The 115,343-nt window shown below is 41.8% G+C and carries 105 protein-coding genes and 2 pseudogenes (2 of these 107 running past the window's edge); 68 read left to right on the forward strand and 39 right to left on the reverse strand.

Going from position 1 to position 115,343, the window contains the following annotated elements; genetic code table 11:
• Together MHI35_RS03280 and putP are read right to left on the reverse strand one after the other, a co-directional pair.
• Positions 1 to 173, reverse strand: the beginning of a protein-coding gene (locus MHI35_RS03280; RefSeq protein ID WP_012009182.1) for an MgtC/SapB family protein. Its footprint begins 520 nt before the window's first position; 173 of the gene's 693 nt are visible here — the first part of the coding sequence; its start codon is at positions 171 to 173; its stop codon lies off the left edge, out of view.
• 163 nt (positions 174 to 336) lie between these two features.
• The gene (gene putP / locus MHI35_RS03285; protein WP_144521646.1) at positions 337 to 1,818 is read right to left on the reverse strand and encodes a sodium/proline symporter PutP; all 1,482 of its coding nucleotides are present in this window, start codon (positions 1,816 to 1,818) and stop codon (positions 337 to 339) included.
• 423 nt (positions 1,819 to 2,241) lie between these two features.
• Between putP and gatC the strand changes: the two genes are divergently transcribed.
• Genes gatC through gatB form a run of 3 tightly spaced genes read left to right on the forward strand, consistent with a single transcriptional unit; the run spans position 2,242 to position 5,448 of the window.
• Positions 2,242 to 2,532, forward strand: coding sequence for an Asp-tRNA(Asn)/Glu-tRNA(Gln) amidotransferase subunit GatC (gene gatC, locus MHI35_RS03290; RefSeq protein ID WP_003213898.1), 291 nt, complete (start codon positions 2,242 to 2,244; stop codon positions 2,530 to 2,532).
• 14 nt (positions 2,533 to 2,546) lie between these two features.
• A complete protein-coding gene (gatA, locus tag MHI35_RS03295) occupies positions 2,547 to 4,004 on the forward strand; it encodes an Asp-tRNA(Asn)/Glu-tRNA(Gln) amidotransferase subunit GatA (protein WP_144521644.1) in 1,458 nt (485 codons plus the stop codon).
• A 13-nt stretch (positions 4,005 to 4,017) separates the two neighbouring features.
• Positions 4,018 to 5,448 carry an Asp-tRNA(Asn)/Glu-tRNA(Gln) amidotransferase subunit GatB gene (gene gatB / locus MHI35_RS03300; RefSeq protein ID WP_012009185.1) on the forward strand — a complete coding sequence of 477 codons (1,431 nt, stop codon included), beginning with the start codon at positions 4,018 to 4,020 and terminating at the stop codon, positions 5,446 to 5,448.
• 182 nt (positions 5,449 to 5,630) lie between these two features.
• Here gatB and MHI35_RS03305 read toward each other — a convergent pair whose 3' ends face one another.
• Positions 5,631 to 6,476, reverse strand: a complete 846-nt coding sequence (locus MHI35_RS03305; RefSeq protein ID WP_335349141.1) for a TetR/AcrR family transcriptional regulator — start codon at positions 6,474 to 6,476, stop codon at positions 5,631 to 5,633.
• A gap of 131 nt (positions 6,477 to 6,607) precedes the next feature.
• On the opposite strand from MHI35_RS03305, the gene MHI35_RS03310 reads away from it, so the two are divergent.
• A complete protein-coding gene (locus MHI35_RS03310; protein ID WP_335349142.1) occupies positions 6,608 to 9,817 on the forward strand; it encodes an efflux RND transporter permease subunit in 3,210 nt (1,069 codons plus the stop codon).
• A gap of 47 nt (positions 9,818 to 9,864) precedes the next feature.
• On the opposite strand, the gene MHI35_RS03315 is transcribed toward MHI35_RS03310, so the two are convergent.
• Positions 9,865 to 10,818 (reverse strand): nucleoside hydrolase, encoded by a 954-nt coding sequence (locus MHI35_RS03315; RefSeq protein WP_335349143.1) that lies wholly within the window; start codon positions 10,816 to 10,818, stop codon positions 9,865 to 9,867.
• 181 nt (positions 10,819 to 10,999) lie between these two features.
• Here MHI35_RS03315 and MHI35_RS03320 point away from each other — a divergent pair, with 181 nt between their 5' ends.
• The 4 genes and pseudogenes from MHI35_RS03320 to MHI35_RS03335 form a co-directional block, all read left to right on the forward strand.
• Positions 11,000 to 11,908, forward strand: a complete 909-nt coding sequence (locus MHI35_RS03320) for a diacylglycerol kinase (RefSeq protein ID WP_211063763.1) — start codon at positions 11,000 to 11,002, stop codon at positions 11,906 to 11,908.
• Positions 11,909 to 11,968: 60 nt separating this feature from the next.
• Positions 11,969 to 13,351, forward strand: coding sequence for a 23S rRNA (uracil(1939)-C(5))-methyltransferase RlmD (gene rlmD / locus MHI35_RS03325; protein WP_335349144.1), 1,383 nt, complete (start codon positions 11,969 to 11,971; stop codon positions 13,349 to 13,351).
• A 252-nt stretch (positions 13,352 to 13,603) separates the two neighbouring features.
• Positions 13,604 to 14,578, forward strand: a complete 975-nt coding sequence (locus MHI35_RS03330) for a tRNA dihydrouridine synthase (RefSeq protein WP_012009196.1) — start codon at positions 13,604 to 13,606, stop codon at positions 14,576 to 14,578.
• 107 nt (positions 14,579 to 14,685) lie between these two features.
• Positions 14,686 to 15,135, forward strand: a pseudogene (locus MHI35_RS03335) (SMI1/KNR4 family protein); the annotation flags it as partial.
• A gap of 135 nt (positions 15,136 to 15,270) precedes the next feature.
• Here the strand turns inward: MHI35_RS03335 and MHI35_RS03340 are convergent.
• Positions 15,271 to 16,035, reverse strand: coding sequence for a MurR/RpiR family transcriptional regulator (locus MHI35_RS03340; protein ID WP_335349145.1), 765 nt, complete (start codon positions 16,033 to 16,035; stop codon positions 15,271 to 15,273).
• A 148-nt stretch (positions 16,036 to 16,183) separates the two neighbouring features.
• On the opposite strand from MHI35_RS03340, the gene MHI35_RS03345 reads away from it, so the two are divergent.
• The gene (locus tag MHI35_RS03345; RefSeq protein ID WP_335349146.1) at positions 16,184 to 17,764 is read left to right on the forward strand and encodes an alpha-glucoside-specific PTS transporter subunit IIBC; all 1,581 of its coding nucleotides are present in this window, start codon (positions 16,184 to 16,186) and stop codon (positions 17,762 to 17,764) included.
• A gap of 26 nt (positions 17,765 to 17,790) precedes the next feature.
• Positions 17,791 to 19,119, forward strand: a complete 1,329-nt coding sequence (locus MHI35_RS03350; RefSeq protein WP_335349147.1) for a 6-phospho-alpha-glucosidase — start codon at positions 17,791 to 17,793, stop codon at positions 19,117 to 19,119.
• A gap of 112 nt (positions 19,120 to 19,231) precedes the next feature.
• On the opposite strand, the gene MHI35_RS03355 is transcribed toward MHI35_RS03350, so the two are convergent.
• Positions 19,232 to 19,603, reverse strand: a complete 372-nt coding sequence (locus MHI35_RS03355; protein ID WP_335349148.1) for a hypothetical protein — start codon at positions 19,601 to 19,603, stop codon at positions 19,232 to 19,234.
• Positions 19,604 to 19,786: 183 nt separating this feature from the next.
• On the opposite strand from MHI35_RS03355, the gene MHI35_RS03360 reads away from it, so the two are divergent.
• Together MHI35_RS03360 and MHI35_RS03365 are read left to right on the forward strand one after the other, a co-directional pair.
• Positions 19,787 to 20,224 (forward strand): Rrf2 family transcriptional regulator, encoded by a 438-nt coding sequence (locus MHI35_RS03360; protein ID WP_119124532.1) that lies wholly within the window; start codon positions 19,787 to 19,789, stop codon positions 20,222 to 20,224.
• 65 nt (positions 20,225 to 20,289) lie between these two features.
• A complete protein-coding gene (locus tag MHI35_RS03365; protein WP_211063755.1) occupies positions 20,290 to 21,204 on the forward strand; it encodes an NAD(P)/FAD-dependent oxidoreductase in 915 nt (304 codons plus the stop codon).
• 9 nt (positions 21,205 to 21,213) lie between these two features.
• On the opposite strand, the gene MHI35_RS03370 is transcribed toward MHI35_RS03365, so the two are convergent.
• A complete protein-coding gene (locus MHI35_RS03370) occupies positions 21,214 to 21,414 on the reverse strand; it encodes a hypothetical protein (protein ID WP_211063754.1) in 201 nt (66 codons plus the stop codon).
• 113 nt (positions 21,415 to 21,527) lie between these two features.
• On the opposite strand from MHI35_RS03370, the pseudogene MHI35_RS18865 reads away from it, so the two are divergent.
• A pseudogene (locus MHI35_RS18865) lies at positions 21,528 to 22,175 on the forward strand (DUF3885 domain-containing protein).
• Positions 22,176 to 22,208: 33 nt separating this feature from the next.
• On the opposite strand, the gene MHI35_RS03385 reads toward MHI35_RS18865, so the two are convergent.
• The gene (locus tag MHI35_RS03385; RefSeq protein WP_012009206.1) at positions 22,209 to 23,537 is read right to left on the reverse strand and encodes a 6-phospho-beta-glucosidase; all 1,329 of its coding nucleotides are present in this window, start codon (positions 23,535 to 23,537) and stop codon (positions 22,209 to 22,211) included.
• A gap of 199 nt (positions 23,538 to 23,736) precedes the next feature.
• Between MHI35_RS03385 and MHI35_RS03390 the strand changes: the two genes are divergently transcribed.
• Positions 23,737 to 24,468 carry a MurR/RpiR family transcriptional regulator gene (locus MHI35_RS03390; protein WP_335349151.1) on the forward strand — a complete coding sequence of 244 codons (732 nt, stop codon included), beginning with the start codon at positions 23,737 to 23,739 and terminating at the stop codon, positions 24,466 to 24,468.
• 17 nt (positions 24,469 to 24,485) lie between these two features.
• Here the strand turns inward: MHI35_RS03390 and MHI35_RS03395 are convergent, their stop codons facing one another.
• Positions 24,486 to 25,685 carry an MFS transporter gene (locus MHI35_RS03395; RefSeq protein ID WP_211063751.1) on the reverse strand — a complete coding sequence of 400 codons (1,200 nt, stop codon included), beginning with the start codon at positions 25,683 to 25,685 and terminating at the stop codon, positions 24,486 to 24,488.
• A 145-nt stretch (positions 25,686 to 25,830) separates the two neighbouring features.
• Between MHI35_RS03395 and MHI35_RS03400 the strand changes: the two genes are divergently transcribed.
• A complete protein-coding gene (locus MHI35_RS03400; protein WP_211063750.1) occupies positions 25,831 to 26,310 on the forward strand; it encodes an aminoacyl-tRNA deacylase in 480 nt (159 codons plus the stop codon).
• A gap of 34 nt (positions 26,311 to 26,344) precedes the next feature.
• On the opposite strand, the gene MHI35_RS03405 is transcribed toward MHI35_RS03400, so the two are convergent.
• Positions 26,345 to 27,253 (reverse strand): LysR family transcriptional regulator, encoded by a 909-nt coding sequence (locus MHI35_RS03405; RefSeq protein ID WP_211063749.1) that lies wholly within the window; start codon positions 27,251 to 27,253, stop codon positions 26,345 to 26,347.
• A gap of 103 nt (positions 27,254 to 27,356) precedes the next feature.
• Between MHI35_RS03405 and MHI35_RS03410 the strand changes: the two genes are divergently transcribed.
• Positions 27,357 to 28,556, forward strand: a complete 1,200-nt coding sequence (locus tag MHI35_RS03410) for an MFS transporter (protein WP_211063748.1) — start codon at positions 27,357 to 27,359, stop codon at positions 28,554 to 28,556.
• 66 nt (positions 28,557 to 28,622) lie between these two features.
• Here MHI35_RS03410 and MHI35_RS03415 read toward each other — a convergent pair whose 3' ends face one another.
• Complete coding sequence (locus MHI35_RS03415; protein WP_211063747.1) at positions 28,623 to 29,702, reverse strand: DUF3900 domain-containing protein; 1,080 nt, start codon at positions 29,700 to 29,702, stop codon at positions 28,623 to 28,625.
• Between the two features lie 198 nt (positions 29,703 to 29,900).
• Positions 29,901 to 30,050: a DUF1540 domain-containing protein gene (locus tag MHI35_RS03420; protein ID WP_003213883.1), complete on the reverse strand. Its 150-nt coding sequence runs from the start codon at positions 30,048 to 30,050 to the stop codon at positions 29,901 to 29,903.
• A 355-nt stretch (positions 30,051 to 30,405) separates the two neighbouring features.
• Here MHI35_RS03420 and rfbF point away from each other — a divergent pair, with 355 nt between their 5' ends.
• Genes rfbF through MHI35_RS03445 form a run of 5 tightly spaced genes read left to right on the forward strand, consistent with a single transcriptional unit; the run spans position 30,406 to position 35,187 of the window.
• Positions 30,406 to 31,170 (forward strand): glucose-1-phosphate cytidylyltransferase, encoded by a 765-nt coding sequence (gene rfbF / locus MHI35_RS03425; RefSeq protein WP_211063746.1) that lies wholly within the window; start codon positions 30,406 to 30,408, stop codon positions 31,168 to 31,170.
• A 4-nt stretch (positions 31,171 to 31,174) separates the two neighbouring features.
• A complete protein-coding gene (locus tag MHI35_RS03430) occupies positions 31,175 to 32,146 on the forward strand; it encodes a GDP-mannose 4,6-dehydratase (protein ID WP_041816148.1) in 972 nt (323 codons plus the stop codon).
• Between the two features lie 12 nt (positions 32,147 to 32,158).
• On the forward strand, positions 32,159 to 33,070 hold the full coding sequence (locus MHI35_RS03435) for a putative nucleotide-diphospho-sugar transferase (RefSeq protein ID WP_211063744.1): 912 nt from the start codon (positions 32,159 to 32,161) through the stop codon (positions 33,068 to 33,070).
• Positions 33,067 to 34,257, forward strand: coding sequence for a glycosyltransferase family 2 protein (locus tag MHI35_RS03440; protein WP_211063743.1), 1,191 nt, complete (start codon positions 33,067 to 33,069; stop codon positions 34,255 to 34,257). The genes MHI35_RS03435 and MHI35_RS03440 overlap by 4 nt, the downstream gene beginning before the upstream one ends.
• The gene (locus MHI35_RS03445) at positions 34,258 to 35,187 is read left to right on the forward strand and encodes a putative nucleotide-diphospho-sugar transferase (RefSeq protein WP_211063742.1); all 930 of its coding nucleotides are present in this window, start codon (positions 34,258 to 34,260) and stop codon (positions 35,185 to 35,187) included.
• A gap of 35 nt (positions 35,188 to 35,222) precedes the next feature.
• Here the strand turns inward: MHI35_RS03445 and MHI35_RS03450 are convergent, their stop codons facing one another.
• Together MHI35_RS03450 and pbp4 are read right to left on the reverse strand one after the other, a co-directional pair.
• Positions 35,223 to 36,461: an MFS transporter gene (locus MHI35_RS03450; RefSeq protein WP_211063741.1), complete on the reverse strand. Its 1,239-nt coding sequence runs from the start codon at positions 36,459 to 36,461 to the stop codon at positions 35,223 to 35,225.
• A gap of 333 nt (positions 36,462 to 36,794) precedes the next feature.
• Entirely contained in the window at positions 36,795 to 38,834 is a 2,040-nt protein-coding gene (pbp4, locus tag MHI35_RS03455; RefSeq protein ID WP_335349152.1) for a penicillin-binding protein PBP4(5), read from the reverse strand.
• Between the two features lie 501 nt (positions 38,835 to 39,335).
• On the opposite strand from pbp4, the gene MHI35_RS03460 reads away from it, so the two are divergent.
• On the forward strand, positions 39,336 to 40,298 hold the full coding sequence (locus MHI35_RS03460) for a helix-turn-helix transcriptional regulator (RefSeq protein WP_144523484.1): 963 nt from the start codon (positions 39,336 to 39,338) through the stop codon (positions 40,296 to 40,298).
• A gap of 74 nt (positions 40,299 to 40,372) precedes the next feature.
• Complete coding sequence (locus tag MHI35_RS03465) at positions 40,373 to 41,005, forward strand: type 1 glutamine amidotransferase family protein (protein WP_335349153.1); 633 nt, start codon at positions 40,373 to 40,375, stop codon at positions 41,003 to 41,005.
• A 128-nt stretch (positions 41,006 to 41,133) separates the two neighbouring features.
• Here MHI35_RS03465 and MHI35_RS03470 read toward each other — a convergent pair whose 3' ends face one another.
• Positions 41,134 to 41,478 (reverse strand): hypothetical protein, encoded by a 345-nt coding sequence (locus tag MHI35_RS03470; RefSeq protein WP_144523486.1) that lies wholly within the window; start codon positions 41,476 to 41,478, stop codon positions 41,134 to 41,136.
• Between the two features lie 92 nt (positions 41,479 to 41,570).
• On the opposite strand from MHI35_RS03470, the gene MHI35_RS03475 reads away from it, so the two are divergent.
• Positions 41,571 to 41,798 carry a hypothetical protein gene (locus MHI35_RS03475; protein WP_144523488.1) on the forward strand — a complete coding sequence of 76 codons (228 nt, stop codon included), beginning with the start codon at positions 41,571 to 41,573 and terminating at the stop codon, positions 41,796 to 41,798.
• Here MHI35_RS03475 and MHI35_RS03480 read toward each other — a convergent pair.
• Entirely contained in the window at positions 41,779 to 42,258 is a 480-nt protein-coding gene (locus MHI35_RS03480; protein ID WP_144523489.1) for an Hsp20/alpha crystallin family protein, read from the reverse strand. The genes MHI35_RS03475 and MHI35_RS03480 overlap by 20 nt on opposite strands.
• A 65-nt stretch (positions 42,259 to 42,323) precedes the next feature.
• Between MHI35_RS03480 and MHI35_RS03485 the strand changes: the two genes are divergently transcribed.
• Positions 42,324 to 42,581, forward strand: a complete 258-nt coding sequence (locus MHI35_RS03485; protein WP_012009223.1) for a hypothetical protein — start codon at positions 42,324 to 42,326, stop codon at positions 42,579 to 42,581.
• 6 nt (positions 42,582 to 42,587) lie between these two features.
• Positions 42,588 to 42,821, forward strand: a complete 234-nt coding sequence (locus tag MHI35_RS03490; RefSeq protein ID WP_058015466.1) for a hypothetical protein — start codon at positions 42,588 to 42,590, stop codon at positions 42,819 to 42,821.
• A 37-nt stretch (positions 42,822 to 42,858) separates the two neighbouring features.
• Here the strand turns inward: MHI35_RS03490 and MHI35_RS03495 are convergent, their stop codons facing one another.
• Positions 42,859 to 44,250, reverse strand: a complete 1,392-nt coding sequence (locus MHI35_RS03495; RefSeq protein ID WP_335349154.1) for an amino acid permease — start codon at positions 44,248 to 44,250, stop codon at positions 42,859 to 42,861.
• 180 nt (positions 44,251 to 44,430) lie between these two features.
• A complete protein-coding gene (locus tag MHI35_RS03500; RefSeq protein ID WP_335349155.1) occupies positions 44,431 to 45,504 on the reverse strand; it encodes a tetratricopeptide repeat-containing glycosyltransferase family 2 protein in 1,074 nt (357 codons plus the stop codon).
• A gap of 133 nt (positions 45,505 to 45,637) precedes the next feature.
• Here MHI35_RS03500 and MHI35_RS03505 point away from each other — a divergent pair, with 133 nt between their 5' ends.
• From MHI35_RS03505 to MHI35_RS03515, 3 genes are all read left to right on the forward strand, one after another.
• A complete protein-coding gene (locus MHI35_RS03505; RefSeq protein ID WP_335349156.1) occupies positions 45,638 to 47,521 on the forward strand; it encodes an ABC-F family ATP-binding cassette domain-containing protein in 1,884 nt (627 codons plus the stop codon).
• Positions 47,522 to 47,683: 162 nt separating this feature from the next.
• On the forward strand, positions 47,684 to 48,109 hold the full coding sequence (locus MHI35_RS03510) for a MerR family transcriptional regulator (RefSeq protein WP_012009228.1): 426 nt from the start codon (positions 47,684 to 47,686) through the stop codon (positions 48,107 to 48,109).
• A gap of 56 nt (positions 48,110 to 48,165) precedes the next feature.
• Positions 48,166 to 49,356 (forward strand): MFS transporter, encoded by a 1,191-nt coding sequence (locus MHI35_RS03515; RefSeq protein WP_335349157.1) that lies wholly within the window; start codon positions 48,166 to 48,168, stop codon positions 49,354 to 49,356.
• 45 nt (positions 49,357 to 49,401) lie between these two features.
• On the opposite strand, the gene MHI35_RS03520 is transcribed toward MHI35_RS03515, so the two are convergent.
• Positions 49,402 to 50,955 carry an ABC-F family ATP-binding cassette domain-containing protein gene (locus MHI35_RS03520; protein WP_012009230.1) on the reverse strand — a complete coding sequence of 518 codons (1,554 nt, stop codon included), beginning with the start codon at positions 50,953 to 50,955 and terminating at the stop codon, positions 49,402 to 49,404.
• 152 nt (positions 50,956 to 51,107) lie between these two features.
• Between MHI35_RS03520 and MHI35_RS03525 the strand changes: the two genes are divergently transcribed.
• A complete protein-coding gene (locus MHI35_RS03525; protein WP_211063731.1) occupies positions 51,108 to 52,250 on the forward strand; it encodes a DEAD/DEAH box helicase in 1,143 nt (380 codons plus the stop codon).
• Positions 52,251 to 52,483: 233 nt separating this feature from the next.
• On the opposite strand, the gene MHI35_RS03530 is transcribed toward MHI35_RS03525, so the two are convergent.
• Positions 52,484 to 53,488 (reverse strand): NADP-dependent oxidoreductase, encoded by a 1,005-nt coding sequence (locus MHI35_RS03530; RefSeq protein WP_335349158.1) that lies wholly within the window; start codon positions 53,486 to 53,488, stop codon positions 52,484 to 52,486.
• A 108-nt stretch (positions 53,489 to 53,596) separates the two neighbouring features.
• The gene (locus tag MHI35_RS03535; protein WP_211063729.1) at positions 53,597 to 53,986 is read right to left on the reverse strand and encodes a YfmB family protein; all 390 of its coding nucleotides are present in this window, start codon (positions 53,984 to 53,986) and stop codon (positions 53,597 to 53,599) included.
• 221 nt (positions 53,987 to 54,207) lie between these two features.
• Here MHI35_RS03535 and MHI35_RS03540 point away from each other — a divergent pair, with 221 nt between their 5' ends.
• From MHI35_RS03540 to MHI35_RS03600, 13 genes are all read left to right on the forward strand, one after another.
• Entirely contained in the window at positions 54,208 to 54,555 is a 348-nt protein-coding gene (locus MHI35_RS03540) for a general stress protein (RefSeq protein WP_088000770.1), read from the forward strand.
• Between the two features lie 509 nt (positions 54,556 to 55,064).
• Positions 55,065 to 55,202, forward strand: a complete 138-nt coding sequence (locus tag MHI35_RS03545) for a hypothetical protein (protein ID WP_211063728.1) — start codon at positions 55,065 to 55,067, stop codon at positions 55,200 to 55,202.
• Positions 55,203 to 55,523: 321 nt separating this feature from the next.
• On the forward strand, positions 55,524 to 56,180 hold the full coding sequence (locus MHI35_RS03550) for a class I SAM-dependent methyltransferase (protein WP_088000768.1): 657 nt from the start codon (positions 55,524 to 55,526) through the stop codon (positions 56,178 to 56,180).
• Positions 56,181 to 56,457: 277 nt separating this feature from the next.
• Complete coding sequence (locus MHI35_RS03555; protein WP_012009236.1) at positions 56,458 to 57,183, forward strand: GTP cyclohydrolase II; 726 nt, start codon at positions 56,458 to 56,460, stop codon at positions 57,181 to 57,183.
• Positions 57,184 to 57,216: 33 nt separating this feature from the next.
• Positions 57,217 to 58,020 (forward strand): formylglycine-generating enzyme family protein, encoded by an 804-nt coding sequence (locus MHI35_RS03560; RefSeq protein ID WP_211063726.1) that lies wholly within the window; start codon positions 57,217 to 57,219, stop codon positions 58,018 to 58,020.
• A 4-nt stretch (positions 58,021 to 58,024) separates the two neighbouring features.
• Positions 58,025 to 59,782 (forward strand): WD40 repeat domain-containing protein, encoded by a 1,758-nt coding sequence (locus MHI35_RS03565; RefSeq protein WP_211063725.1) that lies wholly within the window; start codon positions 58,025 to 58,027, stop codon positions 59,780 to 59,782.
• A 276-nt stretch (positions 59,783 to 60,058) separates the two neighbouring features.
• The gene (gene ribD / locus MHI35_RS03570; protein ID WP_211063724.1) at positions 60,059 to 61,144 is read left to right on the forward strand and encodes a bifunctional diaminohydroxyphosphoribosylaminopyrimidine deaminase/5-amino-6-(5-phosphoribosylamino)uracil reductase RibD; all 1,086 of its coding nucleotides are present in this window, start codon (positions 60,059 to 60,061) and stop codon (positions 61,142 to 61,144) included.
• Between the two features lie 111 nt (positions 61,145 to 61,255).
• The gene (locus MHI35_RS03575) at positions 61,256 to 64,372 is read left to right on the forward strand and encodes an exosporium glycoprotein BclB-related protein (protein WP_340991065.1); all 3,117 of its coding nucleotides are present in this window, start codon (positions 61,256 to 61,258) and stop codon (positions 64,370 to 64,372) included.
• Positions 64,373 to 64,514: 142 nt separating this feature from the next.
• Complete coding sequence (locus MHI35_RS03580; protein WP_335349199.1) at positions 64,515 to 66,113, forward strand: sensor histidine kinase; 1,599 nt, start codon at positions 64,515 to 64,517, stop codon at positions 66,111 to 66,113.
• A 3-nt stretch (positions 66,114 to 66,116) separates the two neighbouring features.
• A complete protein-coding gene (locus MHI35_RS03585; RefSeq protein ID WP_211063723.1) occupies positions 66,117 to 66,815 on the forward strand; it encodes a response regulator in 699 nt (232 codons plus the stop codon).
• A 3-nt stretch (positions 66,816 to 66,818) separates the two neighbouring features.
• Positions 66,819 to 67,799, forward strand: coding sequence for a tripartite tricarboxylate transporter substrate-binding protein (locus tag MHI35_RS03590; RefSeq protein WP_211063722.1), 981 nt, complete (start codon positions 66,819 to 66,821; stop codon positions 67,797 to 67,799).
• A 191-nt stretch (positions 67,800 to 67,990) separates the two neighbouring features.
• Positions 67,991 to 69,289: a citrate:proton symporter gene (locus MHI35_RS03595; protein WP_211063721.1), complete on the forward strand. Its 1,299-nt coding sequence runs from the start codon at positions 67,991 to 67,993 to the stop codon at positions 69,287 to 69,289.
• Positions 69,290 to 69,467: 178 nt separating this feature from the next.
• Positions 69,468 to 71,099, forward strand: a complete 1,632-nt coding sequence (locus MHI35_RS03600) for a M14 family metallopeptidase (RefSeq protein WP_211063720.1) — start codon at positions 69,468 to 69,470, stop codon at positions 71,097 to 71,099.
• A gap of 66 nt (positions 71,100 to 71,165) precedes the next feature.
• Here MHI35_RS03600 and MHI35_RS03605 read toward each other — a convergent pair whose 3' ends face one another.
• Entirely contained in the window at positions 71,166 to 71,651 is a 486-nt protein-coding gene (locus MHI35_RS03605; protein WP_025206914.1) for a phenolic acid decarboxylase, read from the reverse strand.
• Between the two features lie 112 nt (positions 71,652 to 71,763).
• On the opposite strand from MHI35_RS03605, the gene MHI35_RS03610 reads away from it, so the two are divergent.
• Both MHI35_RS03610 and MHI35_RS03615 read left to right on the forward strand, forming a co-directional pair.
• On the forward strand, positions 71,764 to 72,321 hold the full coding sequence (locus MHI35_RS03610; protein ID WP_211063719.1) for a PadR family transcriptional regulator: 558 nt from the start codon (positions 71,764 to 71,766) through the stop codon (positions 72,319 to 72,321).
• A 104-nt stretch (positions 72,322 to 72,425) separates the two neighbouring features.
• Positions 72,426 to 73,532, forward strand: coding sequence for a nitric oxide synthase oxygenase (locus MHI35_RS03615; protein WP_335349196.1), 1,107 nt, complete (start codon positions 72,426 to 72,428; stop codon positions 73,530 to 73,532).
• Between the two features lie 27 nt (positions 73,533 to 73,559).
• On the opposite strand, the gene MHI35_RS03620 is transcribed toward MHI35_RS03615, so the two are convergent.
• Positions 73,560 to 73,832: an acylphosphatase gene (locus tag MHI35_RS03620; protein ID WP_335349198.1), complete on the reverse strand. Its 273-nt coding sequence runs from the start codon at positions 73,830 to 73,832 to the stop codon at positions 73,560 to 73,562.
• Between the two features lie 123 nt (positions 73,833 to 73,955).
• Here MHI35_RS03620 and MHI35_RS03625 point away from each other — a divergent pair, with 123 nt between their 5' ends.
• On the forward strand, positions 73,956 to 74,606 hold the full coding sequence (locus MHI35_RS03625) for an MOSC domain-containing protein (protein WP_144523600.1): 651 nt from the start codon (positions 73,956 to 73,958) through the stop codon (positions 74,604 to 74,606).
• Positions 74,607 to 74,647: 41 nt separating this feature from the next.
• On the opposite strand, the gene MHI35_RS03630 is transcribed toward MHI35_RS03625, so the two are convergent.
• From MHI35_RS03630 to map, 3 genes are all read right to left on the reverse strand, one after another.
• On the reverse strand, positions 74,648 to 74,785 hold the full coding sequence (locus tag MHI35_RS03630) for a YflJ family protein (protein WP_003214303.1): 138 nt from the start codon (positions 74,783 to 74,785) through the stop codon (positions 74,648 to 74,650).
• A gap of 134 nt (positions 74,786 to 74,919) precedes the next feature.
• Positions 74,920 to 75,081: a hypothetical protein gene (locus tag MHI35_RS03635; RefSeq protein WP_003214360.1), complete on the reverse strand. Its 162-nt coding sequence runs from the start codon at positions 75,079 to 75,081 to the stop codon at positions 74,920 to 74,922.
• 123 nt (positions 75,082 to 75,204) lie between these two features.
• Positions 75,205 to 75,954, reverse strand: coding sequence for a type I methionyl aminopeptidase (map, locus tag MHI35_RS03640; protein ID WP_008341769.1), 750 nt, complete (start codon positions 75,952 to 75,954; stop codon positions 75,205 to 75,207).
• A 187-nt stretch (positions 75,955 to 76,141) separates the two neighbouring features.
• On the opposite strand from map, the gene nagE reads away from it, so the two are divergent.
• Positions 76,142 to 77,506, forward strand: coding sequence for an N-acetylglucosamine-specific PTS transporter subunit IIBC (nagE, locus tag MHI35_RS03645; RefSeq protein ID WP_335349195.1), 1,365 nt, complete (start codon positions 76,142 to 76,144; stop codon positions 77,504 to 77,506).
• An 18-nt stretch (positions 77,507 to 77,524) separates the two neighbouring features.
• Here the strand turns inward: nagE and MHI35_RS03650 are convergent, their stop codons facing one another.
• Entirely contained in the window at positions 77,525 to 78,283 is a 759-nt protein-coding gene (locus MHI35_RS03650; protein ID WP_335349194.1) for a DUF817 domain-containing protein, read from the reverse strand.
• A 194-nt stretch (positions 78,284 to 78,477) separates the two neighbouring features.
• Between MHI35_RS03650 and MHI35_RS03655 the strand changes: the two genes are divergently transcribed.
• On the forward strand, positions 78,478 to 78,984 hold the full coding sequence (locus MHI35_RS03655; RefSeq protein WP_211063717.1) for a DoxX family protein: 507 nt from the start codon (positions 78,478 to 78,480) through the stop codon (positions 78,982 to 78,984).
• A 41-nt stretch (positions 78,985 to 79,025) separates the two neighbouring features.
• On the opposite strand, the gene MHI35_RS03660 is transcribed toward MHI35_RS03655, so the two are convergent.
• Together MHI35_RS03660 and MHI35_RS03665 are read right to left on the reverse strand one after the other, a co-directional pair.
• Positions 79,026 to 79,613, reverse strand: a complete 588-nt coding sequence (locus tag MHI35_RS03660) for a YjgB family protein (protein ID WP_144523604.1) — start codon at positions 79,611 to 79,613, stop codon at positions 79,026 to 79,028.
• A 100-nt stretch (positions 79,614 to 79,713) separates the two neighbouring features.
• The gene (locus MHI35_RS03665) at positions 79,714 to 81,693 is read right to left on the reverse strand and encodes an LTA synthase family protein (RefSeq protein ID WP_335349193.1); all 1,980 of its coding nucleotides are present in this window, start codon (positions 81,691 to 81,693) and stop codon (positions 79,714 to 79,716) included.
• A gap of 579 nt (positions 81,694 to 82,272) precedes the next feature.
• On the opposite strand from MHI35_RS03665, the gene MHI35_RS03670 reads away from it, so the two are divergent.
• The 7 genes from MHI35_RS03670 (at position 82,273) to MHI35_RS03700 (ending at position 90,874) form a co-directional block, all read left to right on the forward strand.
• Positions 82,273 to 83,931: a pyridoxal phosphate-dependent decarboxylase family protein gene (locus MHI35_RS03670; RefSeq protein ID WP_211063715.1), complete on the forward strand. Its 1,659-nt coding sequence runs from the start codon at positions 82,273 to 82,275 to the stop codon at positions 83,929 to 83,931.
• 31 nt (positions 83,932 to 83,962) lie between these two features.
• Positions 83,963 to 85,687 (forward strand): methyl-accepting chemotaxis protein, encoded by a 1,725-nt coding sequence (locus MHI35_RS03675; RefSeq protein WP_335349192.1) that lies wholly within the window; start codon positions 83,963 to 83,965, stop codon positions 85,685 to 85,687.
• Positions 85,688 to 85,923: 236 nt separating this feature from the next.
• Positions 85,924 to 86,310, forward strand: coding sequence for a DnaJ family domain-containing protein (locus MHI35_RS03680; protein ID WP_211063713.1), 387 nt, complete (start codon positions 85,924 to 85,926; stop codon positions 86,308 to 86,310).
• Between the two features lie 164 nt (positions 86,311 to 86,474).
• A complete protein-coding gene (treP, locus tag MHI35_RS03685) occupies positions 86,475 to 87,911 on the forward strand; it encodes a PTS system trehalose-specific EIIBC component (RefSeq protein ID WP_003213824.1) in 1,437 nt (478 codons plus the stop codon).
• A gap of 9 nt (positions 87,912 to 87,920) precedes the next feature.
• The gene (gene treC, locus MHI35_RS03690; protein WP_211063712.1) at positions 87,921 to 89,627 is read left to right on the forward strand and encodes an alpha,alpha-phosphotrehalase; all 1,707 of its coding nucleotides are present in this window, start codon (positions 87,921 to 87,923) and stop codon (positions 89,625 to 89,627) included.
• Positions 89,628 to 89,646: 19 nt separating this feature from the next.
• Positions 89,647 to 90,375 carry a trehalose operon repressor gene (gene treR, locus MHI35_RS03695; RefSeq protein WP_144523610.1) on the forward strand — a complete coding sequence of 243 codons (729 nt, stop codon included), beginning with the start codon at positions 89,647 to 89,649 and terminating at the stop codon, positions 90,373 to 90,375.
• A 64-nt stretch (positions 90,376 to 90,439) separates the two neighbouring features.
• Entirely contained in the window at positions 90,440 to 90,874 is a 435-nt protein-coding gene (locus MHI35_RS03700; protein WP_144523611.1) for a terpene synthase, read from the forward strand.
• Between the two features lie 49 nt (positions 90,875 to 90,923).
• Here the strand turns inward: MHI35_RS03700 and MHI35_RS03705 are convergent, their stop codons facing one another.
• Positions 90,924 to 95,213: a multifunctional 2',3'-cyclic-nucleotide 2'-phosphodiesterase/3'-nucleotidase/5'-nucleotidase gene (locus tag MHI35_RS03705; RefSeq protein ID WP_211063711.1), complete on the reverse strand. Its 4,290-nt coding sequence runs from the start codon at positions 95,211 to 95,213 to the stop codon at positions 90,924 to 90,926.
• A 254-nt stretch (positions 95,214 to 95,467) separates the two neighbouring features.
• On the opposite strand from MHI35_RS03705, the gene MHI35_RS03710 reads away from it, so the two are divergent.
• Complete coding sequence (locus MHI35_RS03710; protein WP_012009261.1) at positions 95,468 to 95,986, forward strand: type 1 glutamine amidotransferase domain-containing protein; 519 nt, start codon at positions 95,468 to 95,470, stop codon at positions 95,984 to 95,986.
• A gap of 97 nt (positions 95,987 to 96,083) precedes the next feature.
• Here the strand turns inward: MHI35_RS03710 and MHI35_RS03715 are convergent, their stop codons facing one another.
• Positions 96,084 to 96,299 carry a DUF1128 domain-containing protein gene (locus tag MHI35_RS03715; RefSeq protein ID WP_003214000.1) on the reverse strand — a complete coding sequence of 72 codons (216 nt, stop codon included), beginning with the start codon at positions 96,297 to 96,299 and terminating at the stop codon, positions 96,084 to 96,086.
• A gap of 77 nt (positions 96,300 to 96,376) precedes the next feature.
• Entirely contained in the window at positions 96,377 to 97,732 is a 1,356-nt protein-coding gene (locus MHI35_RS03720; protein WP_144522600.1) for an alanine/glycine:cation symporter family protein, read from the reverse strand.
• A 173-nt stretch (positions 97,733 to 97,905) separates the two neighbouring features.
• On the opposite strand from MHI35_RS03720, the gene MHI35_RS03725 reads away from it, so the two are divergent.
• Genes MHI35_RS03725 through MHI35_RS03735 form a run of 3 tightly spaced genes read left to right on the forward strand, consistent with a single transcriptional unit; the run spans position 97,906 to position 99,566 of the window.
• Complete coding sequence (locus MHI35_RS03725) at positions 97,906 to 98,376, forward strand: low molecular weight protein-tyrosine-phosphatase (RefSeq protein WP_012009263.1); 471 nt, start codon at positions 97,906 to 97,908, stop codon at positions 98,374 to 98,376.
• Between the two features lie 20 nt (positions 98,377 to 98,396).
• Positions 98,397 to 98,729, forward strand: a complete 333-nt coding sequence (locus tag MHI35_RS03730) for a YtxH domain-containing protein (protein ID WP_144522598.1) — start codon at positions 98,397 to 98,399, stop codon at positions 98,727 to 98,729.
• An 18-nt stretch (positions 98,730 to 98,747) separates the two neighbouring features.
• Positions 98,748 to 99,566 (forward strand): YihY/virulence factor BrkB family protein, encoded by an 819-nt coding sequence (locus tag MHI35_RS03735; protein ID WP_012009265.1) that lies wholly within the window; start codon positions 98,748 to 98,750, stop codon positions 99,564 to 99,566.
• Positions 99,567 to 99,775: 209 nt separating this feature from the next.
• On the opposite strand, the gene MHI35_RS03740 is transcribed toward MHI35_RS03735, so the two are convergent.
• Positions 99,776 to 100,957 carry an MFS transporter gene (locus MHI35_RS03740; RefSeq protein ID WP_012009266.1) on the reverse strand — a complete coding sequence of 394 codons (1,182 nt, stop codon included), beginning with the start codon at positions 100,955 to 100,957 and terminating at the stop codon, positions 99,776 to 99,778.
• A 75-nt stretch (positions 100,958 to 101,032) separates the two neighbouring features.
• Here MHI35_RS03740 and MHI35_RS03745 point away from each other — a divergent pair, with 75 nt between their 5' ends.
• The 3 genes from MHI35_RS03745 to MHI35_RS03755 all read left to right on the forward strand — a co-directional run bounded on the left by MHI35_RS03745 (position 101,033) and on the right by MHI35_RS03755 (position 103,392).
• Complete coding sequence (locus tag MHI35_RS03745) at positions 101,033 to 101,410, forward strand: OsmC family protein (RefSeq protein WP_335349191.1); 378 nt, start codon at positions 101,033 to 101,035, stop codon at positions 101,408 to 101,410.
• Positions 101,411 to 101,474: 64 nt separating this feature from the next.
• The gene (cax, locus tag MHI35_RS03750) at positions 101,475 to 102,542 is read left to right on the forward strand and encodes a calcium/proton exchanger (RefSeq protein WP_211063709.1); all 1,068 of its coding nucleotides are present in this window, start codon (positions 101,475 to 101,477) and stop codon (positions 102,540 to 102,542) included.
• A gap of 67 nt (positions 102,543 to 102,609) precedes the next feature.
• On the forward strand, positions 102,610 to 103,392 hold the full coding sequence (locus MHI35_RS03755) for a YfkD famly protein (protein ID WP_050944786.1): 783 nt from the start codon (positions 102,610 to 102,612) through the stop codon (positions 103,390 to 103,392).
• 513 nt (positions 103,393 to 103,905) lie between these two features.
• Here the strand turns inward: MHI35_RS03755 and MHI35_RS03760 are convergent.
• The 3 genes from MHI35_RS03760 to yfkAB all read right to left on the reverse strand — a co-directional run bounded on the left by MHI35_RS03760 (position 103,906) and on the right by yfkAB (position 106,820).
• On the reverse strand, positions 103,906 to 104,625 hold the full coding sequence (locus MHI35_RS03760) for a YebC/PmpR family DNA-binding transcriptional regulator (protein ID WP_012009270.1): 720 nt from the start codon (positions 104,623 to 104,625) through the stop codon (positions 103,906 to 103,908).
• Between the two features lie 229 nt (positions 104,626 to 104,854).
• Positions 104,855 to 105,691 carry a mechanosensitive ion channel family protein gene (locus MHI35_RS03765; RefSeq protein ID WP_144522593.1) on the reverse strand — a complete coding sequence of 279 codons (837 nt, stop codon included), beginning with the start codon at positions 105,689 to 105,691 and terminating at the stop codon, positions 104,855 to 104,857.
• A 7-nt stretch (positions 105,692 to 105,698) separates the two neighbouring features.
• A complete protein-coding gene (gene yfkAB, locus MHI35_RS03770) occupies positions 105,699 to 106,820 on the reverse strand; it encodes a radical SAM/CxCxxxxC motif protein YfkAB (RefSeq protein ID WP_144522592.1) in 1,122 nt (373 codons plus the stop codon).
• A gap of 146 nt (positions 106,821 to 106,966) precedes the next feature.
• Here yfkAB and MHI35_RS03775 point away from each other — a divergent pair, with 146 nt between their 5' ends.
• The gene (locus MHI35_RS03775; RefSeq protein ID WP_012009274.1) at positions 106,967 to 107,158 is read left to right on the forward strand and encodes an SE1561 family protein; all 192 of its coding nucleotides are present in this window, start codon (positions 106,967 to 106,969) and stop codon (positions 107,156 to 107,158) included.
• 101 nt (positions 107,159 to 107,259) lie between these two features.
• The gene (pdaA, locus tag MHI35_RS03780) at positions 107,260 to 108,051 is read left to right on the forward strand and encodes a delta-lactam-biosynthetic de-N-acetylase (RefSeq protein WP_211063705.1); all 792 of its coding nucleotides are present in this window, start codon (positions 107,260 to 107,262) and stop codon (positions 108,049 to 108,051) included.
• A gap of 35 nt (positions 108,052 to 108,086) precedes the next feature.
• On the opposite strand, the gene MHI35_RS03785 is transcribed toward pdaA, so the two are convergent.
• The 3 genes from MHI35_RS03785 to MHI35_RS03795 all read right to left on the reverse strand — a co-directional run bounded on the left by MHI35_RS03785 (position 108,087) and on the right by MHI35_RS03795 (position 110,217).
• Positions 108,087 to 108,578: a DUF2716 domain-containing protein gene (locus tag MHI35_RS03785; protein WP_211063704.1), complete on the reverse strand. Its 492-nt coding sequence runs from the start codon at positions 108,576 to 108,578 to the stop codon at positions 108,087 to 108,089.
• Between the two features lie 33 nt (positions 108,579 to 108,611).
• The gene (gene corA / locus MHI35_RS03790; protein ID WP_144462996.1) at positions 108,612 to 109,571 is read right to left on the reverse strand and encodes a magnesium/cobalt transporter CorA; all 960 of its coding nucleotides are present in this window, start codon (positions 109,569 to 109,571) and stop codon (positions 108,612 to 108,614) included.
• A 133-nt stretch (positions 109,572 to 109,704) separates the two neighbouring features.
• A complete protein-coding gene (locus MHI35_RS03795; RefSeq protein WP_044139727.1) occupies positions 109,705 to 110,217 on the reverse strand; it encodes a hypothetical protein in 513 nt (170 codons plus the stop codon).
• Positions 110,218 to 110,650: 433 nt separating this feature from the next.
• Here MHI35_RS03795 and MHI35_RS03800 point away from each other — a divergent pair, with 433 nt between their 5' ends.
• The 4 genes from MHI35_RS03800 to MHI35_RS03815 all read left to right on the forward strand — a co-directional run.
• Positions 110,651 to 111,520, forward strand: coding sequence for a DNA-3-methyladenine glycosylase family protein (locus MHI35_RS03800; RefSeq protein ID WP_211063703.1), 870 nt, complete (start codon positions 110,651 to 110,653; stop codon positions 111,518 to 111,520).
• Between the two features lie 98 nt (positions 111,521 to 111,618).
• Complete coding sequence (gene rlmD, locus MHI35_RS03805) at positions 111,619 to 113,004, forward strand: 23S rRNA (uracil(1939)-C(5))-methyltransferase RlmD (RefSeq protein ID WP_211063702.1); 1,386 nt, start codon at positions 111,619 to 111,621, stop codon at positions 113,002 to 113,004.
• A gap of 148 nt (positions 113,005 to 113,152) precedes the next feature.
• Positions 113,153 to 113,719 (forward strand): TetR/AcrR family transcriptional regulator, encoded by a 567-nt coding sequence (locus MHI35_RS03810; RefSeq protein WP_140404306.1) that lies wholly within the window; start codon positions 113,153 to 113,155, stop codon positions 113,717 to 113,719.
• A 59-nt stretch (positions 113,720 to 113,778) separates the two neighbouring features.
• A protein-coding gene (locus tag MHI35_RS03815) for an alpha/beta fold hydrolase (protein WP_211063701.1) crosses the window boundary here: on the forward strand, positions 113,779 to 115,343 show its 5' portion. The gene runs 295 nt beyond the window's last position; 1,565 of the gene's 1,860 nt are visible here — the first part of the coding sequence; it begins with the start codon at positions 113,779 to 113,781; the stop codon falls past the right edge of the window.

The raw sequence follows: 115,343 nt of genomic DNA on the forward strand, positions 1-115,343 counted from the left end.
TAGGCCGCATCAATGCTGATGATGGTTAACACGCAGGAGCTGACAGCAATGACAATACACGTTTTTAAGCCGAGCGGCTTTTTCTTCAGCTCGCGTTCAAGCCCAATAATCAAACCGATTAAAGTGGCCACGGCTAATTTTAAGACTGTATCCCATTCAATCGTCCAAAACATGCGTATCGCTCCTTCACTTCATGTACGTTTCACATCATGTATATGATCTTCTCACAGCCCATATGGCTGCACAACTTCTATTTTATTCAGAAATGGGAGAAAGAAAAGCATTTTATTTAAAAAAGAGAGTCATCCGCTTAAGGCAGATGACCCTTCATGTTGTTTATTTTGTTTCTTCTTCAAGATGATCTTCCATTTGGCTAAACAATTGTTTTGATGCTTTTGTTGGCTTGCTGGTCATTAAGCTCACAATAATGGCAGCTAAACCACTTAACGTAAAGCCAGGAATCATTTCATAAATACCTGTTGCGTGGTTAAGGCCTGTCGTGATCCATGTGAGAACGACTACCGCACCAACAATCATCCCAACAAGGGCACCATGATGATTCATTCGCTTCCAGTATAGGCAAAGTAAGATGACTGGACCAAATGAAGATCCAAAACCTGCCCACGCATAACCAACAAGGTCAAGAATGGTGTCACTTGGGTTAAGTGAAAGACAAAGGGCAATCACAGCGACAACGAGTACAGACATACGGCCAATCATCACGAGCTCTTTATCAGATGCTTTTTTTCTAAAGAACGTTCTGTATAAATCCTCTGTCATCGCACTTGCCGTAACAAGCAGCTGAGACGAAATTGAACTCATAATTGCTGCTAAAATGGCAGAAAGTAAAAATCCAGTGATATATGGGTGGAACAATACTTTAGAAAAGACGATAAAGATGGTTTCTGGGTCAGCAAGGTTCATACCCGTTTCATGTACATAAGCAACACCAACTAAACCGACAGACAGTGAACCAATCACTGAAATAATCATCCAGCTCATTCCGATACGGCGTGCTGGTTTTAAGTCTTTGACAGACGTAATCGCCATAAAGCGCACGATAATATGCGGCTGTCCAAAGTAACCTAGTCCCCAAGCGAGGAAGGATATAATGCCAATGACGCTCGTTCCTCTAAAAATATCAAGCAATTTAGGGTCAATCTGTTGAATATCTTGGAATGTGGCAACAGGTCCACCTAATTGTGTAAAGGCAACGATCGGCACGAGCACTAATGCTAAAAACATGATAGCTCCTTGGACAAAGTCCGTTAAGCTCACTGCCAGGAATCCACCAAACAATGTATACAAAATCACAATACTTGACGTCAAAATCAGTCCAAACATGTAATGTGCACCAAATGCTGACTCAAATAAACGTCCGCCTGAAACCATCCCAGACGATGTATACAGCGTAAAGAAAATTAAAATGATGACAGCTGATACAGCTTTTAATAAAGAAGATGATCCTTTGAATCGTTTATCGAAGAAATCAGGAATCGTAATGGCATCATCAGCAATCTCTGTATAAGAACGTAAACGAGGTGCAAGAATGAGATAGTTCAAGTAAGCACCGACAATGAGACCAATCGCAAGCCAGGTAGTCGATAAACCTGTTTTATACATTTCACCTGGTACACCCATCAGCATCCACCCGCTCATATCCGCAGCACCTGCTGAAAGAGCTGTAACGAATGGACCAAGTCCGCGTCCGCCAAGCATATAATCATTTAAATCATGTGTTTTCCTAAATGCATACCAACCGATGGCAAGCATCCCGATAAAATAAATAGATAAGGAAATAGTAACTTCAATACTCATTTTTTGTTCTCACCTTTTTCGTATTAATTTGACATCACCTCAATCAAAATATACAGAAGTGTCAGGGCTGTTTTTTTGATCGAATGCCCTTCTCACTGCTATGGTTACTTAACCTAACAGAGTATTCCCAAGTGATCAACCTTCTTAAACCTTCCTATTTGGAAGAAAAAACGGACAGATCATTGATACGAATCGGATTGTATGCGCTTACAAAAGGGATTAAAAGTAAAAATTTTCTGAAAATAAAAAGTGTCCGCATGCCTATTTTCTTTCATCAGATGAATCACAATGATGCTTCGAGAGAAAAGGCCTCTTACAGCCCCTGCGTAAAGTTGCTTTAGAACAGTAAAATTTGATATGATAAAGTGTATATGACTTATGATCATGACCACGAACACGTATCATTTTTGGAGGTGAACCTGCATGTCTAGAATTTCAATAGAAGAAGTAAAGCACGTGGCGCATTTAGCACGGCTTGCCATTACAGAAGAAGAAGCTGAGATGTTTACAGAACAGCTTGATAGCATCATTTCATTTGCAGAGCAGTTAAACGAGGTAGATACGGAAAACGTTGAACCAACAACACACGTATTAAAAATGAAAAACGTCATGAGAGAAGATGTTCCGAATAAAGGTCTTTCCATTGAGGCAGTCATCAAAAACGCGCCTGATCATAAAGACGGCTATATTCGTGTGCCATCAATTTTGGACTAAAGGAGGCCTGAGGCATGTCACTGTTTGATCACAAAATTTCTGAATTAAAAGAGCTTTTACATAAAAAGGAACTGTCTGTTTCTGATTTAGTGGACGAGTCTTATAAACGAATTAATGAAGTAGACGGGAAAGTACAAGCATTCCTTGCACTGGACGAAGAGAAGGCTCGTGCGTATGCAAAGGAATTGGACGAGGCAGTTGGTGAAAAGGACGAGCTTGGTCTATTGTTTGGTATGCCAATCGGTGTGAAAGATAACATCGTCACAAAGGATTTACGTACAACAGCATCTAGTAAAATTCTGCAAAACTTTGATCCTATTTATGATGCAACGGTTGTCAATCGTTTAAGAGATGCAGAAGCAGTCACAATCGGTAAATTAAATATGGACGAATTTGCAATGGGATCTTCTACAGAGAACTCAGGCTACAAAGCAACGAAAAACCCTTGGAATTTAAACACTGTTCCAGGTGGATCAAGTGGTGGCTCAGCAGCTTCTGTTGCAGCAGGTGAAGTACCATTTTCACTCGGATCAGATACGGGCGGTTCGATTCGCCAGCCGGCATCTTTCTGCGGCGTTGTGGGTCTGAAACCAACGTATGGCCGTGTATCTCGATATGGCTTAATCGCATTTGCTTCTTCATTAGATCAAATCGGGCCGATTACGCGTAACGTTGAGGACAACGCATACGTTCTTCAATCGATTGCTGGTGTGGATCAAATGGATGCAACGAGTGCTAATGTCGACGTCCCAGATTTTCTTTCTTCATTAACTGGAGATATCAAAGGCATGAAAATTGCTGTGCCAAAAGAATACCTTGGAGAAGGTGTTGGCGAAGAAGCAAAAGAGTCTGTTCTTCAAGCTTTAAAAGTATTAGAAGGACTTGGTGCCTCATGGGAAGAAGTGTCTCTTCCGCATTCTAAATATGCGCTTGCGACTTACTACTTGCTGTCTTCTTCAGAAGCATCTGCAAACCTTGCGCGTTTTGACGGCATCCGTTATGGCTACCGTACAGATAATGCAGAAAACCTAATTGATTTATATAAAAATACTCGTTCTGAAGGCTTTGGAAACGAAGTGAAACGCCGCATCATGCTTGGCACATTCGCTCTTAGCTCAGGATATTATGATGCATACTATAAAAAGGCGCAAAAAGTCCGTACATTGATCAAAAAAGACTTCGAAGATGTTTTTGAAAAGTATGATGTCATTGTAGGACCAACAACACCAACTCCTGCGTTTAAGATTGGTGAAAAGACAAGCGATCCACTAACGATGTACGCGAACGATATTTTAACGATTCCTGTGAACCTTGCAGGCGTTCCAGGAATCAGTGTGCCTTGTGGATTTGCCAACGGTCTTCCGTTAGGACTACAAATCATTGGTAAGCACTTTGATGAAGGAACGGTTTACCGCGTGGCTCACGCTTTCGAGCAAGCAACAGATCATCATAAAGCAAAACCTGAACTGTAAGGGGTGAATCAGAATGAACTTTGAAACGGTAATTGGACTTGAAGTCCACGTTGAGCTAAAAACACAATCAAAAATTTTCTCCAGCTCGCCGACACCTTTTGGTGCAGCTGCCAACACGCAAACAAGTGTCATCGACCTTGGATATCCTGGCGTACTGCCTGTGTTGAACAAAGAAGCGGTGAACTTTGCAATGAAAGCAGCCATGGCGCTAAACTGCGAGATCGCAACAGATACAAAATTTGACCGTAAAAACTACTTCTATCCTGATAACCCAAAGGCGTATCAAATTTCTCAATTTGATAAACCGATCGGTGAAAACGGCTGGATTGAAATTGAAGTAGAAGGCAAAACGAAACGAATCGGTATTACGCGTCTCCATTTGGAAGAGGATGCAGGTAAACTGACGCATACAGGCGACGGATATTCACTTGTCGATTTCAACCGTCAAGGCACACCGCTTGTTGAAATCGTATCTGAGCCAGACATTCGCACACCAGAAGAAGCATATGCGTACTTAGAAAAACTAAAATCCATTATTCAATATACAGGCGTATCTGACTGTAAGATGGAAGAAGGCTCACTTCGCTGTGATGCCAACATTTCACTTCGTCCGATCGGCCGTGAAGAGTTTGGAACGAAAACAGAGCTCAAGAACTTGAACTCATTTGCTTTCGTACAAAAAGGTCTTGAATTCGAAGAGAAACGCCAAGAGCAAGTATTGCTTTCTGGCGGCTTGATCGAACAAGAAACGCGCCGCTATGACGAAGCATCTAAAAAGACGATCCTCATGCGTGTCAAAGAAGGTTCTGATGATTACCGCTATTTCCCAGAACCGGATTTGGTGGAGCTGTACATTGATGACGAGTGGAAAGAACGCGTAAGAGCATCGATCCCAGAGCTTCCAGACGAGCGCCGCAAACGTTACATCGATGATCTGGGGCTTCCTGCATACGATGCGATGGTGCTGACGCTGACAAAAGAAATGTCTGATTTCTTTGAAGCAACCATTACAGAAGGTGCAGAAGCGAAGCAAGCTTCAAACTGGCTAATGGGTGAAGTATCTGCCTACTTAAACTCAGCTCAAAAAGAGCTGGAAGATACAAAGCTAACGCCGCAAGGCCTAGCTGGCATGATCAAGCTCATCGAAAAAGGAACGATTTCTTCTAAGATTGCCAAAAAGGTATTCAAAGAGCTGATTGAAAATGGGGGAGACGCAGAAACAATCGTCAAAGAAAAAGGACTTGTCCAAATTTCTGACGAAGGTGCTCTGCTCAAACTTGTCACAGAAGCACTTGATAACAACCCGCAATCTATCGAAGACTTTAGAAATGGAAAAGACCGCGCGATTGGTTTCTTAGTCGGACAAATCATGAAAGCATCGAAGGGTCAAGCAAACCCGCCGATGGTCAACAAGATTCTCCTAGAAGAAATCAAAAAACGCTAAATAGCAAAAAACCGCCTCATGAGAAGAGGCGGTTTTTTTATTTGAACTGACAGGGTCTTATCATAGATTCAGACCACCGCCGTATATCAATTCGGAGATTCTTTTCTTATAATGAAGCATAAGCGAAAGTGCACATTCGAAGGGGGATAAAGGTGAACGAACCGGAAAAACAGCGCGTAAAGTTATGAAAGAAACAGCTTCAATTGTTCGACTACTCTTATGACAGCAGGGTCCTCACACTTTTCTAAATTCGTCAGCATCCCTTGAATGACTGGTTTACGAGGCTTAGCTTTCGCCAGTTCTTCTTCAATGACTTCAATGGATACAAGGGTATCATCAGAAAGCAAATGCTCAAGCTTTAACAAACGAAGCTCTTCTTGAAGGGAAGTAGCACTCGGCGCATCATCATCCCAAATGGTTGGCTTTAAAATAGGTTTCGTCTTAGAGCGAAGCATACCTTGAACCAAATCATCAAACCGTTCGAGTATAAAGGAAGAGAGCTCATCAAATGATAATTGCATCTGATCTTGTAAAAGCAGCACCTGCACATACGATTGGATGATTCCTTGAATCATGACTGACAGGTCAGTTATATATGGTTCGATCTCCTGTCCATAAGTGGTCAAGATGGAAATTTGAATTTCATCATTCATTTGTTTTTTCACAGTTTTTGAATACTTTTTAATTTGCTGGTTTTCTGGAATAATGTTCTCACTGAGGATCAAAATGATAAAATCCTTGTTCTCAGCAAAATGCTGAAACTGTTCAGCGATTTGCTTCTGGAAGATCTCTCTCGGCGCGAGATGCTGATTCTCTTTTCGAATCGTTTCAATACTTTGCATGGATGTGTCGATATAATATTCAAAGGCGCGATTGAAAAGCTGTTCTTTTGATTTGAAATGTAAATAAAATGCGCCTTTTGATATTCCGCACTCATCTGCAATTTCCTGAATGGTCGTAGAAGAAAAACCCTTTTTCGCAAACAACTGGATGCTTGCTTTAATGATTTTTTCTTTTTTTTCGTTCATGAAATAAGGCCCCTTCAGCTTTAGAATGTTACGTCAAACGCAAGTGAAATGGTTGACGGCATTGTATATCACCGTTTATTATGATATAGAATGACCAGTCAGTCAATACATAAAGGAAAATGGAGGACATAATGAATTCGATCATCAATTTTGTATTAAAGAATAAGTTCGCTGTATGGCTCATGACGATTATCGTAACAGTTGCTGGTCTATATGCCGGATTGAATATGAAACAAGAATCAATCCCGAATATTAACACTCCAGTCATTACGGTTTCTACAACGTATTCTGGCGCAACGCCGGACGAAGTATCAGATAAGGTGACCAACCCGATTGAGAAGTCTATTCAAAACCTCAACGGAGTCAATGTTGTCACATCCAATTCATTTGAAAATGCCTCATCTATTCAAATCGAGTACGATTACAATAAAGACATGGATGAAGCAAAGAAGGAAATTGAAGATGCGATTAGCAATATCAATTTTCCAGAAAATGCAGAAAAACCAAAAATCGCACGCTTTAGCATTAACGCAATTCCAATCTTAGCAATCAGTGTCTCTGGTGATAAAGAATCATTAGAAGACCTTACACAGAAAGTAGAAAACGACCTTGTTCCTTCCATTGAAGGATTAGACGGTGTCTCTTCTGTTGAAGCTTCAGGACAGCAAATCAAAGAAGTAGAATTTTCTTTTAAACAAAAGAAATTGAAAGAATACGGTTTAGATGAAGAAACCGTCCAAAACATGATCAAAGGCTCTGATGTCAATGTACCATTAGGTCTATACACATTTGGCAACAAACAAAAATCAGTTGTCGTGGACGGCAATATCTTAAGCGTCAAAGATTTGAAAAACATGCGAATCCCTGTCACACCAAGTGCAAGCGCTGGAGCTGGAGCACCATCTAGCGGCGCTGAAAACCCAGGTGCGCAAGGTGCAGAGCAGCAGGCTGGAAATGCAAGTCAGCAGCAGGCAGCAGCTCAGCAGCAACCTGGTGCAGGGGCAGCAAGCGGTCAATCTGTAGAACTGCCAACGATCAAGCTCTCTGACATTGCGGATATTAAAGTAGTAAAAGAGGCAGAATCGATTTCTAGAACGAATGGAAAAGACAGCATCGGTCTGCAAATTGTCAAAGGTTCTGATGCCAACACTGTGAGTGTGGCAGAAGAAGTGACGAAAGAGCTTGAGAAATTCAAAAAAGACAATAAAGGAATCAAAGTCAGCACGACATATGATCAAGCAGAGCCGATTAAAGAATCTGTCAGCACAATGCTGAACAAGGCGATCATTGGAGCAATCTTTGCGATTATTATCATTATGTTGTTCCTTCGAGATATCAAATCAACATTAATTTCGGTCATCTCTATTCCGTTATCCCTGTTGATTGCTGTTTTATTATTAAATCAGCTTGATATCACATTAAATATCATGACACTTGGGGCCATGACCGTTGCCATTGGGCGTGTGGTCGATGACTCGATTGTGGTCATAGAAAATATCTATCGACGAATGGCGTTAAAGGATGAACCGTTAAAAGGCAAGGCACTCGTCAGAGAAGCCACAAAAGAAATGTTTATCCCAATTATGTCTTCGACGATTGTCACAATTGCGGTATTCTTACCATTAGCATTAGTAGGCGGAATGATTGGTGAGCTATTCATCCCATTTGCGCTAACGATTGTGTTTGCTTTACTTGCTTCACTGCTTGTTGCCATTACGATTGTTCCAATGATGGCACACAGTCTATTTAAAAAGAACCTGTATGGCACAGCGAAAAAAGTGAAAGAGCATAAACCAAGTAAGCTTGCCGGCGGTTATAGACGTGTACTCAACTGGACGCTGAACCATAAATGGATCACATCAGGAATTGCCATCCTTATGCTTGTCGGAAGCTTATTCTTAGCACCACTTGTCGGTGTCAGCTTCTTACCACAGCAAGCCGAAAAGACGGCGATGGTGACATATACACCTGAGCCGGGACAAACGAGAGAGCAAGCAATCGATGAAACGAAAAAAGCAGAAGAATATTTGATCAAACGTGACCATGTCAATACTGTTCAATATTCACTAGGTTCTTCAAATCCTATGACAGCAAGTGTAGGGGGCAACTCTAATGGTGCGTTATTCTTCGTACAATATGACGATGACACGCCAAACTTTGATAAAGAAAAAGATAAAGTAACGAAAGCACTGCAAGACAAAACGTCTAAAGGGGAATGGAAATCACAAGACTTCTCGTCTGCTGGCGCAAGCAATACTGTAACGTACTACGTCTACGGTGACAAAGTAAGCGATATTGAAGGCACAGTAAAAGATGTCGAGAACATCTTAAAAGATGAGAAAAACTTAAAAAATGTCAGCACAAGCTTATCTGAGAAATACGACGAATATACGTTTAATGCAGATCAAGAAAAACTGGCGAAGCTAGGTTTAACTGCTTCACAAATCGCTCAAGCAATTGCTCCTCAAAATAGCGAAACAACGCTAACGAAAGTCACAGAGGACGGCAAAGAACTTGATGTAAAGCTTCAAACTGAAAAAGACGAATATAAGAGCAAAAAAGATTTAGAAAATAAAAAAATCACAACTCCTACAGGACAAGAAGTCCGAATTGGTGATGTCGTAAAAGTAAAAGATGGTACGACAGCAAATACAGTGACAAAACGTGATGGGAAAATCTACGCAGAAGTGTCTGGTGACATGACAACAGACAACGTCTCAAGTGTAACGCAGGATGTTCAGAAGAAAGTCGACAAGCTTGATGTGAAATCGGGCGTAACGATTGACACAGGTGGCGTAAGTGCGGATATTCAGGAATCCTTTACACAGCTTGGTCTCGCAATGCTTGCAGCAATTGCCATTGTGTACCTCGTTCTCGTCATCACATTTGGCGGAGGTCTTGCACCATTTGCGATTCTATTCTCACTACCATTTACGGTAATTGGTGCACTTGTCGGACTATTTATAGCAAAAGAAACCATCAGCTTAAATGCCATGATAGGATTGCTTATGCTGATCGGGATCGTTGTGACAAATGCCATTGTCTTCATTGACCGCGTTATTCATAAAGAAAACGAAGGTCTTTCAACAAGAGAAGCATTACTGGAAGCAGGTACAACAAGACTACGACCAATCTTAATGACGGCACTTGCAACGATTGGTGCACTGCTGCCACTTGCATTAGGATTTGAAGGCGGAAGCCAGATCGTATCAAAAGGACTTGGCGTCACCGTCATTGGTGGTTTAACAAGTTCTACACTTCTCACATTGGTCATCGTCCCAATCGTGTATGAAATTTTAAGCAAGTTCAGACGTAAGAAAAAGTACGCTGAAGAAGAATAAGAGGAAGCCCCGTCTATTGGCAGCCCCGTCTATTGGCGGGGCTTTTTTTATGTTGAAATCCGACAAACAGCTTTTCTCATGAGCTCTTCAAATGCGTGAAAAAAGGCATCACGATCAACATAATCAATCACTTGTATTGACTTTCCATCTGGGTGCTCTTCGGTACGTCCTTGCTTTGGTGTGTCGGTATAAACGATTGCGTTCACTTCTTTTGAATGAGTAAATGTTGAAGAAGCAAGCGTCATCGTAGTGAGTACGTCCCATAAGTAATACGTCGAATTTGTTTCATGATGAATGAGCGGTGGACAAAAGGCGTAACACTGTCCAATAAAATCAATCCCAATGTGAGAACGAAGGGAAGCCCAGCGCTGACGCACATCAAGTGTAAGTGGAACTTGATTTGTGCTTTCAAGTGCGACCATATCAATAGGAAAGCGTTCCTTGAAGACGGTGCTGACAGCATAAGGGTCCCAAAATGCATTCCATTCTGCTGTCCCATCATGCTCGGGTTCCTCCACATTCCCTTTTGCAAGAAACGTACCGCCCATCCATACCAATTTTTCAATTTTATTAGAGATGGAAGGATCTTCTTCTAAAGCGCGAGCAAGATCTGTGAGCGGGCCTGTAAAGAGTAGCGTGACAGGTTCTGCTGCCTTTTTAACGGTTTCGATTAAATGAAGGTGTGCTGGAAGCTTGGACACATTTGTATCAACAGTGCCTTTCTCGTTTAAAATAGGTAAGGCATCCACATAAAAAGCATGCATGCGCCACTCTTTCGGAAAAGGATTGACGCCTCTAGAATTTGAAGCAGCGACTTCAATGTCATAAGGGCTAAATCGATCAATGATTTTTTGAGATGCACTGAGAGCGGGCTCTAAATAGCAATCAGCAGGAATAACAGACGTCCCGATCACTTTCAGGTGTTCCATTTGAAGGAGAAGAAATAACGAAACGAGATCATCAACACCGCCATCATGATTAAAATAGACAGGCTTTTTCATCGCAAACCATCCTTTACAGCGTTTTCTTTTATCTTATCAGAATGCTTTCTTGCTGAGGTAAATGTGGCAAGAGATTTCTAATATTAGGTGGTTGTTCTGTTGCCATTTTCAAATCTCATAGTATAATTAAAGGTTGTTAGTGGTGAAAATAGATTGCATAATGAATATAGGATGATGATGAATGAAACGTGCTCGAATTATATACAATCCGACATCTGGGCGTGAAATCTTCAAGAAGAATTTGCCGCAGGTTTTGCAAAAATTTGAACAAGCTGGCTATGAAACATCTTGTCATGCAACGACATGTGCAGGAGATGCGACACAAGCAGCTGAAAAAGCCGCACAGAGAGACTTTGATTTAATTGTAGCAGCAGGTGGAGACGGCACGATCAATGAAGTCGTCAACGGACTAGCCCCGCTTGAAAAAAGACCAAAACTAGGAATTATTCCGGTTGGAACAACAAATGACTTCGCAAGAGCACTTGGTATTCCACGAGAAGGTGTTTTAAAAGCAACAGATGCCATTATAGATGGTGTAGCGAAGCCGCTTGATATCGGTAAAGTCAATGGCCATTATTTTATTAATATTGCAGGAGGCGGCCGGTTAACAGAGCTCACTTATGAAGTGCCTAGTAAGCTGAAGACAATGCTTGGACAGCTTGCGTATTATTTAAAAGGCATGGAGATGCTTCCTTCGATCCGCCCGACAGAAGTCGAAATTGAATATGACGGCAAATTGTTTCATGGAGAAATCATGCTGTTTCTTGTTTCACTCACAAACTCAGTAGGCGGCTTTGAAAAGCTAGCGCCAGATTCCGTTTTAGATGATGGGATGTTTGACCTGATTATTTTAAAGAAGGTCAACCTAGCAGAAGCCATTCGAGTAGTCAGCCTTGCACTTCGAGGCGAGCATATTCATGATAACAATGTCATCTACGCAAAAGCGAACCGCGTAAAAGTAGATGTAAAAGATAAAATGCAATTGAATTTAGATGGAGAATACGGCGGCATGCTGCCAGGTGAATTTGAAAATCTGTATCGTCATATAGAATTTATTGTGCCAAAAGCAACAGCTGAAAAAATAGGGTAGAGATTGAACTTGGTTCCTTATGGCGCCAAGTTTTTCTTTGCAAATGAGGTGATAAAATTGGTGAAAATGAAACCGCCTGTTGAAAAGAATGAATACTACAATGTAACCTTCGAAGACTTGACGCACGAAGGTGCAGGTGTAGCGAAAATTGAAGGATTCCCTGTCTTTGTACCGAATGCCCTTCCAGACGAACAAGGGAAAATCAAAGTCACACGTGTGAAAAAAGGATTTGCTTTTGGGCGACTCATGGAGCTGACAAAGGAAAGTCAGCATAGGCAAGATGCGCCATGTCCTATCTATAAGCAGTGCGGAGGCTGTCAAATTCAGCACATGAGCTATGAAGGCCAGCTGCTATTTAAACAGAAACAAGTGAAGGACGTTTTAGAGCGGATCGGCAAACTTGATATGAGCCGTGTAAAAGTTCATCCTGTGCTCGGAATGGAAAATCCATGGAATTACCGAAACAAAGCACAAGTTCCAGTTGGCGAACGTGAAGGCGGACTTGTTGCAGGATTTTATCAGCAGCGTACCCATGAAATCATTGATATGGAAAAATGTTTGATCCAGCAATCAGAAAACGATGAAGTCGTTCAAGCTGTCAAAGAAATATGCCAAGCGTTCGGTATCAAAGCATATAACGAAGAACGTCATAAAGGCTGGCTTCGCCATGTCATGGTTCGCTACGGCATTGCAACAGGTGAGATGATGGTCGTTTTTGTCACAAGAACGGCTGAATTCCCGCAAAAACAGCAAGTGATTGAGCAGATTATAGCACGCTTCCCGCATGTTCGGTCAATTGTGCAAAACGTGAATTCAAAGAAGACAAATGTCATTTTCGGAGATGAAACGACCATTTTATGGGGAGAAGAATACATTTATGACACAATTGGCGACATCAAATTTGCTATTTCAGCCCGCTCATTTTATCAAGTAAACCCAGCTCAAACAAAAGTACTTTACGACAAAGCACTTGAATATGCCGAACTGCAAGGCGAAGAAACCGTCATCGATGCGTATTGCGGAATCGGTACGATTTCCTTGTTTCTCGCACAAAAAGCGGGCAGAGTATATGGCGTAGAAATTGTGCCAGAAGCAATTGAAGACGCAAAACGCAACGCTGCCTTAAACGGAATCAACAACGTCGAATTCGCAGTCGGCGAAGCAGAAACTGTTATCCCAAACTGGTACAAAGAAGGCATCAAAGCAGACACCCTCGTCGTCGATCCACCAAGAAAAGGCTGTGACGAGGCACTGCTTGACACTATTTTAAAAATGAAACCAAACCGCGTTGTTTATGTGTCCTGTAATCCTGGGACGCTAGCTCGTGATTTGCGAATTCTTGAGGATGGTGGGTATGTGACGGAGGAAGTGCAGCCTGTGGATATGTTTCCGCATACGAGTCATGTGGAGTGCGTGGCTAGTCTCGTGATTCAACAGTCATAATGTATTGAAGCATCCCGATTTCGTGATATAACACCGATATCGGGATATTTTTATTTTAGCGTCCCTTCACCTGAATACAAAACGATAATTATAGGTCGAAAATTAATCTTTACCCCGTATTTGGTTTTGAAATGTCCTTTTTTGCAATTTTGCCTAGTTCATATTAAAGTATATAATGATAAAAATTGCTGAAAGAATTTACAGAAGGACATGCCCTTTAGGCGCTATGTCATGAGAGGAATTGAACGAAAGATGAGTAAAAATTTCTGGCGTGATTTACCGCGGCCATTTTTTATATTAGCACCAATGGAAGAAGTGACAGATGTTGTGTTTCGTCATGTTGTGAGTGAGGCGGCGAGACCTGATGTGTTTTTCACAGAGTTTACGAATAGTGAGAGCTATTGCCATCCTGATGGGATTCAAAGTGTGAAGGGACGATTAACCTTTACAGAGGATGAGCAGCCGATTGTTGCTCATATTTGGGGCGACAAGCCTGAGAACTTTAGACAGATGAGCATTGGAATGGCGGAATTAGGTTTTCAGGGGCTTGATATTAATATGGGCTGTCCTGTCCCGAATGTCACACAAAACGGGAAGGGCAGTGGATTGATTCTTCGCCCAGATGTTGCGGCAGAGCTGATTCAAGCGGCAAAAGCAGGGGGATTACCCGTTAGCGTCAAAACAAGACTTGGTTTTACAGAGGTTGATGAATGGCACGATTGGCTCAGACACATTTTGGAGCAAGACATTGTGAACTTATCGATTCACCTTCGTACTAGAAAGGAAATGAGCCAGGTGGATGCGCATTGGGAGCTCATTCCTGAGATTATAAAACTTCGTGATGAAGTAGCACCTGATACGCTTTTGACGATCAATGGTGATATTCCTGATCGTCAAACGGGCTTAAAGCTTGCTGAACAGTATGGAGTGGATGGTGTGATGATTGGACGTGGGATTTTCCATAACCCATTTGCCTTTGAAAAAGAGCCGAAGGAGCATACAAGTGATGAACTGCTTGGTCTTTTAAGATTACATCTTGATCTTCATGATCAATACTCATCACTAGGCTTGCGCCCTTTCAAGGCACTGCACCGTTTCTTTAAGATTTATGTAAAAGGATTCAGAGGAGCGAGCTTCCTAAGAAACCAATTAATGAACACATCCTCAACAGATGAAGTGCGTGCAATGCTAGATGAATTTGAAGCGAGAAATCAAGAACAATCATGATGAAAAAGAGGAGGGGATGCCCTTCTCTTTTTTCTATGAATAGGACTATTAAACTAGTTGCCCCAAATGGTAAAATGAGATAGGAATAACATTTGGAGGTAATTTATTTGAAATCATTTTGGGATAAAGACATAGAAAGCGAAGAGACATTTAAGAAAATCAATGAGAAAGGTATTGCAAAAGCAGAAAAGAAGCTAGGCGTCATCTTGCCTGATACATATAAGAAGCTTATCCTCGAACAAAATGGCGGTTATACCCTGCATAACGCCTTTCCAACGAACCAGCCAAATGGATGGGCAGAGGATCATGTGTCATTTGATCATTTAAGAGGAATTGCCAAAGGCGAAGGGATCATGGATAGTGATTATTTAATAGAAGAATGGGAATTGCCTGAGGGACTTGTGCTCATTTGTGGGGATGGTCATACGTGGATCGCATTAGATTATAGAGAAACAAAGGAACATCCGCCGGTGCATTACTTTGATCTTGAATATGAGACGGATTTCAAATTAGCGGATTCGTTTGATGAACTGCTTGCGGGGCATTATACTGCTGAATAGCATGGAGCAGTCATCACTTATTTCAGAAAAATACTTTGGTGTTTTTTGAGAGAGACAAAAGTGTCTCTCTTTTTTTGTGAAGAAATATTTAATCATTCACCATTTGTCTCCAAGAATGTGTGCTTGTTAATTTTAGTTCCTATTATTTAATTGGTTCCATTTCCACTCACTAAATTTTCTGACGATCATATCTACCACAATGTAAAATGGCAGAAAGCTTGAGTTGTCCACTTTGTTATACAAAGGAAACGGGGTGCTACTTACATAGATGTTAAACATAGCATTTTGTGCAAGAAGGTTATTTCTTAATGTGGTCATACTGATAAATTTGACATGTCTCGTTTTCACCAATTGAATGATTTCATCTAAATCCTTCGATTCGCCCGATAAAGAAATGATAAATAAAAGGTCATCCTCACCAAATTCAATGATTCCATCTGTTAAGTCTCTCTTGCTTCGTAATACTTGAGATTTCTTATGCAGTGACCATAGCTGTCGTTGTACATCATTGGCTAAATCGAGCTGTGCAGTTCCTGTACCATAAATATAAATATACGGTGCGTGGTCAATCAGTTGATTTAATTGATGAAAGTCCAGCTGCTCCATATATTTTCTTGTCTGCCGGATATCTTGATCGAGCAGCTTCATTAAATCCTGTGTTGATTCTTCAGTAAGATGATTTAATTTCACATAAGATTTTAAGTCACTGTAGCCGTCGAAACCTATTTTCTTGGCAAGTCGATGGATGGAGGAGATGGAAGTGTGAGCATACCGAGCAAGATCCTGAATTTTCATTGTCTTCATTTCTTCAAGATGATCGTGAATCGTTTTAATAATATGCAGGTCATTCTTATTTAAATCTTCGAAGTATTCGTTTACCAGCTTGTCCAATATCATGCGATGTGCCCTCCAACATGAAAATATTTTCTTCCTGTGAAAATATAATCTAATGTTACAACTTGATTTCTAAATACGTCAATCCTATTGGTTTTTGTAAGCGCTCCCTTTACAGTGGTGTTATGGATCAAACAAAGGGGTGATGCTTATGAATGCAATCAAGCGATTTGGTAGTGCTATGGTAGTTCCAGTCCTTTTATTCGCGTTTTTTGGTATTGTTGTCGGTCTTGCGACATTATGCAAGAATCCAGCGATTATGGGGGAGGTGGCTGCAGAAGGTACAATGTGGTATAAGATTTGGACACTGATTGAAAGTGGAGGATGGACGATTTTCAATCATATGGAGCTGGCATTTGTGATTGGCTTGCCAATCTCTCTTGCAAAAAAAGCGCAAGCACGTGCTACGCTCGCGGCTTTAATGATTTATCTTGTATTTAACAATTATATTCATGCTATATTGACACTTTGGCCGTCCACTTTTGGTGTTGATTTATCGCAAGGAGTCGAGAACGTAGCGGGTGTAAAAGAAATTGCAGGTATCCCTACGCTCGATACAAGTATCATTGGTGCGGTGGCGATATCAGGAATCGTCATTTGGATTCATAATCGTTTTTATGATCAAAAACTGCCTGAAATGCTCGGGATTTTCCAAGGGCTTGTCTTTGTTGCCATCATCGGATTCTTTGTGATGATTCCTATTGCTTTTATCGTGGCTTTTGTATGGCCCTATGTTCAGCAGGGAATTCAATCTCTCCAAGGCTTTATGTCACAGTCTGGTTATATTGGTGTCTGGCTGTTTCATTTCTTGGAAAGGGTGTTGATTCCAACAGGACTTCACCATTTTATTTATACACCTTTTGAGTTTGGTCCAGCGGCAGTAAATGGAGGGTTAAAACCATATTGGATTGCTCACTTAAATGAATTTGCGACCTCAACTTCCGATTTGAAGGATGTATATCCATACGGATTTTTACTGCATGGAAATATTAAGATGTTCGGCTGTTTAGGGATAGCTCTAGCGATGTATTTTTCTACACCGAAGGAAAACAGAAAAAAGGTTCTCGCATTGGTATTACCCGCCACATTAACAGCGGTATTTGCCGGAATTACAGAACCACTTGAATTTACATTTCTGTTTCTCGCGCCTTACTTATTTGTCATACATGCACTTCTTGGAGCGACCATGGTGACAATCATGAATATGTTTGGTGTTGTCGGAATGATGGGTTCAGGGCTTATAGAAATAGCTGCATTGAACTGGATTCCGCTCTCTTCAAATCATGGAGGGACTTATCTGATCCAGTCCATCATTGGACTTCTATTTACAGCATTGTATTTTGTCATATTTAGATGGGTGATTGTGAAATTTGATATTCCATTACCAGGACGAAAACATGAGAAGGAGACTAGGCTATATACAAAACAAGATTATGAGAATGCTAATAAAAAAGATCATGGCAAAAAGGAAGCGCCCGTTTATGCGTCTGAGTATGAAGAGAAAGCCGTTTATTTTTTAGGAGGACTTGGTGGAAAAGAAAATATTAAAGATGTGACAAACTGTGCTACACGTCTGCGTATTACAGTGATTGACCCTAGCTTGGTGAAAGATAGGGAATACTTCACAAAACATAAAATGGCACACGGAATGGCTAAGAGTGGTCAAAGCATTCAAATCATTGTTGGCTTAAGTGTACCGCAAGTGAGAGAGTCCTTTGAGGCAAAACTTTAAATTGATTGAAAAAGGAGCTGGATATCATGAAAAAAACATTTAATATTACCATTGCCGGAGGCGGAAGTACTTTTACACCAGGGATCATTTTAATGCTGTTAAACTATTTAGAAGAGTTCCCAATTCATACTATAAAACTCTATGATAATGATGAAGCTAGACAAAAGACAATTGCGGATGCATGTGAGATTATGTTAAAAGAACGAGCACCAGAAGTGCGACTACTGGCAAGTACTGACCCAGAAGAAGCTTTTACTCAAGTCGATTTTGTAATGGCACATATCCGTGTCGGCAAATATGCCATGCGTGAATTAGATGAGAAAATTCCATTAAAGCATGGAGTAGTTGGACAGGAAACATGCGGTCCAGGGGGAATAGCTTACGGTATGCGATCTATTCCAGGTGTATTAGAACTTGTAGATTATATGGAAAAATACTCACCTGAAGCTTGGATGTTAAATTATTCTAACCCTGCAGCGATAGTAGCAGAGGCTACTCGTAAGTTAAGACCGAATGCCAAAATTTTAAACATATGTGATATGCCAATTGGAATTGAAGAATTGATTGCAAAGAATTTAGGCTTATCTTCCCGTAAAGAACTGGAAGTAGATTACTATGGTTTGAATCATTTTGGCTGGTGGACAGATATTCGAGATAAAAAAGGAAATAGCTTAATGCCTGAGGTCATTCAGCATGTAAGCCAGCATGGTTATGCAACAGATGGAACATCTGAACTAGAACAGCAAAAGAGCTGGAACAGCACATTAAAAAAAGCCAAAGATATTCAAGCACTTGATCCAAAAACCGTACCGAATACGTATTTGAAATACTATCTATTTCCAGATGAAGAAGTGGCACATTCAAATATTGCGTTCACGCGTGCCAATGAAGTGATGGAGGGGCGGGAAGCCTTTGTTTTTAGTGAATGTCAGGCCATCATTGATAGAGGAACTGCAAAGGAAACAAAGCTAGCCATTGATGAGCACGCTTCTTATATCGTTGATTTGGCAAGAGCCATTGCTTTTAATAAAAAGGAACGGATGCTGATGATTGTGGAGAACAATGGCGCCATCATGAACTTTGATCCAACAGCCATGGTCGAAATTCCTTGTATCGTTGGCAGCAACGGTCCAGAAAAATTAGTGGTTGGAGAAATTCCTAGATTTCAAAAAAGCCTCATGGAGCAGCAAGTTGGCGTAGAAAAATTAGTAGTAGAAGCATTTGAAGAAGGGTCCTATCAAAAACTATGGCAGGCCATTACCTTATCGAAAACGGTGCCGAGTGCTAATGTAGCAAAGGATATTTTAGACGACTTAATTGTAGCAAATCAAGCCTTTTGGCCAAAGTTAACATAACACGAGAATAAGCAATATGGGCGTTACAATGCTCATATTGCTTATTTTTTTCAATCGATGGATTGTGAAGGAGACGAAAAGACCCCCTTTTCAAAAGGGGGTCACCATGTCCTTACTCCGCACTCTCCTCAACCTCACGGCTATCTTCTGTTTCACCAATATAAATAGGGCCGTTTGCATGGTCGAGTCGGATTGGCCATTCGTATGGAATTTGAAGTCGTTTAGCAATACCTCTCCAGAATTTTGTGGAATCATATTCAAATTCTTGGAAGTCTTTTAATAAGTCTTTGTAAGACGAGCCATCAAATTGAATGAACATGTCTTGAAGGCGTATGAACGCAACATGTCTCACTTCTAATGCTGCCGCAGCTTCCATTTCTTCTTCTGTTGCTTCTCCAATGATTGTTCCTGCGGGTGGAATCATGTCGTATACGTTAAATTCATCTTCTTCTTCGTGTACTGCATTTTGCTGTTGATCTGACATTTCTCTTCACTCCTTCTAGTCTTCATCAAGCTTTTATTCGTGCTTACCTCTATTATCGGAAGGAAATGCGAAATGTGGAATGAAAAAAGAAGCAGATTCACAATACTTGCTTTTTCTTCTTGAATCTTTTATGATCAATTACAGATATAAAAGATCTATAATGGATAGAAAGGAAATCTTCTGATGAAATATTCTAAAGCGACCAACTATGCACTTCATACGATGGTCTTTTTAACACTTGCTCCAAAGGGAAAAGCAATAGGCGTTGAGCCTCTCGCTAAGATGCAAGACCTTTCAGCCACCTATTTATCTAAAATTTTAACAAAGCTTGTGAAGGCAGGATTGATTGAATCAACACCTGGCGCAAAAGGTGGTTACACCATTCTGAAAAAGAAAGAGGATATTTCATTTTTAGACGTCATTCAAGCGGTAGAAGGTCAAACCAATTTATTTCGTTGTTCCTTAGAACATGATTCTTTCATGCCTCATGATGGTTGTTTGATTGAACAAGCCATGCAGGATGTTGAAACGAAAATGCAAGAAACACTTAGTCAAAAGCGGCTAGTTGATATCGCTAGCCAAATTGAGCAGACAGAAAAAAATCCATTTTTCAAGATGTGATTTTTTTTGAATAAATTATAGATATTAAGAGTCTTTAAAGTCTTGAATAAAAAGGAGAGATTGATATGTTATTAGATTGTGCCATCATTGGAGGCGGACCAGCTGGATTAAGTGCAGCACTTGTTGTGGGGCGGGGCAGAAAACAGGTCATTGTATTCGATGACGAGTTACCGAGAAATCGAGTGACTCAGGAATCACATGGATTTATTACAAACGATGGAATGACACCGTTTGAGATCAGACAAGCGGGAGAAGCAGATCTTCAAAACTACTCTCATATCCAAATCAAACGAAGCAGAATTGTTGAGATACAAAAAAATAAGGACAACTTTACGTTACTGACACAAGAGGAAGAAAGATTTGAAGCGAAGAAAATCATATTGGCAACAGGACTAAAGGATATATTGCCAGAGATGAAGGGGATTCATGAAGTGTATGGAAAGACGTTGTTTACCTGTCCTTTCTGTGATGGCTGGGAGCTAAAGGACAAGCCGCTTGCGCTCATTGCTAAGAATTCACGTGCTTTGCATATGGCTAAACTTCTTTCCAATTGGACAAAGGATTTAATTGTGTTTACGAATGGGAAGCAAGTGTTTGCTGAAGAGGAGAAGGCATTGCTATCAGCACATTCTATACAAGTCATTGATGTACCGATTATGTCCATTCATCATGAGAATGGACAAATGCACTCTCTTCACCTTGCGGATGGGGAAACAGTGAATAGAGAAGGCGGATTTGTCGCAAGTGAATTTAAGCAGTCAGCTCCATTTGCTGAAATATTAGGCTGTCAAATGACGAAAAATGGCGGCATTGAAACAGATATTCTTGGACGTACAACCGTCAGCGGTGTCTTTGCATGCGGTGACAATTTAGGCGGCCCTGCTCAACTTGTTCTTGCAGCTGCTGCTGGCAGTCAAGCAGGAATGGGCGTCATTCATGAACTCGTACAAGAGGAGTTTCAAGAAAAAACATCTCTATAAAAGAGATGTTTAGCGATGAACGCTTTTCCGTTTTACTAAAATGTGAGCTGTCCATTCAAAAAGTGCGTAGATGACAAAGAAGATCAAAATCCAGCTGCTGACATCTACCCAGACATTGGAAAGATGAATGACATTTACCTGATCAAGTCCAGCCTGTAGCCACATAGTGATCAATGCGGTGAGGAACACCTGTAAAAACCATTTTTTCAATTGGTCACACCTCCATCTCTTTCTATCATATAAGAAATGACAGTTTATTTCCAATTGTATTCCCATCAGTTTCAACGGTAAAATAAGAAATAAAACCAATGGAAGGACATGACATGAGCGATCAAATCAATAGTTTTTTTAAAAGTCATTTTCCGGATCTTGTCCTCACGCCTCCTCTTTTTTATGAATGGCCTTTTGGGCTTCGCTTTGAAGTGGCAGATTGGTCATTAGGAGAAGAATCGGTTGTATTAGAAAAAGCAGGGGATCGTGCTTTGAAAATTGTCAGATATGCTTTTGATCCAGAAGACGATATTCTATTTGTCACAGATGTCTATACGCAGCATGAACATGAATTAATGAAGAAAAAGCTCCTAGTTTATCAGAAGTATGTTCGCCGGCAAGTACGCAAACGATTGCGTCACTAGCTTTTGACCTATGTCATATCAGAACTAGATGAGCCCCTGACCTTGGAGAGATTTACGTTGACTTGCCAGCTACAAGATATACGATTACGCCCACTGCTGCATGCCATATGCCAAGAGGATTTCTATGCACCGAATCAAATTTTGAACGGGAAGCTTGGTTATGAAATTTATCTCATCAATCTCTCAAAACAGATGATTTTCCACTTATATGATGATCGTGGCTGTGATCTTATTGCGGCAGATGATGAGCGTCTTCGGCCCGTCTATGAGGGCTTACAGCACTGGCTATTAGACTATGACCGCCCTCAGATGGATCAGTTGTTTACAGAGAAATAAGAAAACCGCACTTTTGACAAGTGCGGTTCTGTTTTATGCTTCTACTTTATTGAAGAATTGTGGTAAATATTCTTTGTGTGCTTCTAGCATCTCATCTAGGATGCTTTTTGCAATCGCATCTGATGGGACGAGCGGGTTGATCGTCATTGCGACAAGTGCTGTGTTGTAATCTCCTGTCACGGCTGCTTCAGCGGCAACACGTTCAAAGGATTTAATTTGAGAAATCAGTCCTTTGACTGCGACTGGCATTTCGCCAACAGCGATTGGTTTAGGGCCGTCTTTTGTGATGACGCAGTTCAGTTCTACAGCAGAATCATTCGGAATGTCACTGATGGCACCATTGTTAATGGTGTTCACAGGCTGAATATCATGCTTGTCGTTATAAATCGATGCAATCAAGTTACAAGCGGCATCACTGTAGTAGGCACCGCCTCGTTTTTCAAGCTGTGGTGGCTTGATATCAAGATCAGGGTCTTTGTACAGTTCGAACAAGTCATTTTCAAGTGCACGAACGACTTCTGCACGAGTTCCTTCATTCTCTGCTGCTTTCTTTTCTTCAGCCAGCATATCACTTGTTTTGTAGTAGTAGCGGTGATATGGACATGGAATCACGCCGAGCCCTTTTAAGAAATCAGCATCCCACGGAATGGCTTGAATATTGTTCATTGACATCGTAGAGTTTGGATCTGCCATGTCTTCAATGACTTGATCCATGATGCTTTTACCATCTAAGAATACGTTGAGCCCGAAGACCATATGGTTTAATCCAGCAAAGCTGACTTCGACTCTGCTTGCGTCGACATCAAGTCCTTTGGCAATGCCCATGCGAATACCGATTGGCACGTTGCATAAGCCAACGACTTTGCGATGGTTTGAATAGCGAAGAACGGCTTCTGTGACCATACCAGCTGGGTTGGTGAAATTCACAAGCCATGCATCTGGGCATAGTTCTTCAATATCTTTCACAATATCCAAAATGACTGGAATGGTACGAAGTCCTTTGAATAGACCTCCTGGACCATTCGTTTCCTGACCAATGACATCATATTTTAAAGGAATGCGTTCATCCTTCATACGTGCTTCAAGAAGTCCGACACGGAATTGTGTTGTGACGAAGTCAGCGCCTGCAAGCGCTTTTCGGCGATCTAATGTTAAATGAACATCGATTGGAAGTCCTGCTTTTTTGACCATTCGTTTTGCAAGATCTCCGACGATTTCAAGCTTTTCTTTTCCCGCTTCAATATCGACAAGCCAAAGCTCGCTAATCGGAAATTCATCGTACCGTTTAATAAATCCTTCTACAAGTTCTGGTGTATAGCTTGATCCTCCGCCAATTGTGACAACCTTTAATCCTTTTGCCATGTGCTGCACCTCCGAATAATGTAACGCGCAATGTTATAATAGAGAAAAGCCAATTCTTTTGTTTGTACATCTATAGCTTATCGTGAGAGCGTCTCGTGCGTAAATGACTTCAGCGTCTTTAGGCAAGGGTGCCCTATTTAGAGATTTGTTACATAAAAGAAACACATTGTGACATGCTGTTGGAGAAAGGGGAAGTCAGATGTTTTCAAGTGAGGTTATTTCCAGCTTTAATGAACTAGAAAGCGCTTTATACCGATACATCATGGAAAACAGTGAAAAGGTCGTGTATATGAGAATTCGGGACTTAGCAGATGCAGCCCATATCTCCACCTCGTCTGTCCTTCGCTTTTGCCGAAAAGTGAATTGTGAAGGTTTTTCAGAGTTTAAAGTGAAACTCAAAATGTATTTAGAATCAGAGCGGACACCTACTTTAAAAAGCACCCAGCACTTTTTATATGAATTTATTGAACGTACCCTAAAAGGGGACTTTGAAGGAAAGATTAAAGAGGCAGCAAGCCTCATTGCCGATGCAAAAAATGTGCTGTTTATTGGTACTGGTAGCTCTGGTATTTTGGCGCAGTATGGGGCAAGGTATTTTTCAAGTCTTGAGAAATTTTCATTTTACATTAATGATCCGTTTTTCCCGATGAATATGCAGTATTTAGACAATAGTGTCACCATTGTGCTGTCTGTATCCGGGGAGAACAGTATTACGATTGATCATATTTCGAAGTTAAAAAGAGAAGGAAGCAAAATCATTAGTATTACCAACAATCAGCACTGCACGATTTCGCGCATTTCAGATCTAAACATTGCTTATTACGTGACAGACGAACGGGTTCATAGAGCCAATATTACGACACAGACGCCAGTTGTGTATATTTTAGAAGCGATGGCGCGTGATATGTTCACAATGTTAAAGGAAAAGTAAAAGAGCCGCTGCATGAATCAGCCGCTCTTTTTTTTCTGCCTCATAAAAGCGAGGATGGCAATCCCGGAACAGACGAGTACAAACAAACCGCCCAGCAAATACACAGTTCTCGCTCCGAATGCATCCGCAATCAATCCAACAAAGTAAATAGATAAACCGACAGATACTGAGGAAAGGACATAATGAGCCGAGTACACCTTTGATAAATCTCGGACGGGCGTTTCCGTTTGAAGAATGGTCTGCTGTGAAACATCTCGAATTTGATAAGCAGGCCCCATCAAAATACAAAGCAGCAAAGCAAGCCACGGCAGGCTGTTCAGTGAATAGACAATGGTCAGCGCTGCATAAATGAATGAACCAGCAGCCATAAAGAGAAGAAGCTGCTTTTGAATGAACCGGCTTATCCACGCAGCCAAGAGCCCGCCTAGAATGGCGCCGGTATAATAAGCGGCATTGATAAACCCCCACCAATCTTCACTTTCGTTTAAATCTTGTGTGACAAAGGCAAGCGTAATTGCACCGATCCACACAGCGCCTGCTATATTTTCACACACATCCATAAAGGTCAGGGTGCGAATAGTTTTGTTTGTCCAAATGATCTTCCAGCCATCCTTGACACTGTTCATCTTATTTGCTTTTCGAACGGTATCTTCTTGCTCAAGAAGAGGAAAGACAGGGGTGAAAAACAAATAAGACAACACAATCATCAAACAAGTGATCCACATTAAATAAAAGGGACCAATGAACAGGACAAGCATTCCAGTAAACGAATAGCCAGCAATTTGAACCGTTTGTTGAAAAATGGAGGCTGTACTATTCGCTTTCACAAGCTGATGTGCTGGCACAAGCACCGGCATGATGGCCTGTAATAAAGGACTGATAAACCCCCCTGAGATGGAAATGAGAATAAGTGCAACAAATAGCCAAACCATATGCTGCTCAAAGAAATGAAATTGGGCAGTAAACACGATGAGCATCCCAAGACGTAAAAGCGGGACCCATTTCAATAGCCGGCCTGCTTGAAAGTGATCTGCCAACACAGGAGAGATGAGCCCAGCTAATAGCTGACATAGCGTTCTTATTAACGGAAATAGAGCCGCATACGCAACAGATTGTGTATCTTGATAGATCACAAATGTGATGGTCATCACAAATAGAATATCACTCAGCATGAGAAGGCTTTTACTGCCTATATAACACCAAAATTTGTTTCCCATATCCACCCAGCTCCTTTCCAAAAACAAGTTCAGTATAGCATGGGGAATAAGGACCTAGAGGCTTTTCATTGAAAAATACATCTTAAGGATGAGAGGATTGTGATAAGCTAAATGAAAGAAATCTTAAAGAAAGGGGTTCAATTGATTGAAAAAATTACCGGCACATGACTTTTTGGACAAACACGACATCCCATATGAGATCAAAACATTTTCTTCCGAAACAGAGAAGGGAGCCGCAAATGTAGCAGCAGCTCTTGGTTTTCGTGAGAGACAAATGATCAAAACATTGATTTTTGAAACAGGGGAAGGGGAGCAACTGCTTGTGATGGTTGGCGCTGACCAGCATATTAAATCAGGGAAACTAAAGAAAGCGGCTGGCTCCCGTAATATTAAAATGGCATCACCAGAGAAGGTTCTAGAAGTGACGGGCTACCGAATTGGCTCAATACCGCCGTTTTGCTGGCAGCCAGAAGGCTTCCGCACCATCATTGAAGCTTCGCTATTAGAGGAAGAAATATTAGGCGTTGGAGCAGGTGAATGGGGAAATGAAATACTGATTACACCAGAACAATTAGTGAAAGCCTCAAAGGCTATACCGTATGACATCGTGCAGCCAGCAGAATAGATAAAAGTGCCTGTTTCTCATACAGGCACTTTTTTTAATTTGCAGCCGGCTCCTTAAATGGACCGATCTCTTTCGTTTGCAGAAAGGCATCCACGGTTCTATTTTCTTCAAGATCATTCGCTCGTTTGCAAATCACAACAGGTCTGACGATTTCTACGCCTTCGATATATACACGTCCAATCTCATTCCTCTTGAGACTACCTTGAACCGCATCACGGGGAACAAGCGTGATCCCATAGCCAGCTTTGATCATTTGAATCGCTTCATGAACACCGCTGAATTGTAAATCAACAGTCGGTTTTTTAATTCCTTTCGATGTGAACAGGGAAAAGAGCTTATCTCTTGTGGAGCTGCCTTCTTCACGCATCAAAAAAGGCTCCAGACTCAGACGCTCTAACGGAACGGTTTTTCCGTTCAACGGATGGTCTACTGGCACAACAAAATCATAGCTTAAATTCGTCAAATGAGAGGTCACGATCTCCTCATGATGCAAATCTTCAATTACGGCGATGGCGACATCTGATTCATATTGAAGCAGGCTCTCAATCACTTGAGCGGAGTTTCCACTTTTTAATTCAATTTCTGTCTGTGGAGATGCCGTTTTAAATGCAGCCAGCCAATCAGGCAGCAAAAAGTTGAGTGGTACGTAGGTAGAAGCGATGCGGAGGCGCCCCTTCTTCCCATTTTGCAATAGCGTGATCTGATATTCTACTTCCTTTTCAGCCTCAAATACTTGCCGGGCATAAGGGTACAGCATCTTTCCCATTTCTGTGAGCTTAATTCCTCGGCCGTTTCGTTTAAAAAGGCGAAATCCGATCTCGCGTTCAATGCTTCTAAGCTGGGCCGTCACAGCTGGCTGTGTTAAAGAGAGTACATCTGCAGTTTGTGTGACGCTTTTTGTCTCTGCAACCTTTGCAAAAATCCGAAGGGCATGTAAATTCAAATTCGCACCACCTATCAATTATTTTGATAAATCAATCAAAAACATTCATTAGATTTATTATAAAGCATCCCTTATCGTAAAGGTAGCGAAGGGGGAAGAAAAAATGGATCGTCGTCAAAAGCAAGTTGTGTCAATATCGCTCATCACAGCATTTGCACTTATTGGGGATTCAATGCTCTATATTGTTCTTCCAGTCTATTGGAAAGAGATTGGTTTATCATCCATTTGGGAGGTCGGGTTACTGCTGTCTATCAATCGATTCATTCGTATCCCGCTAGCACCTGTCGTATGGTGGCTCTATCGCTATATCCCAATGAAAACGGGTGTATTGATCGCGATTTTGATCGCATCAGTGACCACAATATTATATGGGGTGAGCGGCTTTTGGCTGCTGTTGATCTGCCGCTGCGCATGGGGTCTTGCTTGGACATTACTCCGTATGAGCGGGATGAGGGTTTTGGCTGAAATGGACGAAAGTTCACAGGGACATTTGACGGGGCTTTATAATGGGCTTTACCGGCTTGGTAGTTTATTTGGCATGTTATGTGGCGGAATCTTTGCTAGCTTGATCGGTTTCCAGTCCATGACGCTAGTCTTTGGCTTGCTCACATTGATGGGATGCATTTTTTATGTATCGCTGGATGAAATTGAAAAGAGAGAAGACATTCAGGTGTATCATGGCATCAAACAAAAGTGGTTTACACGAGATGTGGTAAAAGTACTAATAACAGGCATGCTGATCGCACTGATCATCCAAGGTTTATTCGCATCCACGCTAAGTCATGTCATTGAAGCAAAGATCGATCAGGATGAATTGACTCTGTTTGGCTTTGTCATCGGAGCTTCGGCTTTAAGCGGTGTGATTCAAGCACTCAGGTGGGGATGGGAACCATTTCTCGCACCGAGAACGGGCAAATGGTTTGATCGGCTTGTGATGAAGGAACGAATGCTTTGCTGGATGTTTCTTTCATTTGGAGGGCTCAGTTTTCTTGGAGTCATGCTGAAGGTAAGCGGCTGGTTCTTATTGATGCTGCTTTTGATTCAGCTGCTGGCAACGGTTGTCACAACGTTCACCGATACGCTTGCCTTTCAAAAAGCTTCTGCTCAAACAGATAAGAACCGTTTTCTTGCCAGCTATTCTTTTGTTCAAGATATGGGGGCTGCTTTAGGGCCTTTGTGTGGGTATACATTGATCCAGTTTTTCGGAACAAACAGCGTCTTTTGGCTGATGCTCGTCATAAGCCTCATGCTAGTCAGCATGTGGGTAAGAGGCGGGCAGCAAGTTTCTTCTAGTGCAGCGTAAAAAAATATAGCTTTATATCAAAAAACTGCCTCATGCAGCTGAGCGCAGGAGACAGTTTATATTGTCTTATTCTAAGTCTGAATCGTAGGCTTTTTGCGTGAGCTGGCTGACAACCTCTTTTAATCCATTTGGTTTATGGAATTCAACAGGTGTGCTTCCTTTTTCAAAGACGATTTGGTCTGCTTCGACGAGCACGACATATCGATTGTTGACCTTCGCAATATGGATCGAGTGGCCGAAGTCGGCTAAAAGTCCTTTGATTTCTGTTTCACCTAGACGCATTTTCATTGTGATATCAGGGGTTTGTTCCACAATGTGAGAAGCTGCTAGTGTGACCTGTTCTGTATCGAGTGTTTCTCTAATTTCTCGCTTTTCACTTGCTTCCCATATTTCAAGATCCTCTTCGAACTGCTTTAATTCTTCACTTTCATCCTGTAATGTTTCAAATACTTGTTCCTGCACCATATTCATGACCTGTGATTTCATGATTTCGGGCATAGATTCCCCGTATTCGACAAATTTCAGAAAGTCCTCAAAATAACGAGCATGTGAGGATTGGTGAATTTTCACTTCAGCTTCCTCCGTCATGCCCTCTTCTGGCATAAATGGGTATTGAATTGATTTCATGTTTTTTGTTGTAATCGCCATTTCTACTTTTTGGATCAAGGTAGATGTATCAGCGATAGAAGCGACTTTCTGTTCAAAATCGCATTTCATAATAAAAACAAAGGAGTCATCAAAGTACTTTTTAGGAACGGCGGACGCAACTAAAAAAACGCCGCCTCTGACAGCACTTGTATCTAAATACGTGCGAACAAACTGTTCACTGCATTCATTAAATACTTCTTTTGTATCGGCAAATCTCGTCTGATGAAATAAATTGTAGTTTGGATTTGAATCGAGTTCATGACCAGGCTCGACAATGAACCGGCCAATTTTGGTTGGTACTTGTTCTGATTTAGGGTGTCTGTCCACTTTTCGTTTGACGATTTTTTTTAGCTCACCATCTAAAAAGTCCTTCAGTTCACTTTGTTCAAATTCCTCTTGATCTAATGTTTGATAATGCTTGAACCGTTTATTTGCTTGTTCATCTTTGCCTTCGATTTCTACGACAAAGAATGATAGAAAACGTATCGTAAAATCCATTGATTGGTCACCACTTTTTCTTCTTCGGATATGTTGAGTATAGAAAAAGGAGTGAAAATCGTCAACGAATGGAGAAATTTCGTGTCATTATTTCCCGAGAAATGTTTCGTGAAAAACACTTGATAATAATTATCATTCTTGATAGAATGATAAAAGAAAAGAAGGAACCTGCCAGTTCCTTCATCTCAGAAAAACTACTTATTTTGTTTCAAATGTTTCGCAATCAGTTTCAGCATTGCGAGTCACATCAGTCATTGTGTTTTTACCAATTTTAATGGTAGAAGCCGTACAGCTGTTATCAGCCCAAAAACGGCAAGAGTTCACTTCACAAAGTACGTTTTGTGCCATGGAAATTCACCTCCGTGATTCATATTGTGAATGAAGCAAGCTGCCACTTGAATTCATTCCATCTAGTAGTCTCTTAATAATAAGAGGCTGTTTGTGCTGCTAATGCACATGTTTATCATACCATCTACCCTGATAATATACAATTTAAACTTTGAAAGAGTGAGAATACAAATCTCGCTCTTTTTTTATTTGTAAAAATAGTTAAATGCTAGGTGGCACGCTCTCTCATTTCGACATATGAATAGAGTAGATTCAAAACCTGATGTCGGACAAAGTATGAGGATACATGTACTGATTTTCCGCATAAAGATAAGGTTTTTAATCAAAAATTTTCATAGAGAGATGAGGGGAGAAGATGAAAGCAGTCATTCTCTGCGGAGGAAAGGGAACGAGAATGAGTGAGGTCACACAAGCGCTTCCTAAACCACTTGCTATGATCGGAGATCGGCCTATTCTATGGCATATTATGAAAATCTATCAGTATTACGGAGTAGATGAGTTTATCTTATTGCTTGGATATAAAGGAGAGAAGATCAAAGAGTATTTCCTGAACTACGACTGGCGGCATCACAGCATGAAGCTGGATATGGCAACAGGGGAAATGAAACTTTTAGGAAAGTCAGAGAACTGGAAAATCACCTTTTTAGATACGGGCGAGAATACGATGACAGGCGGACGGTTAAAGCAGGCACAGGATTACATTGGGGATGAGACATTCATGATGACGTATGGTGATGGACTTGCCAATATCAATATGTTTCATCTGCTGAAGCGTCATCAAGATCTTGGGGCAGCTGCGACTGTCACAGGAATTGAAAAGAAGTCACAGTACGGGACGTTGAAGGTATATAACGGGATGGCACAATCCTTCTCTGAGAAGACAGACAGTATCGGGATGATCAATGGAGGATTTTTTGTGTTGTCTCCAAAGGTATTTGACTATTTGACAGACGATGATCAATGTGTGTTTGAAGAAGAACCTCTTCAAAACCTGGCGAATGATGGAGAGCTTGCGGTTTATGAGCATCACGGATTTTGGACAGCGATCGATACGTATAAGAACTTGAAAGAAATCAATGGCTTGTGGACAAATGGAAAACAACCATGGAAGGTTTGGTGACGGCATGAGCGGATTTTGGAATGGGAAAAACGTATTTGTGACTGGATGTACAGGGTTATTGGGAAGCTATCTCGTCAAGGAATTGATTGATCAAGGGGCAAACGTAACCGGACTTGTGCGTGATCAGGTGCCACGATCGAATTTATATCAAGGTAGTCAATTTGAAAAAATGAATGTGGTGCAAGGCGCATTGGAGGATATGCAAACGATTGAACGTGCGTTAGGAGAATACGAAATTGATACTGTCTTCCATCTGGCTGCCCAAGCCATTGTAGGGGTTGCAAATAGACACCCTGTTTCCACATTTGAAGCCAATATTTTAGGGACATGGAATGTGCTAGAGGCTTGTAGAAGACAGCCGCTAATCAAACGAGTCATCGTGGCATCAAGTGATAAAGCATACGGCGATCAGGAGCAGCTTCCATACGATGAAGACATGCCGCTAAATGGGAAACATCCGTATGATGTATCAAAGAGCTGTGCAGATTTAATTTCTCACACGTATTACAACACATATGGTCTCCCGGTTTGTATCACGCGCTGCGGCAATTTATACGGGGGCGGGGATTTAAATTTCAACAGAATCATTCCGCAAACCATCCAGCTTGTGCTGGAAGGGGAAGCGCCTGAAATTAGAAGTGATGGGACATTTATTCGTGATTATTTCTACATTGAAGATGCGGTTAAGGCTTATTTGCTGCTAGCTGAGAAGATGGAGGAGAAAGGGCTCGCTGGAGAAGCATTTAACTTTAGTAATGAAATTCAGCTGACGGTTCTTGAGCTCGTGGATAAGATTTTAAAGGCAATGGGCAGTGAACTGAAGCCTCGTATTCTAAATCAAGGAACGCATGAGATCAAGCACCAATATTTGTCGGCAGAAAAGGCGAGAAAGCTGCTTGATTGGAAGCCTGACTACTCCATTGATGAAGGGTTAGAGAAGACGATTGAATGGTACCGCGAATTCTTTCAAAAATAGAGGTGTAAGTAGATGAACAGCATATATTGTACGGTTCTATCAAGTGGAAGACTTTATCAAGCCATTGCGTTTTTCTTATCATTGAAGCAAGTAGAAAATGGTGCTGTCATCAAGACGTTATGTATGGATGATGCTGCATTTAATCTGCTTCATCAAATGAATTTTCCTCATGTCGATCTTGTTCATGTACGTGAGCTCGAAACGCCGGAGCTGCTGGAGAAAAAAGAGGAACGGGATGCCTCGGAATATTGCTGGACGTTAAAGCCGATGTGGATTGAGTGGTTATTTGAACAGGAGCAGGCAGAGGGCGTAACCTATCTTGATGCGGATTTGTTCTTTTATGAGAGCCCGCAAGTGATTTTTCAACAACAGCCGGATGCCTCTGTTTTACTTTCGAGAGGAGATATTGTGATTCCGAGCTTCGATCCTGAGGAAGTGAGGATGCTTCAGAAGCTTTTAGGCCGCTATAACTCAGGCTTCCTGCATTTTAAAGGAGATGAAGCCGGCCGGAAATGCCTTAGCTGGTGGAAAGAAGAATGCTTGAAGGAATGCAAAAATGCGCCGGGTGAAGGCAAGTTTGGCGATCAAGGTTATCTCGATCATATGCCGAAGCTGTTTGAAAAAGTGGAGGATATTCAAACAAAAGGCGTAAACATTGGTCATTGGAACTATGGGCAGCATTCTTATCGGGAAGAAAATGGACGAATTTTGCTGGAGGATGGGCATCCGCTCATTTGCTATCATTTCAGTGGCTTTCGCATCGTAAGCAAGGATGAGATGCAGCAAATTCATGAGAAGGGGAGAGAGGATCTGCCGTTTTTCCAAGAAGCCTATCGAAACGTGCTACGTCATGTGATTGAATCTGTTGAGCAGGTCGATCCGCTGTTTAACGGCTATGCCAAAGTGGAGGAGGATGACGCATGAATGAGAAGCCAAAGGTAAGCGTCATTATTCCAAGCTATAATGCCAAGGAGCGTTTAGAAGGGAGTCTTTTTTCCTTAACGCTTCAGGATACGGATATTCCGTTTGAGGTCATTGTCGCTGATAATGGATCAACGGACGGCACGATGGAAATGCTTGAGAACATTGAGGTGAATTTCCCGTTTAAAAAGGTGCGTATTCCTGTCAATCAAGGGATTGCCAAGGGTCGTAATCATGCCATTTGCGAGGCAGAAGGAGACCTGCTAATATTCCATGACAGCGATATGCTGGCAGAGCCGCAATTTATTCAAAAACATGCGGAGGCACATGCTGATCAAGAGGACCTTGTCATTTGTGGTGTATGCTGGAAGCGGATTTATCGTTATTTTTACGAAGCATTTGATAAGGATCATATCAAGCGATTGAAAAAGCAAGGTTTGTATAAACGGAAAATGAAAGATAAAACGCCTCTTTTATCCATGCAAGAAGTGGAGAATGGTGCATTTCTAGAGAAAAGCTTTGATTTGCAGTCTGAGTTTATTGATATTCTCAAAGACATTTTGCGCACGTACAATTATGATTTAGGCTCTTATGAGCTGCCATGGCGATTTTTTATTACGAATAACTCTTCTGTCAAACGCAAGCATGTCATCGCGCTCGGGATGTTTGATGAAAATATCGTTCGGTACGGGTTTGAGGATTATGATTTAGGCATTCGTCTAAATCAGTTAGGTCTTTCCTTTGAATTGCGAGAGGATATCATGAGCGTGCATCAGGAACATCCGAGTAATTTAACATCGTTTGATGACATTAAATATAACATTTTGTATATGTGCGAGAAGTACAACAATATTGATGCCATTGATGTTCATCTGGCTTTCTCTGGTCCGTTTTCTCATACCGTTACAAATGACATTGTAAAAGAGGTTCGGCAGCTGCGTGAAAATCCGGTATTCGATGGTCTGCTCTCTTATTTTTTAGAGCTGCTTCATTTGATCACAGAGCGGAATGTAGGAATCAAACGCGATAAAAAAGATCAGCTGACAGCGAGACATGTCCCTTTGAAAAAGCTGTCTGAGGCAGCTCAGCTTGCAAGGCAGGAATATGGTTGCACAGTGCTTGTAGAAGCCATTCAAGGGCTGACGAAAGAGCTATTACGCGTTGATTTGTTTCAAGTGGATGTGTTGTAGATGGCGTCTTATCATTTTACAACCATTGTGTCGAATACCCATGTTTTTAAGCTTTTGGCGCTCATTCATTCGCTTGAACAAACCGCACGTTCATTTAAACTATCAGTATTATGTGCAGACCCGTTGGCTTACCAGGTGTTAAGTGAATTCCCTCATCCGCACGTTCAATATGAACAGCTTGAAAATATTGAAGATGACAAGCTGAGAAAGGCAAAGGATGATCGGACGTTTCATGAGTATTGCTGGACGTTAAAGCCTGCTTTTCTGCTCAAAATCCTTGAATCCTCGGAAGCGGATTATCTCGCCCATTTGGATACGGATTTGTATTTTTATCATGATCCAGAGGCGATTTTTGCTGAGAATCCACTTGCTCACTTATTTTTGACAGATCATATGAATTCCGAGCGGTTCTATCACTTTTATGAATTGTCTGGCCGCTTTAATACTGGATTTGTCGGCTGCCGTAACACAGATGTTGCCAAACGTGCGGTCACACAATGGAAGGAAAACTGTCTTGCACACTGTACAGTCGAGATGGATACAAAAAATAAAACGTATGGAGATCAGCGGTATGTTGAAAGATGGATCGATGATTTTGAAGGGGTCCATGTTGTGACATCTAAAGGAGCCAATGCCGCGATCTGGAATATTGAAAACTACAAGCTTTCCGTTGTGAAAGGGGATATGTATCTCGACGAATGTCCACTCTTGTTCTATCATTTTTCTGCCTTTACAATCATTGATGAGAATACGTTTAATCTGAATTGGTATTACTATATGACAGATCAAAATCTAGTGGAACATCTCTATATTCCGTATGCTGATTTAATTCATCAAAAGATTAAACAGGTGCAAAAAGTCTTTCCAGAATTTCAGCAAGGATTTATTGCAAAGAAGCATGTTCCTGATACGCATTTTTATGAGATATGAAAAAACCGCTCAATCACTGAGCGGTTTTTTCCTTTTTATGATTCATTCCATTTAGAGATGGTTTGATCGCTAGGTAGTAAGAATGCCAGAATGCCTAATATCGGTAAAAAAGCGACCCCGATCATGGTAGGCGTTAAACCGAAGGCATCAATAAATGAGCCTAAAGCAACCGAGCCGATGGCACCCATACCAAACGCAAGCCCAACCGTTAAACCAGACATTGTGCCAATTTTCCCGGGAAATAGTTCTTGAGCATAAACAACTGTGACAGAGAAGCTTGATGTCAGAATGACTCCAATCAGCCCAAGTAAAACATAAGCGAAAACGGGTCCGGCAAATGGCAGCAGCAAGGCAAGCGGAAAGGATGCCAATAAGGAAATTAAAATGACGGTTTTCTTGCCGAAGCGGTCTGCAAGCGGCCCGCCTAAAAATGTCCCAATTGCACCTAGAATGAGAAATAAGAAAATATAAGTCTGTGATTCTTTAATCGTCAATCCATATTGTTCAATCGCATAAAACGCATAGAAATTCGATATCGCATTTCCATACCAAGAGCGGGCAAAGATGAGAAAGACGATAATGCCAAGTGCTGTGAGTGCTGACTTACGGTGAATATCGGATCTTGCCGCTTTTGCTGGAGCCTTTTTCGCTTGAGCTCGAATGGTTTGAAGTCTTCTTGCGTACCATCTTGAAATATAAAGAAGGAAACCAACAGCAATCATTCCAACAATCGTAAACCAAGCCACGCCAGGCTGGCCGAGAGGGACGAGCATTAATGCAGCGATAAGTGGAGCAAAGGCTTGACCTGTATTTCCGCCTACTTGATAGATGGATTGTGCAAGTCCTCGTCTTGGACCAGCTGCCATGTTGGCAACACGAGAGCCCTCTGGATGGAAAATGGCAGAGCCGAGTCCGATAAAGACAACGCAAAGCAAAATGGTGGCAAAAGAAGGCGCAAACGCAAGCCCGAATATTCCGACAGCACTAGAAAATAAAGCAATCGGGAGTGCATAAGGCATCGGCCTTTTATCTGTGTACCACCCAATAGCAGGCTGCATCACAGAGGAGACCATATTTAATGTAAAGGCAATGAGCCCTAATTGTGTAAAGGTCAGCCCCATTGAACGTTCTAAAATAGGGAACATGGCAGGAATAACGGCTTGCAAAGTGTCATTGAGCATATGACAAATGCCAATAATCAATAAAATGGGATAGACCGTCGATCCAGTAACGGAATTTTGAGGTTTATCCTTTGTACGAGCAGCAATAGCCAATGAGACTTCCTCCTTTCAATCAACTGTTTTCAATTTTGCATTCTTCTCATTTTATTCATAAGGTGAACTATAAAACAATAGCAAATGGTCATGATTTAGAAAAAAGAGACACAAGCGTTTGTGTCTCTCAGATTGTTGACAAAGTGCTAAAATGATCTTTATTTTAGCACTTTGTCTTCTTTTCAGCGTGATAGAAAACCTTTGAAGTCTAGGAAGGCCGAGCACTGGCGCGGAGCGAATTTGACATTCGTGAGCACCGGCGCGCAGACCTGACAACGAATGCGAAGGTTTGTCTACACGCTGAGAGACACAAGCGTTTGTGTCTCTAAATGCTTACTTATAAAAAGATGCGATGACAGGCTTCATTTTTTGAATGACGAGTCCACTACCGCCGCGGTTTTTTACATCTTCAATCATACCGACGAGGACGTAATCTTCTTTTTTAGGATTAAATGCAAGTAAAAATCCATTTTCAGAACCGTCTGTTGCTCCTTGCTTGCTTTTCAGTTCTGCCGTTCCTGTTTTAGCGGCGATATCAGCGCCTTCCATTTGTAAGGAGTGAGCTGTACCGTTTGGACTCGTCACGACCTGAGTGAGCGCGTCTTTCACTGTATTTGCCGAGTCTTCTTTGATGATTTGTTTTGATGATGCTGTTTTCTCATCTTGAACGACTCGAGGATAGACAAGCTTGCCCCCTGTTGCAAATGGAGAATAGGCATGTACTTGTTCAATCGGTGACATGAGTAATTCACCTTGACCATATGCCGAGTCAGCAAGTAGGATGTCCGATTGAATGCCGTCGTTCGATACTTGTGCTGGTTTCATTGTAAATGGCATGTGCAAATCTTCGTCAAATCCGAATGCTTTGACTTTTTTCTCATAGGCGTCTTTGCCAATTTCCAGAGCTTCCTGTCCGAAGTAAATATTATCTGAGTATACGAGGGCATCAACCATATTTACGTTTTCTTTATCGTGAACCCGCGTAATGCGATAATTGCCCCAAGATTGATCTTTTTGCCATTTCAGTCCATGGATGGTGCGTACTTTATTAGGCTTTGTGACACCTGTTTCCAGCCCGATGGCTGCTGTAATAGTTTTGAATGTAGACCCTGGTGCATACCGGCTCGCGTACCGGGCTTGGAATGGGAGATCTGGGTTTTCACTGTATGCCTGATACTCCTTAGGTGTGATTCCGTTTGTCATGAGATTGACATCATAGGAAGGGGTGCTGACAAGCGCTAATAGATCCCCTGATGATGGATTCATGATGGTGACGGCCCCTTTTTCACCTTTCAGCTGTTCATAGGCTTTTTTCTGTAAAGAAGCATCAATGGTCAGCTTCACTGTTTTTCCATCTTGTCGATCTGATTTCTGCAAAGTTTCTTCAATGCCTGTTTCATCATGGACGATTAAAATGCTTCCGCCATCTTGTCCGCGCAAGTTTTTGTCAAATGTGAATTCGAGGCCAGTTTTGCCGATGATTTGATCTGCTTTTAATGCCGGATTTCTTTTGATATCATCTGCATTTGCTTTTCCAACATAACCGGTGAGATGGGCGGCAGCTTTGTTATAAGGATAGTAACGCATTTCCTTCAATTGATAGGTGACGCCTTTTATATCCTTTGGAATCGGCTTCTGTTCTAACATTGATTTGAGCGGGACAAACGTGTCGTCTGTGACCCATGCTTGTTTCAGCTGATTATCGATGAGTTCTTCATCTATATCAAATGCCTTGCTGATTTTTTTGATATTGCGTTCTTTTTCTTCCCCTGTGCCAAGCTTTCCTGGAATGATGCCAAGTGCGCTTCCACCAGTTGTTTCTGCTAGGGTACGCCCTTTTCGGTCGACGATGTTTCCTCGGACAGCAGGGTCTGATTTGACTTTGATCGTATCTCCCTTTTCCATTTGCGGGAAGATGAGATTTGGCTTCCAGTCGACTTTCCATTTGTCATCTTCTTCTGAGAGAACGCCCTTGTAAGAAAGCTTGTGTAGCTTGCCAAATGACGTTTTCATTGTCACATCATAGGAAAATTGATACCCATTTCCTTTGTCCTGTTTTTCTACGTTGAGCTTTGATATGTTTAAATCATAAGCACCAATTCCATTGAAGATATTGTCGTATTTTTCGGCTAGTTGTTTTTTTGAGAAGTCATTGGCTTTCAAGGACGCACTTGTTACCTCATCAGCCAGCTTTGTAAAATCTTTCTTCTCCATTTGTTTTGTAAAGGATTGAGCCGCTTTTAAAGCTTCTTTTTCTTTTGAGAAAAGAGAATCTTTTAAGAAAAAGAAAGCAGCAGCAACTACGATGATACTAAGAATAGGAATGATGACTTTTTTCTGTTTCCAAAATGATTTTCGTTGATCCGTATACAATGAAAACACCTCAATTTTTGATTAGATCCTCTATATTTTACAGTGATTGGTCTTGATTTGTATAGTTTCTCATAGAAACCTAGCGAAATAGATAAGAAAAACGACCTGTGATTTGTTGTTTAGGATACCCAATTTTATTAAAAAAATCTAACTTCTCTATTGAGGAAAAAGGTAAAATCATTTAAAAGACAAATTTAAAATTAAAAAATATGTAGCTAGATATCAGAAGATAATACCCTACAACTAATTCTAAAATTCGGTTATGGCGGGGTAAGCCAATTAGAACGTGATCTTATCCGTATGCGACAGCATGAACTGAATTAAACTTAAAAAAAGCTTATAGGTCGGCTAAAGATGTGCCTTGATGCAGTAAAGCCTAATCAAGAGGAAAATATGATTTTCAATCAAATGTGTGTAGAGCTTCAATATATAGAAGGCTGCCGGAAAGGAATAGTTGTTCCGGACATTGTATAAATAAATCTCATATAAAGGAGGTATTATATGCCTAAAGTTGACAACCTGTTAGCCATTCTATGGATGCTTCGCTCAGATAAAAAAATAACTGCAAAACAAATTTCAGAAAAGTTAGAGATGAATATAAGAACTGTTTATCGTTATATTGATACACTTTCAACGAGTGGTGTACCTATCATTTCAGAGCCAGGTCATAACGGTGGATATAGTTTAATGAATAATTTTATAGAGGCTCCTCTATTTTTTGATTTTGAGGAGCAAATTTCACTATTTCACGCTGCTGTTTTTGCAGAAGAAGCGGGATATTATGGAGGTGAAGCGCTACAAAGAGCCATCTCAAAACTTAGTAAACACTCAAATCAAGAGCAAGAAACAAAGGTAAACCAACATATAACTAGTCTTGAAGTAATAAGTCGAACCAGTTCAATCTCTTTGGAACCTTCTTTGAAAAAGTTGGAAAAGGCCATAGCGGCCAAAAACACGGTGGAAATTCTTTACCATAAAAGTGGAGAAAAGCAATTACATCATAGATGTGTCGATCCATACAGAATGATCTATTGGAATAATAAGTGGTATGTAATAGGATTTTGTCATCTTAGAAATGATATGCGCAGTTTTAGAGTAGATCGAATTGAAAATCTAATGGTGACTGAAAATCAGTTTGACCAGCAAGAAAATTTTTCAGCACGTGACTTTTTTATAAACAGTCTCCTACCAACTTTAAAAGATAAGGAAGAGATTATTTCCTTGGTGATTCATGGGGATAAAAATGTATTGGCTGATATTTGCCAACATTGGTTTTTAGGACATTATTTACAAGAACGGGATTCACATCAAGCAGTTTTTCTTCTTCCAAAAGATATGATACATACATATGTACCTTATTTACTTTTACCTTACAATAAATCTATTAAAGTTGTTGAGCCAATTAGTCTTAAAAAAAGAATGATTGAAGTTTTGTCGGATTTAATAAAATTTCACCAAGTATGATAACTTCCCTGACGCTAACTGTCAGGGAAGTTATTTTATAATCGCTATATCAACTGTGATTGGAGCGTGATTGGATGCAAACACAAAAAGCTTATCTATATGTATTTGATACGATGTCTGACTGGGAATATGGATATTTAATTGCTGAACTAAATTCAGGTAGATATTTCAAAAAAGATTTAGCACCTTTAAGAGTAATTACAGTAGGAGTTAATAAACAAATAAAGACGACTATGGGAGGTTTATGTATAAAACCAGATATTTCCCTTGAAGAATGTAACCTTGAGAACAAAGATCTTTTCATTTTACCAGGAGGTACGACTTGGGGTGAAGACATTCACCAACCTATCTTGGAAAGAGTTGGCCAAGCTTTAGAGCTGGGCACTATTGTTGCTGCAATTTGTGGTGCAACAGAGGGGCTCGCGAATAGGGGATACTTAAATACTAGAAGGCATACAAGTAATAGCTTAGAATATACTAAAATGGTATGTCCTAACTATAAAGGAGAGAAGTTCTATGAGTTGGCAGCTGCGGTATCTGATGCGAATTTAGTTACTGCATCAGGAATAGCCCCTTTAGAATTTGCAATGGAAGTGCTGAAAAAAATAGAAGTATTTACACCTGATACCTTACATTCTTGGTATAACCTGAATAAGACACATCAATCTGAATATTTCTTCCGGTTGATGAATTCAATAAATAAATGAAGTAACTGAAAAAGCTCAATTTCTCTATTTTGATTTGTAGAGGGCTGGAGCTTTTTATTTTGGCCTTGGCTTATCGTTTTCAATTTGCATGTTCCTGATGCTGACCCGATTGTAAAAAAGCCGAGCGCTTAAGAAGAAGGTTTTGATCGAATCGAGACCGTCGGTGTTTTTGTTTCTTTTGGCTTCGGCGGAGGTGCTGATTTTTTGATGTGCGTGTCTTTTGGCGTGTAATAGGTTGCCCCAATATTGAGTCTGCCTTGAAGCTGGTCAATGGAAAGCTCACCAAACTCTAAATGGTAATCAATTTTGTCCACATGCAGGGATTCGATATGAATGTGTGTATCCTCTGAGACAGGGGAAGCTGGTGCAGACATTTTTTGCTCGAGAGCGGTGAGCCTTTTCTCCAGCTCGGTGACAGAGGGAGATGGGCTGGATTCAGTTTTTTTAAAGAGTGATAGAATGAAATGTTTCAAATAGACCACAACCTTTTCTTCTGCCTTGATCTAGTCTATGGAAAAGCTATGAGATATATACTTAAAGAGATGACAAGAAAGGGGAGAAGCACATGCTGCCTACACATATACACATTGCCCATATGAAAACGAACTCGATGGGCACAGGATCATCCATGACGTTTGGTTCGACGTTTGTTTGCAATCATTGCAGTACGATGAAAAGAAACAATGGGTTTGGGGAACAGAATGCTGATGGCGTGATCACGATCCTGCCGATTGAATCGATTGATGATCGTGATCAAATCGACGCCGTGAGTATCAATATTCGTCATCTATGATAATAGCCGTCGCTTTTCCTTCATCCTTTTGCAGTCTGATATAAAGCACACCGTCTTTAAAGGTTGCATTCATTTGTCCAAGAATCATTTCTGGGAGCCGGATTTTCTTTTCAAATGGACCATACTTCCCCTGCTTTTGGCGAAAATCCTGCTCATTAAAAAAGGAAAAACGCTGTCCTTTCACAACCAAATACTCGCCATATGATAACACTTGTACATCTTCCTTTCGGTAGCCAGGCAAATAAATTAAGTACTGAATTTCTGTCGCGGTTTCCACCATGTCGATGGGTGGGAACGACGCATCTGGGCCGCGCTGATCCTGCTGCGTAAATGTAAAGGGAGATGGACCGTTTGCCATAAAGGGAGATCTTTGCTCATCATCGAAGATCATTTTCCAAAAATCATCCCCGTGCATTTGCTGGGCAATATCCATCCACTGCTTCATTTTTTCGAAGTCCATGTGAAGACCTCCTGTTAACATACTTGATGGGTGCTTGCATATACCTATAAAAAGGAGGTTTATCTGTGGTTCAACCAACTCCGTATATCAATATTAATATTTTCATGTTAAAAATTAATTCCTTTGAAAATGCGTCGGCGGTGAATGTCGGACAAAATTTGTTAGCAGAGTGGCAAAACTCAGATAAAAAAAATCAGGGGTACGGACAAAATTTTGGAGATGCCAGCGGTTTTGTCGGGACAAAAAGCCATGTAGATGATCGAGATCAAGTGGACTCACCTGCCTCTTTTTCACCAACAGCTAAACCCATTCAAAGGAAGTGACGTGTGATGTTATTCTCACCCTCAGTCGTCAATGTCGGTGCTTTTAAAATCAATGCAATGGATCGGGGTGCATCACTGACGCTAGGTCCTTATCAGCAAATCGATTATTTTCTCTCGATGAAAATGAACCAAGGATTTGGAGAGGACAATGGAGATTGTTCACCGCTTGTCATTCCGATTTCAAGCGTGTTAGATCCAGATATGGTGGATTCAAATTCAGCCAAAAACAGTGTGATTTAAGCAAAAAAAAGAGACCGGGAATCACCGTGTCTCTTTTCTAATGCGTTTCATTCAAATGACTTTTTCGTCTTGCATAGGTGAAATAAACAACGACACCAATGGCCACCCAAATAAGGAAGGCTCTCCATGTCTCCCATGAAAGGGTAGTTGCGAGTGTGATACAAATGATCGCACTGATAATCGGAAGAACAGGCACGAATGGCACTTTAAACGCTGCTTTGACATTCGGGTGTTTTTTCCGTAAAACGATGACAGCGATTGAAATGACTGTGAAGGCTGCAAGCGTACCGATGCTCACTAAATTCGAGAGCGTCGATAAGTTCACAAAGCCTACGATACATGCTGCGACAGCACCTGTCAGCCAAGTGTTGGCAACGGGTGTTTGTGATTTTGGATTGACATTAGAGAAAATCCTTGGCATAAGACCATCGCGGCTCATCGCAAAGGTTAGGCGCACCTGCGCATAGACTAAGGCAATTAAAACCGTTGTGATCCCAATAATGGCACCTGCGGATATAATGCCCGCCACACTATTCAGGCCAACAACTTGAAGAGCAAATGCGACAGGATCACTGACATTCAGCTTCGTATAGTGAACCATGCCTGTTAAGACGAATGAAACACCAATGTATAAAATCGTACAAACACCGAGCGCTCCGATAATTCCGATTGGCATCGCCTTTTGAGGATTTTTGACTTCTTCAGACGCATTAGCGATCGCATCAAATCCAAGGTAAGCAAAAAAGACAGTCGCCGCTCCAGCAATCACACCGTGGAAGCCCATCGGCATAAAAGGTGTCCAGTTTTCAGGTTTGACGTAAGCAAAGCCTGAGATGATAAAGAGAAGGACGATGGCAATTTTAATCAGCACAATGATGTTATTCAGCTTCGTGCTTTCCTTGACGCCTCTTGAGACGATAAAGGTGATAAGCAAAATAATGAGTGCGCCTGGAAGGTTAAAGACGGCCCCATCAGCGGCTCCAGGTGCAGCTGATAAAGCCTTCGGTATGTGTACACCAAATCCACTGAGCAGTGATTGGAAATAGGACGACCATCCGCTTGCTACAGCAGAGAGTGCAATGACATATTCAAGCATGAGATCCCAGCCCATTAAGAAGGCGAGAAATTCCCCAAGTGTAGCGTAGGAATACGTATAGACGCTTCCTGATACAGGAATGGACGATGAGAACTCAGCGTAGCAAAAAGCAGCAAGGGCGCATGCGATCGCAGCTAAAATAAAAGATATAATAATCGCAGGTCCCGCATCCTTTGCCGCAGCAACCCCCGTAATCACAAAGATCCCAGTCCCGACCACGCAGCCAATGCCAAGCAAGATTAAATCAAACGTATTTAACGATCGGCTGAGCCGCTTCGTTTGACTTTCAAGCATAAGCTGGTCGAGAGACTTTTTTCGAAATAAAGAACTCATGTTGACCTCCTAATGGATAAATCTTTTCGTAAGACGAGTGTTAGTATATGCTGAAATGACAATTTAGTCAATTGGTTGAAGAACGCTTTAAATCACTAAAGTGTTAAACGCCACCATCGAATTTATACATAAAAAGAGACATCCGCCGATAGATGAAAGGCGGATGTGGTGATAGATCATTTATGTCAGTTTAGCAAATATTTTTTCATTATACAGCACACTTGGATGAGTTGGGTGATGGGCGGCGGAGGCAAGGTGATGTGTTTTGGCTTTCTCCAAATCGCCAAGCTGATAATAACAATAGCAAAGCTGAAGGTGAGGATACCACGTTTTATAATGTGTGAGTGTGAAGGCTGCTTCGTTTTCAGGAGCTTTTAGCGCCTGCTCATACCAAAAGATCGCTGCCTGATGTTTATTTTGAATTTTTAGATGATCCCCGATCCGGCAGCAAAATTCTGGACGAGGCTGATCATATAAGAATGAACGTAATAATGAGGATAAAGCTGCTTCCTCGAAACCTACCGCATAATAGCAATCTGCTAAATATTGGAATGTGCGAATTTCATCCTCAATCCAGCATTGTTTTGTCGCTAAAAATTCATGATAAAAACGAATTGCTTTGACATGCTGCCTGTTATCTCTTAATTCATTGGCAAAGTAAAAGAGATCACGGGGCGTCATGTCCTCTCCCCTTGCCAGCATGTCTTCATAAATTCGCAGGTTGCGCCCTGGTTCACCAGCGGTTGTTTTCTTACGCTTTTGATGTGTGACGGCTATATCGGCTGGTAAAATGTTGCCGTACACCTGAAGAAACTCATGAACGGCCCCGTACCACTGAAAGTTCAAGGCACGCTTCACAAGGCGATTTCTTCTATATTTAAAATTCACCTGACCGTCTTCATCAAATCCTACATGATAAAACATTGAGACGGCATCCACCGAAGGATCGAGTGTCTCTTTGAGCTGAAGAAATTTTTGACGGTCTTCTTCAAGCAAAACATCGTCTGCATCAAGCCATAAAATATACTCTTTCGTTGCACGTGAGAAAGCAAAATTGCGGGCTTTGGCAAAATGCTGAACCCATTCGAAATCAAGTACCTTGGCTGAAAAGGAGTGAGCAATCTCTTTCGTACGATCTGTTGAACCTGTATCAACGATGATCATCTCATCGACAATGTCTTGAACAGAGGAAAGGCAGTCCGCTAACACCTCCTCTTCATTTTTCACGATCATACATAAGCTAATGGTTACCATCTTTAGATCACCTCTTCATAGTGTATCGAGCAGCAAAAGGAAACATTCTTTTCAGCAGTGGGTTTTTTAAAACTAGTTTTCTGTTACTGGCTGATTTAAAATAAAAGAAGAATCTATGTAAGGGCTGATAAAAATGAGTTTATTGAATGTTGAAGGATTATATAAAACCTATGGCGAGAAAACGCTGTTTGATCATATTTCTTTTCATATAGAACCAAAGGAACGCATCGGATTGATTGGACCAAACGGAACAGGGAAGTCAACGCTCCTAAAGGTCATCGCAGGACTTGAATCGTTTGAGGAAGGTGACATCACGAAGGCAGGGACACTTGATATTGAATTTCTTGAGCAGGACCCTGAAATGAACGGGGATGAAACGATTCTCGATTACATTTTTTCTGGAACCGCTCCGATGATTCAAACGATGAAGGCATATGAACAGGCACTTGCCGATTTAGAGCATGATCCGCAAAATGAGGCAAAACAAGAGTCGCTCATGCGCATGCAAAATCGAATGGATCAGGAAGACGCATGGGATGCGAACTTGTCAGCAAAAACGATTTTGACAAAGCTTGGCGTCAAAGATGTGAGCCGTTCTGTTCATGCCTTATCAGGCGGACAGAAAAAGCGTGTCGCGATTGCTAAAAACTTAATTCAGCCTGCAGGATTGCTGATTTTAGATGAGCCAACCAACCATCTCGATAATGCAACAATTGAATGGCTCGAAGGATATTTGAGTCAATATAGCGGTGCTGTCATTCTGGTAACGCATGATCGTTATTTCCTCAACCGAGTGGCCAATCGAATTTATGAATTGAATCAAGGACAGCTCTATACGTATAAAGGAAATTATGAAGTCTTTTTAGAAAAAAGAGCGGAACGAGAAGCAGAAGCTCAGGTGAAAGAAACGAAGCGTCAAAACTTACTCAGACGAGAGCTTGCATGGCTGAGAAGAGGAGCAAAAGCAAGAACAACGAAGCAGAAAGCACGCATCGGCAGAGCCGAAGAGCTAATGGATCAAAAAGGCCCTGATGCGAAGGGGGAGCTGGATTTCGCCATCGGTTCTCATCGCCTAGGAAAACAAGTCATAGAGGCGGAAGACTTGTCAATTTCATTTGCTGGCCAGACCCTTGTGGAGCGGTTTACAGACTTAGTCGTGCCGGGAGACCGGATTGGATTTATCGGACCGAATGGAGTCGGAAAGACGACGCTTCTTAATTGTCTAGCGGGTAAAATTGAACCGACTTCAGGACAATTGACGATTGGACAAACCGTTCGCATTGGCTATTACACGCAGGATCATAAGGAAATGGATGAAGAGCTGACGATCATTGAATACATCAAGGAAACAGCTGAGATCGTAAAGACATCTGATGGTGCCATAGTGACAGCAGAACAAATGCTGGAACGGTTCCTATTCCCAAGATCCATGCAGCGGACGTTTATTCGCAAGCTGTCAGGGGGAGAACGCCGCAGATTGTATTTACTAAAAGTCTTAATGGAAGAACCGAATGTTCTCTTTTTAGATGAGCCGACGAACGATCTTGATACGGAGACACTCAGCATTTTAGAGGATTATTTAGAACAGTTTCCTGGCGTTGTCATGACCGTATCGCATGATCGTTATTTCTTAGACCGAGTGGTTCATCGTCTGCTTGTCTTTGAAGGAAATGGCCGCATTTCACACTACCAAGGTGCTTACAGCGATTACATGGAGCAAGAAAAAGAGGCGAAGCGGATAGAAACAAAGCCTGCTGAGAAACAAGTAGAAGCGGCACCTAAAAAGAGAAAAAAACTTTCTTACAAAGACCAGCTTGAATGGGACGGAATTGAAGACCGGATTCAGGCATTGGAGGAAAAACATCAGCAGCTTGAAGCAAGCATTGCAGAAGCAGGCAGTGATTTTGGGAAAATTCAAGAACTGATGGACGAACAAAAAGCCGTTGTTGAAGAACTAGAACAAGCAATGGACCGCTGGACAGAACTGTCGATCATGATTGAGGAATTAGAAGGTTAATCCTAATAAAATAATTGAAAGAAAGAACCCTGTAGGACATTCTACAGGGTTTTTTACTTTACATCAAAACACGTGAGAATCAAGAACTCAAACATTTACGTTTACGTTAAGGTGATAAAGGTGTATAATAAATGATGAATTGATGAGCAGGAGGCACTGGCAATGGATTGGATGAAAATTGATCAAGTGGCGAAAAGAAGCGGACTGACGAAACGAACGATTCGTTTCTATGAAGAGATTGGTTTATTATCAGCACCAAAGCGGACAGAGGGCGGTGTCAGGCTGTACTCAGAGGATGACATGGAAGAACTAGAAAAAGTGATGCAGGCAAAAGAGGTACTCGGTTTTTCTCTACAAGAGCTTCAATCGTTTATGGAAATAGGGAAGCAGTTAGAGCTGAATAAAGAAGGCTACTTGCTGTCGCTTGATCCGAAGGAACGATTAGAAAAGCTGTTAGATATTGAGGCGCAGCTGACTGTGCAACATCAATTGATTACAAAAAAGCTTGAAACGATTCAATCCTTTAAAAAGGATCTTGAAACGATGAAAGATAGAGCGGCTCATGCGATTGAGCAACTACAAAAATAAACACCTCAGTGTGTTTATTTTATTTTGTCAACATTTGAAGGAAAGGTTCTGATGGAATGAAGGAAGAAGAAGTGTTAAAACAGCGTACAAGTCTACTTAGACAGCCGAAGGCCGTCTGGGCTGTTGCCTTTGCATGTGTGATTTCATTTATGGGGATAGGACTTGTAGATCCAATTTTGCCGGCGATTGCATCACAATTAGATGCATCTCCAAGTCAGGTCTCTCTGTTGTTTACGAGCTACTTACTTGTGACCGGCTTTGTGATGTTTTTTACCGGCTTTCTCTCTAGTCGAATTGGTGCGAAATGGACATTATTAATCGGACTTATTTTTATTATTGTCTTTTCTGCTTTAGGTGGTACTTCTTCAACGATTAATGAATTAATCGGCTTTAGAGGCGGATGGGGCATTGGGAATGCCTTATTCATTTCAACGGCTCTCTCTGTGATTGTCGGCGTGTCTGTTGGAGGAAGTGCGAAGGCCATTATTTTATACGAGGCTGCACTAGGTCTTGGGATTTCGGTTGGACCGCTGCTTGGCGGAGAGCTTGGGACGATCTCTTGGCGCGGACCATTCTTTGGCGTTGCGGTCTTAATGCTTGTTGCTCTTTTAGCCATTACGTTTATGCTTCCGCCGATGCCAAAACCTCAGAAAAAGGTGAAATTATTTGAGGCTGTCGGGGCGTTAAAATATAAAGGGCTTTTAACGATGGCATCTGCTGCTTTCTTATACAATTTTGGTTTCTTTGTGCTTTTAGCGTATTCGCCATTTGTGCTTCATCTGGATGAGCATGGTCTTGGTTATGTCTTTTTTGGATGGGGACTATTTTTGGCCGTCACCTCCGTCTTCTCAGCGCCGGTTATTCATCGCAAGCTTGGAACATTGACTTCTCTTGTGGTTCTGTTTGCTTCGTTTGCTGTGATTTTATTCGGTATTGGGATCTGGACTTCACATGTAGTCGTCGTCATCTGCGGAATTGTCATTGCTGGGGGGATTCTAGGTATGATCAATACTGTGCTCACGACCGCTGTGATGGGATCAGCACCGGTTGAGCGTTCCATTGCTTCATCCTCTTACAGTGCTGTGCGGTTTATTGGGGGCGCGATTGCTCCTTGGATTGCCGGCGTACTTGCTGAATCTTATACAGCGAGCACCCCTTACTATGTTGGGGCGGCTGTCGTTCTGTTGGGCATGATTATCCTGCTAATTGGTCGTAAGCATCTTATCCATATTCAAGCAGGTCATTAAAAGAAAGAAGCCTTATATCTTTTGCAGATATAAGGCTTTTTGCCGTTATAATACTTTTGTCGTCCAAGATTCGCAATTCCAAGTTTCAGTGGCTACATCTTGATAAAATTCAGGTTCGTGAGAGATCAATAAGACGCTCCCTTTGTATTCTTTTAATGCACGTTTTAGTTCTTCTTTCGCATCGACATCCAAGTGATTGGTCGGCTCATCGAGAACAAGTAGGTTGGTTTCTTCATTGATCAACTTACAAAGACGGACCTTTGCTTTTTCTCCACCGCTTAAAACAGACACGCGGCTTTCAATATGTTTTGTCGTTAATCCGCATTTAGCAAGGGCAGCTCTCACTTCATATTGCGTGTAAGAAGGGAAGGTGCTCCATACTTCTTCAATACAAGTGTTGCTGTTTTGCTCTTTTACTTCTTGCTCAAAGTAGCCAATATGAAGGAATTCTCCGCGTTCCACCTCACCCGAAATCGGGGAGATTTCTCCAAGGAGACTTCGCAGCAATGTCGTTTTTCCGATCCCGTTAGCGCCATAAAGCGCAATTTTTTGCCCGCGTTCCATTTTCAGATTCAATGGACGAGAGAGTGGTTCATCATAACCAATGACCAAATCTTTTGTTTCAAAAATCAATTTCCCAGAAGTACGTGCCGCTTTAAAGTGGAATTCAGGCTTTGGTTTTTCTGCTGCGAGTTCAATCATATCCATCTTATCCAGTTTCTTTTGACGGGACATGGCCATATTCCTTGTGCTGACACGCGCTTTGTTTCTTGCCACAAAATCCTTTAGTTCAGCGACTTCCTGTTGCTGCCTTTTATAAGCTGCTTCAAGCTGGCTCTTTTTGACTTCGTACACTTGTTTAAATTGATCATAGTCACCAACATAGCGCGTGAGCTCTTGATTTTCCACATGATAGATCAAGTTAATGACGCTGTTTAAAAACGGAATATCATGTGAAATGAGGATAAACGCATTTTCATATTCCTGTAAATAGCGCTTCAACCATTCAATATGCTGCTCATCTAAATAGTTGGTCGGCTCATCAAGAAGAAGAATTTCTGGCTTCTCTAACAGCAATTTCGCAAGCAATACTTTTGTACGCTGTCCGCCGCTCAGCTCTGTCACATCACGGTCCAGCCCAAGATCGGTTAACCCAAGACCTCTCGCTATTTCTTCGACCTTGGAATCAATGATATAGAAATCATTGTTTGTGAGCGCATCTTGAATGACGCCAACTTCCTCTAACAGCTTTTCCAGCTCATCAGGATCGGCTTCTCCCATTTTGCCGTAAATGTCATTCATCGCTGCTTCCATTGAAAATAAATAGTGGAATGCATCCTGAAGCACTTCGCGGATCGTTCTTCCCTTTTCTAGCACAGTGTGCTGATCCAGGTAACCGACACGGACATTTTTTGCCCATTCCACTTTTCCTGCATCTGGCTCCAGCTTGCCAGTAATAATATTCATAAACGTTGATTTTCCTTCACCGTTGGCGCCAATTAAACCGACATGCTCGCCTTTTAATAAACGGAAGGAGACTTCGTGAAAAATGGCTCTGTCGCCAAAGCCATGGCTTAAATCTTTAACAGATAATATCATTTTTTACACCTCAAATAGATTCAAAACGGCTAGTGCCTCTCATGATTATATCGAACTGTCCGTCTCGATAAAAGCATCAAAAGAAAAATTGCGTTTCAAAGCTGATTTTGAGATACTAAAGGATAGATTGAATGATGATAAAGGAGATCGACATGATAGAAAATTGGGCATTTTTGAAAGAAGCAAAGCCATTTATTCAAAAGAACTTCCAAACGGCTGGCTTCGAAAAACCAACAGCTATACAAGAAAAAACAGCAGAATGGATTACGGAGAAGCGTGATGTCATCGCAGAATCGCCTACAGGAACGGGGAAGACACTGGCGTATGTGTTGCCGCTTTTAAATAAAATCGATGTGAATATCAAGCACCCACAAGTTTTAATCTTGGCACCATCAAGAGAGCTTGTGATGCAAATTTTTGATGTCGTGCAAGAGTTCAAACAAGGATCAGACATCAAAGCGGTCTCCTTGATTGGTGGAGCGAACATCAAAAAACAGCAAGAAAAACTAAAAAAACACCCGAACATCGTTGTCGCAACACCTGGCCGTGTACAAGAATTAATCAAAATAAAGAAACTGAAAATGCACGAAGTCAAAACAATCGTACTAGACGAAGCAGATCAGCTTCTTGTGCCAGAGCATATGAAAACGATCCAAGCGATCATTAAATCTACACTAAAAGAAAGACAAATCCTTTGTTTTTCTGCGACCTTGAAAGACGAAACGGTTCAACTGATTAAAGAAATGACATCTGAACCAGAAGTATTGAAGATTGCTCGAAGTGAGGAAGAAGCACAGAAAGTAGGACACTATTATCTGTTATGTGACCAGCGTGACAAAGTAAAACTACTTCAAAAGCTATCGCGGCTTGAGGACATGCATGCGCTCGTCTTTGTGCGTGATATTACGAATTTAAGCATTTATGCAGAGAAATTAGCGTATCACCATGTCGACCTTGGTGTCCTTCATAGTGAAGCGAAAAAAGCAGAGCGAGCTATTATCTTAAAGGAATTTGAACAGCGTGAATTCCCGCTTCTTCTTGCAACAGATATCGCAGCAAGAGGGATCGATATTGACGATCTACCTTACGTGATCCATGCCGACCTGCCAAACGAAGAGGGCTATATCCACCGTTCAGGCAGAACTGGTCGCGCAGGAAAAGAAGGGGCTGTCATCAGCCTCGTCACACCTCAAGAGCACTCAATGCTCAAAAAAATGGCAAAAAAACTAAATCTTTCGCTTCAGGAAATTGTTTATAAGCAAGGCCAGCTGCATCTTGCGCCGAAGCAAGCTTAAAAAAAGGACCCTACCACATGGAGGGTCTCAGCGTGTAGACAAACCCTCGCATTCGGTGTCAGTCCTGCGTGCTGGTGCTCACGAATGTCAGATTCGCTCCGCGCCAGTACTCGTCCTTCCTAGGGCTGCAAAGGTTTTCTATCACGCTGAAAAGGAGACAAAGGGCTAAAATCAAGATTATTTTAGCCCTTTGTCAACAATCTAGGGACCCTACCATTGAGGGTCCTTTCTTTTTATGAGATTTTGACAAGCTGTTTTCCGACATTTTCCCCTTTGAATAGTCCGAGGAATGCATCCGGAATGTTGTCGAAGCCTTCAATGATTGTTTCTTTATAAGTCAGTTTGTCTTCTTTTACCCATTGTGCGAGGTCTTTTGCTGCTTCTTCAAAACGATCTGAATAGTTGCCAACAATGAAGCCTTGCATCAATGCGCTTGTTTTAATGAGTTTTGTTTGCACACGCGGTCCAATGTCCTCGCTTGCACTAATGTTATAAGACGAAATCGCGCCGCACACTGGAATACGTGCAAAGCGGTTCAAATGATTCATCACGGCATCAGATATTTCGCCGCCTACATTGTCAAAATACACATCGACGCCGTTAGGGCACGCCTTTGCAATGGCATCATCTAAATCATTTGTTGTTTTATAATTAATTGTTTCATCAAAGCCCAGCTCTTTTAAATAAGCCAGCTTATCATCAGATCCTGCAATCCCAACGACGTGAGCGCCTTTGATCTTAGCAATTTGTCCCACAACGGAACCAACAGCACCTGCTGCCCCAGAAATGACAACGGTCTCGCCTTCTTTTAGCTGGCCAATTGTAAGAAGACCGAAATAAGCGGTTTGCCCTGGCATGCCTAAAATGCCTAAATAATAGGACAATGGCGCAATAGATGGATCAATTTTAGTGAGAGATTCAGCTTTGGCCGTGGAATATTCTTGCCAGCCAAGGAGTCCAAGTACAAAATCACCTTTTTCAAATTGAGGCGATTTGGATTCAACGACTTCTCCGACAACACCGCCCTGAATCACTTCATTTAGCTTGAATGGAGGTGTATAGGATTTTGTATCCTGCATTCGTCCTCTCATATAAGGATCTACAGAAACATATTTCGTTTGAATCAAGACTTCACCATCTTGCGGCACAGGTATATCGACTGTTTCAAAATGAAAAACATCTTTTGTAGGTAATCCTTGTGGACGTTTGGCTAATTGAATTTGCTTTTGTTGACTCATGTCAAATCCTCCCTTTTACTTGCAGCCTAGATTTACATTAACATGATGCTTCTTTTCATTCAAAACATACGGTCTATTTCAAACACACACAAAAAAGCAGCCGCCATCTTATAGAGGAGGACTACTTTTTTGGAAGTCAACAGAGAGGAGCGGCGGCAGACAGCCGAACAGCTGATACGCGTCCGCATCACGTTCTTTTAACAAATATTCGTTCGCATTTTGCATGGAGGCTTTCATCATATCGCGCGTCACAAAAGGAAATAGGATATTCAAGTATGAGGACAACAGGTCTTGTGGATCTTGTTCAATTGACTCGATATCTCCAATGTTAATAATGATGGAAAAGAGATAATCAATGGAGATGCGAAAGTGCTGTTCAGCAAACAATGTAAGCGGCTTTGCTTTTGCTTCTTCAGGATTCCACTTTTGAAAAAGCTGTTTCACCAAATCACTGACAACCCAAGCATTAAACTGCTGCTCCGCTGAAAAGTAATACATCAGCTCTACCTCATTTCTAGCCTCCAGTACAAGAATTGTACAATAAAACAGCACGGATGAACATGATATTTCAGAAAATTTAGTCATTTTTACAGGCTTTTTGTCAAAAATAAGTCAATAGGTATGGTTCGTACACAATGTAAAATGGATGTGCTCAAAGAAGGTTTAATGATAAAAGTGACGGGTAAAAGATTCGTAAGACGCTAAAGGAGGAATATAAAATGAAACCTGTTGTAAGAGAGTATTCAAATGATGAAACACTTCAAAGAGATGTAGAGCAATTAAAATCACTCGGTGTTGCAAGAGAGGACATTTATGTTCTGTCCCATGACGATGATCGTACAGAGCGTATTGCTGAAAATGCAGATGCCAATACGATAGGTCCAAGAGAAGTTGGATTGAAACATGCCGTAGGGAACATCTTTAGTAAAAAGGGCGATGAGCTCCGAAATAAAATCCATGAAATTGGTTTCTCTAAAGAAGAAGCTGAGAAATTTGAAGAACATTTAGATGAAGGAAAAGTCCTTCTCTTTGTGACAGACCATGAAAAAGTGAAAACTTGGGCATAAACGCCAACTGAGAAAAAGCCTCTTACTTTCGTAAGGGGCTTTTTTCATGCCATCATCTTTGAAGGAGAGACCGCATCTTTTTTACTATAATTAGAAAAAACAGCAGATTGGAATAAATAGTAAAACATCTAATTGAAAATGCAGATATACCAAAGGATATGATAGGAAATGAGAAAAAATAGTCAAAACATCACAAAAATCTATTCGGGAAATAATCAATGTATCTTTCGAATTTGTTTCAAAATGTAATAAAAACCTTGTGTATTTTAGAGGGTAAATTTCTTAGATCTAAAGATTTATGTCGTATTTTTATGTAGAAATAAGGGTTTTAAGGTCAAAAAACCACGAAAAATACATGTATTTTCAATTAGAAAATTCATTTTAAAGTTTAGGAAATATATTGTTGACAAAATAATCTAAAAACAATATATTTGGCTTATTCCAGTCATTATGGAAGTAGTTGTTAAATTTCTGATGGGATTATTCGAGGTTTATTCTAGTGGGAGGTGGTGCATAAAACCAAGTTATCAGCGCTTTATGAGGAAAGTCTTGCTTGGAATATTTCTACTAAAACACAAGCAAACGGTCTTTTACATGAAGAAGATATGGTAGCCGTTCTAAACAGTAGATTGACCTTTCTACTATGATCACTTTGCAAGAGATATATAAAAGACGTGATGTTTTTGTACAAGTTAGAAAGCGTTTTCAAAGAAGGCTATGAGTTGATCGTGTGTTAAAGGAGGTGAACTCATATGAAAAAAAGAGAGAACAAGCTGATGCGCTGCAGCTTTCAAATGGCTGCATATGAGGATGCATGCTGAAAAAGAAGAGTGAACATGTGGGATGCTTCTCTTCTTCTTCAGAAAATAGATTTCCTAAAAAATCCATCTTTTATTTTAACATAAGGTTTTTGGCTTGAAAATGACCTTTACCTGAAAAGTCGATTTTAAATAGAAGGAGGTCCTGTGATGAAAAAGGCTTTATACCACGAAGACAGTGGGTTGTATCTAGAAAAAATGCGTATGGCATTTCAAGAACATTATGAGAAAAGAACAGATATGTGGTCTACTGATCCATCTTTAACTGATGCAGCTGTAATGTCATTAAAAGCTTGGCGTTCAAGGGAAAAGAATGCACTTGCTTCTGTACTCGATATCGGATGCGGGAACGGCCGAGCACTTGAACATTTAAGTGGACTTTCCGAATATGTCGGCATCGACCTGTATGAGCATGAGGAGTGGGAAGGATTACAGAAAAGAGAAACGGTCCCTGTTCATTTTGTTCATCAAGATTTTATGTCATGGTCGATGGAGCAGGGGCGAGAAATGCAGTTTGATTTAATTTTAGATCATGGCTGCTTTCATCACCAGCATCCTGATGATCATGAGCGTTATTTAAAACAGGTGTCCTCTTTGCTTCAAGAAGGCGGAGTCTTCTCACTTGTTGTATGGGGAGAAGAGTGGAAAACAGGGTTAATCGGAGAAGATGGCCGTTTCCATTTTTCATTTTCAGATTCTCAGCTTGGAGAAAGAATTTGTTCATCGGGTCTGGAGCTTGTATCGATTACACCATTAAAAGCAAAAGCCGGTATAAGCCAGCACCATGTCATTGCCGTCAAAATCTAGTACAAAGGTGAACAATCTTACGAAGCAGAGGTGTTCGTTGTAAGAAAGAACATATGCGCATCATGCAAGAGAAAGGCGTGATGAACCAGATTTCTGCTCCTTTGTACTGGAAAAAACCTAGATTGACATATCGCTAGAATAGGTGGAATCAATGTCTGAACGATGAGAGAAAACGCACACCCATGTTCTTTTAAGCTATGAGTGCGGACACATATTCATCACCATCACTGCGCTACCTGAGTCGATTTGGGTGCAGCGATGATTAGGGGGGAGACAAATGAATAAGTTTGTAGATGAATTACAATCAATGATTCATCATTTTACCTTTCAAGAAAAAAACTATTTGCTCGTGGGGCCAGTGAATCTGCCAATCTCTATTCAACATGAAGAAGTGCCATTTAAGTGGTATGCCTTCGCACCTGTTGAAGGAGAGACAAAACCAACGATCGAATCTATTGTCAAAATGAGTACCGCGCAGCAAACCTTTTCCTCTTGTCTCTTATTTGGCGACTTTGAAAATGAAATGCCACCGCTTGTGCGAATTCATAGTGTCTGCCAAACAGGGGATGTGTTTGGGTCATTGAAATGTGACTGCGGTCCACAGCTTGCGTTATCGCTGAAGAAAATCACCGATTATGGAAAAGGCATGCTCGTCTATATGGCCAATCAAGAAGGGCGGTCAATTGGGCTGATGGCGAAAGCATTGACGTATAAATTACAGGAAATGCAGCTGGATACGTTTGAAGCCAACCGCCTGATTGGATGCGGAGATGACGACCGGCATTACGAAGAGGCAGCGGCTGTTCTGCACTATTTAAACAAAGGGAAACCAATGCATCTCCTAACGAACAATCCAGATAAAGTCGACTCTATTGCTGCCTACGGTCTGCCTGTTTTGCGGTTTGATCATACGGTCGAAGCCTCTCTCTATAATGAAGCCTATTTAAAAGCAAAAGCAGCCTCAGGGCATATGGTCGATGAGAAAAAATTAATTAATCAGTAGATGAGTTTACTTTAAAGAAGGCGGGAGAAAAGCGTGAAACCTGAAATCAATTGGATTCAAATCCCAAGCGGCTATGCAACAATCGGAAGTAATGAAGAAGATATGAAAAAGGCATCAGAATTCTGGAAGGACAAGCTTCTCAATCCAACTTACGGACGTGAGAAAAAATTTCAAAAATGGCTGTACAAAGAATTTCCATCCTATCAGCCGTATATCAATGAATTTTTCATTTCAGATACGGTTGTCACCAATGAATGGTATCAAAGCTATTGTGATGAAACAGGCCAATCATACCCGGAGAGCTTAACGGATCAAGAACTCGGTGGAGGGAAAGATCATCCGGCGTGGGGCATGGAGATCGAGGAAGCCTTCTCATTCTGCCAGTGGCTGAGCGGGAAACTCGGGATAGACGTGTCGATTCCTACGGAAGAAGAATGGGAATATGCTGCACGGGGTAACACGAGAAATCAATATCCTTGGGGAGATGAGTTTGACCCTTCTTACTGTAATACGTACGAATCAAATATCGAAAAAACGACGCCTGTTCGCCATTACGAAAAGGGAAGATCCTTATTCGGACTTTATGATATGGGGGGCAACATCGAGGAATGGGTCAACACCAAATATCATGTGTACGAAGGCGGCATTGAGGTTGTAGATGATTTAACGGAGACGCTAGGCAGTGATTACTACATTTTAAAAGGCGGCTCCTTTGCAAGAGGCGGGGATTTATGCAGAGTCGCCAGAAGACACGGAAAGCATCCAGATCCCGTTTTTCGATTTACTGGCTTTCGCATAATGACTCGTCAAAAACAACATATAAAGGTGGGAGTGTAAAACTATGCATAGAGGACCAATTACATCTGTTTTATCAACTCAGCAGGATCAAATTGTTTACACTGGCGGCTATGACCGCTGTATTTATCAGTGGAACCGGGCGACAGGAGAAGGGACGTTTATTGGAAGTCACGAGCATATCATTAACTCTTTATCTCTTTCTGAAAATGGAAAGTACTTAGCTAGTGCTTCGTCAGACTACACCATTCAATTGTATGATACAGGCACACATACCCACATTCGCACCTTGTTTGGTCATGCGGATGATGTAGAAGCCGTTGCTTTTGCGAAGCAGGATACGTTGCTAGTCTCGGTGTCCAGAGATAGACGATGCTTAGTCTGGGATATCGAAACAGGAGCTATCCTAAGAGAATTCCATGGACATAGCAAAGATGTATTAGCGGTATGGATACATGGCGATAAAGCTTATACAACAGGTGATGATGGCTATGTTCTTGTGTGGCTGTATGATACAGGAGAAATTGTAGGGGAAATTGGTCCGTTTGATTATGAGCTGGACACAATCAGCGGAAGCAATCAAAAAGAAGTGTTTGCTCTTGGCAGAGACGATGGCACCGTCATTATTTATGATGCGGTGACGTTACAGGAGAAAAAAATCATCAAAGCTCATTTACAGGGCGTCAAGCGGGTGAACTTTTCTCCAAGTGGCAATTACTTGCTGACAGCGGGATATGACCATTTAATTAAACTGTGGAATTACGAAACAGGGGATTTAGTCGATACGCTGCTACCTCATAAATATCAGTGGGAGCGCTCGCTTGTCTGGACGGAAGATGAGAAATCCATCCTAGGAGCCAGCTTTGGAAAAACGTATTGTGAATGGTCTATTGAACAGGGAAAAGTGGTATCAGATGAGATCGAAATGGCGACACCATCTATTAATGATATTGCGCTGACTGATGCGGGAGATATCATCACAGCATCGGATGATGGAAAATTCAGAAAGAACGGGATTGAAATTGCTAAATCGACAGGCGTTTTAACAAATGGAGTGGCTGTCGCACGAGATGGAAGCTATTATGCGTGGGGAGATCATGCAAGTCAGTTGCATATTGTTCATGAATCATTAAAGCAAATGGTTTCATTTGATCTCAATACAGGGCCGGTCAACAGTGTGTATTTCCACGAGGAGGACAGGCAATTTTATATTGGAACTTACGGCGGTTATGTCCATGTCATTTCGACAGAGCATTTAAAGGAAATGGGCCGGTCAAAAGCACACGATTGTGCTGTGAAAGCATTAAAAGTAGAAGGAGATCATATCATCACAGCTGCGGTAGAAGGAACCATCTGTCTGTTAGATAAGAAGAGCTTGTCTTTAAAAGCGAAATATATCGGGGCGACAGAGCTGTTAAATGACGTATTCATTGATAGCAAAAGAGACCGTATTGCTATTGTCAGCCGTGACAAGAATGTGAGATTGTTTGATTTGCATACAGGGAGAATTTTAGACCAGCATAATGAACACCAGTATTCGATTAAATCGGTTTCTGTCACAGACTCTGGTTATATTGTGAGCGGAGATTATTGGGGCTATGTCGTAGTGTGGAATCCAGAGCTTGGGGTCAATACCGGTCCAATTAGAATTGCCAAGAATGGGATAAGTGCCATTAGACAATTAGGCAATGATGTATACGCAAGCTCCTATGATGGTGGGATTTATCATATTCGAGAAGATGGCACGTATACCGAAGTGCTGCGCTTATTTGAACAATTTCCAAAAGAAGTAATCTCTCATTAAGAAAAAGAATGTAAGCGGGGGATTCTCATGATAAGTGTTTGCAAGGAACATATGAAAAAAGGCCTGACGGTACTCAATTGCCCGCATGTGCTCCTCATTAATAAATATGAATGTCGCAAATGCTGTTTTTGTAAACAACGAGCATCATATAAACTTTTTTATTCCTTGCCTTACTATGATCGTTCTGAAAAGAAACGGATGGAAAAAATATGAGAATAGAACTCCTTCATTTCCTGAAGGAGTTCTTTCCCTTGAAAGAGAAGAAAGGAGACTCACATGAAAGACGATGTGTTTTATATGGAACTGGCGATTGCCAATGCAAAGGCAATGAAAGGACAAACCTCTCCAAACCCGCTTGTCGGTGCAGTCATTGTACAGCAAGGTGAAATTGTTGGAATGGGTGCTCACATGAAGGCGGGCGAACCTCATGCTGAAATTCATGCGTTGCAAATGGCAGGAGAAAAGGCGAAGGGAGCTCATCTGTATGTAACGCTCGAACCTTGTTCACATTATGGGAAAACGGGTCCTTGCACAGAAGCGATTATCAAAAGTGGTGTGAAACGAGTAGTCATTGCGACGAAAGACCCGAATCCGCTTGTAGCAGGCAAGGGAATGACCTTGTTGAAACAAGCCGGGATCGAAGTAGATGAAGGAATATGTAAACAGGAGGCAGACCGCTTAAACGTGTCATTTTTTCATTTCATTCAATCAGACCTTCCCTACGTCATCTTAAAATCAGCCATTTCATTAGACGGGAAAATTGCGACAGCTGATCTTGAAAGCAAATGGATCACAGGAACAGAAGCAAGAAAAGAAGTGCAGCAATTGCGCCAAGAAGCAGATGCTGTGATAACAGGTGTCGAAACGATTATTCAAGATGATGCAGGTCTAATTGTGAAAGATTCAATCATAACCCAGCCCATTCGTGTTATTTTAGATTCCACATTAAGGATTCCGCTTCATGCGAAATGTTTAACAGATGGTAGGGCGGAAACCATTATTTGTACCTCGCGTATGTATGATCAGAAAAGGTATGGCCAGCTGATAGAAAAAGGGTATCAAGTCTATATCACAAGCGGAGAGCAGCGGACAGATATTCACGACGTGTTAAGAATGCTGAAGGAACGTTCTGTCATGTCAGTTCTTGTAGAGGCTGGAGGTAGTGTGAGTGCGTCATTTTTAGAAGCATCCCTTGTGAACGAAGCTGTTATCTATATGGCACCTTTATTAATCGGAGGCAGGAATGCACCTACTTTTTTTGAAGGAGATGGGGTGAAAAAACTAAAAGAGGCGATCCATCCAGCAGATGTTGAATATAGTATGATAGGAAAAGATTTTAAAATGACATTGAAATTTCAATAAATAGCAGGCCTTGTGCATCGAGCGCAAGGTCTTTTCAATATTTCTAATAAAAATAAAAATGTACATACACCTTTCCTAGGGATGATGAATACGATGGATGGGGGTGATTCTATGAGAAGATGTAGACAATGCGGAAAGACATATCCAACTCATTCGACAGACCACTACCAAAAAGGAAGCTGGTATGATGCGTATAAGGATGATGGCTGGGAATGTGATAGTTGTAAGAAAGGAAGACCAAGTAAGCCAGGAAAACCAGTGAAAAATCCTTGCTGCGGAAAAGATCCTTGTGTTTGTGTGATTCAAGGTCCGCCAGGCGGGAGAGGAAGAAGAGGCCCAGCAGGTCCGGCGGGTGCAGTAGGTCCAGCGGGTCCAGCAGGTCCAATCGGTCCAACAGGCGTAGGGTTAACGGGGATTGTAGCATTTGATCCAGCATTAGCTTTGGCGTATCCAGTAGGTCAAGTGGTGACATATGATGGCAGTACGTATGTGGTAAATTCAGCACCGCCAACAGGTACGCCTGATACATCGCCGGATTATACGCTTTTAGCAGCTGCGGGCGCAACAGGTACAGGACCAACAGGTGTCACAGGAGATCCAGGTCCGACGGGTGCAACGGGAGCCACTGGTGTAGGTCTAACTGGAGTCGTTCCGTTTGATGCGGCAGCGGCACCAGGATATCCATTGGGTCAAGTGGTGACATATGAAGGTGGAACGTATCTTGCAAACACAGCATCACCAACGGGAACACCTGATACATCTCCAGATTATACACTTCTAGCCGCTGCCGGTGCGACAGGAGTGACGGGCGCCACTGGAACGGGTGCAACCGGTGCAACAGGAGAAACTGGCGCAACTGGCGTCACAGGACCAACGGGAGAAATCGGTCCAACCGGTGCCACTGGAACGGGGGCAACCGGTGCAACAGGAGAAACTGGCGCAACCGGCGTCACAGGACCAACGGGAGAAATCGGTCCAACCGGTGCTACTGGAACGGGGGCAACAGGAGCAACAGGAGAAACTGGTGCAACCGGCGTTACAGGACCAACAGGAGAAATTGGTCCAACCGGCGCCACTGGAACGGGTGCAACTGGTGTAACGGGCGAGACTGGCGCAACTGGCGTTACAGGAGCCACCGGAGCAACTGGTGTAACGGGTGATACGGGAGCAACAGGAATAACAGGAGCCACCGGCGTAGGGTTAACCGGCATTGTGGCATTTGATCCAGCAGCAGCTCCAACCTATCCAGTAGGTCAAGTGGTGACATTTGATGGTGGAACCTATGTTGTGAATACAGCACCGCCAACAGGTACACCAGATACGTCACCAGACTATACGTTATTGGCAGCCGCAGGTGTGACAGGAGCGACCGGAGTAACGGGTGATACAGGAGCAACAGGAGTCACAGGAGCGACCGGAGCAACTGGTGTAACGGGTGATACAGGAGCTACGGGAGTCACGGGAACAGGAGTGACTGGTCCAACAGGGGAAACTGGTGCAACAGGAGTCACAGGAGCGACCGGAGCAACTGGTGTAACGGGTGATACAGGAGCTACGGGAGTCACGGGAACAGGAGCAACCGGTGCAACAGGAGAAACTGGCGTTACAGGAGCCACCGGCGTAGGGTTAACCGGCATTGTGGCATTTGATCCAGCAGCAGCTCCAACCTATCCAGTAGGTCAAGTGGTGACATTTGATGGTGGAACCTATGTTGTGAATACAGCACCGCCAACAGGTACACCAGATACGTCACCAGACTATACGTTATTGGCAGCCGCAGGTGTTACAGGAGCCACAGGAGTAACAGGAGCAACTGGTGTAACGGGTGATACAGGAGCCACCGGAGCAACAGGTACAGGAGTGACTGGTGCAACCGGAGATACAGGCGCCACGGGAGTCACCGGAGTAACAGGTGCAACAGGGATAACGGGTGATACAGGCGCCACGGGAGTCACCGGAGTAACAGGTGCAACAGGGATAACGGGTGATACAGGCGCCACCGGAGCCACGGGTACAGGAGTAACTGGTGCCACAGGAGATACAGGTGCTACAGGAGTCACCGGAGCCACCGGAGCAACCGGTGTAACGGGAGATACTGGTGCAACCGGAGTAACCGGCGTAGGGTTAACTGGTATTGTGGCATTTGATGCAGCAACAGCTCCAACCTATCCAGTAGGTCAAGTGGTGACATATGAAGGTGGAACCTATGTTGTGAATACAGTACCACCAACAGGTACACCAGATACGTCACCAGACTATACGTTGTTGGCAGCCGCAGGTGTGACCGGAGCAACCGGCGTCACTGGTGCCACAGGGGTAACCGGAGATACAGGAGTCACCGGAGCCACCGGAGCAACCGGTGTAACGGGTGATACAGGAGCTACGGGAGCCACGGGTACAGGAGCGACCGGTGCAACCGGAGATACAGGTGCGACCGGTGTCACAGGAGTCACCGGAGCAACCGGAGCAACCGGTGTAACGGGTGGTACAGGAGCCACGGGAGCTACTGGAGTCACCGGCGCCACAGGTTTAACCGGCGCCACGGGAGCGACCGGAGTGACTGGCGCTACAGGTTTAACCGGCACCACGGGAGCGACCGGAGTGACTGGCGCCACAGGTTTAACAGGAGCCACGGGAGCAACCGGCGTCACCGGTGCAACCGGCGTCACAGGTACAGGAGCCACGGGAGCTACAGGTCCAACAGGTGTGACAGGATCGAGTGCGATCATTCCATTTGCTTCAGGTACACCTGCTGTCTTGACGACAGTTGCGGGCGGTCTCGTTGGAACATCTAGCTTGATCGGATTTGGTAACTCAGCGACAGGTGTCAGTATTTTAGGCGGAATCATTGATTTAACAGGCGCTGCAGGCACTTTAATCAACATGGCATTCTCAGTTCCGAGAGCTGGAACGATTACGTCATTTGCCGGCTATTTCAGTACAACAGCAGCTCTTTCTTTGATCGGCACGAGTATTACCGTAACGGCTAGTCTATTCGCTTCACCGACACCAAATAACAGTTTCACACAAGTAGCGAGTGTCACATTAGCCCCAGCTTTAACCGGAGTTTTAACACTGGGTGCTATTGCAAATGGTATTGCGACTGGTTTAAATGTACCAGTCACACCTGAAACAAGATTGCTCGTTGTCTTCTCTGCAACAGCTACAGGTCTATCTTTACTGAATACTGTAGCAGGCTATGCGAGTGCTGGTTTATCAATCACGTAATGAACACATTCGGATGACTCAATCATGAGTCGTCCTTTTTTGTTTTGAATGAATTTTCTCTTAACTTAGTGAGAAAAAATGATATGATTTTCTTAGAGTCTAGTTGATGAATTTAGTTGAATTAGGGGTTGTAGCGGTGAGGATGGGCAAAAGGAAAGTCACTTTGCAAACGAAAATCTTAGGGTTAATTATCGGGCTTTTGCTTGTTGTCATTGCGTTATTGACCATTTGCTTTGGTTTTCTACAGACGTCAGAAAGGCAGCGACAAGCTGAACAGCTCGCGGTTCAAACCGCTAGAACAATCTCATATATGCCGCCCATTAAAACATCGGTGGCTACCTCATCCGTGTCTCAGGACGAGGAACAGGCAGTGCTTGAGCAAATGAAAGATCAAGTCAAAGCACATGCCATCTTCATTACCAATCAAAAGGGGAAGGTCCTTTTTCATACGAACCATGAGAATGTAGGAAAAACCATCAGTGTATTTAGGGGGAGAAGTACCCTGCTATTTGGGGGAACCTCCATATCAGCGGGTGATTCTAATGGTGAAACCGTTGTCAGAGGCAGTGCCCCGATCATGAAAGAAACAGGCAAGCATGAAGAAATTATTGGCACAGTCACCGTCGAATTTTTAAAAAAGGAAATCGATCAAGCGACAGCCCATCAACTATTCAAGCTTAGCTATATTGCTCTACTTGTCCTCTTGCCAGGTATATTCGGAGCGATTTTTTTAACAAGAAGTATTCGTAAAGATACATTAGGACTTGAACCGCATGAAATTGCTTCATTATTTCGAGAAAGAGAAGCGATGCTGCTTGCGATAAAAGAAGGGATTATTGCATTTGACCAGAAAGGCGCAATGACGATGATGAATACATCTGCTGAACAGATGCTTCGCGTTTCATCCGAGCTGCCGCTTCATATTGATCAAGTCTTGCCAAAAGCCAATCTCCTTTTCTATTTAAAGGAAGAGACGATTGAACCGAATATCGAAACCGTCGTAAATAATAAAACCTATGTCTTAAATGTGAAAAAAGTGGTGCAAGACAACCGTGTCTTTGGAGGGATTGTGAGCTTCAGGGAGAAAACAGAGCTGACGAAGCTGCTGGATACATTGACGGAAGTCAGCCAATATTCAGAAGACCTGAGGGCACAAACGCACGAATTCTCAAATAAGCTGTACGCCATTTTAGGTTTGCTTGAGCTGAAGCAAGTGGATGAAGCCATTGACTTAATAAAAGAAGAATATACGCTGCAAAACCGTCAGCACGATTTACTGATGAAGCAAATACGATCTCCTAAAATACAAGCCATTCTACTTGGCAAGATAGGGAAAGCCTCTGAGAAGAAGGTACATTTCCACATCGACGAAAATAGTTCATTGGAGCCGCTTCCAGCACATTTAAGTCTATCTCACTTTATTACCATCATTGGTAATCTGGTAGATAACGCCTTTGAGGCCGTACTAAATAAGGAGACGCGCGAAGTCAGCTTGTTCATCACAGATATTGGATTTGATATTATCATAGAAGTATCTGATTCAGGTGATGGAGTAGGCGAGGAAGAACTTTCACATATTTTCACACGGGGACATTCGTCAAAGGGGGAAGGACGAGGCTACGGACTAGCGAATGTGAAAGAAGTGCTGGATGAACTTGGGGGCTGGATTGAAGTGACGAACCAAAAAGAAGGCGGTGCCATCTTCACTGTATACATACCGAAAGGCACAAAGGGGGAATAAATGGTGATGAAGGTACTCATTGCGGAGGATGATTTTCGAATCGCAGCCATTCATGCATCTTATATACAACAAATAGAAGGATTTCAAGTCGCCGGAAAGGCAAAGAGTGCAAAAGATATGTGGGAGGCGCTTCAACAGGAACAAGTCGACCTCATCTTGCTTGATGTGTATATGCCCGATGAGCTCGGCACAAACCTGTTGCCGCTTTTAAGAGAACGCTATCCAGAAGTAGATGTGATGATTATCACAGCGGCGACGGAAACGACACTGTTAAGAGATGCCCTTCAATACGGAGTGGTTCATTATTTAATCAAACCAGTGACTGCACAAAAGTTTGCGCAAGTATTAACGGAATATAAAGAGAAGAAAGACATCATCAATTCCAAGGATGAAGTCAATCAAACGATGATTGATTTGTTTTTTGGACAGATGGAAGAAGAGCCAAAGGAAAAGGATGAAAGAGACCTTCCTACAGGGATCAATTCGCTGACCTTGGACAAGGTGAAAACGTTGATGGCATCAGAGAATAATGGAATTACAGCAGAAGAACTCGGAGAAAAAATGGGGGCATCACGCACAACAGCGAGGCGGTACGTGGAGTATCTAGTGACAACTGGAGAATGCCGGGCAGAACTTGCGTATGGAATCATTGGCAGACCAGAGCGAAAATATTATCCTGCCAAAAAGCAAGCGGAGTCTTAAAAGATGAAAAAAGCAATATGCCTTATCGTGATCATCATATGTCTTTGTATGCCGCTCACCTTTAATGAAAAAAAGGGAGGCGACTCTTTCCTTGAGCACAGCCCATTATATATTGTGGTGTCTGGTGTTCCTGATGGCGGCTTTGACCAAACAGCTCAAGTGATGAAATCAGTGCTTGAGAAAGAAAAGCTGGTGAAGCAGTCGGTGAATATTCTTTATCAAAGAGGCGGGACGGTGGATAAAGGATGGACATATATGCTAGAGCGAGAAACCAACTATATTAGTTTAAATTCAAGTTTATTGTTAAGCCGTAATTTGCTTGGTAGCAGTAATATGACAATGAACGATGTCACACCGCTCGCCATTTTGGCAGAAGAGTGGCAGGTCGTCGCAGTCCCAGACGATTCGCCCTTTTCAAACGGGAAGGAGTTATTAAACACACTAAAGAAGAAACCAGATTCCTTAAAAATTGGATTTGCCCCAGATTTCGGTAATGATGATCAAATCTCGTTCGCACGTGCGGCAGAAATGGCAGGAATTGATCCATATCGCATTCAATTTTTGAAATTTGACAGTGCGGATGATTTATTCCAAGCGCTCATTGATCATGAAGTCGATGCAGCAACGACCACGATTACAGAGGTTCGTCATGACTATGAAAAGAAAAGGCTAAAGCTTGTGGCAACCACGACGAACAAGCGTTTAGCTGGATTTGAAGATGTGCCGACTTGGAAAGAGCAAGGCATCCCACTCATTTTCTCTCATTGGCGTGGTGTGATGGGCCCAAAACAAATGAGTCAAAAAGACATACGTGAATGGGATCAGCTTCTTCAAAAAATGACACAAACGAAGTCGTGGAAAAAGCAATTAAAGCAAAAGGGCTGGGCAAGTCGTTATATGAACAGCAAAGAAGCAAAGATCTTTATGGAAGATCAATTAAGACGATATGAGCAGTTTATCCAAGGAGAACAAGCGGTCGAGTGAGACCGCTTTTTTTCATGGAATCCATTAAAATCAAGGTTTGAACAAAATGAACAAAAAGCATTTATTGCTCGAAAAAGAATTAAAATTCATAATATTTACTTCAATTCAGGCGTCAGATATCATGACAGAAAGGGTTGGAAATGGGATATCAACATTTAATGAAAGCGTATACAACATAAGGGGTGAACAAAGTGCTAGCAATCTTAGGATTTCTTATGATGGTTGTATTTATGGTTTTGATTATGACGAAACGTATGTCTGTTTTAACGGCATTGGTATTAACACCAATTGCATTTGCTCTTATTGCAGGTTTTCATTTTACAGAAATTTCTGACATGATTGTCAAAGGTGTACAACAAGTCGCACCGACAGCGGTCATGATCATGTTTGCGATTTTATACTTTGGCATAATGATTGATGCTGGTCTATTTGATCCGATGGTGGCGAAAATTTTAAACATTGTCAAAGGCGATCCTTTAAAAATTGTCGTCGGAACAGCTGTCCTGACCATGCTTGTTGCACTTGATGGAGACGGGACAACAACATACATGATTACAACAACAGCGATGCTTCCATTATTTACGCTGCTTGGCATCCGTCCGATTATTTTAGCGGGGATTGCCGGAGTCGGCATGGGGATTATGAATACGATTCCATGGGGAGGAGCCACACCTAGAGCGGCAAGTGCACTTGGCGTGGATCCATCACTTTTATTTGGCCCGATGATTCCAGTCATTGGTGCAGGGGTTTTGAGCATGATTGTGGTGGCATACTTTCTTGGGAAGTCTGAAAGAAAGCGTCTTGGTGTCATTGAACTCGAACAGCCGATACATGCAAATGAAATGGCAGCGGCACTACAGGATGACATCAAGCGACCGAAACTTTGGTGGTTTAACCTAACGCTTACGTTGTTATTGGTGCTCCTTCTCGTCTCAGGAAAAGTCAGCTTAACAGTCCTATTTGTTCTTGCTTTCTGTGTAGCAATTATCGTGAACTATCCGAACCTTGAACAGCAGCGTGAGCGGATTGCGGCTCACTCAACCAATGTCTTAGCGATTTCTTCTATGATCTTTGCGGCAGGGGTTTTTACAGGCATCTTAACTGGCACGAAAATGGTTGATGAGATGGCGATTTCGATTGTATCTGCCATTCCAGAGCAGCTTGGCGGCTTTATACCAGTTATTGTGGCGCTTACGAGCGGGATATTTACGTTCTTTATGCCGAATGATGCATATTTTTACGGGGTCCTGCCGATCCTATCAGAAACAGCGGCAGCATACGGTGTTGATACAATTGAAATCGCGAGAGCCTCTATTATTGGCCAGCCGATTCATATGTTAAGCCCACTTGTACCATCCACTCATTTACTTGTTGGACTTGTTGGTGTATCACTGGATCAGCATCAAAAGTTTGGGATGAAATGGGCTGTGCTTGCAGTTGTCGCCATGACGGTCATGTCGGTACTCATTGGGGCCATCTCCATTTGGTAAATAAAAGAGTGTCTGCTCCTGAGCAGGCACTTTTTTAGGTCATATTGCCGAGCAGGCTCGATTCATTTGCCCTATACAAAAAGCATATCTGTTCCTCCAAAAGATATATTTTTGAAAAATACTGACACTTTTTCTGTTTTTTTCTTTATAATGCAAATCAACGAAGGGAGAGGATAGCATGTCCAACCGAAAAGGCACGATTCTTTTTGCTGCAGTATGTCTCATAGCAGGAAGTTTGTCGATGGTGAGTCCAGCTTCAGCTCATGCAGATACCCCTTATTATGGAAAAAGTTATGAACAGCCAGCCTCAGTGAAGAAGCTCTATCCTGAGCCTGACGAGACGTTTGATACCCCCGCATTTCAGAAAAAAGGAGAAGCCTTCACCACGCAAGAAGAGCTTCAACAATTCTTACGTGACATTGTCCGCAAAAGTCCTTATGCTACGCAGAAACAGATTGGAACATCCATTGAAGGACGGTCCATTCCAGCCCTCTACTTTACAAAGGATCGTCATATTTCTCCACTTTCAAAAAAGCCAACGATCTGGCTTCAAGCACAAATACATGGAAATGAACCAGCCTCCGGTGAGTCGGCTCTCGTCATCGCAAAACGATTAGCAGGTGAACAAGGAGAGCGTATACTGAATCATGTCAATATCATCATTGTTCCGAGAATTAATCCTGACGGTTCTTATGCGTTTGACCGCAGGCTTGCAAACGGAATGGATGGGAACCGTGATCATATGTCATTAGAATCTCCAGAGCTGACAGCCTTGCATCAAGAATTTAATCGGTATGCACCAGAAGTAGTCATTGATGCCCATGAATACGATGTAGGACAAAAGCAGTTTGATGATATCGGCTCAGCGGGTGCCCTCAAATATCACGATTTATTGATCTTATCAGGGAAGAACTTGAATATTCCAGAAAGCATCCGGCTTACGTCAAATGAATTATACGTGAGCGGTGTCCGTGAAACGCTGACAAATCAAGGATTTTCAAATGATTTATATTATACAAGCACAAAAGGAAAAGATGGAAAGATCGATCTCTATGAAGGCGGAACGGATGCACGAATTGGTCGAAATGCTCTGGCACTCTCGCCAGCACTATCCTTTCTTGTAGAAAGCAGAGGAATTGGAATTGGAAGAGAGGACTTTACCCGCCGCGTCGCAGCGCAAGTCACCACTCATGAAAAAATCATTGAAACAACGGTGAAACATGCAAAGCAGGTGAAGCAGCAAATGGTGACGGAGCGTTTGAAGCTGGTGAAAAAAGGTCTCCAATCGAATGATGACGACCAAGTAGTCATTCAAGATGATTTCAAAGCGCCTGTGGATGATTCGCTTGAAATGGTAGATATTGAAAAAGGACAGACTATCAATGTCCCTGTACGTTTTCACAGTGCGAGCGATGCTGTTCCTGTCATGTCGAGAGAACGACCGACAGCTTATCTTGTTTTACCTGGACATGAAGGGGTAGAACGGAAGCTTCAAACCTTAGGGTTAAAAAGTGTCACATTGCCTGCCAGTGTTAAAGTACCGGTACAAGCCTATCAAGTAACAAAACGAGACGAAAAGAGCAAAACAGATATTCAGCTTGAAACAGAACTCACCCAAAAGAAACGTCAGCTACCAAAAGGGACAAAGGTATATGTCACGGCGCAGCCACAAACGAATTTGTTGTCACTTGCCCTTGAGCCAGAATCACAAGATAGCTATATGTCATCTGGATTGATTGCTTCAAAAGTAGGCGATGAACTGCCGGTGTACCGGTTCTTGCTATCTAAAAGGACGTTAGGCATTAAATAAAAAAGAGCTAAAATGATTTTAGCCCTTTGTCTACAATTTAGAAGCGGCACAGTGCGTGCTGCTTTTTTATTTTCGTCCGGCTCTTATTTCATCAGTCAAGCCTTCATATGGTGCTTCGGCGATAATGGTTTCGTCATTTACACCTGCATGATGAATATACGTAATGTCCGCAAATTCTGGAACAACATATTTTGGATATGTTTCGTACTTTTCACGAGATTCTTTCATAAGATCGATGTAGTCATTTTGATAGCAAACGGTGATATCTGGACGTTCATGCACCCATTTTGGAAAGAAGATAACGCCATGCATGCGTTTTTCTTCAGGCATAAAGTTCAGAGAGACGTCTGTCCCAGTTGGTTCTGTCCAAGAAACTTTGTAAACGCCTTTTGTCAGCTTTACAATGTTTACTTCTTGATCACGGACCCAGCGGCCCCCAACCATTCCGCTATGAATGCGATAATCAATGGTGTGATCGTTTTTAATGTAAATCTCATATTCCCAGCCATTTTCATACGTATAAATCATATGAAGTCCAACGAATTGATCCATGTTTATTCCTTCTTTCATTAGAATGATGTTGTTTCAAACATGTCGTGATTTACATGTTTATTTTAAAGTCTATGGTATACTATTGTCAAAGAATAAGCGTTGGAGGCACATCATGAGAGTTTTGAAATATGCCATTCTTGGCTTACTAGATCAATGTGAGCTGACTGGATACGATATCACCAAACATTTTAAGGATTCCCTTGGACAGTTTTGGAGTGCGAAACATAGCCAAATTTACCCTGAACTGAAACGGCTCACAGAAGAAGGGTTTATTGAATTTGATGTTCGTATACAAGGGAAGAAGCTGGAGAAAAAGGTCTATCAAATCACAGAGGCAGGACAAGCAGCATTGCATCAATGGTTAAGGACAAAAGACCCGATCCCAGAAACAACGAAGGATGAATTCATGCTCAAAACATTTTTCATCTCCTCTATGGACAAAAAGGAAGCGGCTGACCTGTTTACACATCAACTGCTAGAGCGCACGAAGAAAGTAGACATGCTAAAGCAGAAGCTGCACGCGTTAACAGAGGAAGATCCGGGTGCTGAATCGCTTCAATCAGCGCAATTTGGGCATTATTTAGTGCTGACAAGGGCAATTGAAAGAGAAAAAGGCTATGTCCGCTGGCTTGAGCAAACCCTTAAACGGATTGATTCATCTGCGCTCTAAGGACAATGGTCGGATGATATGATAAAAAATGGTTTGAAACTAGTGAATTTATAAATAGAAACCGCTACAATGGATATATTCGTATTAAAGTGAGGCGAGTATGTTTGAGTAATCAAGAAGCGTTGTGGAATGAAGCAGAAGCTTTTATTTCTGTATGCTATGAAGAATTGGGCAAGTCAAATGAAGAGAAAGCAGCACGACTGCATGAAATAAAACAAGAAATTGACTCTAAAGGGACGTATACTCATACACAAGAGGAATTGGCGCACGGAGCGAAAATGGCATGGCGCAACAGCAACCGCTGCATTGGTCGTTTGTTTTGGTCAACCCTGCATGTTCACGACTGTCGTCATGTGAAGACAGAAGAAGAGGTGAAAGAGGCACTTTTTCATCATATTGAGTATGCGACAAATGATGGGAAAATCAAACCATCCATTACGATTTTTCCTCCAGAAAATGATTCGCAAAAGGAAGTCATCATTTATAATCATCAGCTCGTTCGTTATGCAGGCTATGAGACGGAGTATGGTATCATCGGCGACGAGGCCTCTCTTGAACTAACTAAGCTGTGTGAAGCCCATGGCTGGAAAGGGGAAGGCACGCATTTTGATATCCTGCCTCTCATGTTTCAGTTAAAGGATCAACCGCCAGTTCTGTATGAGCTTCCGAAAGAAATCGTCCAAGAAGTCAAGATCACCCATCCGGAATATGAAGGATTTCGTGATTTAGGACTGAAATGGTACGCCGTTCCGATTATTGCTGATATGAAATTGGAGATTGGCGGTATTCATTACAATGCAGCGCCGTTCAATGGCTGGTATATGGGCACAGAAATTGGCGCACGTAACCTAGCCGATGAAAATCGCTACAATATGCTGAAAAAAGTCGCTTCGATTTTAGGACTGGACACGACAAAGAATGCGTCGCTTTGGAAGGACAAAGCCATTGTTGAGTTGAATGTGGCGGTTCTTCATTCTTATCGAGAAGCAGGGGTGACCATTGTTGATCACCATACAGCAGCACATCAATTCAAACAGTTCGAAAAGCAGGAAGAAAAGGCAGAGCGTAAGCTCACTGGGGACTGGACTTGGCTGATTCCACCGGTATCACCAGCTGCGACCCACATCTTCCACAAGCATTATGACAATTCCATTGTGAAGCCGAATTATTTTTATCAAGAAAAGCCCTATCATAGAACAGAAAAAGCCTAGCGAAAGCTAGGTTTTTTTGATGAAAGCTCATCCCTTGATGCGAAAATCCTGATAATGAGCGAACACAGGGAGCTGCTCCATCTGCATATCTGTGACCTTTGAAAAAGGGCTTCCTTTCCGGACTGTCTTTAAGAAATCAACCACTTCCTGCTGCTCCCCCTCGACCTTTAACTCGACATGTCCTTCATCTGTGTTGCGTACCCAGCCTTTCATCCCGCGTTTGACGGCTTCTCCTTGTACAAAATAGCGAAAACCGACTCCCTGCACCCGTCCTGTGACAATGGCATGATAATGAATCAATGTCATCTCTCCTTTTTTCTCATCGTACCATAGCATGTAACTGACCTTCACGCACCCGACTATGATTTCATTGTCGAACAATGTAAAATAATAGCCATGAGACAATCAAAGGAGATGGTCATCGTGGGACAGAAGAAATATGACATAGTAGGAATCCAAGTAGGACAACCCATCACGACCTATGCAAACGGAAAAGAAATCAAAACAGCCATCAACAAAAAGCGAATACATGAGCCTGTCTATTTGAGTAAGGTCAATTTTGATGGAGATGGTCAAGGTGATTTGGTACATCATGGAGGATATGATAAAGCCGTCTGCGTTTTTCCATACGATCACTATGCCTATTTCGAGCAATTTTTAGGGGTTACGTTACAGGAAGCTGCCTTCGGTGAGAATGTGACCGTGCACCAACTAGTTGAAACAGAAGTGCGGATTGGCGATGTATTTCAGCTTGGAGAAGCACTTGTTGAAGTGAGTCAGCCAAGACAGCCGTGTGTGAAACTATCTTTTAAGCATGGCAACACGAAGCTTGTAAAGGAAGTGCAGCAAACGGGGTATACCGGCTTTTATTTACGGGTGCTGAAAGAAGGCTTAGTGCCTGCTGATGCTTCTCTTGTATTAGTAGAAAAAGCATCTCATCACATTACAGTCCATGAAGTGAACGAGGTCAAATATCGTCAAACAAGTCCAGAGAGGTTGAAAGCCGTTCTTGAAGTAGATGCCTTAGCAGATGTCGTGAGGAAATCTTTAGAAAAACGAGTTCAGCCCATTTAAAAAAAGCCGTACATCAGCATAAGATGTACGGCTTTCAGCGTTTATGAGCTAGGTTTCTTTTGCTCAAGAAGATTTGCAAGGAAATATGTTTTTAAGCTTTGAAGCTTTCTTCCTTCATGCTTGGTCACACCAAGCTTCTTTAATTCTTCGACATACCAGCCTTTGCTACCATAATGCATGATAGAAAACTCCTTTCAATTGAAACTGCCTGCATTGTAACATCTCAAAAAAGGACGTGAAAAGTGTGCAGGTATGAATAAATGAAAACTGATTCTATCTTCCTATGATCCATGTATATGCTGGAAATAATCATTTATGAATTTGGCGGGTTGAGGGTAACGATGATCATGCCGACCGTCATAATCATGATGACAATACCAAGGTAAGTCATCATGGATTGTTTTTTCTTAATACCTACAACCGTTAAGATAATACTTTCAATCAAAAAGATAACGCCGATGATGATGAACCACATATCAAATAAGACCCCTTTCGCATATCTTTGCCTATTTTACCACAGGCATTTTTGTTTAGTCGTGACAGATTCGTGAAAGGGAAACGAAAAAATCCCCTTCAAAGAAGAAAGGGATCAGCAGGCTTACAGCTTCGTTAATATAATTGGTTCGTCTTTTGTAATCACAATGGTATGTTCAATCTGTGCGACTAGGCTTTTATCTGGTGTTTTAAATGTCCAGCCGTCATCAGCCTGATAAATCGATTCAGCATTTGTTGAAATAAAAGGTTCAAATGCGATCACGGTGCCATTCTTAAACAAAGCATTATCGAATGGGTCATAATAGTTCAAAATATGGTTAGGTGCTTCATGGAGACTTTTCCCAATACCATGTCCTGTCAGGTTTTTAATGACAGTAAATCCTTGTTCTTTTGCTGTATTGTAAACCGCACGGCCAATTTGGTTTTGTCTTTTTCCAGCTTTTGCATGCTTTAATCCTTCGAGGAATGCATCCTCTGCACACTGGCATAATGCTTCAAGACGAGCATCACCTGTACCTAATACGAAGGAAATACCGGTATCGGAATAATAGCCGTCCAGCTCTGCTGAGATATCAATATTGATGAGGTCGCCCTCTTGTAAAATGGTTTTTTCACTTGGAATACCGTGAGCAACTTCATCGTTCACGCTGATACAAGTCGTTCCTGGGAAGTCATATTCCTTTTCAGGTGCTGAGTTCGCCCCATGTTCTTCTAATATTTTTTTCCCAATCAAATCTAGTTCTTTTGTGGACATGCCTGGTTTCGCTTGGCTTTTCATTTCTTCTCTTGCCAAAGCGACAATTCGGCCGACTTTTTTTAAGGCTTCTAACTCATGATCATGTTTGACAATCACTGTTCATTCCCGCTTTCTATAACTTCATTCTATTCAATAGCTTACCACATTTTACGCCAAAAGAGTAAAGAGCGGAATTCAAATGAATGTGGACAAATTGGTATAGATAACTAGATGTGTATATGATATATTTTTTATGAACATCATGGACGTTTGGTCATGATGATGACAAAGGGGGAGAAAGCAAATGGTGTTTCAGTTTCTTCAAAAGCTAGGCAAATCATTTATGCTTCCAATCGCTGTGCTTCCAGCAGCAGGAATTATTTTGGCTATTGGGCGGGAGGATGTATTTAATATCCCGTTTATTCATGCGGCGGGAAATTCCATTTTTGAAAACTTGGCTTTGATTTTTGCTATGGGTATAGCGATCGGTATTGCAAAGGATGGCAACGGGGCAGCGGCATTATCAGGAGCGATTGCTTATTTTATTTTATCAGCTGGTACAACATCGATTAATTCAACGAACAATATGGGGATATTTGGCGGTATTTTATGCGGCCTACTGGCAGGTTATGTGTACAATCGATTCAAGGATAAAAAACTACCCGAATACTTAGGCTTCTTTAGCGGAAGACGGCTTGTGCCTATTATGACTGCACTTTTCACCATTTTATTAGCAGCTATTTTCGGATTTGTATGGCCTCCGATTCAAAGTGGGATCAATGGATTAGGGGAATGGATTTTAAGTCTTGGTGCAACGGGTGCAGGGTTATTTGGTTTCTTTAACCGCTTGCTCATTCCATTAGGACTTCATCATGTGTTGAACAATTTATTTTGGTTTCAATTCGGGGAATTCAGCGGAGCAACAGGGGATTTAGCACGATTCTTTAAAGGAGATCCGAGTGCAGGTGTCTTTATGACTGGGTTTTTCCCAGTGATGATGTTCGGTCTGCCAGCGGCATGTTTAGCCATGGTTGTGACAGCAAAGCCTGAAAAGCGAAAAGCAACCGCTGGTTTGATGATTGGGATGGCGCTGACATCATTTATTACAGGAATCACTGAACCTATTGAATTCTCATTTATGTTTTTATCTCCACTCTTATATGGTGTCCATGCTGTGCTGACAGGTCTTTCGCTCTTTATAGTGAATATTATTGGGATTCATAGCGGCTTCACCTTTTCAGCAGGAGCGATTGATTACATTTTAAGCTTTGGTATCGCACAAAAACCACTCATGCTACTTGGAGTTGGCGTGCTTTATGGCATTCTGTACTTTGTTGTTTTCTATTTCCTGATTAAACTGTTGAAGCTCAAAACACCAGGAAGAGAAGATGATGAAATTGAAGATATTGCAGCCGATGATACGAAGACAGAAGGTGCAAGTATGCTTCTAGAGGGACTTGGCGGCAAAAACAATATCACGACGATTGATCATTGTGCCACCCGCCTGCGTTTAACAGTAGAAGATACACATTTATTAAATGAAGGCACATTGAAAAAAGCAGGTGCCAAAGGGGTACTGACTTCAGGAAAAAACTCCGTACAAATCATCATTGGAACGAATGTAGAATTTGTCGCAGATGATCTTCGCAAGGAAGTCGATCGAGATTAAAAAAAGCGTACAGCCGGGTCAAATCGGCTGTACACTTTTTTGTTTGCGTTGTTCGATGACGAGCACAATACTGATCACAACAAGTAAAAACCAAGAACTAATTTTCCCAAGATGGACGAGAGACCAAGCGTGCTGTTGATTTGGATATTGCCATGCTCCTAAAAAGGTGGTGACATTTTCGGCAATCCAAATAAAAAAACCAATCAGCAAGAATGAAACGACAAGCGGCATTCGAAAAGTAGAAGAACCAACCTGAAACGAGACGGACGTTTTTCGAAATACGACAACAAGCAGTAACGTCAGCCACCATCTCAGATCATAGAACCAGTGATGCGTAAAAAAATTGAGATAAATACTCAAACTGATCCCGATCGAAAGAAATGAATGAGGCCATGAACGGACCTGTACGTGAAGCCGAGACAGTGCTTGATAAATATAGCTTGCTACACTTGCATACATAAATCCGCTATAGAGTGGAACTTCAAAAACCTTTGTATAAGCCTCTTCAGGATAGGACCAAGAACCCATATGAACTTTATACAATTCTAAGCCAATACCTATGAGGTGAAATAGACAGATCACCTTCAATTCATTCAATGTCTCCAGTCGAAGCGTCAGCATGAGCATCTGGGCAAGAAGGCAAAGCAGTAGAATGAAGTCATACCGGTGTAGAAACGGAATCGTCACCATCTTTGATAGGGCAAGCGCCGCAAAGATCATGACGGGGAATAGACATGATACCGCCTGTAAGTAAGCAAAATGGAATAATGTTTTCATACAAAGTGAACCCTCTTTTCATTGTCTGAAATGACTAAGACGGATTTAGCAAGGGAAAAGTTACCTCAACTAGATATTCATGAACAATTTGTGAATACATATGTGAAAAAGATCACAAATTAGTTTTAACGTAGTATAATAAGATCATAAAGAAAATGTGAAAAAATTCACATAAATTAAAGGGAGGCATCATCATGTTTACAAAATTCTTACAAACGAATGTATGGGCAGCGGTTATCCTTTTGGCAGCAAGACTTTATATCGGGTGGACTTGGCTCACATCTGGTATAGGAAAACTAACAGGCGGATTCGATGCATCAGGATATTTACAATTTGCGATAGCTGAACCTGTTGTCAAAGATGGAAACCTTGTGTATCCGTTCTATGTATGGTTTTTAGAAAATGTCGCTTTGCCGAATGCTGGACTATTCAGTGCCATGGTCATGTGGGGAGAAATTTTAGTAGGTCTAGGATTAATTGTTGGATTATTCACAACAACCGCAGCGTTTTTCGGAAGCATGATGAATGTCTCTTTCTTACTAGCTGGTACTGTCTCTGTTAACCCGCTTCTTCTTCTCATTGCCATCATCATCATGGCTGCGAAAGGAAATGCAGGAAAATTTGGACTTGATTATGTCGCAGGTCCAGTCTTGAAACGAACAATGAAAAGAAAGCCGCATTTAGAAGTGGCTTCATCATAAAGAAAAAGCATCCTCAGCTTCTGCTCAGGATGCTTTTTTATTTAGGAATCAGCTGTCACCAAGTTAATATGCAAGACGGTGAGCTTCTGCTGACTGATATCTGGATCATGACCGACGATAAATTCCAGCTTATAATCTCCAGTACGATACACGTATTTTTTTTCTTTTGTCTGTGGGATGGTACTGACCGAATCCGCTTGTCCAAGTTGTTTCTTTAATAGGGAAGGGGTCATTCCGCCGATATTCGTTTCTTTTTCTACATTTGTGCCGAAATAACGGATTTCATCAATTTTGCCTTTTGCATCATAATGAAAAGCAAATCCCGGATTCCCCATTTCAGCATGATACAAATCAAAGCTGCTTTGAGCTGTTTCTGGATATGGATTTCCTAGTTTATGATGGACATCCTTCTTTGTTTGAACACCAATTTTAAGGCCTTTTGCATAATACGGCATTTGTCCTTTATGTGCCAGCTCATAAATGGTGTTTAAAGCGGTTGTCGGACCTTGAGGAACGGATTGCTCGACTGCTGTTTTGCTCATGGCGTGTGCTGAGACTACAGGGCTGAATCCAATGAAGGCGGACGTAGCGAGTGAAGCAGTCATGACAAAAGCGGTTGTTTTCTTCATGATAAAATCCCTCCTTCTTCTTTCTATACCCGGTGAAATGGGGGTCAAACGTGAAAAAAACCAGCTGATCAGAGATCGGCTGGTTCTTAAAATGAGAAAGTTATTTTGATGAAGAGCTTGATTCATCTTTGGCGGAAGAGGAATCTTCTTCATCCTGTACTTTCTTTGTATAGTCATATTGATTGCGGTCAATCGGTGTAAAGCCTTTAGGCTTGTAGAAACGGAGTAAATCTTCGGTGACAATCTTATCAGATGTCTCAAGCATCTTTTTCACCGTTTCATTTTCTTGTGATGCCTTATCAGTCGGCTCAATTTTCTCGCCTGTTTTGTTGCTGTAATAGTTATTGCCTACTTTTGTGTAATCCTTAGAGACGAAGTCACCATTTCTAAATGGCACTAGCTCTTTGAAATTTTTCGATAAGATATCTGAACCAGACATTAAATAGTTCTTCGTATCATCGCCAAGCAGGTGTAGAAGGGTTGGTGCGACATCGACTTCACCAGAGTATTTATGAATCTGTCCGCCTTTTACGCCTGGTACATGGATAAAGAGCGGTACACGCATAAGCTGCGCATTTTCATAATCTCCAATTTTTTGTCCTGTCACTTTTTCCATCGCTTCATTGTGGTTTTCAGAAATGCCGTAATGGTCACCGTACATAATGACGACTGTATTGTCATAGAGACCAGACTTTTTCAGGTCGTTGAAGAACTGTTCAATGGCTTCATCTAAATAATGAGCGGATTGGAAATAGTTATTGACGACAGAATCTCCGAAGTCACCAGGTTCGAAATCGGTATCCCCTTCATCCATTCCAAATGGGAAATGGTTCGATAACGTAATGAATTTCGAATAAAACGGCTGCTTTAAGTTTTCAAGCATTGGCATAGATTCTTTGAAGAATGGTTTGTCTTTCAACCCATAGTTCTTCGTATCTTGCTCATTCATATCGTAGTACTCAGAATCGTAAAATCTGTCATATCCAAACGACTTAAACATTTCATTACGGTTCCAGAAGGTTTTTGTATTGCCGTGGAATTCTGCTGACGTGTACTGATCCTTCTTCAGGATGCCAGGAATGGCTTGATACGTGTTTTGCGCTTTGTTAATAAAAACAGAGCCTTGTGATAATGGGAATAGTCCAGTATCCATCATAAATTCAGCATCAGACGTTTTTCCTTGCCCTGTTTGATGGAAGAAGTTATCAAAGTAAAACGTTTTGTTGTCGTGTGCCAATGAATTAAGGAAAGGCGTCACTTCTTTTCCGTTTACTTTGTAATCAATGACAAAGTTTTGCAGAGATTCAAGAGAAATTGTAATCACGTTCATGCCTTTCGCTTTCCCGTAATAAGCAGGGTTAGGATCAGCACTGTTCGCTTTTAAATAGTTCTCTACATCTGTCACGTCATTTGAATTTGCCAGAGCACGCTGGCTGTTTGATTTCACATTTTGAATGGCATCAAACACTGTAAAGTTATAAGCACCTAAATATTTCACTAAATAATTGCGGTCAAACGACCTTGATAAAAGCTCTGGACGATCAATCTCTGCAGCGACTAAATTCATCACAAAGATGACAACAGAAGACACAAGGACGAGTCTAAACGATTTTGACTTTTGAACAGGTACAGTAGTTGTACTTGTTTGCTGCTTTTTCATGCGGACTGCGAGTACGATCAAAATGATGGTATCCATAAAGTAAAACATATCAGTCCAACGCATGAGTGAAAATGCACTATCACCTAATTGTCCGCCATTCGTTCCTGCCTGCATCACGGTAGGCAGCGTGATAAAGTCATTGAAGAATCGATAGTACACGATGTTTGCGTATAGTAAAAAAGACATGAAAAAATGAATCACAATGATAGCGGCAGGCTGCCATTTTTTCTTGAACAATAAAGCAAAGCCAAGAAAGAACAAGCTGGAGCTAATAGGATTCACGAAAAGCAAAATATGCTGAAGCACATTTGATATACCAAGTTTAAATTCAATTAAATACGCCGAATACGTTTTGAGCCACAGTAAGATGGCTGCAATAACAAAGAAGCCGAGGCCTCGTTTTTGAATAAATGTTTTCATAAAAACACTCCTTTTCTCCGATACACGGAAGAGGCGGAACGAAAGAAAACGAACCATTAGAATATACCATGAAATGAGCAAATAGAAAAGTGATAACCGGCGAAGTATGTCTAGCAGCTCGTCCCCGCAATAAAAGGGTAGAAAACGAAAATATTCGCCCTTCGAAAAACTTTTTATGAAATTCATCCTATTATTAACAGAAAATTCAGCAATTTTCCAGTTGCTATATCAATAAAACAGGTAAAAAGGCACGAGTCTAAAGAATTAATTTGGTTTCTACAATGATGATTTAGAGAGTATTTCCAGTGTTTCTTAATGTTTATGCAGGTTAAGTAAAAAAAATGAGAAGAAGAACGGAAAAGGGATATGGATGAAATTCCCTGTGTTGAGATATATCAATATATTTTTTTGTTTCATTAACATAATGGTTTTGATGTGTTTTGTAAGGGTTTTATTTATTTTGATGAATGAACAAATTATCTAAATATACTTAAGTGAACATTTCGAGACTATAAACTTTTGAATTGGGGTCGATATAGACTTTGACAGGAAATCTTCCATTGAAAGGATTGATAGTATATGACTGTACGAGCAAACAACCTCGTTCAGAACTGGTTTCCGAGTGAGGACGGAAATGCAGCAGAGCGTAAAGAATTCATCAAATTGATGGAGCAGATTGTTTCAGGGGTCGATCACCTGAAAGATCCGAACCGTGCACACCTAAAGGGTGAAAAGAATCGTGAGGAGGATTTTTACCAAAAGCTCACTGAAACAAGTCAAATTCCGGTGAACGGCCAACAAGCGGAACTTGTGAATGAAGAATTACTGAAGCTTTTACATAACCATCCTTACCACACAAAGTATTTCTTCACGAACATTTTGCCGATGGCAAGTACACCAGGAATTTTAGGCATGCTAACGGCGATGCTGGTAAACGGAAACAACCTATGGGATGTGTATGGACCAGCAGGAGCGGAAGCTGAGGTCAGAGTGGTCTCAATGATGTCTAAGCTCATCGGATATGATCCAAATGTGAGCGGGGGATATACAACATGGGGAGGTCAAGGAGCTATTTTCTCAGGACTGCGTTTAGCGATTGCAAAAGTTGCGCCAGAGTCACTGCGAAAAGGAGTTCCGCAAAACCTTTATGCGTTTTGTTCTGATGCGGCACATTACAGCTTATTTAAGTCAATGGAAGCAACAGGACTTGGCACAGACAACTTGATCAGAATTAAAACGAATAAAGATCATTCGATGGATATGGAAGATTTGCGTTGTCAAATGGAACGTGTTGCACAGGGTGGCGGGATTCCCGTTTATATTGTCGCAACAACCGGAACAACAGATGCCATTGCAATTGATGATGTAAAAGGGGTACGTGAAACAGCAGAAGCCATTGCTGAGGAGTATGGTCTAAAGGTGCCGCATATTCATGCGGATTCAGCGCTCGGCGGATTCTTTGCTTTCTTCAATGAGTATGATTTAGCTGAAAACCCGCTGCAATTCTCAGACGGTGTTCTTCGTATGCTAAAAGAAATCAAAGCAAAATTCCAGCATCTTTCTCTTGCTGACTCAATGTGCTTTGACTTTCAAAAGCTCGGCCAAACACCTTACACATCTAGTTTATTCTTAGTGAAAAACGCGGCAGACTTAAAGCGTTTAGATCTGGAAGAACAAGAGACACCATACGTTGGTCATAGAGGCTACGGTGAATACCACACGGGTTATACACTCGAATGCTCAAGAATGGGAAGCTCGATCAGTATGCTGAGTGTGCTGTTAACGTTTGGGGTCGAAGGCTATCAGCGCTTGCTCGGTCAATTCCTAGAAGTGAACCTTGCCTTCAGAGCAGCACTCAGTCAAGAAATTCCGCAAGCAGAAGTCGTGAATGATGACAACGTCGGAATGGCTACATTATTTAGAATTTACCTAGACGGCTCACCGCGCTTTCAAGAAGAAATTTCAGGCGAAGCGACGGCGATGGAAATTGAGCGGAACAATGAATTGAACAAAATGCTGTTTGAAAAGCTTGGAGAAAAAAGAGACGAAATGTTCTTTGGTGATACAACGAAGTTTTTACTTGTAAATGCTAAAGAAGGACAAGAATTCTATCTAAGTGTTAGTAAGTTTTTTGTCATCTCACCTTATACGTTACCAGAGCATATCCCACATATCGTATCTTATTTAAAAGATGTGATCGCATCTGTTTGTGGACAATTTGAACATGTACATGCTTAAATCAAATCTGAGAGTGGAGATGTAGGAAAAAATGGCGAAACAAAGGAAATTTGGAGGATACACGATATCCTCTAAAATCATGTCAGTCGTTGTCGTAACATTACTCGCAACCGTTGCACTATTCGTTCTAACATTCTATCTAGTCAGCCAGGATTTATCATCCCAGTTATTAAAGCAATTTGATTATCGATTAACAACAGATATTGATACAGCGAAGAAAGAGATCGATAATGTGGATGGAAACGTCCTTGGTGTTAGCGGGAAAGATGATCCCCTTTATGTGGAGATCAAAAAGAAATTCACAGAGCTACAAGAAGATCATACGCTTGAGAACTTATATGTGCTTTCTAATAAAGGCGGCAAAGAAAGAATTATTATCTTAACCGGAGAAGAAAATGATTTTGATCAAGATTATGTCTTTTCAGATGAGATGAAACAAGCGCTCTCTGAAGATAAAATGGTCAAAAGTGATATTTATAAAGACTCATTTGGGACACATAAATCAGTCTTTTTGCCAATCAAGGATTCAGGCGGTGAGCTGACAGGGATTTTAGGCATTGATTTAGATGCGTCTGTCGTGCCTCAAACAACGCAGAAGTTGATGATCTATATCACAGTGGCATCTGCCGTTGTGCTCATCGGTGGATTACTCTTCTCATACTTCATGGGAAGAAGGATTGCGAAACCAGCACGTTCCTTGATGGAATCAGCAAACCGAATTGCTGACGGTGATTTAACTGGTGTAGTAGAGGTTGAAAGTAAAGACGAGATTGGTCAGCTTGCCGCATCCTTCCAAAAGATGCAAGGGCGGATCAAAGAGCTTATTTCGAAAATCTCACACTCATCTAGTGAAGTGTCGAAAATGTCTTCACAGCTTCGTACGGTGACGACCGAATCAAGTCAAAGTGCGCAGCAAGTATCAGAAGCTATGACGAATATGAGTGAAGGAATCAATGATTCTGTCGCAAATATTACGGATTGTACGACATCCGTTGCGGAGATTGATACTCAAATCGAAGGCGTCACAAAAGAAGTCGATGAAATGAAATCTGTTTCATCTGACGTACAAGAGCAATCAGAATCTGGTCAAAAATTAGTGAACCATGTGCTTGATCATCTGAATATGCTACATGACAAAATGACCAACTCCAAGCAGGCAGCAGAAGAATTACAATCTCATTCAACGGAGATTGAAAGTGTCATCTCGATTATTACAGACATTTCAGCCCAAACGAATCTGCTTGCACTGAATGCTTCAATTGAAGCGGCACGTGTTGGAGAAGAAGGAAAAGGGTTTGCTGTTGTGGCAGATGAGGTACGTAAGTTAGCTGAGCAATCAGCGGATGCGGCTAAAACCGTTTCAGATCTTGTCATCGGCACACAGGAAAACAGTCAGCGCGTTCTTGAAAGCGTAGAGGAAAGCAGTAAAGCAGTGGAAGAAGGACGTGAGCAAATGGAAGGCACGTCACAAAACTTTGCTTTGATTTACGACGGTGTATCACAGTTTTCAAGAAGAACGAACAATTTGCTTGCTTCTATTAAGCAAGTTGAGCGAGCATATCAAACGATTTCTACATCGATTGAGCAAATTTCTGTTGTATCGGAAGAACATGCAGCTAGCTCTCAAGAAGTAGCGGCAGCAACAGAACAGCAAAGTGCTGGCATGCAGCAAATTTCAAGTGCGATTGAACAGCTCTCTGATATGTCAGAGGACTTAGCACATATGGTATCTACTTTCAAAATCGACAATAAATAACGAGAAAGGGCTAAAATGATCTGATTTTAGCCCTTTGTCTTCTTTTCAGCGTGACATGAAAACCTTTGCAGCCCTAGGAAGGACGAGCACCGGAGCGAATTTGACATTCGTGAGCACCGAAGCGCAGACCTGACAACGAATGCGAGGGTTTGTCTACACGCTGAAGCTGACTCTTGTGAGAGAGTCAGCTTTTTTGCTATGCTTAATCAAATTGTTGCAGACGAAAGCAGAACGTCATGGATTTTGCGCAGAGATTATCAGAAGAACGGATCAAAAAAGCGATGGATAACGGGGCTTTTGATGGATTATCTGGCTTTGGCAAACCTCTGCCTAAAGATGACGCTGCTCATGTACCTGAAGAACTAAGAATGGGCTACCGGATGATGAAAAATGCTGGATTTGCCGGGGAAGAAACAGCACTGAAAAAAGAACTCATGACCGTCAAAGAACTGCTTCACTCCAGTATAGACGGAGAGGAAAGAAAAAAGCTTTCTCTCATATGTGAAGAAAAACAAAAACGATTGGACGAACTCACATCTAAGCGCCAAACTTTTGCTCGTCCAGCCTCCTCCTTTTATAAAAACAGGGTCTACAAAAAATTAACGGAGCATAAAAAAAGATGATGACACGCTGCCTCACCTGAGCACATTGAGGGGGCTTTTTTTATGAAAGCGCTACATTTTGTTGTTGACTACATGTATATACAAATATAAAATAAGAATCAAACATGTATATACAAGTTTTTTGGTTCTTTTTTCTTATAAAAAACGATCTCGGAGGGGATAGCATGGCTGATTACCAGGCAGCAGCAGATCAGATTGTGAAAGCCATCGGCGGCAAAGAAAATATAGATCAAGCGACACATTGTGTGACAAGGCTGCGCTTTGTGCTGAAGGATGAAGGAAAGGTTGATGAGAAAGCACTTGAACAAATAGAAGAAGTGAAGGGATCTTTCTCAGCAAATGGTCAATACCAAGTGGTGATCGGCCAAGGGGTCGTCAATCGGGTATATGCCGAAATGGTGAAACAGACAGGGATTGGTGAAGCCACAAAAGAGGACGTGAAGCGTGCTTCTGATCAAAAATTAAATCCATTGCAGCGTGCTGTGAAAACGCTTGCGGATATTTTTATTCCGATTCTTCCTGCCATTGTTACTGCCGGTTTATTAATGGGGATTAATAATATTTTAACAGCTCCTGATATTTTCTTTGATCAAAAATCGATTGTTGATGTGTATCCGGCATGGGCTGATTTAGCGAATATGATCAACTTGATTGCAGGCACTGCCTTCACATTCCTGCCTGCATTAATCGGCTGGTCAGCCGTGAAGCGGTTTGGGGGAAATCCGCTCTTAGGGATGGTCCTTGGGCTGATGCTCGTACACCCAGACTTATTAAATGCGTGGGGCTATGGAGCGGCAGAAAAGTCCGGTGAGATCCCAGTCTGGAACTTGTTTGGACTTGAAGTGCAAAAGGTAGGGTATCAAGGACAGGTTCTTCCAATACTCGTCGCCTCGTATTTACTAGCGAAGCTCGAATTGTTTATCACAAAACGGACACCTGAAAGCATTCAACTGTTAGTGGTTGCTCCGATTACGTTATTAGTCATTGGCTTTTTATCCTTTATTGTCATTGGACCTATCACATTTGCAATCGGCAACGTGTTAACATCTGGACTTGTTGCTGTATTCCAGCAGTTCGCAGCACTTGGCGGTCTATTATACGGCGGTTTGTATGCAGCGTTAGTCATTACTGGAATGCATCATACGTTCCTCGCTGTTGATATTCAATTGATTAATTCAAAACTGCATGGCACGTTTTTATGGCCAATGCTCGCACTGTCTAATATTGCACAAGGATCAGCCGCACTTGCGATGATGTTTGTTTTGAAAGATGAAAAGCAAAAGGGTCTCTCGCTCACATCAAGTATTTCTGCTTACTTAGGAATTACAGAGCCAGCGATGTTTGGCGTCAACTTGCGCTACCGATTCCCATTTATTTTCGCACTCATTAGCTCTGGTTTAGCCGGTATGTTTATTGCCTCTCAAGGGGTGCTAGCAAGCTCAGTTGGTGTTGGAGGCATTCCGGGAATCTTCTCTATTATCCCAAAATATTGGGGCGCATTTGCGATAGGGATGGTCATTGTCCTCATCGTCCCATTCATCGGAACCCTTTTGTATGCAAAGCTGAAAAAGAAGAAAGATGTATCACAAGAACTTAACTAGTGGTGGTGGATGAAATTGAAACAACAAACGAACGAACCGTGGTGGAAAAAAGCGGTGGTCTATCAAATTTATCCGAAGAGCTTTTTAGATACAACGGGCTCAGGTACAGGCGATATCAATGGTGTGACAAAAAAGCTCGATTATATTAAAGAGTTAGGGGCGGATTGTATTTGGCTCACGCCAATGTATGAGTCCCCGCAGCATGACAACGGCTATGATATTAGTGATTATACAAAAATCCATGACATGTACGGTACAATGGCGGATTTTGAACACATGCTGAAAGAAGCCCATGATCGAGGTATACGAGTCATCATGGATTTAGCCGTCAATCATACATCCATTTTCCATAAGTGGTTTCAAGCATCACGCGAGTCAATAAATAACCCTTATCGAGATTATTATATTTGGAAGGAGCCCAAGGCGGACGGCTCCCCGCCAAATGATTGGCAGTCAAAATTTGGCGGTCCAGCATGGGAGCTAGATGAAGTAACAGGAGAGTATTATCTTCATTTATACGATGTCACCCAAGCGGATCTCAATTGGGAAAAGGATGAGGTGCGCAAGCAAGTATATGACATCATGCACTTTTGGTTTGAAAAAGGAATTGATGGATTCAGACTGGATGTCATCAACAACATCTCAAAAGATCAACGCTTCTTAGATGATGCCGGACAATCTGTACAAGGAGACGGCCGGATGTATTATACGGATGGTCCAAGAATTCATGAGTTTCTGCACGAAATGAACCAAGAGGTTTTTTCGAAATATGACAGCATGACCGTCGGAGAAATGTCTTCAACGAATATCGCAGACTGCATTCGGTATACAAGACCGGATCGGCAGGAGCTGGATATGACGTTTAATTTCCATCATTTAAAGGTCGATTATCCAAACGGAGAAAAATGGGCTCTCGCACCATTTGATTTTCATGAATTGAAGTCGATTTTGTCTGAATGGCAGACGAAAATGCATGAAGGCGGCGGCTGGAATGCGCTCTTCTGGTGCAATCATGATCAGCCGCGTATCGTCTCAAGATACGGTGATGACGAAACGTACCATCAGCAATCAGCGAAGATGCTGGCGACCACCATTCATCTCATGCAAGGGACGCCATATATTTATCAAGGTGAAGAGATAGGCATGAAAAATCCTCAATTTGAGGACATCTCGTCTTACCGCGATATCGAATCACTCAATATGTATGAAGCCATGCTTCAAAAAGGGAAATCGAAGGATGAAGCACTTGCCATTTTACAGGTCAAGTCCAGAGATAATGCGAGAACACCGATGCAGTGGACATCAGAAAAGAACGCAGGTTTCTCAAAAGGAACACCATGGATTGAGCCAGCCAATAACGACATTTCGGTCGAAGCTTCATTAAAAGACAAGACGTCTATTTTCTACCACTATCAAGCTCTTTGTAGGCTGCGTAAAGAACTTGACGTGATCACATATGGAAGCTTCACCTTACTATTAGCAGATGACCCGAAGGTTTTTGCTTATGTGAGAGAAAGCGGTGAGGAGAAGCTTCTTGTGATCAATCACTTTTACGCAGGAGAGACGGACTTTACGCTTCCTGATGAGCTTGTACAGGCTGTAGATGAGATGGAGGAGCAAGTGCTGTTATCCAATTATGAGGATGCACCGGCAGATATGAAGGGATTTACGTTGCGTCCATATGAGTCAATCGTTTATCATTTAACCAAACGCTAGAAAATGGGGCGGAGGGAAAATGAAAGAGAATAAGTTTCGAGTGATTTATGATCAGCTCGCAAAACGAATTGAACAAGGTGAATGGCAGGATAAAGGCATTCTGCCATCAGAGCATGAGCTGTCCTTGATGTACGATACATCCCGTGAGACGGTAAGAAAGGCATTAAATATCCTTGTGCAAAATGGCTATATCCAAAAAATCCGCGGGAAAGGCTCTGTCTTGCTGAATCGAGAAAAAATGCAATTCCCAGTCTCGGGTCTTGTCAGCTTTAAAGAACTTTCCCAAACACTTGGCCGGGAGACTGTTACGACGGTTCACGAATTTGGTTTAATCAAACCGGATCAGTATATTCAGTCTCAGCTGAAAATAAGTGGGCAGGAGGATGTCTGGGAAGTCATTCGGTCTCGTAATATTAGCGGAGAAGAAGTGATTTTAGACAAGGATTACTTTTTGCAAAAGCATGTGTCGATCTTGACAAAAGACATATGCGAAGGGTCCATCTACGAGTATATCGAAGGAGAGCTCGGTGTATCAATCAGCTATGCCCAAAAGGAATTTGTGGTAGAGCCATGTACAGAAGAGGACGCCAAGTATCTTGATTTGAACGGGTTTGACCATGTCGTCGTCGTGAAGAATTACGTGTTCTTAGAGGATACAAGTTTATTTCAATACACAGAAAGCCGTCACCGATTAGACCGCTTCAGATTCGTCGATTTTGCAAGAAGAGAAAAAGTGGACAGAGCATAGGCTCTGTCCTTTTCAGGTTTTGGGAAAAGGAGAGGACAAATAGATCACATTTTCAGGAGGGAAGATGATGAGATTAAGTAGACAATTAAAATTTAGGGATTTAGAAATATTCAGTGTGATGAAAGATCATCAAATTTTATGTTATGTGATCATTGAAGATACGCGGAAACCGTTTACGGAAGAAGACAGAAAGCTAGAGCCATTATGTGATATGGGTGAAGAAGATATACAAGCAATATTGAATGTGTTTCATATCTCCATCATCAATGATGAAACATTAAGTAAAGCAGATTTAACGATGGTAAAAAGTTTTTTTGCTGACTTTGTAAATCATACGAACTTAACGAATTTTATTACGAGAGATTATGTTTTAAAGGATTTATATGATGTCGATGATGAAAATGACATCATGTTCTTTAATAGAATGCTTCGTCGTATAGGGGCAGATGAGGTGAAAGAATTCGACGATCGCAATTGGATATATTTATCTCAAGACTGATATCTTATGACAAGAAAAGAGGACAGAGCATAGGCTCTGTCCTTTTCCTTTAGGATGATACATTTTTTCTTGTACGCTTGCGCTGGTAGTAATATAGAATACCGCCAGCAGTGAGCATGAGCGCGCCGATTAGTACAGCTGTATACATCATTGTGGCTGTATTCGGTAGTGTGCCGCCTGGGAGCCCGGTTCCATCTTGGTTTGGATCTGTACCTGTGCCTCCGCCTGGTGCTGTTGTTCCACCGTCTCCGCCAGTTTGATCTGGGGTTGTGCCAGCTGCCCCGCTTTGGTTGAGGACGGTGTATTCGCTGAAGTGCTCAGTTTGACCTGATACGACTCCGTTTTGGAACGATCCGTTACTTGTTTTGGCGTAACGATTTTTCTTGCGGTCTACATAATATACACTAGGTTTCTTCGCTTTTTGAGGCTCATCTAATGTAAAGGTTAGTGTAACAGGATCTTTAAAGGTAGAAACCTTTTTCTGATCTTGTTTGATTTGGAAATCATACGTATCCGTTAATGCGTTTTTCACTTTATCCGTCTTTGTCATCCATATATCTGCGTTTTTCTCGGACAAATTGGAGAGCGGCAATGCGAGTCCCACTTTGTCATGATAGATGGTGACGTTTGGATCTTGCTTTCTTTTCTTCAGCTCGGCTACTTGCGCTTTTGATAGAGACAATTGAACGTTCTTCGCCTTGCTTGCTTTGTCTAAATAGAGCAATGCTTTGTTTGTATGCTGCACATACGTTTGGAATTTCTCATCATCTTGAATGTCATAAGCGCCTTTTCCTTTCGTGCGAGGAAGGAACACTTCTTTCACTCTGTGATCGATGACAGGCGAAATCTTCCCGTCTGCCTTTTCGATTTGCTCTTTGAAGATTTCATAGTCGACATACCCTAAATCTTCGCCGTGAGAGGCTTCTGTAAAGACGCTGTAGCCGTCGCCGCCTGTGCCGACAAATGCGTTTGTGGCTACGCGGTATGTTTTCTCATCATCAATGTCTGTCAGTTGACCTTTTTGGTCTTTCAGTTTCACATCAATTAGTCTGCTGCCAGCTGGTTTACTGAGCGTAAATGTATATTCAATGCCAGCTACATGAGGGAAAGCGCCTCCGCCTTCCTCAATGCCTGACAGCCCCTGTTCGAGTGCTTTCTTAATTTGACTGCCTTTTAAATCTGCGACATAAAGTGTATTTCCGAAAGGCATCACCGTTAAAATATCACCTAAAGTGATATCACCTTTTTCGATGCTTCCACGAATACCGCCGCCGTTTGTGATGGCAAGATCAGCTCCAGCAGATTCTTGCGCTTTCTGCAGCATGCCATCGGCAATGAAGTTCCCAAGATTCGTTTCCTTCGCACGGACGTGCTCACGTTGACCGTCTAAAAGGACATCTGTATGTCCGACTTTTTCTGTCTTTAAATCTTGAATATCTGCTTTGTACTCATCAAGAATCGCTTTTGCCTCCGCATCTTCTTTGACAGAGTCATCGATCGGGATCAGGTCAAAAGAGGATTCTTTTGGCTGGACGACACCTTTTTTGTCAAAGGCCACGTCTACTTTTCCTAAAAATTGTCCGTAGTCTTTCACCTGAGCGACAATCGTAGGTTCTTTTTTATTAATGACCTTTAATTTTTCAACAAGGGTGTGTGTGTGACCGCCAATGATTAAATCAATCCCATCGACTTTTTGAGCAAGCTCAAGGTCACGGTTGTAGCCAATGTGTGTTAACGCTATGATTTTATTGATTTTTTCTTCTGTTTGAATGGTGTTGACTGTTTCTTTTGCTTTTTTGTACGCATCTTTAAATTGAATGTTAGGACCGCTGCTGGATGTAATGGCTGTGTCTTCAGTCGTTAAACCGAATACGGCCACCTTTTCACCGTTTACATCGAGCAGGATGTAAGGGTAAATTCCGGCTTCTTTTTTCTCACCAGCTTTAAATAAGGCTGGTTTTTTCACTAAGTCACTCAATTGTTTTTCCTTCGAGACATCCACGTTTGATGACACGACCGGGAATCGAGGCTTTTCAAATTGATGACGATTTTTCGGATCGACATCTGATGCATCACCTGTCAGGAATTGACGGAGTACTGAAGGACCTTTGTCAAATTCATGATTACCAAACGTCATGGCATCGTATTTCATTAAGTTCATCAATTTCAGATCGGCAAGTCCTTGCCACTTTGTGAAGTACAGGTCACCAGAGAAGACATCTCCAGCGTCTAATAGAATATTGTTCTTATTTTCAGCACGGACTTCTTTGATCTTTGTTGCGCGTCTTGCCGCATCATCAAGGTGTGCGTGTGTATCGTTCGTATGCATCACTGTTAAATTCCAGTTGTCTGATGCAGGCGGTTCTGTTGTGCCATCGTCTTTAAAGGCTAGCTTGTACACACCAAGACCATCTGTGCTTGCGTTACGAAGAAAGTCTAAGCTGCTTGATTTCTCAGCAAACGGCTTGGCTAAAAGAGAAGATTCAAAAGTGACGGTTGCGCCTTTGATCGGTGCAATCGACCAGTTTTGATCTGCACTTGGGTTGATCGTTTTTTGTTCAATAATATAATCCATCAGTACTTGGCGGTTCTCATCTGCTGAGGCTAGCACTACTTTGTCTTGCGTCAGATGAGGGAAGCCTCCGCCGCCAGAAGCACGATAGTTATTTGTTACGACTAAAAATTCTTGATTGTCAGTGACGGGTTTCCCGTTGTAAGACAGTTTTTTGATGCGGTTGGCATTGGCGTTGACAAGTGTGCCTGTTGTGCTGTATTTAGCAGGCTGCGTCACATCGACTTGATATGTCACGCCATCAATCACATCAAAGTTATACGAGCGGTATTCCTCGTTTAAAATCGGCTGTTCTTTTGCATCGTTCGGTTTGATCTGATTAAACTGGCCAGCAGACATTTCTAACCAGTCTTTCACTTCACTGCCTTTCAGTTTCACAATCTGCACAGTGTTATCGTAAAGGTAGAGATCGCCGATGTTCTTAATCGCTAAATCTCCTTTTGCGATATTTGTATAATAGTTTACACCGTTTCGACCGCCGGCTTTAAACGGAGCACCTGCAGATAAAATCGGTAAATTTTGATACGATGTGTCCTTCATTTTTTCTTGTGCATACCATTTTTGGGCATCTGTCACAATTTGAATCGAAGGGTCGTCCATCACTTGAGCGAAAAAGCTATTAATGTCTGCTTCTGTTTTGCCAACAGGCTTTCTCACGTAATCAAGTGTGTTTTGATGCGTTGTTTGAATGGCGTCTTTTACGGTACGGTTTTGAGATGATACTCCGGCAACAGATTCGATCTTGCCTGTCCCGTCTGTGACCTTCCAGTTGCTTCCGTCAGGCTCTAGTGTTAAATCAATGACCCCGAGGTAGCTACCCCAGTTTTTTGACATGACGACTGGGATGCCGTTGATGGTTCCTTTTGAGACATTGAATTTGTCGACGCCATTATATTCAGCGCTTGGGAATGTGCCATGCTGGTGGCCTGATACAATGGCATCGATACCTTTTGTTTTCGTGGCAAGGTCAAAGATCATATTCTCTGATCCTTTAGGTGAAGCTGTTTTTTCAATTCCTGTATGAGCAAGAGCGATAATGACATCTGCGCCTTTCTCTTTCATTTCAGGAATGGTTTCATTGGCAGATTCGACGATGTCCTGCACTTGGACTTGTCCATCTAAATGCTTCTTATCCCACGTCATAATTTGAGGTGGAACGAATCCTATGTAACCAACTTTCACAGTTTGTGAGGCTCCGTTTGCATCTTTAAAGGTTTTATCTTGGATCACATAAGGTGTAAAACGGTGTTCTCCATTTAGCTTTTTGACGTTCGCATTGACAATCGGGAAGTTGGCGCCCGCAATGGTACCGTCAAGAAAGGATAATCCGTAGTTAAATTCATGATTACCAAGTGTTCCTGCATCGTATTTAAGTTTGTTGAGTGTATGAATAATAGGGTGAACCTTTGTTTGATTGATGATGCTGTCTTTCTCTTGTTTGTAAACATATTCTCCAAGAGGGGTTCCTTGAATCAAATCTCCGTTATCAACAAGGAGTGTATTTGGGTTTTGTGATCGGTGCTTGTCAATTAGCTCGGCTGTTTTTGCCAAACCAAATTCATTTGTTTCTTTGTCGCTGTAATAATCATAATTCATCATGTTCGCATGAACATCGGTTGTGGCTAAGATGCTGACCTTTACGGCTTTGCCGCTTTCTGTTTCTGCATGAATAGGTACTGCTGGGAGAATGAGACTAATCATCATAATGGAAGTGAGCAGAATAGACAGGTTTTTTCTTCGTTTAGACCTATGTGCTTGCTTCTTCACCTGATCTCCGCCTTTCTAATTTTTTTGACCACAATACCTATTGTAGAAATGTTTCGTTAACTTTTGTAGTTATTTTTTGAAGTTTATTGTAAAGATAACATAAATCATACGAATTACCTTGTTAAGGGAATGTGAATGAGTCTAATTGCTTATTTTTATCATAAGGGGTTTTCTGATAGGGATAGGATGTTTGATTTCAATATGCCGGGGTATAGTGTGTAGTGTAAACGATAATCAAGCAGGAGGGTTTCTACATGGGTAAGAAAATTGCAGTTGTATTAACAGATTACTTTGAGGATGTTGAATTCACCGAGCCTGCAAAAGCCTTTAAAGATGCAGGTCATGAGATCACAGTCATTGAAAATGAAAAAGGTAAAACAGTGAAAGGGAAGCAAGGAGAGGCAGAAGTGAGAGTGGATGCGTCTATTGACAACGTGAAGCCTGAAGACTTCGATGCACTTCTCATTCCTGGCGGTTTCTCACCAGATATTCTGCGTGCAGATGATCGTTACGTCCAATTCACTAAAGCATTTATGGATGAGAAAAAACCAGTATTTGCGATCTGTCATGGTCCGCAATTGCTTATTACAGCAAAAACGCTTGAAGGAAGAGGCGCGACTGGCTATACATCCATCAAAGTCGATATGGAAAACGCAGGCGCTACATTTAAAGACGAAGAAGTCGTCGTTTGTCAGGATCAGCTTGTGACAAGCCGTACACCTGATGACATTCCAGCCTTTAACCGTGAATCATTAAAACTGCTTGAAAAATAAATCGCAGTTGTAAAAGGATATAAAAAAGCCAGCACCTTTCAGGGTTGCTGGCTTTTTGTGTGCATGATGTAGGGAAACTAGGTTTCCTTTTTCATCATTATTTTCTTAAGTTTTTTAGCTCGCTTGCGATGGCTTGCATTTCACTTGGGCTGAATGAAGATTTTTTCATCACCATTTGGTGAAGAAATTCAATATCTTCGTACTTGTCTGGACTGAAGTCCTCGGCTTTGATGACTCCAATGTTCAGCATATTTAACTTTTGCGAAATGTCTTCAATCAGCTGATTGACTTCAGCCGCTTTTTGCTCTGACAAGGGCGGCACGTCCTTTCCTGCATATGTGTCGAATAATATGTCTATTTTAACAGAAATGCAAAAGAATAAAAGAGCTATTAAGATGACACAGAGATGTTTTTCTCTTTTTTCTCCTGCTTTATCTTATCAATGATTCGTTTGGATTCAAATACGACAACCCCTGATAAACCGATGAGCCCGATTAAGTTTGGAATCGCCATCAGTCCATTGAGCATATCTGCCACACCCCAGACGAAGTCATTTTTGAAGATGGCTCCGAAAAAGACAGCGATGACAAACACAACACGATAATACATCACATAAGAGTCTTTCGCTAAATAAGTAAAGCATTTCTCGCCATAATATGACCAGCCAATGATGGTGGAATAAGCGAATAAAAGTAAGCCGATGGCCACAATGGTTGAACCAATTGGACCGAGGAAATGAGCAAAGGATAACGAGGTGAGTGCATCACTTTTTTCTGTGACGTACATATTTGCCATAACGATTGTAATACCTGTGATGGAGCAAACAATCATCGTATCAATGAATACTTGCGTCATCGACACAAGCGCTTGACGAGCAGGCATATCCGTTTTTGCTGCAGCTGCAGCGATTGGAGCAGACCCGAGACCTGCTTCATTGGAAAAGACCCCTCTTGCCACACCCCAGCGAATCACGGTACCGATAGCACCGCCTGCAACTGCTTGACCAGTAAAGGCGTCTGAAAAAATGAGCCCGACTGCACCTGGAACAAGATCTGCATTCATAACAAGAATGATCAGCCCGCAAATGACGTAGAATAAAGCCATGACAGGTACAAAAATGGACGTTACTCTGCCAATGCTTTTAATCCCGCCTAAAATCACAAGGGCAGTAAAGGTTGTAATGATGATGCCTGTGACCCATGTAGGGACTTGAAAGGTTGAATTCATCACACCAGAAATCGAATTTGACTGTACGAGATTCCCAATCCCAAAGGCAGCTGTTGCGCCAAAAATAGCAAACAGCACCCCAAGCCATTTTTGCTTCAAGCCATGCTCCAAATAATACATTGGCCCGCCAGACATTTCGCCTTTTTCATTTTTGACACGATATTTCACGGCAAGAACAGCTTCAGCATATTTTGTCGCCATTCCAAAGAATGCAGCAAACCACATCCAAAACACGGCGCCTGGTCCGCCGGCAATGACAGCAGAGGCGACCCCTACAATATTTCCCGTTCCAACCGTTGCAGCAAGAGCTGTCATTAATGCTTGGAAGTGAGAAATATCACCTTCTGATGTCTTGTCTTGCTTTGAAAATGCAAGCTTGAGTGAATAGGGAAGCAGCCTAATCTGAATAAAAAGCACACGAAAGGTAAGGTAAATCCCTGTTCCCACGATCAAAAGCAAGAGCGGTGGTCCCCATAATACGTCATTAACATTGCTGACAATCTGTTCAACCCATCCCATATGTATCCCCCTTTATTTGTGCAATTCTCCTAAAGTGTCTCCTTTTTTTGTATAATGTGTCAATGCCGATGAGAGTTTTTCTTGCAAAGTTTTCAAAAGAAAAAGGGCTTGATATGATAGAGAAAAGGTTTTCGAAAAGAACTCTTAGGGAAAAGATAGGAGGAGAATGAAGGATGATTCATGTGTTATTTGTGTGTCTTGGCAATATTTGTCGGTCACCGATGGCAGAGGCCATGTTTAGAAAAAAAGTAGAAGATGAAGGGCTCAGTGAGCACTTTGTGATTGATTCAGCAGGTATTGGCGGCTGGCATCAAGGCAGTCCTCCGCATGAAGGAACGCGAAAGTTGCTTGATGAAAAAGGCATCAGTTATGAAGGAATGTCCGCAAGACAAATCATGGATGAAGACATCACAACATACGACTATATCATTGCGATGGATGCTGAAAATGTAGGGGCCCTTCGCAGTATAGCCGGCTATGGGAAACATCACTTTATTGGCCGTCTTCTTGATTTTGTAGAAGACGACGATCGAGATGATGTGCCAGATCCTTATTACACTGGGAACTTTGAGGAAGTCCATGAATTAATTGAAACAGGAATTGACCGTTTTTTGACGTATGTAAAGAAAGAGAACGACCTTTAACTGAAAGGAGATCAGACGAGATGGAAGAAAAAAATCAAATTGTGCTCCGAGGAGCTGTCATAGGTGCAGCTTGCGGCGCATTGCTGACTTTATTTCATCGGCCAACAAGAATTGCACTCAAAGACAAATGGAATGATTGCCAGCAAAAGCTGGATGAGTACCGTGAGGAGCCAGGCAGGATATCAGCTTGCTTGAAAGAAAAGATGGAGGAAACGAAGCAGATGATGCGAACAGTCTCAGATGATTTGTCATTTTTAAATGAACAGGTCAATCAGTTAAAGGAAACAACCCCAAGGGTATTAGAAATTATCGAAGAAACAAAGGATCACTTTCAATCGAAACAGACAGATTGATCATTGGAGATGAGGCGTATGGGTTTTATTAAAGCGTTAATTGAACGCTTTTTGCTGCATGAAGGACCGGCAAAATCTGCTGAGCTTGCCTATTTCTTTCTGCTTTCATTATTTCCGTTTCTCATCTTCGTCCTGACACTCGTTGGGTATTTGCCGCTGACGTCAAAGGATGTCCTGAGCGTCATTTCTGGTTATGCCCCAGAAGGAGCGCTTTCGATGATTGAATCCATCGCCGAACAGACGCTGAATAATCGGAACGGCGGGTTATTGTCGTTCGGGATTATTGCCGCGCTTTGGTCTGCATCTAACGGCATAAACGCCGTCGTCAGAGCATTTAACCATGCTTACGAAGTTGAGGAGAATCGTTCCTTCATTCTCGTACGTTTAACATCGATCATTTTAACGATTGCGATGGTTTTGACCATTATCTTTGCCCTAATGCTGCCTGTCTTTGGCAAAGAACTTGGTTTATTTGTCGCTAAATTAGTTGGGCAGTCAGATGCCTTTCTCACTATATGGACTGCGATGAGATGGATCATTAGCCCGCTGATTTTATTGATTGTTTTTACATCCTTGTACTATTTTGCTCCAAACATGAGGCTGAAATTAAAATTTGTTCTGCCAGGTGCCATTTTTGCATCGATTGGTTGGATTTTGGTCAGCATGCTGTTCTCATTTTACGTAGGCGAGTTTGCCAACTACAGTGCGATGTACGGAAGCATTGGGGGAATCATCATTTTAATGATCTGGTTTTATTTAACCGGCATCATGATTATCCTTGGCGGCGAACTCAATGCGCTTTTACATAAGCGTAAAATTGCACCAGGTAAACTATAAAGAATTCCGGGCATCCTAAAGAAGAACGATCAAGTTCAAACTGAATGGATGGGGGAAATCACATATGTCCAAACAATCGAAAAAAGGCGGAAGCAATACGAAACAAAACAAAGGCCATCAGCCTAAGCACAAAACAAGCGGCAGTGCGAACGGGCAAAATGGATATCACTAAATGAAAAAGACTCCTCTGCATAGGTGCAGGGGAGTCTTTATTTAGAAATGGCTTCATTGGAGTTTTCCAGAACTGCCGCCGTTCGCCCAAATCGAACGCAGAAAAACACGAATAATATCACGATACTGACAAGGTAAAGTAAATTCATACCTTCAAACGTTTGCACAAAGATTCCACCGAGAACAGGCCCGAGAATGCTTCCCGCACTAAACGCCATCCCGCACATCAAATTTCCAGCAGGCAGCAGATGCTTTGGCAATAAGTCGGTCATATAACTGATGCCAAGTGAGAAGGTAGAGCCTACAGCCATTCCGGCAATAAAGAAACAAATCGCAACAGCCAAAACCGATTGAATGAAAATTCCTGCTAATAGGAAAAAGAAAGATCCAACGAGAGTGACACATAAAATGATGCGGCGCCTGCCAAACCGGTCGCTGAGCATCCCGAGAGGAAGCTGAAAGACAATACTTCCAATAGCAAACGCAGGTAAAATAAACGCCACTGCATCCACTGTCACCCCGCTTCTAAGTGCATACACAGGGAAGTTGCTATTAAGTGTCGTTTCTAAAAAGCCATAGCAAAACGGCATCATAAAGGCGACCCAGCCAAATTGAAAGGCTTTCTTGAAGCGCTTCAAACTGTTTGTCTGCTCTGACGTCTGCACTTCGCCTGTATCTGGATATGTATTTTTCAAAACAAACACAAGTAGCCAAATACATAAGCTAACAGCACCAGAAACAATGAAAGGTAATGATGGGTTAATTTCAATGAGTGGTGTTAAAAAAGGTCCAGCGGCAAAACCAAGTCCAAAGGATAACCCATACAATGAAATATTTCGCCCGCGATTTCTCGATGACGACGCATAGGTCACCCACGTCTGTGTAGAGAAATGTAGCATATGATCACCAATCCCGATCATGAGCCGCAGGAAGAACCAGACAACATAAGATTCAAAAAACACAAAGCTGAACAAGCTTAAAAAGACAGCGGCGCCTCCAATGACAATTAACGGCTTAAACCCAAACCGGCGAAGCGGCGCTTCCATGAAGGGAGATGCTAGCAGCACGCCGAGATATAAGCCTGTGGCATGCAGGCCGTTTAACGTAGGAGAAGTCCCAGCATGTTCAAAAATAATCGAAATGACAGGCAGTAATGCTCCCTGCGAAAAACCAGATACAGATACAAGTAAAATTAAAATCATAAAGTGAATTCTCGACATAAGAAGCTCCTTACAAGTTCATATTTTCATCGTACAATGGAACCATAGGGGTTTCAATAGAAAGGTGGAAAAGGAATGAAACTGAGATACGAAACGGATCGGTGGATCACTGAAATAGATGAAAGGCAACTGCATATATCAGGAAATGAAGAAACGGGATACAGGCCATCTCAATTGTTCACATCAGCTATTGCTGGATGTTTTGGAGAAATGCTCATTCATGTATGCCGAAAAAAGCGAATATCTTATGAAGGGCTGACGCTGACACCTGAAACGACAAGAGCAGGCGCTGTAAACAAAATCTCCCGTATTCATTTACATATTTTATTTGAAGGCGTCCGTACATCTGATGAACAACTAGAGAAAGTCATTACACTTGCATTGAAGCATTGCGCGATTGTGCAGTCCGTGAAAGGAAGTATTGAAATCACTTTTTCACATGACAGAATCTAAATGTATATGAAGCCGGCACTCACGAAAGAATAACAGTCAGACATATGTAAAGGAGAATGGCTGTATGAATCGTTTGTTTCTTGTGATTGTCGCAATTGGTGTGCCGCTATCGGTGATTGGCAGTTTTCTTCATTTTCCGCAAGTCATCATGTTTGCTGTATATTGTATCGCCATTATTGGTCTTGCTAGTTTTATGGGAAGATCTACAGAAAGTCTTGCTATCATAGCGGGCCCTAGAATTGGGGGACTTTTAAACGCCACATTTGGAAATGCGGTGGAGTTAATTATTTCGTTTTTTGCATTAAAGCAAGGGCTGACAGCTATCGTTCTTGCGTCGTTAACTGGATCAGTGATCGGAAACTTACTGCTTGTGGCGGGACTGTCTTTTTTCGTTGGCGGTTTAAAATATAAGCGCCAAGTGTTCAATGTCCATGATGCAAGGCACAACTCGGGCTTGCTCATGTTTGCCATTATTGTGGCGTTTGTCATTCCAGAAGTGTTTTCGGTGGAGATGGCCGAAGAGAAGCAATTTGCTTTAAGCATTGGCATTAGCATTGTGATGATTTTGCTTTATGTTGCAGCGCTCTATTTCAAATTAGTGAGCCACCGAGGTGTCTATGTTGCCAAGCAGGAGAGCATGGGCGGGGAGGCAGAGACCGAAGAAGAAATTCCTGAATGGTCTGGTAAGTTTGCCACTTTGATTTTGCTGCTTGCTACGATTGCCGTTGCATACATTTCAGAGCGTCTCGTCCATACATTTGATACAGTGGGAGAACAATTTGGCTGGAGTGAGCTGTTTATCGGTGTCATTATTGTGGCCATCGTCGGCAATGCCGCAGAACATGCCTCTGCTGTCATTATGGCGTATAAAAACAAAATGGATGTCGCGGTGGAAATCGCTTTTGGTTCCACACTTCAGGTTGCGATGATGGTGGCACCAATCCTTGTCATCAGCTCGCTTTTTTTCAATACACAAATGCCTCTCATTTTTTCCTTACCAGAGCTTATTGCGATGGCATCCGCTGTGTTACTCACAGTCATCTTATCTAATGACGGAGATACCAATTGGTTTGAAGGCGCTACATTACTTGCTGCCTATTTCATTATGGCGATTGGATTTTTCCTTTTATAATCTTTTGTGGATAAGGGACGTCTTTGCGGAAAATACTATGGAAAAATGAATGAGAAAGAGTGATGATATGAAAAAGATGCCCCGCATCATGTTTGTTGTTCTCTTATCCTTAAGTTTTCTATACAGCTTTCCAGCGGAGGCGGCAAAGCCATTTAAGGTGCCATCGTCTGTCGCCAGTATCTCCAAGGAGAATACGTATCCGAACGCGTCACAGGATCAGCCATTGCTCCAGCCGAGCGAGCTGACAGCCGAATTGTTTAAAACAACGAATGTGCCGATTGAGAATACCCATTTGATCAAAATGCTGAATGAATCCAGTATTTCAGGGACGCCGTTGGCTGTTGGTTACCGTGCGACCATTTTCCTTGGAAGATGGGCACTGAGCTACGATTCAAATGAAACAGTCGCCAACTGGGAATACAAAAAAGTGAATACGAATCACATTGATAACAGAGGCGGCAACAAAACAGCCATTGGAAAATACGTTCAAAAGCAGCAAGTCAAAGTAAGCGGCGGGCTCACAGCAAAAGTGCCGAACCCAGAAGATGTGAAAACATTGATGATGCAAAAAGCGATTCAAAAAACAAAGCTGCCCCTCGCATTTGACACAGTCATTGGTGCAGGAACAAAACGAGATCAGTCATACCATGTCTCTCCGAAAAAAGCAGCCTCGCTTCATGCCTATGCACCAGCCATTAACGAAAAAGGGAAGGTCACATACGGAGAAGTGTACCTTGTACTAAAAGGAAATAAACGAAAACTCGTCGTGAAAAACGTGACCTCACAAGGAATCGGCGCTTGGATACCTGTTCAGGATCACTTGACGTTTGGGTTTCAAGGGATGAATTAACATAGTAAACCCCCTCTTTCACTATAGAAGAGGGGGTTTAATTTGTCGTAAAGTTATGAATGTCAGGCGCACTCCCTTTCATGACTTTTTGTCCTTTATGTTTCTTACCTCACTTCTATAAAAGTCAATCACATTAAATAATAACCAAGCAAGGAAAATGAAATAGATAATTTTTGTAAAGTGAGAGAAGTTGTTAAAGATAAATCCCATAGTAATAAATGGTATGATCATAAATCCAAAATATTGTCTCCACCATATTTTAAAAATAATAAAACCACCTAACTTAAATTATGTATTATTTCTCGTCATCACTATAATACAACTAGACAAAGGAGCAGCAAACCTTTTTGTTAAATTTTACACAATAATATAATATTTAACTTTACTCTATTAAGATACGCTTTTCCTAATTTGAATATAGAGTTTTGCTTCCAAAAGATATGATGAGTTTTAAATAAAAAAGCCATAACATAAGTTTATTTAAATAAACTTATGTTATGGCAAAATTCCCTTTTATTCCCCTAAATCCACATTATGATAAACCTGCTGCACATCTTCAAGCTCTTCTAATACATCGATTAGTTTCTCGAATTGTTCTTTAGATTCATCATCTAATGTCACTTCATTTTGAGGAAGCATTGTGATTTCAGCGACAGTAAATTCTTCTACGCCGGCTTGTTTGAATGCTTCTTGTACTTGATGGAATTGATCTGGTTCAGCGTATACAATCACTGTTTCATCTTCTTCCATGATGTCACGTACATCAACGTCTGCTTCCATTAAAAGCTCAAGCGTTTCTTCTTCACTTTTTCCTTCGACACCGATGACAGCTGTTTGGTCAAACATGTAGGCAACAGAGCCGCTTACTCCCATGTTTCCACCGTTTTTCCCAAATGCTGCTCGAACATCTGACGCTGTCCGGTTCACGTTATTGGTGAGGGCATCAACGATGACCATTGATCCATTTGGACCAAATCCTTCGTAGCGCAGCTCATCGAAATTCTCTTCCGCACCGCCTTTTGCTTTTTCAATGGCACGGTCTACAATGTGTTTTGGGACACTATATGTTTTTGCACGTTCTAGGACAAAACGAAGTGCTTGGTTTGATTCTGGGTTTGGCTCACCTTGTTTGGCAGCCACATAGATTTCACGCCCGAATTTTGCGTAAATACGACTTGTACTGGCATCCTTTGATGCTTTCTTTTCTTTAATGTTGTTCCACTTACGACCCATCTTCTTCACTCTCTTTCACTTAGAAAATACACAGTATGAGGGTCCCCATGCTGCACGAAATCATTCTGCTTTCTATTATACATGAATCAGTCAAGAGGATAGAAGTTAGAGGGCTGAAATGAAGAGATTTCTTAGCTGATGTGTCCAAGCTACTCAAGCGTTTCATGTTTTTCATGAGCCATAGTCAACTCGGCGCACCTAATAAAAAATAACCCCAAATAGAATGAGGTTATTTTGCAGGCTGGGGATAAACGAGATCTTCAAGCAATTTGACATCATGCTGATGAAGTTGTTTGATCATTTCTTTTCGGACAGCGAGGGCGGCATCGAAGTATTTTTCGTCTTCGACCATTCCTTTCACTGTGATCTCAATCCCGCGGTTCAGCTTGTTCAGACCCATAATCCCATGGACTTGAAACGGTTCAATGGCATGCTGGAATTCATCTTTTTTAAGAAAATCATGGTGCATGTGATTTAAATTGTCACAGGCCGTTTCGAGTGCTTGAAAGGCTGTGTCTGGGTTTTGATTCGCACTAATTAATACAGACTCTGTAATCCGCATGTAGTGCATGTTATAGTTTTGAATTTGCCGGATATCTCCGTTAGAAATGGTTAATAGCTTGCCGCTCCATTCTCTAATTTGCAGAGAACGGAGACCAATTTCTTCAATTGTTCCATTAAAGAGGTTATTCACTGTTACATAATCCCCTTTATGAATCTGCCGTTCATAGATCAGAAAAATGCCTGCTAAAATATCGCGAATGAGCGTCTGGGCGCCAAAACCGATGACGATCCCAGCCACACCAGCACCTGCAAGAATTTTTCCGAAATCATGAAAGAAGAGAGAAATGACATATAGTACAAAGCAAATCGAAGCGGTGTATTTCGAAACTGATTTGACCAAGCTCTCAATTGTTTTTTTCTTCTTGTCCTCTATAAACTCAGTTCGTTTAAAGAACAGTTGAAGCGCTTTGTTAATCAAAAAAACGGCAAGCCAAAGTACGAGTCCAACAAGGAGAATTTCAATGTATTTGTTCTTGACTACTGTCAGAAAAGTATCGTCCATCTATCGGTTACCCCCTGGCTGTACGAGAAGTAAAATCAACATCTTGATAATAGCTGTTTTTCACAAGAACATTCGGACCAAGGCATTGTACGCTTGGACAATGACAATTCAGCTCTTTTGCTAATTTTGTGTCCATCCAGCGAGTATAAGCGGATTGCAATGTATCGGTCGCAATATTTCCAAGCGGCGGTGTATCACCAAAGTCTGTCACAATAATATTCCCATCAAAAATATTCACATTCAGCCGTGAGCGTCCATCAGGGTCATTTCGTACAGTGACAAGTTTCTCCTGGCGCAATCGTTTGAGGAGGCGCTGGTCTTCTTCATCTGTACTGCAAGAATAAAATGGCAGGGTGCCAAACAGCATCCATGTGTCTTGATCACGAATATCAAGCAGCTGATGAATCGCATCACGCATTTGCGGTAGCGTCAATGATTCAAGAGCGCTGGCAAAATCACTTGGGTACATCGGGTGAACTTCGTGGCGCTGGCATTTCATTTCCTCGACAATTTGCCGGTGGATGTGTTCAATATATGGAAGCGTGCGTTTATTCAGCATGGTTTCAGCAGATACGGTCACACCTGCTTTAACAAGTGCCCGGCTATTTTCAATCATGCGGTTAAATAATTTCTCGCGCTGTTCAAAGGTTGGTTTTCTATCCATCATTGCAAAACCGACCGTTGCAAACTCTTCGACAGTTCCCCAGTTATGTGAGATGTGCAGGACATCTAAGTATGGAATAATTTCTTCATATCGCGCCAAATCAAGTGTTAAGTTTGAATTGATCTGTGTACGGACGCCGCGTTCATGGGCATACTTTAATAAAGGGACGACATATTCCCGCACAGATTTGAGAGAAAGCATCGGCTCTCCGCCTGTAATACTGATGGAGCGCAGAAGCGGAACTTCATCTAAACGGCGAAGCAGTAAATCAAGTGGCAGTGCAGTCGGGTCTTTTGGCTGCAAAGTATAGCCGACCGCACAGTGCTCACATCTCATGTTACATAACGTCGTAGTTGTAAATTCAATATTTGTCAGCTTCATCTCTCCGTAATCCTGCACATCGAGATAGGCTTCCCAAGGGTCATATGCAGGTGTAATCGGACGAAGTGCTGTTTTTTGGTTCATGGTATCTATCTCCTTTTCATTCGGGCAAACGTGGACCCGCCAACAGTTAATTTTAAGCCCCATCACCGTTATACGCAAGTGGGGTTTCATTGATTTACAAGGGAAAAAAAGATAAGCTATAAACAAATGCTAAAGGGAGTGTATCTATGGGCAAGGCAGCAGACAGCAAAGAACAGCAGGTTGATTATTTAAAGAACCGATTAGATATGTTTATGAATGTGATTGATTCATTAGATCCTGAATCAACAGATGTTGAGGATATAGACAGACTGATCCAGATGATTGACGACCTAGAAGCGAAATATGAACGGTTTAAAAATGATTGGAAGGAAGAATAGCTCGCGCGGTGCGGGCTTTTTTCTTTAAATTGGCAGGTGAATCAGTGTATGAGTCTCGGTCTTATTCTGCACAATAGAAGAAAAACCGGGAAGTGACGTAAATGAAAAAAACCATGCTCATCTGTTTATGTGCGCTTTTTGTATCCATGCCTCTCTCAGAAGCGGAAGCCGTGTCTAATCAGCCTGTCCATTGGGGATTTGCGAAAAGCAAAGAACATAAACCAGTAGATGCGGGGAAAGAACTGAACGCCCTTTTAAAAAAGTATGATGCCTTCTATTTAGGAAACACGAAAAAGAAAGAGATCTATTTTACATTCGACAATGGCTATGAAAATGGGTACACGCCGAAGATCTTAAATGTGCTGAAAAAACATCAAGTGCCAGGCACCTTCTTTGTGACAGGACACTTTGTAAAGGATCAGCCGAAGCTCGTCAAACGTATGGCAGAGGAAGGTCATATCATCGGCAACCATTCCTATCACCATCCAGATTTAACAACAAAGAGTACGAAAGAAATCAAAGAAGAGCTTCAGCGTGTCGATGAAGCCGTGTACAAAATCACTGGAAAACAAGACAACCTCTATCTTCGTCCGCCGCGCGGTGTATTCAGTGAAAGAGTGCTGAAAGAAACAAAAGAGCTCGGCTACCAAACCGTTTTCTGGTCAGTGGCATTTGTGGACTGGCATATTCATCATCAAAAAGGAAAACAGTATGCTTACGATCAAATGATGAAGCAGGCGCACCCAGGTGCCATTTACTTACTTCATACCGTCTCAAGGGACAATGCCGAGGCATTGGATGATGCCATTACGGCACTGAAAAAACAAGGTTATTCCTTTAAAAGCCTAGACGATCTCATGCTTGAAAAAGTATGGCTTCTCCCTCAGCTATAGAAAAAAAGCTTGCAGAACACCTGCGAGCTTTTTCTTTATCCTTCCCTTATTTTACGCTGAAACAAAATCGGATGATGACGCGAGAAAGAGTCAATCAAGCCCTCACCGAAAATCGTGATGCTTTGCTCCCAAGGATGGCCTAGCAAGCCCCAATGCATTTCTTTTGACAAAAAGAAATAATAATCCCCGTTCGGAAGCACAGGCACTGTCCATTCTCCGAATTCATCTTTTTCAAATGAGCCGTATGGTGTGATCCAGTAGCATTCGTGCTGCCAATCAAGTGCCAGCATATATTCGTCTGCTTTGATAAGCTCCTGAAAAACAAGTAATGCTTTCTCTTCAAGGTCTTCATCTGCATGTAGAAGGGAAGGGTCCTCAAAATAAGCAGAAATATCATATGTAATGAAAGGCGAAGGTACGCGAAATGAGGGAAAACGAGAGATGCTCGGATGAAATTTGAAATCTCGATAGAGCGTCTCCCATGCGAGCTTTCGTTCTTGATGAGATAATGGAATCCAGTTTTTCATCTAACCGCCTCCTCAGCCATTTCTCTCTACACATTATTTGAATATGCGGAACCATCCTTTATGCTTAAACCACAAAAGCATGCCCGAGACGAGCAGACCCATGAAAATCAGTACGCCAAAATAGCCATACTTCCAGTGTAATTCAGGCATGTTATCAAAGTTCATTCCGTACACCCCAACAATAAAGGTCAGTGGAATAAAAATGGTCGATACAATGGTCAATGTCATCATGATCGCATTCATTCGGTTAGAATTCAGCGTCTGATAGCTGTCTCGTAAATCGGCTGTCATATCACGGTTTGATTCGACAATCTCGGTTAGTTTCAACAGGTGATCATAAATATCATTAAAGTATGCCTGCCGGTTCGTATCACTTCTCATCATATGCGTGTTGACAATACGATATAAAAGGTCCCTCATCGGGATAATCGTTCTTCGCAACTTGAGCAAATCGGATCGAATCCCGAATACTTCGTTCATCAGTGTTCCATATGTTTTATGACCCTCTTCATCCTCGATTTCATTCAGTCTGTCCTCTATTTGATAAATAATAGGAAAATAATCATCGACAAGCTGATCAATCAACATGTAGGCGATATGCTCAGGCCCACTGTTTCTGGCTTTATCAGATTCTTTGAGTTTTCGAATGACACGGTCAATGTATGGCGCTTCCTTCAAATGAAAGGTCACGATATAATTGTCCCCAACAAACAGATCGATTTCCTCAGACCGAAGCGTCTTTTGATTCAGGGCGTGAAGCACGAAAAATAAATACCCTTCATAAAAATCTAGCTTCGGCCGCTGTAAATAATGGAAGCAATCCTCAATCGCGAGCGGATGGAATTGAAAGTATTCCTTCAAAAGTGCTGCTTCCTTTTCCGTAGGCGCATGAAAATCAATCCAATACCAGGCGATATCGGGGCTTGAAAGCTGCTGCAATGTTGCATGTTCAATCAAGTCGCCGTTTTTTGTCACTGCAATTTTCTTCAGCATGTGCACCCCTCCAGACTTGCATTATATCATGAAGCAGCACCGGTGAACTTATACGTGTTCTCCATAAAAAAAGCCGATCTCATCACTGAGATCGGTCCAATGTGCGTGTATGATTGATGGGTAAAACCGAGAATTAAGGACGATGGAACGTAACAAATTTATCTTGACGGTCAAACCAGCCTCTGAACGCCCAGTTATCCCAGCCGCCATCGCCGTTGTTTTTAAAGGTACCACTTTCAAATACCCAAATACCATAAACGACATTGCCAAGATTGGCAGTAGCAAAAGTTTTCACACCGTTAAAGCGGTCTTCATAATTTTGGCTTAGGTTAAAGACCATGACATTATATCTGCCGCCAGCAGCATAGAATGTGCTTTCCATCACGCTTTTAACGAATCCAGAACGGTTGGCATTTGCGTTTACTGCGTTCACAATTGCATTGGCAATCCCAAGCACATCGAAGTTGACGTTAACATTAGGACTAGCTGTCGTTCCAGCTTTTCCTTCAGCCGCCTTGTTTAATACAGTTTGCTGTAGTGTAGTAGAGACGGGTGCTGATGTTTTTTTCTCAGCAGCGTCAGCGAATACTGGTAGTGTCGAAGAAACAGCAGTGGCAAGGGCAATAGAAAGAATGGTTTTTTTCATTGGTCAGATCTCCTTTGTTTTAAAAAGTTTGGGTCTTCCTTTTCGTAAAAAGTGAAACTAGGTAAAGCCGGTAATCAATGAGGTGAAATATGTTCCTGCAAGATAAAACAAATGATTGCCTAATCAGCTAAATCCTTTGTTCACCTCCTTGATATGTCATAATTATACAAATGTTTTTGCTATAGAAGATATCACCCAGAGGTTCTATTTCTAATTTAAGGAAAATGATCCTAGAATCTTGAAGGCTGCTGTCGAATTTTAGCTGAATTCGACTAAAAATGTTCCTTTATCCAAAAGGAAAATGACCTGAAATAAGGAAGATATAACTGATAAATTCTTGTACTCTTTATGTTTGAAAGTATTCAATGTAGAGAATCATTCATGCAAAGTGAAACAATCGCATCTGCGTGTTTGCAGAAAGGAAGAAGAAAATATGTGGGAAAAAGAACTGACCGTTGAACCGCCATATCACTTTGATCAAGTGCTCCGTCGCTTATCAAGTGATCCATTAAAAGCAGTCGATTTGAATAAAAGAGAGATCAAAGTACCCATCAGATTAGAACAAACACCATACGTTGTCGTCGTTCAAGCCACCGGAACAAAAGAAGCGCCCACGTTTCGGGTGCAAGGAAACGGTCCTGAGGAACCTCTCATAAGTGAGGTGAAACGGATATTTGGCATGAAGCATCAATTACACGCTGTGCATGAGCATTTTTCTCAAACAAATCTAGCGCCCGTTTTTGATCGTCATAAGGGGACACCGCTCATGCTGGATTTTCACTTATATCATTGCTTGATGAAATGCATCATTCATCAGCAGCTCAATCTGGCGTTTGCTTATGAACTCACGAAACGGTTTGTTCATACGTACGGCGAGCAAATAGATGGGGTATGGTTTGATCCTTTACCAGAAACCATCGCCTCACTTGAAACTGAGGAATTGAGAAAGCTCCAATTTAGTGAGCGGAAAGCAGAATATGTCATCGATGTCTCAAAGCGAATTGTGAGCGGCTCTCTTTGTTTAGAAGAATTACACGATTTAACTGATCTGGAGGTGGAAGAACGTCTGCTTCCGATTAGAGGGATTGGACCTTGGACAGTTCAAAATGTGCTCATGAATGGACTTGGAAGACCAAATCTCTTTCCAATGGCAGATATCGGGATTCAAAACGCCATCAAGCGTCATTTTGACCTGCCTGAAAAGCCGACAAAAGAAGAGATGGCAGCATTAAGCAAGGATTGGACTCCTTATTTAAGCTACGCTTCTTTATATTTATGGAGAAGCATTGAAACAGATAAATGAAAGGGATTTTCTCTCTTTGTCCAAGTCATGGTATACTAATGAGATGGAATAAAATGAAGACAACCTATCAAGGGTTCAGATAGAACGGAGAGAATGAAGTGAAGGAAAATCAGCAAGGTGCCCTTTTGCAAAAGGGACAGCAGTTCCCGCTTACCATTAAACGCCTTGGCATTAATGGGGAAGGGGTCGGTTATTTTAAAAAGCAAGTGGTCTTTGTCCCAGGTGCGCTTCCAGGCGAAGAAGTGGTTGTGGAAGCAACGAATGTCCAAGCAAAATATGCAGAAGGTACGGTTAGGAAAGTCCGAAAGCGCTCAGAGCATCGAGTGAAACCGCCATGCCCAGTATACGAAGAGTGCGGCGGCTGTCAGCTTCAGCATTTGGCGTACGAGCAGCAGCTAAGGGAAAAACGAGATATTGTCATTCAATCAATGGAACGACATACGAAGCTATCAGTTGAAAAGCTAGATATCAGGCCAACGATTGGTATGGAAGATCCGTGGCATTATCGAAACAAAAGTCAGTTCCAAGTAGGGCGTTCTCATAGCGGTGACATCATTGCCGGGCTTTACGGACTGAACTCTCATAAGCTTGTACCGATCAAGGAATGCATCGTGCAGCATCCAAAAACGAACAAAACAACGGGCGTTGTCCGCAAAATTTTAGAGAAATTCGGTGTATCGGTCTACAATGAACGGACGAGAAAAGGCGACGTACGATCAATTGTCGTGCGTGTTGGCTTTGAAACAGGTGAAGTGCAGGTCGTTCTTGTCACATCAAAACCTGAATTTCCAAAGAAAAAAGAAATCGCCGAAGCCATTCAAAAACGTCTTCCAGAAGTGACGTCCATTATGCACAACATCAATGGTGAAAAAACGTCGGTCATTTTTGGTCATAAGACATCTCACCTGGCTGGCAACATGGTCATTCAAGAATTTCTAGGAGACGTCTCCTTCGAACTGAGTGCACGTGCTTTCTTCCAATTGAATCCGAAGCAAACGCTAAAGCTTTATGACGAAGCGAAAAAAGCGGCAAGACTAACTGGCAAAGAAAAAGTTGTCGATGCGTATTGCGGCGTTGGGACGATTGGGATGTGGCTTTCAGACGGTGCCAAAGAAGTACGAGGAATGGATGTCATCAAAGAATCGATTGATGATGCCAAGAAAAATGCCAAAAAACACGGCATGAAAAACGCGACCTATGTGACAGGAACAGCTGAACATTGGCTGCCAAAATGGGTCAAAGAAGGCTTCCGTCCTGACGTCATCGTCGTCGATCCGCCAAGAACAGGCTGCGAGCGCACCTTCTTAGACACGGTCAAACAAGTCAAACCAAAACGTCTTGTCTACGTCTCTTGCAATCCATCAACACTGGCAAAAGACCTCGAATACATCTCAAAAGACTACAAAATCGAATACATGCAGCCAGTCGATATGTTCCCGCATACTAGTCATGTGGAGACGGTTGTATCACTTGTGAAAAAATAGACTTTAATCAAGGCTTGAAAATCAATATAAGATTTTCGAGCTTTTTTTGTGGACATTTCTTTCATCAGACTTTTTTCTAAATAAATATAAACACTTGCTATATTTAAATTAGTACTATATAGTTCTAATTATGAAAAAAGTAAAATTAATGAATCAAAAACGTGTGCTTGAAGTAGCTGCAACTTTATTTTTAGAAAAAGGATTTGCTTATACTAGCATGGATGAATTAGTACGTGTAAGCAAAGTGTCAAAGTCTAATGTGTATTATCACTTTTCTAACAAGGAGGAATTATTAGAAGGGGTCGTTGATTATTGGATTGACATGTATCAATCTGCCATTGATGACGTACTATCTCAGAACCAATTTTTAGTTGAAGAACGTATCCAACTATTTTTAAAGCAATTATCACAAGGAGTTCAATCGAGAGACTATAAGGGGAGCTGTCCATTTATTACTCTTTATATTCAAAGTCCTACACAGGCCACACAAATAAAAGAAAAAATAGGTCTATTCTTTACAGGATTACAAAAGAAGATTTCTCTATTACTGAAACAAGGGGTAGACAGTGGAGAATTCAGAAAGACGATTCATATTGATGAGGTGGCATCACTGTTTATTACCAATCTTGAAGGCGCATTATTTATTTCAGAAACATTGAAGGATGCAACGGTCATTACGAAAACAGCCGATCATATGTTTAACTTGCTTCGATAAAGAAGCTTTTTTTTCACATTAAATTAGTACTGATTAGTACTAAAAAGGGAGATTTATATATGAGAACAGTATTATTAATTGGTGGAACGGGCTTTATTGGAAAGGAGTTAGTAAAAGAATTAGCCAAAGAGGATGTGAAGATTCTTCTTTTAGTGAGGTCAAAAAGTAAAGCAACACGCACTTTTCAAGAAAGAGGCATCTTAAAAGAGGCAGTGATGCACTTTGTTGAAGGTGATTTGACGAAGGTCGATTTGGGTCTAAGTGTTGAAGATAAGGAGAGTGTACTGAAAACGGATGTGATCATTCACGCAGGAGGACCCATGGATATTCAAGCGACAAGTAAAGAGGCAGCTTCCGTCTTTTTAAATGGCGCAAAACATATAAGTGACTTAGCGAAACGTATTCATCAATTGAAGGGCTTGCAGCAATTTATTCATGTTGTCGGCTATATGAGTCCCTTTGATGATCAAAATAGCAAGGTTGAAATTGATGTGTTTAAAGAAGGAAACAGCTATTTGAAAATAAAAAATGCATATGAGAGAACAAAATTTTTAGCAGATCTTTATATTCGTCAACAAGCATCAGCAGTAGGTTATCCGCTTTCTGTCATTAATCCGCCAACTGTCGTCGGTAGTAGTCAAACGGGGAGTACAGAGCAAATAGCAGGAGTAGGTTTGCTTGTGAAAAGTATGCGAAGAGGGCTCATGCCGGTGATTCCTGGAGGTAAGGACTATAGGTTACCACTTATTTCAAACGATGAGTTTGCGAGGTTTATTGTGCAGGTTTTCAAATTGGAGCAACCGGCTATTCAAACATATACGCTTGTTGAAGACAAGCAGCGCGATCAGAATATTGGTGAATTATTGAGTGTGATGTCAGAAGGTATGAATATGAGGGCACCAAAAATGTCTGTCCCAATGCCACTGATGAAAGCTATGATGAATAGTGGCGTAAGTAAACTCACAAACATTCCTTCTGATGGACTGAACTTTATGACAAAACGAACATTTTCAAATGTTGCAGTGAAAAAAATAATGGGAGAAGATTGGTTTCAGAAGACGAGTGTCATGAAATTTTTCCCTGCTGTAGTAGCTGATCTGGATTATCGAATGATGAATCCAAACGGTAAGGATGATCATGTATTTAAACGAACATTATGTGATAACACGACCCTTTACCAATTACAAGGAGAGGGTAAACCGTTTATTTTATTACATGGTTTATTGAGTGATGGAGAGGATTTATTCCCTTTAGCACAAGAGCTACATGAAAAAACGGGTCAACCTGTATGGATCTTGGATCTTCCAGGTTTGGGACGTTCTCCTTTTAAACGAGAGAAACATCTTCTAGATATGTATTTGAATGTCGTGAAAAAGGTATTGGAGAAAGCGGCAAATGGTGCACATCTTATCGGCCATTCATTCGGTGCGTATATTCTTCTGGAAGCATTGGTAAAAGGGTACATCGATCAGAAGTATTCAATCACTTTACTTCAGCCACCTGTTGATAAGAAACATGCTGCATCACGAAATGTTCCTCAATTTATGAATAAATGGACATTGAAGTGGGCATCGACTAATATGATAGGGCGTTATGTCTTAAGGAATGGTTTGTTTGAAAATAC

This window comes from Bacillus sp. FSL K6-3459 (assembly GCF_038003305.1).
Lineage (GTDB): Bacteria > Bacillota > Bacilli > Bacillales > Bacillaceae > Bacillus > Bacillus pumilus_O.

What these genes read in the sequence shown, in the direction of transcription:
- putP (WP_144521646.1), bottom strand. Translation starts at nt 1,818, where the DNA reads ATGAGTATTGAAGTTACTATTTCCTTATCTATTTATTTTATCGGGATG.
- gatC (WP_003213898.1), top strand. Translation starts at nt 2,242, where the DNA reads ATGTCTAGAATTTCAATAGAAGAAGTAAAGCACGTGGCGCATTTAGCA.
- gatA (WP_144521644.1), top strand. Translation starts at nt 2,547, where the DNA reads ATGTCACTGTTTGATCACAAAATTTCTGAATTAAAAGAGCTTTTACAT.
- gatB (WP_012009185.1), top strand. Translation starts at nt 4,018, where the DNA reads ATGAACTTTGAAACGGTAATTGGACTTGAAGTCCACGTTGAGCTAAAA.
- MHI35_RS03305 (WP_335349141.1), bottom strand. Translation starts at nt 6,476, where the DNA reads ATGAACGAAAAAAAAGAAAAAATCATTAAAGCAAGCATCCAGTTGTTT.
- MHI35_RS03310 (WP_335349142.1), top strand. Translation starts at nt 6,608, where the DNA reads ATGAATTCGATCATCAATTTTGTATTAAAGAATAAGTTCGCTGTATGG.
- MHI35_RS03315 (WP_335349143.1), bottom strand. Translation starts at nt 10,818, where the DNA reads ATGAAAAAGCCTGTCTATTTTAATCATGATGGCGGTGTTGATGATCTC.
- MHI35_RS03320 (WP_211063763.1), top strand. Translation starts at nt 11,000, where the DNA reads ATGAAACGTGCTCGAATTATATACAATCCGACATCTGGGCGTGAAATC.
- MHI35_RS03330 (WP_012009196.1), top strand. Translation starts at nt 13,604, where the DNA reads ATGAGTAAAAATTTCTGGCGTGATTTACCGCGGCCATTTTTTATATTA.
- MHI35_RS03340 (WP_335349145.1), bottom strand. Translation starts at nt 16,035, where the DNA reads ATGATATTGGACAAGCTGGTAAACGAATACTTCGAAGATTTAAATAAG.
- MHI35_RS03345 (WP_335349146.1), top strand. Translation starts at nt 16,184, where the DNA reads ATGAATGCAATCAAGCGATTTGGTAGTGCTATGGTAGTTCCAGTCCTT.
- MHI35_RS03350 (WP_335349147.1), top strand. Translation starts at nt 17,791, where the DNA reads ATGAAAAAAACATTTAATATTACCATTGCCGGAGGCGGAAGTACTTTT.
- MHI35_RS03355 (WP_335349148.1), bottom strand. Translation starts at nt 19,603, where the DNA reads ATGTCAGATCAACAGCAAAATGCAGTACACGAAGAAGAAGATGAATTT.
- MHI35_RS03360 (WP_119124532.1), top strand. Translation starts at nt 19,787, where the DNA reads ATGAAATATTCTAAAGCGACCAACTATGCACTTCATACGATGGTCTTT.
- MHI35_RS03365 (WP_211063755.1), top strand. Translation starts at nt 20,290, where the DNA reads ATGTTATTAGATTGTGCCATCATTGGAGGCGGACCAGCTGGATTAAGT.
- MHI35_RS03385 (WP_012009206.1), bottom strand. Translation starts at nt 23,537, where the DNA reads ATGGCAAAAGGATTAAAGGTTGTCACAATTGGCGGAGGATCAAGCTAT.
- MHI35_RS03390 (WP_335349151.1), top strand. Translation starts at nt 23,737, where the DNA reads ATGTTTTCAAGTGAGGTTATTTCCAGCTTTAATGAACTAGAAAGCGCT.
- MHI35_RS03395 (WP_211063751.1), bottom strand. Translation starts at nt 25,685, where the DNA reads ATGGGAAACAAATTTTGGTGTTATATAGGCAGTAAAAGCCTTCTCATG.
- MHI35_RS03410 (WP_211063748.1), top strand. Translation starts at nt 27,357, where the DNA reads ATGGATCGTCGTCAAAAGCAAGTTGTGTCAATATCGCTCATCACAGCA.
- MHI35_RS03415 (WP_211063747.1), bottom strand. Translation starts at nt 29,702, where the DNA reads ATGGATTTTACGATACGTTTTCTATCATTCTTTGTCGTAGAAATCGAA.
- MHI35_RS03420 (WP_003213883.1), bottom strand. Translation starts at nt 30,050, where the DNA reads ATGGCACAAAACGTACTTTGTGAAGTGAACTCTTGCCGTTTTTGGGCT.
- rfbF (WP_211063746.1), top strand. Translation starts at nt 30,406, where the DNA reads ATGAAAGCAGTCATTCTCTGCGGAGGAAAGGGAACGAGAATGAGTGAG.
- MHI35_RS03430 (WP_041816148.1), top strand. Translation starts at nt 31,175, where the DNA reads ATGAGCGGATTTTGGAATGGGAAAAACGTATTTGTGACTGGATGTACA.
- MHI35_RS03435 (WP_211063744.1), top strand. Translation starts at nt 32,159, where the DNA reads ATGAACAGCATATATTGTACGGTTCTATCAAGTGGAAGACTTTATCAA.
- MHI35_RS03440 (WP_211063743.1), top strand. Translation starts at nt 33,067, where the DNA reads ATGAATGAGAAGCCAAAGGTAAGCGTCATTATTCCAAGCTATAATGCC.
- MHI35_RS03445 (WP_211063742.1), top strand. Translation starts at nt 34,258, where the DNA reads ATGGCGTCTTATCATTTTACAACCATTGTGTCGAATACCCATGTTTTT.
- MHI35_RS03460 (WP_144523484.1), top strand. Translation starts at nt 39,336, where the DNA reads ATGCCTAAAGTTGACAACCTGTTAGCCATTCTATGGATGCTTCGCTCA.
- MHI35_RS03465 (WP_335349153.1), top strand. Translation starts at nt 40,373, where the DNA reads ATGCAAACACAAAAAGCTTATCTATATGTATTTGATACGATGTCTGAC.
- MHI35_RS03475 (WP_144523488.1), top strand. Translation starts at nt 41,571, where the DNA reads ATGCTGCCTACACATATACACATTGCCCATATGAAAACGAACTCGATG.
- MHI35_RS03480 (WP_144523489.1), bottom strand. Translation starts at nt 42,258, where the DNA reads ATGGACTTCGAAAAAATGAAGCAGTGGATGGATATTGCCCAGCAAATG.
- MHI35_RS03490 (WP_058015466.1), top strand. Translation starts at nt 42,588, where the DNA reads ATGTTATTCTCACCCTCAGTCGTCAATGTCGGTGCTTTTAAAATCAAT.
- MHI35_RS03495 (WP_335349154.1), bottom strand. Translation starts at nt 44,250, where the DNA reads ATGAGTTCTTTATTTCGAAAAAAGTCTCTCGACCAGCTTATGCTTGAA.
- MHI35_RS03500 (WP_335349155.1), bottom strand. Translation starts at nt 45,504, where the DNA reads ATGGTAACCATTAGCTTATGTATGATCGTGAAAAATGAAGAGGAGGTG.
- MHI35_RS03505 (WP_335349156.1), top strand. Translation starts at nt 45,638, where the DNA reads ATGAGTTTATTGAATGTTGAAGGATTATATAAAACCTATGGCGAGAAA.
- MHI35_RS03510 (WP_012009228.1), top strand. Translation starts at nt 47,684, where the DNA reads ATGGATTGGATGAAAATTGATCAAGTGGCGAAAAGAAGCGGACTGACG.
- MHI35_RS03515 (WP_335349157.1), top strand. Translation starts at nt 48,166, where the DNA reads ATGAAGGAAGAAGAAGTGTTAAAACAGCGTACAAGTCTACTTAGACAG.
- MHI35_RS03520 (WP_012009230.1), bottom strand. Translation starts at nt 50,955, where the DNA reads ATGATATTATCTGTTAAAGATTTAAGCCATGGCTTTGGCGACAGAGCC.
- MHI35_RS03525 (WP_211063731.1), top strand. Translation starts at nt 51,108, where the DNA reads ATGATAGAAAATTGGGCATTTTTGAAAGAAGCAAAGCCATTTATTCAA.
- MHI35_RS03530 (WP_335349158.1), bottom strand. Translation starts at nt 53,488, where the DNA reads ATGAGTCAACAAAAGCAAATTCAATTAGCCAAACGTCCACAAGGATTA.
- MHI35_RS03535 (WP_211063729.1), bottom strand. Translation starts at nt 53,986, where the DNA reads ATGTATTACTTTTCAGCGGAGCAGCAGTTTAATGCTTGGGTTGTCAGT.
- MHI35_RS03540 (WP_088000770.1), top strand. Translation starts at nt 54,208, where the DNA reads ATGAAACCTGTTGTAAGAGAGTATTCAAATGATGAAACACTTCAAAGA.
- MHI35_RS03550 (WP_088000768.1), top strand. Translation starts at nt 55,524, where the DNA reads ATGAAAAAGGCTTTATACCACGAAGACAGTGGGTTGTATCTAGAAAAA.
- MHI35_RS03555 (WP_012009236.1), top strand. Translation starts at nt 56,458, where the DNA reads ATGAATAAGTTTGTAGATGAATTACAATCAATGATTCATCATTTTACC.
- MHI35_RS03565 (WP_211063725.1), top strand. Translation starts at nt 58,025, where the DNA reads ATGCATAGAGGACCAATTACATCTGTTTTATCAACTCAGCAGGATCAA.
- ribD (WP_211063724.1), top strand. Translation starts at nt 60,059, where the DNA reads ATGAAAGACGATGTGTTTTATATGGAACTGGCGATTGCCAATGCAAAG.
- MHI35_RS03575 (WP_340991065.1), top strand. Translation starts at nt 61,256, where the DNA reads ATGAGAAGATGTAGACAATGCGGAAAGACATATCCAACTCATTCGACA.
- MHI35_RS03580 (WP_335349199.1), top strand. Translation starts at nt 64,515, where the DNA reads ATGGGCAAAAGGAAAGTCACTTTGCAAACGAAAATCTTAGGGTTAATT.
- MHI35_RS03590 (WP_211063722.1), top strand. Translation starts at nt 66,819, where the DNA reads ATGAAAAAAGCAATATGCCTTATCGTGATCATCATATGTCTTTGTATG.
- MHI35_RS03600 (WP_211063720.1), top strand. Translation starts at nt 69,468, where the DNA reads ATGTCCAACCGAAAAGGCACGATTCTTTTTGCTGCAGTATGTCTCATA.
- MHI35_RS03605 (WP_025206914.1), bottom strand. Translation starts at nt 71,651, where the DNA reads ATGGATCAATTCGTTGGACTTCATATGATTTATACGTATGAAAATGGC.
- MHI35_RS03610 (WP_211063719.1), top strand. Translation starts at nt 71,764, where the DNA reads ATGAGAGTTTTGAAATATGCCATTCTTGGCTTACTAGATCAATGTGAG.
- MHI35_RS03630 (WP_003214303.1), bottom strand. Translation starts at nt 74,785, where the DNA reads ATGCATTATGGTAGCAAAGGCTGGTATGTCGAAGAATTAAAGAAGCTT.
- MHI35_RS03635 (WP_003214360.1), bottom strand. Translation starts at nt 75,081, where the DNA reads ATGTGGTTCATCATCATCGGCGTTATCTTTTTGATTGAAAGTATTATC.
- nagE (WP_335349195.1), top strand. Translation starts at nt 76,142, where the DNA reads ATGGTGTTTCAGTTTCTTCAAAAGCTAGGCAAATCATTTATGCTTCCA.
- MHI35_RS03650 (WP_335349194.1), bottom strand. Translation starts at nt 78,283, where the DNA reads ATGAAAACATTATTCCATTTTGCTTACTTACAGGCGGTATCATGTCTA.
- MHI35_RS03655 (WP_211063717.1), top strand. Translation starts at nt 78,478, where the DNA reads ATGTTTACAAAATTCTTACAAACGAATGTATGGGCAGCGGTTATCCTT.
- MHI35_RS03660 (WP_144523604.1), bottom strand. Translation starts at nt 79,613, where the DNA reads ATGAAGAAAACAACCGCTTTTGTCATGACTGCTTCACTCGCTACGTCC.
- MHI35_RS03665 (WP_335349193.1), bottom strand. Translation starts at nt 81,693, where the DNA reads ATGAAAACATTTATTCAAAAACGAGGCCTCGGCTTCTTTGTTATTGCA.
- MHI35_RS03670 (WP_211063715.1), top strand. Translation starts at nt 82,273, where the DNA reads ATGACTGTACGAGCAAACAACCTCGTTCAGAACTGGTTTCCGAGTGAG.
- MHI35_RS03675 (WP_335349192.1), top strand. Translation starts at nt 83,963, where the DNA reads ATGGCGAAACAAAGGAAATTTGGAGGATACACGATATCCTCTAAAATC.
- MHI35_RS03680 (WP_211063713.1), top strand. Translation starts at nt 85,924, where the DNA reads ATGGATTTTGCGCAGAGATTATCAGAAGAACGGATCAAAAAAGCGATG.
- treP (WP_003213824.1), top strand. Translation starts at nt 86,475, where the DNA reads ATGGCTGATTACCAGGCAGCAGCAGATCAGATTGTGAAAGCCATCGGC.
- treC (WP_211063712.1), top strand. Translation starts at nt 87,921, where the DNA reads ATGAAATTGAAACAACAAACGAACGAACCGTGGTGGAAAAAAGCGGTG.
- treR (WP_144523610.1), top strand. Translation starts at nt 89,647, where the DNA reads ATGAAAGAGAATAAGTTTCGAGTGATTTATGATCAGCTCGCAAAACGA.
- MHI35_RS03700 (WP_144523611.1), top strand. Translation starts at nt 90,440, where the DNA reads ATGATGAGATTAAGTAGACAATTAAAATTTAGGGATTTAGAAATATTC.
- MHI35_RS03710 (WP_012009261.1), top strand. Translation starts at nt 95,468, where the DNA reads ATGGGTAAGAAAATTGCAGTTGTATTAACAGATTACTTTGAGGATGTT.
- MHI35_RS03720 (WP_144522600.1), bottom strand. Translation starts at nt 97,732, where the DNA reads ATGGGATGGGTTGAACAGATTGTCAGCAATGTTAATGACGTATTATGG.
- MHI35_RS03725 (WP_012009263.1), top strand. Translation starts at nt 97,906, where the DNA reads ATGATTCATGTGTTATTTGTGTGTCTTGGCAATATTTGTCGGTCACCG.
- MHI35_RS03730 (WP_144522598.1), top strand. Translation starts at nt 98,397, where the DNA reads ATGGAAGAAAAAAATCAAATTGTGCTCCGAGGAGCTGTCATAGGTGCA.
- MHI35_RS03735 (WP_012009265.1), top strand. Translation starts at nt 98,748, where the DNA reads ATGGGTTTTATTAAAGCGTTAATTGAACGCTTTTTGCTGCATGAAGGA.
- MHI35_RS03740 (WP_012009266.1), bottom strand. Translation starts at nt 100,957, where the DNA reads ATGTCGAGAATTCACTTTATGATTTTAATTTTACTTGTATCTGTATCT.
- MHI35_RS03745 (WP_335349191.1), top strand. Translation starts at nt 101,033, where the DNA reads ATGAAACTGAGATACGAAACGGATCGGTGGATCACTGAAATAGATGAA.
- cax (WP_211063709.1), top strand. Translation starts at nt 101,475, where the DNA reads ATGAATCGTTTGTTTCTTGTGATTGTCGCAATTGGTGTGCCGCTATCG.
- MHI35_RS03755 (WP_050944786.1), top strand. Translation starts at nt 102,610, where the DNA reads ATGAAAAAGATGCCCCGCATCATGTTTGTTGTTCTCTTATCCTTAAGT.
- MHI35_RS03760 (WP_012009270.1), bottom strand. Translation starts at nt 104,625, where the DNA reads ATGGGTCGTAAGTGGAACAACATTAAAGAAAAGAAAGCATCAAAGGAT.
- MHI35_RS03765 (WP_144522593.1), bottom strand. Translation starts at nt 105,691, where the DNA reads ATGGACGATACTTTTCTGACAGTAGTCAAGAACAAATACATTGAAATT.
- yfkAB (WP_144522592.1), bottom strand. Translation starts at nt 106,820, where the DNA reads ATGAACCAAAAAACAGCACTTCGTCCGATTACACCTGCATATGACCCT.
- MHI35_RS03775 (WP_012009274.1), top strand. Translation starts at nt 106,967, where the DNA reads ATGGGCAAGGCAGCAGACAGCAAAGAACAGCAGGTTGATTATTTAAAG.
- pdaA (WP_211063705.1), top strand. Translation starts at nt 107,260, where the DNA reads ATGAAAAAAACCATGCTCATCTGTTTATGTGCGCTTTTTGTATCCATG.
- MHI35_RS03785 (WP_211063704.1), bottom strand. Translation starts at nt 108,578, where the DNA reads ATGAAAAACTGGATTCCATTATCTCATCAAGAACGAAAGCTCGCATGG.
- corA (WP_144462996.1), bottom strand. Translation starts at nt 109,571, where the DNA reads ATGCTGAAGAAAATTGCAGTGACAAAAAACGGCGACTTGATTGAACAT.
- MHI35_RS03795 (WP_044139727.1), bottom strand. Translation starts at nt 110,217, where the DNA reads ATGAAAAAAACCATTCTTTCTATTGCCCTTGCCACTGCTGTTTCTTCG.
- MHI35_RS03800 (WP_211063703.1), top strand. Translation starts at nt 110,651, where the DNA reads ATGTGGGAAAAAGAACTGACCGTTGAACCGCCATATCACTTTGATCAA.
- MHI35_RS03810 (WP_140404306.1), top strand. Translation starts at nt 113,153, where the DNA reads ATGAATCAAAAACGTGTGCTTGAAGTAGCTGCAACTTTATTTTTAGAA.